The sequence below is a fragment of the Sphingomonas sp. M1-B02 genome (genome assembly GCF_026167525.1).
Classification (GTDB): domain Bacteria; phylum Pseudomonadota; class Alphaproteobacteria; order Sphingomonadales; family Sphingomonadaceae; genus Sphingomonas.
This window is the reverse complement of sequence record NZ_CP110679.1, coordinates 2,070,586-2,180,888: the sequence shown is the minus strand read 5'-3', so window position 1 is coordinate 2,180,888 and position 110,303 is coordinate 2,070,586. Positions and strand designations below refer to the sequence as shown.

Here is a 110,303-nt window from a genome sequence, read left to right as displayed (position 1 = left end):
GCGCCGGGGGCGATGATCGTGAACTCCTCGCCGCCGAACCGGCAGACGACGTCGCCGTCGCGGAAATGATTGCGCATCACGGCGGCGACCGAGCGCAGCACCGCGTCGCCGGCATCGTGGCCGAACTGATCGTTGAACCGCTTGAAGTGATCGACGTCGCACATCACCAGGCTGAGCGGGGTGCCGCCGCGCGAGGCGCGGGCGATCTCGAGATCGAGCGTCTCTTCCATATAGCGACGGTTGAACAGGGCGGTGAGCGGATCGCGAATCGTCTGCTCGCGCAGGCCGCGCTGTAGGCTGTGGTTGAGCAAGGCCGAGGCGATATTCTCGGTCAGCACGGTGAGGCGGAAGCGGCTCTCGGGCTCGATCACGCCGCCGAGATGGAGCACGCCGATGACTTCGCCGCCGGCGAGCAGCGGCTCGCAATGATAGGTTGCGGCGGGATCGCCGACATGGGCGCAGACGACGTCGGTGCCCGGAGCATCGATGAAATGGCTCTGTCCGCGGCGCAGGCCCCAGCATTGATCCGGCGCGAAGGTTTCCGGCGTCTCGCCGATCGCGCCCCAGTTCGCCAGCCGGACGAGCAGGTTGCGCGAATTGTTGTGCGCGTAGAGCGCGCCGGGGACGCCAGGGAGGACGCGCGGCACGAAGCAGTGGATCACCGCGGCAAGTTCTTCGTCGGTCCGCGCCGCCTGCATGCGGTGCGCCATCCCGCCGAGCAGCTCGATGACTTCGCCGCGCGCGCGCAGGACTTCGCCCTGCTGGCGCAGATCCTCGTTGGCGCGGTGCAGCTCGGCGTCGCTCACGCCCTCGCGCAGGCTGGCGGCGTTCACCACCAGATCTGCCATGTCGTTATAGGCGACCGCCAGCCGGTCGAATTCCTGCGTGCCGGTTCTGGGATCGACGCGCGCGGTGCGATCGCCCTCTCCGAATGCAGTCATCGACGCCAGCATCGAGGCGATCGGGCGGTGGACGCTGCGGATCAGCAAGGTGATGCAAAGGATCAGGATGCCGATGATGATGGCGCCGCCGGCGGAGACCAGCAGGCGCTGCTTCGTCGCCTGGCCATTGGCGGCAGCGAGCCGAAGCTCGAGCAAGCGACGCTCCTCCTGCTTGATCTCGGCGGCCCTCCGGCGGAAGTCCTGGGTCAGGCGAAGCCCGTGGCCGCGCGCGACGAGCGCGTTCGCATCGTCGAAGCGCTTCTGCCGTGCCAGTTCGAGCGGCGCCCGCAGCGTCTCGACGCGCTGGGTGAAGGCCTCGCGCAGGCGCACGGCACGGACGTTCTGGCCGGGATTGTCAGCGGTGAGCTCGGCCAGCTGGTCAAGCCTGGCGCCGGCGCCGGAAATGTTCGAATCGAGCGCGCCCGCATACGCTGGGTTCCGGGTAAGCAGGAAGCCGCGCAGCCCGGATTCGGCTTCGCTGAGATCGGTCCGCGCGTCGTCGAGCGCCTGGATGACTTGCTGGGTATGATCGACTTCGGCGAAATCGGAGCGCATCTGCGCACCGTTGCTCAGCAACAGGGCAACGAGCGCCAGCAGCGAGCATGCGAGGAACACTCCCAGCAAGCCGACGCGGTAGGAGAGAGAAGATAGCAGCACAGGCATGATATCACTCGCAATTCGGTTCTGCGAGCTAGGCGGGACGGTTTAAGAAAGGCCTAACCGTGAAGTAGGGGTTGTTACGGTCGCGTACCCACACGCGGCTCCCACTAGCATGGCTTAATAACCAAATAGGCACATTGCACTTGACATCGTCACGCTTATATGGCACACCACACGCGATTATGTAGTTTACAAACCCACGCGAATGATGCATAAGCTTCGTATCAACGGAGCACATCACCATGTCGGTTCTCTCTTCCCCGCACTTCCACGATGAAGCCAAGGCCTTCGCGTTCCTTGAGAGCATCGTGTGGGCTGATGGGGTCGTATGTCCGCACTGCGGCGTGATCGGTTCGCGCGTCTATGACCTTGCCGGTGTCCGCTCCAAGCCGAGCGTCAAGAACCCCGAAGGCGTCGTGCGTCACGGCCTCAAGAAGTGTGGCGAGTGCCGCAAGCAGTTCACCGTAAAGGTGGGCACCGTGTTCGAGCATGCCCGCATGCCGCTCCACAAGATGCTCCAGGCCGTCCACCTGATGGTTTCCAGCAAGAAGGGTATCAGCTCGCACCAGCTCGCCCGCGTCCTAGAGGTGCAGTATAAGTCGGCGTGGTTCCTTGCCCACCGCATCCGCGAAGCCATGCGCTCTGGCGACCTCACCCCGTTCGGTTCGAACGGTGGCGCGGTCGAGGTGGATGAGACCTATTTCGGCCAGAAGCGCGACGTCCCGCACAATCGCGGTGGCGGCCATGCTCACAAGTTCGGCGTTCTGGCGCTGGTAGACCGCGAAAGCGGCACCATGCGCACCTTCACCTTTGACCGCTTCCGCGCCGAGACGGTCCACCCGATCGTGCTGGCGAACATCAGCCGCGAAGCCCGCCTGATGACGGACGAAGCCAAGATGTACAAGAAAATCGGCCGTGAGTTCGCTGAGCATGGCACCACGCTCCACGGCGCTCGCCAGTACGTCGATCTTAAGGACCGCACCATCCACACCAACACTGTTGAAGGCGCGTTCTCGATCTTCAAGCGCGGCATGAAGGGCGTGTATCAGCATTGCGGCGAGCAGCACCTTCACCGCTATTTGGCCGAGTTCGAGTTCCGCTATAACAACCGCATCGCCAACGGCATTGATGATCGCCAGCGGTCGCGCAACGCGGTTGCGGGCATCGTCGGCAAGCGCCTCACCTACAAAACACCTGATATCGAAGCATGAACAACCCTTGTTGTTGCGAGGGCAGCTTCAATTCGCGTTTATGCGAAATCTGAATCGGATCAATGGCTTAGCAAGGCGCTGATTCTATTGATTTTTGCGCCGCGTAGAGTATATGTAAAGTGCCAGTCTGATCCGGTGAAGGCCGGGGTAGGTCTGGCACCTTTTTTATCTAATGATGCCCATCCCTCGCGGATCAGAAGCATTAGTGACGCGACGGCTACACGGCTTCAACTCTTCATACATTGTATCATACCCGAGCGCCGTTTTGCTCGCTAGGGGCCGCTCCATCCTGAGAAGAGCATAGGCGCAGAAGTCGGCTAACTGGATAAAATACGAAGCCTTCGAGTCTTTGAATATTGGATCTTCGACGCAGTTCGATAAAGGAATGCTTTTCGTGGCCTTATCGGTGCCTAGCCAGCTTCCAAAGCGGCTTGGGATCGGGTTGTGCACGCGCATTCGTCTGATGCGTCGCGTCATTTCCGCCTCTTCACCTTGATCGAAAAACAGCAGCACGTTTTGCTTCTTGGCCTGCGCTGTGCGGTTTATGCGATTCATGAGACGCTCGAAGGCGTACTGCTCGTTGACGTTGCAGCTACTCATGACATTGAATCGGTTGCTGCCTGCTATGAAGCGTAGAACCTTGCGAAAAATCTCAGCCCTTTCAGGCTTCAGAATAGGATGGTCAGCAATCTGACCTTTGCCAGCCACAAACTTCCAAGCGTGAAGCTCTTGGGCCATATAGATACCGTGCTCATCACGGAGAAGGCGGCGAAAATCCTTCACCTTGGCAAAGGTGTCGGCCCACCCATCGCCCTTTATGATGAGGGCGGTGTATATGTAGAATTTCCCATTGTCTTTCGACTCATCAATGTAGGCGAACCACATGACCGCAACATCTGACAACAGCGCCCAGAGTCAACTCGACAAGTTCAAGCAAGCCGCGCGCGAGCTAGAGACGGACGACGACCCCGAGCGCTTCAAGGAGCGCGTGGGGAAGCTGGTGAAGCATAAGCCGGTGCCGGAGAAGTCGGAGTGACAAGTGACACGATCGCCATATGCGTGGTGATCGCGGGTTGCACGGCGTGGGCGCTAGCGATCGTCCAGGACCTAGCGCGAAAGGCGGCTGGACAGCGCGCCATGCTCTATGAGCAGCGATGGAAGATCGAGCAGCTGCAGGCCCGCCAAGAGACCCTGCTTAACCTGATAGAGCACTCTGTAGGCCGGGGGCGAAGCCTCCACAGTGAAGACGACTAGCGAACCAAATCGGTTATTTCTCTTGACACAGCGTAACGCTCGTGCTAGAGGAATCGGCATGCTGCCGGATTGCGCCGTATGAAAAAGCGTAGGCAGACTAGCGGGCAATCACCTCGGCATCGGCCAGTGCAAAAGTCACCGAGTCTATCTCGGAAATACGGCCAGCCACCTCTAACTTGTCGCCTTTATGCAGGACATCCGCCAAGTCTAAGTTGCCTGGGATGTTAGCTTTGATCACTCGAAGGTCGGGCACTTCAAAGCGTACCTGCACATACCTACCAAATACAATCACGTTATGCACTAAACCGGAGTAACGATACCATTTTCCGATATAAGGCGCCACTATCCTTTCCGCGTGCGCGTCAGTTTTGTTTGCGCACATATCCATGAGATCTTGAGGTGTCATGTTAGACGACAAAAACGTACGGCCTTTTGTATCGGCCTCTCTGAGTTGTGGCTCCGGATCTGGCTTGACGGGCTGCTTTCCCGGGTAAACTGGCTGCTGCACCGGGTATACGGAGTCGTATGTTCCGGCTTTATTGGGGCGCCACAAGCGATAGAGCGCCACCACGATGTAGAATGAAACCAAGATCGCCGGGACATATCCCCAGATATTGCTCGCCAGCCACGCTGGGGCGCCTGTCATGAGCGGTAGACCGCCAGCCTTGACTGCCTCGACCATCGCCCCGACCCACAGGGCTGTAACCCCGAGCCAATCAAGTTGTGTCTTAGGCATGCCCCCGGAATCCATGTCGGCATCATATGCGGGATTCCTTGGGTGTGTAAACTACATATACGCCACACCACAGGCACGCTGAAGAATTGCGAGTCGGGCCGGGCATCGAGAGGTGCGCCGGCCTTTTTGCATCCGTGACAAGTTGGGGGACGGAATGGCCGAGCAGGTGATCAGCCGGCATGCGGGGCTGCGCCAGAAGCGCAAACCCAGGGCGAACATGTTCACGCCCGCCAAGCGCCAGAAGTTTCTCGATGCGCTGGCGCTGACCTGCAACGTCAGCATGGCGGCAAGCCATGCCGGAGTCAGCTGCACGGCGCCCTATCGGCACCGTGCCCGGGATCCGCAGTTCATCGTCCAGTGGCGAGAGGCGCTGGAAACGGGATATGACCGGCTCGAGGCGCTGGTGCTGGAGCATGGCGGCGCGGGGCAGCCGCTGGAGCCGGGCGATCCGATGCGCGCCGAAGCGGAGATGGCGCCGCCGCCGTTCGACTTCGATCGCGCGCTGGCGGTGCTGCGCCAGTATCGCGCGACTCGCCAGGGTCGCCCCAAGGCGCACGGCGGCCCGCCGCGGCGCAATGCCACCCGCGAGGAAACCAACGCGGCCCTGCTCAAGGCGCTGGCGGCGGCGCACAAGCGGCTGGCCAGGATCGAGGGCGAGGCGGCGCGTGGCGATGGCGACTGAGGCTGATGCGCGCGAGACCCAGGCGCGCCAGGACCGGGCGATCCTGCGCGCGCTCGTCGCCTTGCCCCGCGCGGAGCAGATACGCGCGATCGCGACGCTGAAGGATCCGCAGAGCCGCGAACTGCAGGAGCGCTGGCCGATGTGGGCGCATGAAGGCCAGATCGAGCCGGGGGGCGATCCGCTGGTCTGGCTGATCCTCGCGGGGCGCGGCTTCGGCAAGACGCGGGCAGGATCGGAGTGGCTGAGCGAGATGGCGCGGCGGACTCCCGAGGGGCTGTTCGCGCTGGTGGGCGCGACTGCCGAGGATGTCCGGCGGGTGATGGTGGAGGGGCCGAGCGGGCTGCTGAACGTCGCGCGGACCGGGGAGGCGCTGGTCTGGCATCGCGAGAAAGGCGAGCTGCGGTTCTCGTCGGGGGCACTGGCCTATGTCTATTCGTCCGAAGCGGCCGAGGCGCTGCGCGGCCCCGAGCATCATGCCGCCTGGTGCGACGAGCTGGGCAAGTGGCGGCCGCGCACGGGCGATGTGGCGTGGAACAACATGATGCTGGGGCTGCGGCGAGGGCGCTTTCCGCGCGTGCTGGTGACGACGACGCCGAGCGGGACTCCGCTGATGCGGCGGGTGAAGGCGATGGCGGTCGCTGCGAATACGATGATGCACGGGCGCACCGCGGACAATCCGCATTTGCCCGAGAGCTTCCTCGAGGCGATGCTGGCGCTTTATGCCGGCACGCGGCTGGGGCGGCAGGAGCTGGATGGCGAGTTGCTCGAGGATGTCGAGGGCGCGCTGTGGAGCCGGGCGACGATCGAGCGCGGGCGAGTGCGCGCGCATCCCGCGCTGGTGCGGGTGGTGATCGGCGTCGATCCGCCGGCGAGTGCCGAGGGCGATGCCTGCGGGATCGTCGCGGTGGGGCTGGGGACGGACAAGAAGGCCTATGTGATCGAGGATGCGAGCCTGCGCGGCGCGACGCCCGAGGGCTGGGCGCGCGCCGTGGCGGCATGCGCGGCGCGGCACAAGGCCGACCGGGTTGTGGTCGAGGTCAACCAGGGCGGCGACATGGTGCGCAGCGTGCTGAAGGCGGCGGATCTGGGGCTGCCGGTGACGTCGGTGCATGCGACGCGGAGCAAGAGCGCACGGGCCGAGCCGGTGTCCTTGCTCTATGAGCGGGGGGAGGTGCGCCATGTCGGGGGCTTTGCCGAACTGGAGGACGAGCTTTGCGGGATGCAGTCGGGCGGGGGCTATGAGGGGCCGGGGCGCTCGCCGGATCGGGCCGATGCTTTGGTATGGGCGCTGCACGAATTGATGCTGGGCAAGCGGGGTGTGGCGCGGGTCCGGATTGTGTAGGGGGTGGGGATGATACCACGCATCCTGATCGACGAGACCGAGGTTCCCGGCGGCGAGCCGCTGCGGCTGTTCCGGCGCGGCGACGACCACATGATCGTACTCGAGCGCAACGAGCTGATGAACAGCCGGATGAGCGGTTCGGAGGAGGCGCTGGCCGAGATGACGCTCGAGCGGCTGGGGCGGCGCGACGCGCATCTGCTGATCGGCGGATATGGGATGGGCTTCACGCTGCGCGCGGCGCTGGCGATGCTCGGCAAGAATGCGCGGGTGACGGTGAGCGAGCTGGTGCCCAAGATCATCGAATGGGCGCGCGGGCCGATGGTGGCCCTGACCGGCGACTGTCTGGACGACAAGCGCGTCCATGTGGTGTTCGACGATGTCGGGGCGATGATCCGCGATGCGCGGGGGACCTATGACGCGATCCTGCTGGATGTCGACAATGGCCCGGAAGGGCTGACGCGGCGAGGGAATGACGGGCTCTATTCGGACCGGGGACTGGCGGCGGCGCGGGCGGCGCTGAAGCCGGGGGGGATATTGGCGGTATGGTCGGCGGCGCCCGACGCGAAGTTCAAGCAGCGGATGCGCGATGCGGATTTCCTGGTGGATGAGGTTGCGGTGCGGGCTCGGTCCAACGGCAAGGGGCCGCGGCATGTGATCTGGTTCGGCCAGAAGCGATAGGCTGAACAGCCGATCGTCACCCCGGCGAAGGCCGGGGCCCATCTCGTGCCTTTGCCGCGAAGTAGCGCAGCTGTATTTTGTTGATCGTCCGGGAGATGGGCCCCCGCCTTCGCGGGGGTGACGGGTGGCTTGCGGCTCGCGCGAGCCTTTCGAAATCGGGAGACAGCCATGAAATGGTTCGGACGCAAGGCCGGGCGTGAGGGCGCTCGGCCGCCTTTGGCGCGTGGGGGAATGACCGCGGCGTTCGGCGAATGGCCGCGCAGCTATGAGGCGCAGGTGCGCGAGGGCTATTGTCACAATCCCGTGGTGCAGCGCGCGGTGAAGCTGGTGAGCGAGGGCATCGGCGGGATGCCATTGCTCGCGAGCGATCCGGCGCTGGTGGCGCTGGCGCAGGCGCGATCGGGCGGGCAGGTTTTGATCGAGAGCGTCGCGGCGCATTTGTTGCTGCACGGCAATGCCTATCTCCAGATCCTGGCCGACGGCGAGGGGCGGGTGGCCGAACTGTTCGCGCTGCGGCCCGAGCGGGTGACGGTGGAGGCCGATGCGGGGGGCTGGCCGCTGGCCTATCGCTACCGGGTTGGCGAGCATGTCAGCCGGCTGGTCGCGGAGGATCCGAGCGGGCGGCCGGCGGTGGTGCATATCAAGGCCTTTTCGCCGGTCGACGACCATTATGGGCTCGGTTGTTTGGGCGCGGCGGCGGGCGCGGTGGCGATCCACAATGCCGCGACGCGCTGGAACAAGGCGTTGCTCGACAACGCCGCGCGGCCCTCGGGGGCGTTGGTCTATGACGGCGGCGACGGCGCGGTGCTGTCGCCCGACCAATATGAGCGGCTCAAGCGCGAGATGGAGGCGGGGTTTGCCGGGGCGAGCAATGCCGGCCGGCCGATGCTGCTCGAGGGCGGGCTCAAATGGCAGGCGATGAGCCTGAGCCCCGCGGACATGGATTTCGTCGGGCTCAAGGCCGCGGCGGCGCGCGAGATCGCGCTGGCCTTCGGGGTGCCGCCGATGCTGCTCGGGCTGCCGGGGGACAATGCCTATGCCAATTATCGCGAGGCCAACCGCGCCTTGTGGCGGCTGGCAATTTTGCCGGTGGCCGACACGATCTTGAGCGGGCTGGGGCAGGCGCTGGGCGGCTGGTTCGCCGATGCCTGGCTGCGGCCGGACCTGAATCGAGTGACCGCGCTGGCGGAGGACCGCGAACGGCTGTGGCGGCAGGTGAGCGCGGCAGGTTTCCTGACCGACGCGGAGCGAAGGGAGCTATTGGGGCTATGAGCGAGACGGGTGTGCTGGCGCAGCTTATGCGCCAGGCGAAGGAGGACGGCGCCGATCTGGCGACGCTGCGCGCGATCGCCGAGGAAGCCGGCGAGCTGGGCGCGGAGCGGGCGCTGGCGCGGCTGGGGCTCGCCGATCTGGGCGCGGCGAAGGACATGGCCGAGCTGCGCGAACTGCTGGGATCGTGGCGCGATGCCAAGAAGTCTGCGTTCAAGGCGGCCTTCGCCTGGGTCGGGCGGATGGGCGCGGCGCTGCTGCTGGTCGGGCTGGCGGTGAAGCTGGGGTTTCCGGGCTGGCTGAAGTGAGCGTGCGGTTCGCGGGATATGCGGCGGTGTTCGATGCTCCGGATCGCGGGGGCGACGTGGTGCGGCGGGGGGCGTTCCGGCTGTCTGGGACGGTGCCGTTGCTTTGGCAGCATCGCGGGGAGCCGGTGGGGGCGATCGAGGGGCTCGAGGAGGATAGCCGCGGTCTGCGGGTGATCGGGCGCGTCGAGGCGCCGGCGCTGGCCGCGCTGGTCGCGAAGGGCGCGGTGAACGGGCTGTCATTCGGCTACCGCGTTCGCCAGGCGACGCGCGGGCGGCTGCGCGAGATATCCGAGCTGCAGCTGCTGGAGGTGAGCCTGGTGGCGAGCCCGATGCAGCCGCTGGCGCGGGTGCATGCGGTGGCTTGCGATTTGCCAAAGGAAATTGCGACAATGCGGGATGAGCGACAATAAGGAAGGCTATCGACCCCCGTCTGCGTTCTTGCGCGACTTGATCCGTCGCGAACTGCCGCTGTCGGGCGGGCCAACGGAGGATTGGCGGGCGGCGAAGCTGATCTCCCTGACGCGAGATGCCGACGCGGCCAATCGCGACTGGGCATTGTGCCTGTTGCAGCAGTCGAGCCTCGACACGCCGGAGGTGCGCGCCGCGCTCGTGGCAGGCATGGACGATCCACATCATGAGGCGAGTTTAGAAGCGCTGATTGGCGTGGCAGTGCGCGACCGGGTGACGGCACTGCCGCGGGTCGCGGCGCTGCTCGAGGGTGAATGGATCTCCTCGATGGTGCTGGAGGCTGCGGCTATCGTGGCCGATGCCTCGCTAATGCCGGCGCTGGAAGCGATCGTCGCCGAGCTCGGTGCAGACCGGGATGACGCGTTCGACGCGACATTGCGGGAGGCGTTGGAGTGCTGTTCGAGCGGTGTGCCGCCGGAGTGGCGCATGCTCGGCTAGCCGTGCCCTGTCGAGCACAGCGATTAGATCTATCAATCGGGGGAATCGCCTGCGGCGGGGCCCCTCCACCACCCGCTTTGCGGGCGGTCCCCCTCCCCGAGCGAGCTCGGGGAGGAGTTTTTTGGTGTGAGCGGGAGAAGGACATGATCGAGGTGAAGGCGGATGCGATCGAGGCGAGCTTCGACGCGGTGGAGCAGGCGGGGCTGCCGCCGGTTCGGCCGATGCTGGCGGGGGGACGGCCGGTGGGGAGTGCGGCGTTCGAGGGCTATTTGCGCGCCGGGGCGGGTGCGCTCGAGATGAAGGCGCTGAGCGGCGCGAGCGATGCCGCTGGCGGCTATGCGGTGCCGCAGGAGATCGACGCGACGATCGATGCGACGCTGTAGGCGATCTCGCCCATTCGGGCGATCGCCAATGTCGTGAAGGTCGGGTCGAGCGGCTACCGCAAGCTGGTGACGAGCGGCGGTTTCGAGAGCGGCTGGGCGGCGGAGACCGCGGCGCGCGACGAGACCGATACGCCGGTGTTCAACGAGATCGCGCCGCCGATGGGCGATCTCTACGCCAATCCGGCGGCGAGCCAGGCGATGCTCGACGACGTGGCGTTCGACGTCGAGCAGTGGCTGGCGGGCGAAGTAGCGCGCGAGTTCGCGGCGGCGGAGGGCGCGGCGTTCGTGGGCGGCAACGGGACCAACAAGCCGAAGGGCTTCCTGGCCGCGCCGACCGCGGCGACCGGCGACGGGGTGCGCGCGTTCGGGACGCTGCAATATCTGGCGAGCGGGGCGGCGGGGGCCTTCTCGGCGAACCCCGAGGAGAAGTTGATCGACCTCGTCCAGTCGCTGCGCACGCCGTATCGCCAGGGGGCGAGCTGGGTGATGAATTCGGCGACTTTGGCGCGGATCCGCAAGTTCAAGACGAGCGACGGGGCGTTTTTGTGGGCGCCTTCGCTTGCCGCCGGGCAGCCGGCGACCTTGCTTGGCTATCCGGTGGTCGAGGCCGAGGACATGCCCGACGTGGCGGCGAACTCGCTGTCGATCGCATTCGGCAATTTCCGGGCCGGCTATCTGATCGCCGAGCGGGGGGAGACGCAGATTTTGCGCGATCCCTATTCGAACAAGCCGTTCGTGCATTTCTACGCGACGGCGCTGCTCGATATCGCCGTGCAAGGTGCGGTGATAAGCGGGCCGCTCGACGCACCGCCCGACGATCCCGCGCCCGGCGATTGCTGGATCGTCGGCAACGCGCCGACCGGCGCCTGGGCCGGCAATGCCGATTCGCTTGCGGGATGGGGCGAAGGCGGCTGGCGATTCCTTGCTCCTCGCGAGGGAATGCGGGTCTGGAGGGGCGCGGCGGGTGGCTTCGCGGTCTTTTCCACGGGCGAATGGCGGCTCGCGGAGCTTCATGGAAAACAATTTGTCGAGGGTCTGCAAGTGGTTGGGCCACGAGCGGCACCTGTGGTGGAACCCGAAGGGGGGATGGTGGTTGATGCCGAAGCGAGGGCTGCGATTACCGCAGTCCTGGGTGCTTTGCGTGTGCATGGTCTGGTCGGAGTCGACTAACCTGTGGCCCACATGCAACACCCTCGGATTTGTGCGCTTGCGCGGAAACCCTCGTTTCGGTAGTGAGTTTGTCGCTGTCCGTAGTGACAACTAAGAAAGGGGATTATGATGCGGAAGCTTGCCTTTACACTGGCACTTGCGACGACCGCGCTGAGCACGCCCGCCCTCGCCCGCGACGATGCGTGGTATGTGGGTGTCGAAGGCGGCGCGATGCTGGTCGAAGATATCGATTGGGACGTTTCGGGTGTCAAGGACACCGTGAGCGTCGATCATCGCGCCGGCTATGACGTTGCCGGCACTGTGGGTTATGACCTGGGCCCCGTCCGCCTCGAAGCCGAAGTCGGCTATCGTTCGGCGAACGTGACCGGAGTTCGTTCGGGGGTTCCGCTCCCGATCGTAAACGCGGCTGGCGCCAACGTCGCGGCCGTTCCTCGTGCGTATGACTATGCAGGCGGCACCAGCTCGGCGCTCAGCTTCATGGTCAATGCGCTCTGGGACTTCGGTGACGATGACGGCGTTCAGGGCTTCGTTGGCCCCGGCCTCGGTGTTGCTCGCGTCAAGACCCGCCTGGGTCTGAACACGCGCAGCGACTTCATCGACGATTCGGATACGGTCGTTGCATGGCAGGCGATTGCGGGCGTTCGCGCTCCGATCAACGACAATATCGACGTGTCGCTGAAGTATCGCTTCTTCAACGCACCCGGCGTTGAGCTGGTCGATGCAGCCGGTCGTCCCTGGTACGGCCGTTATCGGTCGCACAGCATCATGGGTGGCCTGGTGTTCAACTTCGGCGCGCCGGAGCCCGCTCCGCTTCCGCCCGAGCCCGCCCCTGCCCCGGCTTACACGCCGCCGCCGGAGCCGGCACCCGTGCCCCAGGCCGTGCAGTGCACTCCCGGACCGTATATCGTGTTCTTCGACTGGGATAAGTCGGACATCACGCCGGAAGCAGCAAGCATCCTCGACAATGCGATCAGCAACTACCAGAACTGCGGTAACGCGCAGGTCATGCTGGCAGGTCACGCCGATCGCTCGGGTTCGGCAAGCTACAACGTCGGTCTGTCGCAGCGCCGCGCAGATGCCGTTAAGGCATATCTGACGCGCACGATCCCCGAGACGGTTATCTCGACCGAAGCGTTCGGCGAAAGCCGCCCGCGCGTCGAGACCGCCGACGGTGTTCGCGAGCTGCAGAACCGCCGCGTGGAAGTCATGTACGGTCCCGGTTCGGGCAACTAAGCCCCGCCGGTCCGTCAGGACTGACAAGATTGAGGGAGGTCGGGAAACCGGCCTCCCTTTTTCTTTGATAATCGGGCAGCGGCTTCTGGCTGACTCTGCAGCAGACGAAGGAAATTCCATGATCCAAGGCATGTTGGGCTGGCTTGCTGGCTGGTTGCTGGGCCTTGCGAGTCCGGCCGGCTGGACGCATCCGCAGATGGAAACGGTGGGCTGCCCCGCAAGCTTCGACCTTGCTCGGCTTGTCGCAAGCTCGCACCTGATTGTGGCCGGTTCGATTCCAATTGGAGCGCGCGGCCCGATTATGGCTGCGCCGAGCCAGTCCTACATTTCAATCCCGCTTGAAGTCGAACACATCATAAAAGGTAGCGCCCCTTCCATCCTGACCGTGCGGCATTATTCTGAGGATCGTACTTACAGCCCGTCCTTAAAGCAGCTCGCCGATAGCTCCGGGTCCCTTTCGCTTTCCTTCCTCGTGCAAGTCGATGAGGCAGGGCCACAGCTCTTCTTTGCGGGATCCACGCCCGACGCATTTCGTCCCACCAGCGAGATCGCGCTTGCGGCGGTTCGGGCCGAGGTAGCGCGCCAAGAACGAATCCTATCGACGTGGCGCCCGGACCCGCGACGGCCGCACTTCGACGAGGTGGTCGAGCTGGTCTCGCGGCTAGGCCGCGCGGATCGTGTCGAGCAGCGCCTCATCTTCCAAAGGCTCGAGAAGCTCGGCACTCCCGCGGTTCCCGCGATCATCGCCGTGATGGACGATCGTCGTCCACTGAATGATCCGCACATCAGCCTTGTAAATCGCGCCGCAGACGCTTTTGAGGGCATGCGTCACTATGGGCCAGCCTTGGTCGTGGATGGGCTCGAGGCCATTCTCAACCAGATCACCGGCAGGTCGTTCGGCGCCATCCACAATGGCGGATCGGAGCGCGAGCGGCAGGCAACCGTGGCCGGATGGCGCGTGTATGCCGCTGACCTGGACTGTCCAACCGGCGGGCCCGCGGGCTGAAGTACAAGGACTCGGCCGTCAGGCGGCCGGGTCAACGCCGCCGGTCGCCAGCGCGCGCCCCAACCAGTCCGGCACCAGCGCATCTGCCAGCGCCTCCACCCGGCGCAGCTCGACCATCAGGTCCAGCTCGGGATAGACCGCGCGAGTCCGTTCACCGGGCTCGCCCAGCGGCGCGACCATCAGTCGGCGGTTGACCTTGGCGCGGTAGTGCATGCGGGCGGTGTTTTCCTGGCCGACATAGCAGCCCTTGGTGAAGCTGACGCCGTTCAGCTCGGCGGCGTTGGATTCGAGCCAGAGAGTCTTGTCCTGGCCCAGCTCGGCCGCGCCTTCGGTGACGCCGAGCGACAAGCGGTGCTTGAGCCAGCCGGTTGCCGGCGCGCCTTCCGCTGGACCGAGCCAGCGCCGGCCTAGCGCCGCGAGGCGGGGGTCGGGGACGCCGCGCGTGCCGCCGGTAGACCAGTGGACGCCGCCGTCGATCGGCTCGATCGCGACCGGGCGGCGCAGGCGGTAGATCGACAGGCGGCGGGCGAGCGCATCGCGCTGCCCGGTCTCGCAATCGATCAGGATTGCTTCCCCATCCGCCCATAAGATGAAGTCGAACAGCGCCTTGCCCTGCGGAGTCAGCAGCCCGGCATATTGCGGGGTCTCGGGGGTCACCGACGCGAGATCCTGCGTCACCAGTCCCTGGAGGAAGCCGCGGACATCCTCGCCCGAGATGCGCAGCAACGCCCGGTCGGGGAGGCGGGTGGCGGCTTCGCTTGGGGTGGTCTCGGGCATGGCTAAGAGGTAGGAGGCCGCGAGGCTGGACGGAAGAGGCGGGCATGACGAACGTGGATTTGAAGCTCAGCGGCGGACGCGTGCATCTGCCCGGTGGCCCGGCCGACGTCGATGTGGGCGTCCGGGACGGGCGGATCGTCGCGATCGGCCAGGTCGGCGATGCGGGCGAGACGGTGGACTGCACCGGGCTCGACATCCTGCCGGGCGTCATCGACACGCAGGTCCATTTCCGCGAGCCCGGACTCGTGGCGAAAGAGGACCTCGAGACCGGCAGCCGGGCGGCGGTGCTGGGCGGGGTGACCGCGGTGTTCGAAATGCCCAACACCAAGCCCAATACCGACAGCGCCGAGGCGATCGCCGACAAGCTCGCGCGCGCCAAGGATCGCATGTGGTGCGACCATGCCTTCTATGTCGGCGCGACCAACCATAATGCCGCGAGCCTGGCCGAGCTCGAGCGGATGCCGGGGACCGCGGGGGTCAAAATCTTCATGGGCGCCTCGACCGGCGACCTGCTGGTCTCCGACGACGCCAATCTGGCGCGAGTGCTCGCCGCGGGGCATCGCCGCGTGGCGATCCATGCCGAGGACGAGTTCCGGATGCAGGAGCGGCTGGGGGAACGGATCACGGGCGACCCCTCGTCGCATCCGGTGTGGCGCGACGACGAAAGCGCGATCCTGGCGACGCGGCGCATCCTGCGGCTGGCGCGCGAGGCCCGGCGGCGGATCCACGTGCTGCATGTGACGACACCGGCCGAGCTCGAGCTGCTGGGGCAGAACAAGGACATCGCGACCTGCGAAGTGACGCCGCAGCATCTGACGCTGGCGGGCGAAGAGGCCTATCCGCGGCTCGGCACGCTCGCGCAGATGAACCCGCCGATCCGTTCGGGCGCGCATCGCGACGGGCTTTGGCACTGGCTGAACCAGGGCGTACCCGACGTGATCGGATCGGACCATGCCCCGCACACGCTGGAAGAGAAAGCGCAGGAATATCCGGCGAGCCCGAGCGGGATGCCCGGCGTGCAGACGCTGCTGCCGCTGCTGCTCAATCATGTGGCGGAAGGGCGGATGACGCTGCAGCGGCTGATCGAGCTGACCAGCGCCGGGGCGCAGCGCATCTTCGGGATTGTCGGCAAGGGACGGATCGTGGCGGGCTATGACGCCGATTTCACAATCGTCGACCTGAAGGCGCGCTGGACGATCGAGCAGAGCTGGCTCGCCTCGCGCTGCGGCTGGTCGCCCTTCACCGGCATGGCGATTACCGGCAAGCCGATCGGCACCTTCGTGCGCGGCCGCCGGGTGATGTGGGACGGCGCGCTTGCCGAGGCGGCGACGGGCGCGCCGATCCGCTTCGAGAGCGTCGAATACCCTTGAGGACCGATCGTGCATCGCGGCTGATCCGGGCGCCGCTGGCAAGGGTCTATGCGGCGTTCGTCGATCCCGCGGCGCTGGTGCGCTGGCTGCCGCCGGAGGGGATGACGGGCGAGATGCTCGACTTCGATGCCGGCCCGGGGGGCAGCTATCGGATGGCGCTGACCTATCAGGACGAGGCGCATGCGCCCGGCAAGACCTCGGACGATGGCGACGTGGTGGAGGTGCGCTACCTGGCGCTGGTCCCGAACGTGAAGATCATCCAGTCGGCGGAGTTCGAAGCCGAAGATCCGGCCTTCGCGGGCACGATGGTGATGAGCTGGACGTTCGAAGCCGCCGGCGACGCGACGCGGGTCGCGATCGCCTGCGACAACGTCCCCGCCGGGATCCGCAAGCAGGACCATGTGGCTGGCCTCAAATCCTCGCTCGCCAATCTTGCCTGCTTCGTCGAGGCGAACGGCTGAGCGCATCGGAGCGGCGCAATCGATCGTTCATGCGTTGGATGGCTTGAGAGCCGACACATGACCTATCGCCGATCCACGCCGTTCGAACGAGGCCGGGCTGCCCTGGGCGCGGCCGCGCTTACCGTTATGTTGGGCTATGCGCTGATCGCGGGGCTCGCGCTACGCGGCGGGCAGGCACCTGCCGACGACCTACAGCTATTCGAGATCGGCCTGGAGCCGCCCCCGCCGGTTGAGCGGATAAAGCCGCACCGGGTGCGCAGCAGCAAACCCGAAGGCGCCGCAGCGCCGCCCAATCTGCGCGCCGAGCCGACCGAGATTGTCGCGCCACCGCCGCTCGTCCTGCCGCCCCCTCCGCCGATCGCCGCCGCGCCGATCGCGGGAGTGGGCAGCGCCGCGACGGCGGGGAGCGCGGAGGTGATCGGGCCCGGCACGGGCAGCGGCGGCGAGGGCGATGGTCGAGGGAGTGGCGGTCGGGGCGATGGCTCGGGCGACGGTGGTTCGGAGACGGCGCCGCGCTGGGTGCGCGGGAACCTGCGCGATTCGGACTATCCCGAGGGGGCGGCCGACTCGGGGATCAGCGGGACGGTCAGCGTGCGCTACACGGTGTGGACCGACGGGCGAGTCGTCGACTGTGAGGTCACCCAATCGAGCGGCAGCCGCGAACTGGATGCGACGACCTGCCGGCTGATCCGCGAGCGCTTCCGCTTTCGACCGTCGCGCGATGCGCGGGGGCGCGCGGTGCCGGCGGTAATCGTCGAGAATCATAGCTGGGCGATCCAGCGCGAGCCCGCCGATCCGCCGCCGCCGCCCAGGCGCAGGCGGGGGCTTTTCGGTCTTTAGCCCGGCGTCGGGACGAGGAGCCCGATCGCCGCGCCGACCTGGATGGCAGCGATCAAATAGAGGAAGGTCGAAAAGGGCTGCTTGCGGGTCTTGTGACGAAAGCGCGCGCGGGCGAGGAAGGCGGCGGGCGTGCCGCCGATGAGCGCCAACCCGAGCAGATCGGCTTCCGGAATGCGGCGCGCGCCCGCGATTGCGCGCCGCTTGTCGTCGCGGAAGCGAAGAAAGGTCAGCAGATTGACCAGCAGCAGGACCGGGACGGCATACAGCAGCATGTCGCCGGCCTAGCCGAAGCGCGCCATCGTCAGAAGGGCAGCCAGTGCCGCTTTTCGCTGAAGCGCATATAGCCGGCGTTGATCCCCAGCCGCCAGCCGACGCCGAGCCGGACCGGGATGAGAACCACGTCGCCACGGCGCATATAGCTCGCCGAGAAGCCGCCGACGAAATAGACGCGACCCTCGCCCGCCGGGAAGCGCTTGTAGAGATCCTGGGTGTCGTAGAGATTATAGACCAGGACGAAGACATTGTTGGCGTCGCCGCCCAGATCGAAGCCGATCGAGGGGCCGGTCCAGAAGACCTGCCGCTCGCCTTCGATCTTGTGGAACAGCTGGCCCGCGCCGTAGCGCAACCCGACGCCGACCGCGCCCGAACCCTCGCGTCCGGCGATGTAGGCGTTGGGCTTGCCCTGTTCCTTCAGGATATCCTCGATGATCCCGGCGAGGCCCGAGGCGCCCCGACCGAACACGCCCTCGGCGGCGCCGATCAGATCGTCGCGCTCAAACGTGTCGGTGGCCTGCGCGCGCATGTTGCTGTTGGTGTTGGGGGCCGCATCGGGTGCGGGAGGCAGCGTCTCGCGGGGGGGCGCGGCGATCGGGGACTCCTGATAGGCGCCTTCGTCGCGCGGCGGCGGCGCGCGGTCGACGGGGGGCGGGGTCTGCAGATCCGAATCGATCGCGCTGTTCGGATCGATCGTGGTCACCTGTGCCGAAGCCGGCACCGCGCCGAGGCCCAGGGCGGCGGCAGCAGCCCATAGCATCCAGCTTCGCACGCGCATCGCAACACCCCCATGAACCAGCCGCGAAGGCTATCCCTGCCGGTATGACCACGCAATGAACGGGCGACGACTCGAGTCGATTTTGCGTTGGGGCGGTTCTTGCGTTGATACCGCGAAAGACCGTCGCTATAGCGCACCACTTCGGGCGTTCCCGGAGACGTGGGTGAGTGGCTGAAACCAGCGGTTTGCTAAACCGCCGTACTGGGATTACTGGTACCGAGGGTTCGAATCCCTCCGTCTCCGCCAATTTTGGCATATATTTCAAACTCTTGGGCCCATCGGGGTTGCGGCGCGCGCTGCTTCTTCGCTTTGCGGCACTCTTCGCGCATCGCCCGTCCCGCGAAACAATGCATCATGATCGCTGTTCGTCGATCGGGCGAAATATATGGGCACCCCGGTCCGTTCCATGTCTAAGCTGAGCCAAAGCGGGGTGGCGCGGCATGGTTTTGCGGCTGCCGTGAACGGTGAAGGGAGTGGGAATGCGGCGGGGTAGCGCGGCGACGGCGGCGGTGGCGCTCTTGTTGACGGGGGTCTCACCTGCGACGGCGCAGGTCTGGCAATCGGACCAGGGCGACGGCACCTATCGCAATCCGGTCCTGTTCGCCGATTATCCCGATCCCGACATCATCCGGGTGGGCGAGGATTTCTACTTCGTCTCCACCACTTTCGTGAACGCCCCCGGCGTGGTGATCCTCCATTCGCGCGATCTGGTGAACTGGCGGCTGGCGACGCATGTCCAGCCGCGGCTGGACGGCAACCCGCGCTATGACCTGAAGGAGGGGGGCGACTATCGCCGCGGCTTCTATGCCGCCAGCCTGCGTCACCATCGCAGCAAATTCTATCTGGCGATAACCCCTGTCGGACAAAAGACGCGACTTTATCGCGCCGAGCAGATCAGCGGCCCATGGACCTATTCGGTCCTCGACCGCGAGGCATTCGATCCGGGCCTGTTCTTCGACGATGACGGCACGGGCTATATCGTCACCGCCGAGGGCTCCGACGGCACGGTGACGTTGCTGACCCTGACCGATGATTACAGCGCCGTGAAGGCCGCCCAAGTCGTTCATTACAATGAGGGTGCGGAGGGATCGCACCTGATCAAGCGGGCGGGCTATTATTATCTGTTCAACGCAATCCCGCGCCGGCTGTCGATGACGGTCTCGCGCGCGCGCAGCCTGACCGGCCCGTGGGAGACCCGCCCCTCGATCAGCACGCGCGACCGCACCGGCGGGCACCAGGGCGCACTGGTGGACCTTGCCGACGGTCGCTGGTTCGGTTTCGTGATGTACGACGCAGGGCCGATCGGGCGGATGACCAATCTCAGCCCGGTCCATTGGGTCGACGACTGGCCGGTCTGGGGCACGCCGCAAGCGCCCGGGCGAGTGCCCGATCGCGCCGCCAAGCCGATCGCCGGGCAGCCCTTTGCCGAACCCGCCACGTCCGACGTCTTCTCCTCGGCTGCGCTCGGCCTGCAATGGCGCTGGAACCACAATCCGGACGACGCCCGGTGGTCGCTCACCGCGCGTCCGGGATGGCTGCGGCTCCATGCCACGGCGGCGGACAATATCTGGCTGGCCCGCAACACGCTGACGCAGAAGGCACAGGGGCCGGCGTCGCGCGCGGTCGTGAAGCTCGATCTGGCCGGCATTCGCCCGGGCGACGTCTGCGGCTTCGGCACCTTCGGCAAGATCAGCGCGCAGCTTTCGGTCCTCGGGCAGGCCGGGCGCGCCCATGCCCTGACGATGCGAGTCACCGATTCGACGGTGAACGGGCCCGAAATCACCGTACGCGAGGCCGCGGTTCCGATCAGCGGCGCGCGGCTGTGGCTGCGGACCGATACCGATTTCGTGCGGAACATCGGCCGGCTGGGCTACAGCCTGGACGGGCAGCGCTGGCACGAGGTCGGCGGTAACTTCCCGCTGGCGTTCGACTGGCAAACCGGCACTTTCCAGGGCGTGCAATTTGCTTTGTCCTGTTACAATCCAGCGCCCGGCGCAGGCTATCTCGACGTGGACAGCTTCACGCTCGCCCCGCTTCCGTCAGCCGGGGGGCGGAGAGCGCGCTGACCCGCCGGGACGCATGCGCGGCGATTGCAGAATCGGTTCTCTCTTGCTAGCCGATCGGTGTCGTCCGATTCGGCGGGCGGCAGATCGCACCGGTAACGGGAACGCAGTGCGCTCGGGCAATGCCGGGCAATTCTGCGGCTGACCCTGCAACTGTAAGCGGCGAGCAGGATGTGCACGCGGATCGGCGACGGTCCGCAGCCACTGGATGGGTCGACGGAGTCGATCCGCTGGGAAGGCGCCTATCCCGTGACGACCCGCGAGCCAGGAGACCGACCGGCGCGTGTCGCTCTTGCCGGGTCCATGGGATTGGCCAGGCGCGAAACGGTTTCGTCTGAGCGACGAACGTGCGGCTGGGGCCGCATCGGCTGAGGTCGGCGGTCGCTCACGCGTCCGATTGTCGGCACCGGCCGACCGTTCGCGCGGACGCCCCGGTCTGGTCGCTCGACGCCGGGAATCATTTCTATGACTGTCAAACCATCCGACTCTGTCGGCATCGCCTGGCCGCTTGCGCTTGCCTTTGCGGCGATCCTCGGCACGCTCGCCACCGCCTGTATGATGCCCTTCGTCGCCGTCGCGACGCTTGCCGGGGCGACGATGCCGCGTGCCCAGGCATTGGTGACCGTGGCCGGGGTGTGGGCCGTCAACCAGCTGCTCGGCTTCGCGATGCTCGGCTATCCGTTCACCGCCTATGCAATGGTCTGGGGGCTGGCGCTGGGCGCGGCGAGCGTGGTCGCCATGCTGGTCGCGCGCCGCACGATCGGTGATGCTGCGGCGCTTTCCTCGCGACTGGTGGCGGTGTTCGCATTCGCCTTCGCTGCCTATGAGGGGTTCCTGTTCCTCTTCTCGCTTCTTGCCGGCGGCACCGGCACCTTCGCGCCCTCGATCGTGCTGCAGATCCTCGCCAACGATGCGCTGTGGTTGAGCGGACTGGTGGCATTCTACACGCTCCTCGCGCGGGCCGCGCCGCGGCTGTTCGGGCCTGCGCTCGCGCCGCGGCTGCGCTGATGGCCGCGCTCCCCCGGGTGGTGTCGCTGCTGCCGAGCGCAACCGAAATTGCCGTGGCGGTGGGGCTCGGCGAGCAATTGCTCGGCCGTTCGCACGAATGCGATTTCCCGCCCTTCGTCGCGGCCCTCCCGGTGCTGACCTCGACCAAGCTGGAAAAGGGGCTGACCTCGCTGCAGATCGACCGGCGCGTGCAAGAGATCGTCCAGCAAGGGCTCTCGGTCTATGCGGTCGATTCGGAGCAGCTGCGCGCGCTGCGCCCCGACGTCATCCTTACCCAGTCGCAATGCGCGGTCTGTGCGGTGACGCCGGCCGATCTCGAGGACTCGCTCGCCGCCTGGGTGGGAACCGCGCCGACCCTGGTGTCGCTGGCGCCGGACGATCTGGGCGACGTGTGGGGAGACTTTGCGCGTGTCGGCGAGGCGGTGGGCGCTGAGGAGGAAGCCGAGCGCGCCGTAGAGCGGCTTCGGGCGCGGCTCGATGCGCTGCAGGCGCGCACGGCTGGGCGTGGACTGCGGCCCACGGTCGCCGCGATCGAATGGATCGATCCGCTGATGGTGGCCGGAAACTGGGTCCCCGAGCTGATCGAACTGGCCGGGGGCGAGCCGCTGTTCGCCGTGGCGGGGCAGCATTCGCCCTGGCTGGAATGGGATACGCTGATCGCCGCCGATCCCGACGTGATCGTGATGATGCCGTGTGGATACCGGATCCCGCAGACGCTGGGCGACCTTGCGCCGCTGGTCGACCGGCCCGGCTGGCGCGATCTCTCGGCGGTGCGCCAGGGCCGCGTTTTCGTGGCGGACGGGCATCATTTCTTCAACCGGCCGGGGCCCCGGTTGGTCGAATCGGCCGAGATCATCGCCCAATGCCTCGACGACAACCGGCCGGACCCTGCCGACCGCCGATGGCTCCGCCTGCCACGGCGGGGATGAACCGAGCCGGGCTTTTCAGCGCCGCAATTCGAAGCTAGGCGGGGAGGGTTAGGACCGCGAAGGCACTTTTTGGACATGGCGATCGTTTAGAAGCTGTTCTTCCATGCCGGGCAGGCCGCGAGGTCATCGCCCGGACGATTTTCCTTTCGATAAGGCCGGGCTTCCCAAATTCATGTTTATCGGTGCATTTTCCCCGAGCGCTTCACCCGCGAGCGGCCCGGTCGGATCACTTGACCTGAAGGAGATGGCGCGCGGCGTCGCCGCCTTTCGCGCGACCGACAATGTTCGGGCATGGCTGGAGCTTGCCGCGAGCGCTATGCCGCTGCTGCTGCTGTGGGGGCTGATGTGGCTCGCGCTCGACGTCCATTATGCGCTGACCTTGCTGCTGGCGGTGCCCGCCGCCGGCTTTCTGCTCAGGCTGTTCCTGATCCAGCATGATTGCGGGCACGGCGCCTTCTTCAAGGGGCGGCGCGCCAATGATTGGGTAGGGCGCTTTCTGGGGGTGCTGACGCTCACGCCCTATGGTTATTGGCGCCGCACCCATTCGATGCACCATGCCGGGACGGGCAACCTTGACCGCCGCGGCGTCGGCGATGTCGAGACGCTTACGGTGCGTGAATATGCCGGCCTCACCGCATTCGGCCGGCTGCGCTATCGCCTCTATCGCAACCCGCTGGTGCTGTTCGGGCTTGGGCCGGCGTTCGTCTTCTTCCTGCAGCATCGGCTGCCGATCGGGCTGATGCGCGCCGGCTGGCAGCCCTGGATCAGCACGATGGGCACCAATGCGGGTATCGCCTTGCTGTGGACCGGGCTGATCTTGCTCGTGGGGCTCGGCCCTTTTCTGATGATTCAGCTGCCGATCACGCTGATCGCCGCCTCGATCGGGGTCTGGCTGTTCTACGTCCAGCATCAGTTCGAGGATACCTATTGGAGCGAGGCCGATGGCTGGAAGTTTCACGACGCGGCGCTCTATGGCAGCTCTTATTACGTGCTGCCGCCCGTGCTGAACTGGTTCACCGCCAATATCGGCATGCACCATATCCACCACCTCAGCAGCGCAGTGCCATTCTATCGGCTCCCCGCGGTGCTGAAGGCGCGGCCCGAGTTCGAGACGATCAACCGGCTGACGATCCGTCAGAGCCTGAAGCTCGTGCGGCTGGTATTGTGGGACGAGGCGAGCAAGCGGATGGTTTCGTTCCGCGGGCTCCGCGAGCTCGGCTGAACGCCAAGGCGAGAGGTTCTGAAGCCGGGCGGCGGAAAAGGGAGTAACGCCGCCCGACCTCGTACGGGATGTCTCCCGCTGCGCGGACATCCTGACTCGCTATTATTGCGCGGACATTTCCGTGCAAATATTATCGGCGTCTCGGCTGTGCCAAAATGGACCCGTCGCGGCAGGGGTTGCGGCGGGGCGGACAATTGCTGCAAGGCTGGCGCGAGGATGGCGAGCGTGCAGCCCCTAGAGACCAAACCCAAACGGGTCCGCAAGCGAGCGCCGCGACCGCGTTCGTTGCGGCTGCACGGGACGGTCGCGCGCGAGCTGGGCATCCGGATCGTCTCGGGGCTGCTCAATCCGGGCGACATCCTTGAGGGCGAGATTGCCGCAAGCGTGCAGTTCAATGTTTCGCGCACCGCATATCGCGAGGCCATCCGCATCCTGGCTGCCAAGGGGCTGGTCAATTCGCGCCCGAAGATCGGCACCCAGGTCTCTCCGCGCAAGGAATGGCATCTGCTCGATCCCGACGTGCTCGGCTGGATCTTCGTCGGCGAGCCCGATCCGGGGCTGATATACAATCTGTTCGAGCTGCGCCGGATCGTCGAGCCCGATGCGGCGCGGCTCGCGGCGACCCGGCGAACCACGCCGCAGTTGGCGCGCATGCGAGCCGGGCTGGACGGCGTCGCCAAACATGGCTTCGCGACCGAAAAGGGCCGGCATTGCGACGAGGAATTCCACTCGGCACTGCTCGAGGCGTCGGACAATGATTTCATCGTCTCGCTGACCAGCGGCGTTGCTGCGGCGATCGCGATCACGACTGCGTTCAAGCAACATCGCCGCCCGGCACCGCATGACGCGCTGCCGGTGCACCTGGAAGTGTTCAAGGCGATCGAGGCGGGCGATGCGCAGGGCGCACACGATGCGATGGCGCGGCTCGTCGATCGCGGTCTGATGGACACGATGGAGGCCCGCGATCCGCCGCCTGCGCGAAGCCACCGGCGCGATCGGGATTGAAGATCGGCCGCTTCGTTCCTAGATAAAGCGTCAATGTTACCGCTAACTTTTATGGATCGGGAGAGCTAAATGGCGCTGTCAGGGGAATTGTTCATCGCATCGAAGCGCGTGTCGCGCGACGGCCCGGGCTTCAAGGCTGTCGCCGCGGCGACCGGCGCGGAGATAGAGCCAAGCTTCAGCGTCGCGACGCTCGAGGATGTCGAGACCGCCTGCGCCGCCGCGGCCGCCGCCTTCCCGATCTATGCCAATCTTCCGCGCGAAAAGCGTGCGGCGTTCCTCGAGGCGGCAGCCGACGAGATCGAGGCCCTGGGCGACGAACTGGTCGAGCGCGCGATGCAGGAAAGCGGCCTGCCCCAGGCGCGGCTGACCGGCGAGCGCGGCCGCACTGCGGGCCAGCTGCGGCTGTTCGCCAAGGAGCTCCGCCTCGGCGAATATCTGCGCGTGCGCATCGATCATGCGATCCCCGATCGCAAGCCTGCGCCCAAGCCCGATCTGCGGCTGCGGATGGTGCCGGTTGGGCCGGTCACCGTGTTCGGCGCGAGCAATTTTCCGCTCGCTTTCTCGGTCGCGGGGGGTGACACCGCCGCCGCGCTCGCAGCCGGCTGCCCCGTGGTCGTCAAGGGCCACTCGGCGCATCCCGGTACCTCCGAGCTGGTCGCCGGCGCGATCCTGCGCGCCGCGGAGAAGACCAGCATGCCCGAGGGCGTCTTTTCGCTGATCAACGGCCCCGGCAATTCGGTCGGCTCGGCGCTGGTGACCGATCCGCGCATCAAGGCAGTGGGCTTTACCGGATCGCGCGGCGGCGGCATCGCGCTCACCAAGCTGGCGCAGAGCCGCCCGGTGCCGATTCCGGTCTATGCCGAGATGAGCAGCATCAATCCGGTCTTCCTGCTTCCCGCAGCGCTCGAATCGCGCGCCGAGGCGCTGGGTGCGGCCTATGTCGCGTCGGTGACGATGGGGGCGGGTCAGTTCTGCACCAATCCGGGCCTTGTCCTTGCCCTGGAAGGCCCGGCGCTCGATCGCTTCGTGACTGCGGCTTCGGACGCGATGAGCGGCGCCACCGCACAGACGATGCTGACCCCCGGCATCCACAAGGCCTATGAGAGCGGCGTCGCGCGCTGGGCATCGGCGCCCGCGCTCAAGCTGCTCGCGCAGGGCCAGGAGCCGAGCGGGCCGACCCACGGCCAGGCGGCTCTGTTCACGATGACCGGCGCGGATTTCATCGCCGATCCGAGTCATGCCGAGGAGGTGTTCGGCGCGGCATCGCTGCTGGTGCGCTGTGCCGATCTGGACGAGATGCTGGGCGTGGTCGCCTTGCTTGAAGGTCAGCTGACCGCGACGCTGCATTTCGACGAGGGCGATACCGACGTCGCGCGGCGCTTGCTTCCGATCCTCGAAAATCTGGTTGGCCGCATTCTCGCGAACGGCTGGCCGACGGGCGTCGAAGTGACCGATGCGATGGTGCATGGCGGGCCGTTCCCGTCGACTTCGGATGGGCGCAGCACGTCGGTGGGCACGCTGGCGATCGATCGCTTCCTGCGGCCGGTCAGCTATCAGGATATTCCTGAGGCGCTGCTTCCCGAGGAGCTTCGCGAGGCCACCACGGGGTTGCCGCGGCGTATCGACGGTACGCCGACGCTTTCCTGATTTAGAGATGAGGGGCCGTAGCCAGGCCCGCCCGTCATAAATAAACCGTCATCCCGGCGAAAGCCGGGATCCAGGGTGATCGAGCGACGTCCTGCTTGGCTATGGATCCCGGCTTTCGCCGGGATGACGAACGCTTGCTGGCAGCTGAATCTGCTCTAGCCGGGGAAGGCCTCTTCGTCGGTGGCGGCGATGCGGAAGCGGAGCGCCATGTCGTGGCGATATTCCCGCCCCGGATCGAGCCGCGCCGAGGGGAAGCCCGGCTGGTTGGGGCTGTCGGGGAATTTCTGCGGCTCGATGCACAACCCCGCGCGCGCGGCATAGACGCTGCCGCCGGTGCCGGGCGCGCCATCGGCGAGGTGGTTGCCGCTGTAGAGCTGGACGCCGGGCTCGGTAGAGTGGACGTCCATCACGCGGCCCGAGCCGGGATCGAACAAGGTGGCGATCCTTCGCAGGCTTCGCCATGCGCCGTCGATCACGAAATTATGGTCATAGCCCGATCCGATCCGCAGCTGCGCGTCGTCGGCCTCGATATCTTGGCCGACGCGCTTCGGCGTGCGGAAGTCGAACGGGCTTCCGGCCACGTCCGCAAGCTCACCGGTTGGGATCTGCGTCGCGTCCGAAGGCGTGAAACGGCTTGCCGGGATCTGCAGCAGGTGATCGAGGATCGCGGGCGCACCTTCGCCGGCAAGGTTGGAATAGCCGTGATGCGTCAGGTTGACGACCGTCGCGCGATCGCTGGTGGCGGTGAAGCTGATGGCGAGGCCGTCCTCCTCGATCGCATAACGGACGCGCGCGTGGAGATTGCCCGGGAAGCCATTCTCGCCATGCGGGCTGAGCAGCCCGAGCGTCGCCGATTCCGCGTCGCGCTGCTCGACGGCCCAGTTTCGCAGATCGAAGCCCAGCGGGCCCGAATGGAGGTTGTTCGCGCCGTCATTCTCCGGAAGCCGATATTCGATGCCGTCGAGGCTGAACCGGGCGCCGCCGATGCGGTTTGCATAGCGGCCCGCGACCACGCCATAATAGCGCGGATGGGCGCGATAGTCCTCGAGATCGCGATAGCCGAGCACGACATTGGCGCTGCGGCCGTCGCGCCCCGGCACTTCCAGCCTTCGCACCGCGGCGCCCAAAGTGAGAATCTCCGCCCGAAAGCGCCCGCGGGCGATGGAGAGTGTCTCGATCGCCGCGCCCGGCTGGCTCACGGCTTGGCGCCGGGGCAGACCGAATTGTTGGGATCGGACACGATCCGCACATCGGCAACGCTGAAGCGCAGCGGCCCCGATGCCTGGACCACGAACGGCGCGACCACCTGGCGCATGTCCACGCCATTCTGCTGATAGCATTTGAGGAAGATCTTCACCGTCCGCCAGCTGCCGGTCGCGCCGCTGAACAGGCTGGTGGCGTCGATCGCGCCTGTGTTGGTGCCGCCCTCCATGAGCAATTTGACCGGGCCGGTCGCCGCGGTGTCGAGGCGATAGCTGATCTGCAGCGCCAGATCGGCATTGGTCTCGCGCGTCAGATCCAGGCTGCCGCCGCCGATGCGGAGCGTCGCGGCGTGGGCGGGCCAGGTGAGTTCCTGCGCGCCTTCTTGCGTCTGCGGCCCGTCGACCGGGCGGCGGCCGATGCCGCTGTCGGTCGCGAAGGAATAAGGCGCCGGCGTCACCCCCTTGGTGAAATAGACCGTCGTGTTCGCCAGCGACGCGTCGATCCCCGATTCCTCGCTCAGCGTCCCGACGCTGCCGCTTTTCGCGTAGCTCAGGCCATAGCCGAGCGCGAACAGCGGATCGTAGCCGGCATCGCCCTTATTCAGCACGAACTGGCCGGCGGTCTTGGGCCAGCTGAACGACAGGCGCCCGTGGAAGTCCCTGCGCGGCTTGCCCGCGGCATCGCCCACCAGCACATCCGCCACGCCCGCGCCCTCGCTGCCCGGCAGCCAGGCGGCGACGAACGCGTCCGAGGCGTTGAGCTCGGGGTTCACCCAGAGCGGGCGGCCGGAGAGGAACACCGAGACGGTGGGGATGCCCGCCGCCTTGAGCTTCCTGAGCAAGGCCAGCGCCTGCTTGTCCCCGGGCTGAAATTCGAGCGTGCGGATGTCGCCGCGCATCTCGGCATAAGGCTGCTCGCCGAACACGACGACCGCGGCGTCGGGCTTGGCGGTATAGCTGCCGTCGACCGAGAGCGTCGCGGCGCCGCCGCCCGCCTTGAGCGCCTCGGCAAGGCCGGCGTAGATCGAGGTCGCGCCGGGGAACACCGCGTTGGAATTGCCGTCGCCCTGCCAGCTCAGCGTCCAGCCGCCGGTCTGCATCTGGAGCGAATCGGCGCCCGCGCCGGCGACCAGCACCTTGGCGTGCGCCTTCAGCGGCAGCACCCCCTGATTCTTGAGCAGCACCAGCGTCTTGGCCACGGCCTCGCGCGCCAGGGCGCGATGCGCGGGCTTGCCCATCTGATCGGGCTGCCCCTCGATCGGCCGCGCCGGATCGAACAGGCCGAGCTTGACCTTCACCCGCAGGATGCGGCGCACCGCATCGTCGACCCGCGCCATCGGCAGCGTGCCGGCCTTGACGTGGCGGACGGTCGATTCGAATAGCCCCTTCCAGCTGTCCGGCGCCATCGCCATGTCGAGCCCGGCGGCGAAGGTCGCGGCGCAATCGGTGGGGGTGCAGCCGGGGATCTGGCCATGGCCGTTCCAGTCGCCGACGACGAAGCCGGCAAAGCCCATCCGGCCCTTGAGAACATCGGTCAGCAGCGACTTGTTGCCGTGCATCTTGACGCCGTTCCAGCTGTTATACGACGCCATCGCGGTCATCGCGCCGGCATCGATCGCGGGCGGATAGCCGGCGCCGTGGACGCGGCTGAGGACTTCTTCGGAGACCTGGGTATCGCCCTGGTCGATGCCGTCGGTGGTGCCGCCATCGCCGAGGAAATGCTTGATGCTGGCGGCGACATAGCCCTGCTGGATTCGGGCGTTGGTGCCGGGCGGGCCCTGCAGCCCCTTCACCATCTCGCCCGAGTAACTGGCGACCAAGGCGGGGTCCTCCGAATAACCCTCATAGGTGCGGCCCCAGCGATCGTTCTGCGGCACGGTGACGGTGGGGCCGAACGCCCAGTCGATGCCGCTCGCGGCGGTCTCGATCGCAGTGGCGTGGCCGATGCGGCGGATCAGATCGGGATCGCGCGCCGCGCCGAGCCCGACATTGTGCGGGAAGATCGTCGCGCCGACGACATTGGCGTTGCCGTGCACCGCGTCGATCCCGAAGATCAACGGGATGCGCAGATTGCCCGCGCGCTGCTCCATCGCCACGGTGCGGAAGGCGCGGGCGGTATCTACCCAGTCCTTTTGCGGCGAGCGATCCTCGCCCGAAAGCGGCGGCGAGCTGCCGCCCGCCAGGATCGAGCCGAGCGGGTATTTGCGCAGATCCTCGGGCTTGATCGAGGCGATGTCGCCCTGGACCATCTGGCCGACCTTCTGCTCGACGCTCATCTTCGCGAGCAGCTCGGACACGAACTTCTCGGTGGCCGGGTCGATCAGACCTTGGCTTTGCGCGGCCTGCCATTTGGAGGGATCCGCGACCGTCGGTCCGGACAGCGTTGTCGGCGCTTGCTGCGCGAAAGCTGGCAGGGCCCAGAAAACGGTGGTCGCAAGCATCAACCTGGTGCGGGTACCCATTTCGACATCCTCTCGCTTATTCATGGTAGCGGTACCGCAACTTTACCGCTTGAGTCCATTCTCCAGCCAGCGGGCAGCTTCGTCGGGGCTGCGCTTGTCGGAATCGCGATCGACCAGATAGTTGGCCCCGCGCATCCGCTCGACCGTGATGGCGCCGATCAGCGGCCGCAGCGCCGCCTGGAAGCGCGTATCGTCGGCGCGGTTCGGGGCGAGCAGCAGGATTGCGTCGTAGCCGGGGATCGCGCCCTTGGGATCGCTTAGGAGCGCGAGCTTGTCCGCGGGGATGCGGCCGTCGGACGAGAAGGCAGGGATGACATCGGCCTTTCCGCTGGAAAGCGCGCGATACATGAAGGTCGGCTGATAGGGGCGGGCGGATTTGAAGCGCAGGCCATAGGCGCGCTGCACCGCCGCCCATTCGGGCCGCTCGAGAAATTCGATGTCGGTGGCGAAATCAAGCCCGGGCGCCTGTGCGGCGAGATCGGCCAGGCTGGCGATCCCGCGCCGCTTCGCATCCTCCCCGCGCATCGCGAAGGCATAGGCATTTTCGAAGCCGAGCGTGCCGAGGAGGGTGACGCCGTGGGTCTGCTTCGCCCATTGTCCTACCCCGGCGACGATGGCCGTGCGGGGCGGGACGTCGCGGCGCTGCATCTGATTGGTCCATAACGTGCCCGAATAATCGACATAGACGTCGGCATCCCCCGCGGCGAGCGCGCCGAATGCCACCGCCGAACCCAGCCCTTCGCGGTAGCGCACGGCATAGCCCGCCGCCTCCAGCCGATGCCCGATCAGCCGCGCGAGGATATATTGCTCGGAGAAACCCTTGGCGCCGACCGTCACGACGCCCTTGCCGGCGGGCCAGGCCGGGGCGAGCGCGACGAGCGCGCCGACGAGCAGGACGCTCAAGCTTCCCCAGACGAGGCCGCGCTTGCGCTGCGATATGCCATGTTCGGCAAGCCCGAGCAGCGCATCGACCGCGAGCGCCAGCCCCGCCGCGGCGGCGCAGCCCGCGAGCACCAGCGTCCAATTCTGCGTCTGCAGCCCGGCGAAGATGAGGTCGCCCAGGCTGGGCTGACCGACCGTGGTGGACAGCGTCGCCGCGCCGATCGTCCACACCGCCGCGGTGCGGATTCCCGCCATCACAATCGGCGCGACCAAGGGTGCTTCGACCAGCCGCAGCCTTTGAGTTCGGGTCATCCCGACGCCATCGGCCGCCTCGAGCACCGCGGGATCGAGCGTGGCGAGGCCGGTCACCCCGTTTCGCAGGATCGGCAGCAGCGCATAAAGCGACAGCGCGAGCAGCGATGGCAGGAAGCCCAGCGCCGGTATCCCGCCGCCGAACAGCGCCGAGACCCACAGCAGGAGAGGGTAGAAGAGCGCGAGCAAAGCGAGGCTGGGGATCGTCTGGACGAGGCTGGCGAAGCCGAGCGCAATGCGGCCGACGGTTCGGTTGCGGGCGGATAGGATCGCGAGGGGCAGGGCAATGACGAGGCCAAGCAGCAGCGCGGAGAAAGCCAGCAGCAGATGCTGGGCCAGCAGCTCCGGCACGCGGGCGAAGGCTGCGCTCATAATTCCTCCCCGGAACGGGGAAGGGGACCAAGCGAAGCTTGGTGGAGGGGGCCCGCCGCGGGCGATTCGCTTGGGGCTGGGGCCCCTCCACCACGCCCTGCGGGCGCGGTCCCCCTCCCCGTGCCGGGGAGGATTTGAGCGGTCTCCAGCTCCGCGAGCCGATGCGCCTGCGCGCGCGGCACTGCGACCAGCGCGTCCGCCGCCGCGCCGCCCTTGCCCGCCAGCAAGTCCCGCGGCGTCGCATCGGCGACGATCCGCCCCGCCGCCATCACCAGCACGCGATCGGCAAGCAGCAGCGCCTCGGCCATGTCGTGCGTCACCAGGATCGTCGTCAGCCCCAGCGAATCGTGCAGCAAGCGGATGGCCTTGCCGAGCCCGTCGCGCGTCACCGGATCGAGCGCGCCGAACGGCTCGTCGAGCAGCATCAGCCCGGGCGTGGTGGCGAGCGCGCGCGCCACCCCCACCCGCTGGCGCTGCCCGCCCGACAGCGCATCGGGCATCCGCGCCGCCATTTCCTCGGGCAGCTCGACCAGCCGCAACAGGTCCGCGACTCGTTCGCGCGCATCGCGCTGCCCCGCCAGCCGCAGCCCGATCGCGACATTCTCGCCGACGTTCATGTGGGGAAACAGCCCGACATTCTGGAATACGTAACCGATCCGCCGCCGCAGCAGGTGCGCGGGCTCGGCATCCACCGGTTTCCCGCCGATCGACACTTCGCCGCTCGTCGGTTCGACCAGCCGGTTGACCATCTTGAGCAGGGTGGACTTGCCCGATCCCGATGCCCCGACCAGCGCCACGAAGCTGCCCGCCGCGATCTCGAGCGCCACCCCGTCCACCGCCGTCACCCCGCCGGCAAAGACCTTGCTGACATTTTTGAAGGTAACGGCGCGGCTTTGCTCTGGCATCGCCCGCTTTTGTGCGGGATGAAGCGGCAAAGGTCAAAAAGGGGAGCGGGGCGGCATGGCGGCAAGAGCGGCATTCATCAGCGGCGGCGCATCGGGGATCGGCCAGGCGGTGGCGAAGGATCTGGCCGCGCGCGGCTGGCGCGTCGGGCTGGCCGACATCAACGCCGCCGGGCTGGAGGCGACCAAGGCGATGCTGCCCGCGGGCATGGTCACCACCCACGTGATGGACGTGCGGGACCGCGATCAGTGGAAGGCCGCGCTCGCCGACTTTGCGGTGGCCAGCGGCGGGCGGCTGGATTTCCTGTTCAACAATGCCGGGATCGCGGTCGGCGGCCCGCTCGAGACGATGTCCGACGACGAAGTCGATCGCGGGCTGGCGATCAACATCAACGGCATGATCAACGGTGCGCGGGCCGCGCATGCCTTGCTCAAGGCGACCCCCGGTTCGGCGATGATCGTCACCAGCTCGGCGGCGGGGATCAGCGGCAATGCCGGCATGTCGATCTACAGCGCGGGCAAGTTCGCGATGCGCGGCTTCGCCGAATCGCTCAACGCCGAATGGGGGCATGAGGGCATTTTCGTTGGCTCGCTGATGCCGAGCTTCATCGAGACGCCCTTGCTCGATCATGTGACCCAGGATTCGAACCGCAGCGTGCGCGAATCGGTGCGCGGGGCGGGGCTGGAGATCACGCCGGTGGACGAAGTGGTGCGGACGGTCTGGTCGATCCTCGAGAAGCGGCGCGACGTCCACACCCGCGTCGGCAAGACCGCGCATCGCCTTTGGTTCATGGCGAAGTGGATGCCGGGGACCTTGCGCAAGCTCGCCCGGAAGTCCTTCAAATAAGCGCGTCGATCGCCCGCGCCATCTCGATATCGCGCGTCGAGAGCCCGCCCGCGTCATGCGTGGTGAGCAAGATGTCGACGCGGTTCCACACGTTCGACCATTCGGGATGATGATCGGCCTTCTCGGCGAGCAGCGCCACGCGCGTCATGAAGCCGAACGCCTCGACGAAATCCTGGAAGGTGAAGCGCCGCGTGATCGCATCACGCTCGGGTTCGTATTGCCACTCGGGAAGTGCCGCCAGCGATTCGGCCCGCAGGTCATCGGTCAAATGCTCTACCATCATCGCCTCCTTGCCGCGCGTTCGGCCCCCGGCCTATGGGTTCGGGGATGAGCGGGCAAGCGGCTTCCCACGCGCCGGGCGCGGATGTGATCGAGACGCTGGCGCGCGCCGCGCTCGCGCGCATCCCCGAGCCCTTTGCGAGCCACCTCGCCGACGTGGTGCTGATCGTCGAGGATTTCGCCGACGATGCGACATTGGACGCGATGGGCATCGCCGATCCGTTCGAGCTGACCGGCCTCTATCATGGCCGTCCACTGGGCGAGAAATCGGCGTTCGATTCGGGCGCGACGCCCGATCGCATCCATCTCTATCGCCGTCCCTTGCTCGACGAATGGGTGGACACCGGCGTGTCGCTCGAGGCGCTGGTGGCGCATGTCGTGGTGCATGAAGTCGGGCATCATTTCGGGCTTTCGGACGCAGACATGCATGCGCTGGAGGAACGCGCCTGAGCGCGCGCCTCGCCTTTCGCGACGTCGCGTGCGTCCGCGGTGGGCGGGCGCTGTTCGAAGGGCTGAACTTCGTGCTTGGGCCGGGCGAGGCGGCGCTGGTGACCGGGCCGAACGGCGCGGGCAAATCGAGCCTGATCCGGGTTGCGGCCGGACTGCTGCCGGCGGCGGCGGGACGCGTCGAATGCGAGGGCGGGCGGGCGCTGCTCAGTGAGACGGCGGCGCTCGATCCCGAATTGAGTTTGGCGGCGGCGCTGCGCTTCTGGGCGCGGATCGACGGGCGTGGCGATGCGGTGGACGCGGCGTTGGAGGCGCTCCGCCTCGCCGATCTGGCGCAGGTGCCGGTCCGCTTGCTGTCCACCGGGCAGCGCCGCCGCGCCGCGCTCGCGCGGGTGGTGGCGAGCGGGGCGCCGCTCTGGCTGCTCGACGAGCCGGGCAATGGGCTCGATACTGCCTCGGTGACGCTGCTCGAAGGCCTGATCGCGCAGCACCGCGCGGGCGGGGGCATCGCCTTGGTGGCGACGCATCTGCCGATCGCGCTGCCGGATGCGATCGAGGTTGCGCTGTGAACGCCTTCACCCTCATCGTCCTGCGCGAACTACGTCGCGCCTGGGCCAGCGGCGGGCTGATGATGCCGGTCGCCTTCTTCCTGCTGGTGGCGATCCTGTTTCCCTTCGCGATCGGACCCGAGGGCAAGCTGCTCGCGCGCGTCGGCGGTGGGGTGATCTGGGCCGCAGCATTGCTTGCAGCATTGTTGCCCGTGGAGCGGCTGATCGCGCCCGATATGGAGAGCGGTGTGCTCGATCAACTCGCCACGCGCGGGCTTTCGAACGCGACGATCGCCACTGCGAAGATGGTCGGGCACTGGCTCGGATTCGCGCCCGCCTTGCTGGTGGCGACGCTGATTGCTGCGGCTTTGCTGCACGTTCCCGGCGCAGCATTGGTGCCCTTGTTGCTTGGCCTAGCGATCGGCACCCCAGGTCTCGCCGCGCTCGGCGTGGCAACCGCCGCGCTCACCGCCGGGCTCCGCAGTGCAGGCGCGTTGGCGGGCCTGGTAATGCTTCCGTTCGCGGTGCCGCTGCTGATCTTTGGTGCAACGTCGGGACAGCCCGGCGCGCTCAAGCTGCTCGCGGCGTTCAGCCTGTTGCTGGTCGCAGGTTGCCCGTTCGTCGCGGGCGCGGCGATCCGAATGGGGCGGAGCTAGCGGCTCCACCGGGCGAAGATCGCGGTCGGCAGTTCGAGCCCGCGGGCTTCCTCGCGCACCGTCAGTTCGCCCGCCTCCACCGTGCCGCCCAGATCGGCGAAATGCTGGCGCACGAGCTCGCCGATCGCCAGCGCCGACATGCGCACGGCGTAGACGGTGAGGAATAGGAAGCGCGACCGGTCGTCGAGCAGCGCCCGGCAATCCGCGATCAGGCTCGGCAGCCCTTCCTCGAGCTTCCACACCTCACCCTGCGGCCCGCGGCCCCATTTGGGCGGATCGAGGATGATCCCATCATAGCGCCGCCCGCGCCGCACTTCGCGCGCCGTGAATTTGCCGGCATCGTCGATCATCCAGCGGACGGGCAAGTCGGCCATGCCCGACAGCTCGGCATTGGCCTTGCCCTCGGCGACCGATTTCTTCGAGGCATCGACATGCGTCATCCGCGCGCCGGCCGCCGCCAGCGCCAGCGTGCCGACGCCGGTATAGCCGAACAGGTTCATCACCTCGGGCGCGTCGAGGCCGTCGAGCCGCCCGCGCATCCAGCTCCATACCGGCGCCATGTCGGGGAAGAAGCCGAGATGGCGGAACGGCGTGGTCTGTGCAGTGAAGCGCACTTCTCCCCACGCCAGCGGCCAGCCTTCGCGCGGCGTGGGCTTGTTGAAATGCCAGCGACCGCCGCCTTCGTCGTCGGGGGCGGGGAGGAACTCGCCATGCGCGTCCCATTCCTCCGATGCCGGGGCCCACATCGCCTGCGGCTCGGGGCGGATGAAGCGGTAGGCGCCATAGCGCTCGAGCTTTCGGCCATGGCCCGAATCGATCAGCCCATAGTCCGCCCAGGGCTCGCCGGTGAGGGTGACGAGCTTCACGGTTTGGGGTGCGCGCGCTCGGCGATATAGCCGGTCACCGCCTCGAACGTGGCGGGCAGCACGTCGTAGCGCTCCTGCCGCTCGTGCAGGTCGCCCACGCGCGCCGGGACCGAAGGCCGCCCGCCGGTCGCGCGCTCGACCGCGTCGGCGAACTTGGCGGGGTGCGCGGTGGCCAGCGTGACGATCGGCACGGCGGGATCGAGATCGGAGCGGCGCGCGGCGGCGAGCCCGATCGCGGTGTGCGGATCGATCACCTGGCCCGCCTCGGCGCTCGCCCAGCGCATCGCCTCGTTCATGTCGTCGGGCTCGATCCGGTCGCTCACCAGCAGCCCGGCGGCGCCTTCGCGCTGGGCATTGGTCAGCCGCATCGCGCGCGTCGCCTCGAAGCGGTGCATCTGCTCGGCGACCGAGCCGCCGGCCAGATCGAACAGCAGCCGCTCGAAGTTCGAACTGACCTGGATGTCCATCGAGGGGGCCGCGGTCGGGGTGACCGTGCCGGTCGAATAGTCGCCGGTGGAAAGCGCGCGGTGGAGGATATCGTTGACGTTGGTCGCGACGATCAGCTGCTCGATCGGCAGGCCCATGCGGGTCGCGACATAGCCGGCGAACACATCGCCGAAATTGCCGGTCGGGACCGAGAAGGCGACCGGCTTGTCCGGCGCGCCGAGCCGGACCGCGGCGTAGAAATAATAGACCACCTGCGCCATCAGCCGCGCCCAGTTGATCGAATTGACCGCGCTGAGCTGGAAGCGCCCGGCAAAAGCGGGATCGTTGAACATCGCCTTCACCAGCGCCTGCGCGTCGTCGAAGCTGCCTTCGATCGCGATATTATGGACGTTGGGGGCGAGGACCGTCGTCATCTGGCGGCGCTGGACTTCGGAAACGCGGCCCTTGGGGTGGAGCATGAAGATATCGACGCCGATCCGGCCCGCCACCGCGTCGATCGCCGCCGAGCCGGTGTCCCCCGAGGTCGCGCCGACGATGGTCAGGTGGGTCTTGCCGCCGATCAGGAACTTCTCGAACAGCAGGCCGAGCAATTGCAGCGCGACATCCTTGAACGCCAGCGTCGGCCCGTGGAACAGTTCGAGCAGCCAGTTGCGCTCGTCGAGCTGGACCAGAGGCGTGACCGCGGCATGCGCGAAGCGGCCATAGGCCCGGGTGCACAGATCGCGCAGCTCGTCCTCGCTCAGATCCTCGCCGACGAAGGGCAGCATCACGCGCACCGCGGTCTCGACGTAGGAAAGGCCGGCGAAGGCGGCGATCTCGTCGCGGCTGAAGTGCGGCCAGGCGTCGGGGACATAGAGCCCGCCATCGCTGGCGAGTCCTGCCAGCGTAACGTCGCGGAAGCCGAGCGCGGGCGCGGTGCCCCGGGTGCTGTGATAGCGCATGGGGGTGGCGTTAGCGGGGGTTGGGGAGGGGGGCAAGCAAGCGGGTCTTTACCCCGCTGTGCCTCCAGGCGCCTTCCGATCGCGCCATTTGAGCGCGAGGACGTAGATCACTGCCGCCACCAGCGCGAACAGGAACCATTGCACCGCATAGGCCAGATGATTGTTCGGCACCGAAGAGAGATCCGGCGCGCCGTTCGGGGTCAGCCCTGCCGCCGGCGTGTCGGCGACCAGCAGCATCCGCTGCGGCACGCGATCGAACAGGCTGGCGATCATCGGACGGGCATCGGGCGCGTGGCTGATATAGCCGCGTATGTCGCCGCCTTTCCATTCCGGCTTGGCCTTGGGATCGCGCGTCGTGCCCAGCTGGACCATCATTCCCGGGCCCTCGGCGCCGGTGCGGCACTCGACGATATAGCGGAAGCCTGCGCTGCCGGCGCCGGTCAGCTGGCTGCTCACCGGCTGCAGGCAATAGCCGCTCGCCTTGCGGAACAGCAGGCTGTCGTCGGGGAAGCGGGGGAAGGCGATCTCGGGCTTGGAGGGGTTGGCGGCAAGCTGTTCGAGCTGGGCAAGCTTCTGCGGCCGGCGATCGAGCAACTGCCAGAAGCCGAGGCCGATCATCGCGGCGACGGCCAGCGCCACGACCAGGGTGGGGATCAAGGGGAAACGGGGCATCATTCGTCCGGCGCGATCCGGCCTTCGCTGGCCTTGTTGCGAAATTCGAGTGCTATCAGCAGCCCCTTGGCGATGCGGAGCATCAGCACGGTCGCCAGCAGCGAGAGCGGGATCCAGAGCAAGGCGTGGACCAGGAAGCTCGGCTCGAAGGTGAATTCCACCCATAGCGCGAGAATCGTGATCAGCGTGCCGATGCCCAGCGTCAGGAACACCACCGGCCCGTCGCCGACGTTGAACGCGCTGAAATCGAGCCCGCAGTTCGGGCAGCGATCGGCGAAGGCAATATAGCTTCGAAACAGCGTCTTGGCGCCGCAGCGCGGGCAGCATCCATAGAGGCCGGAATGGATAGGGGGAGGCAGCTTGTCGCCACCTCCCCCCGGAGTGTTGGTTGGTATTTCGGGCACCTAGTGCACCGCGGCGCCCCAGCCGCCCCAGACGTAGATCGAGGCGAAGAGGAACAGCCAGACCACATCGACGAAGTGCCAGTACCAAGCCGCCGCCTCGAAGCCGAAATGCTGCCGCGGGGTGAAGTCGCCCTTGTAGACGCGCACCAGGTTCACGATCAGGAAGATCGTGCCGACCAGGACGTGGAAGCCGTGGAAGCCGGTCGCCATGAAGAAGGCACCGCCATAGCTGCTGCCGCCCTCGCTTGCCGCTTTGAACGGGAAGGGCGATTCCATATATTCATAGGCCTGGACGCTGCTGAAGATCAGGCCGAGGATGATCGTCAGCCACAGCCCCTTCTTGACGCCGTCATTCTCGCCGACGCCGAGCAGGCCCCAGAGCCCCTTGAGCGCGCCGCCGCGCTGGTTGTGCAGCAATGCGTGGTGCGACCAGGTGATGGTGCAGCCCGAGCAGAGCAGGATCAGCGTGTTGAGCAGCGGGAATTCCCACGCATTCACGACGTGCATGCCCTTGGGCGGCCACATTCCGCCGACCGCTTCCACCGTCGAGGGGAAGAGTGCGAAATCGAACCAGGCCCAGAACCAGCCGACGAAGAACATCACTTCGGACGCGATGAACAGGATCATGCCGTAGCGCAGGTGAAGCTGGACGACGGGCGTGTGGTCGCCGGCATGGGCTTCCTGGATCACCTGGCTCCACCAGCCGAAGAAGGTGATCAGGATGCCCGCGACGCCGGCGAAGAACACCAAGTTCGCCGCGGCCATGCTGTGCATCCACATGATCGAGCCGGATGCCAGCACGAGCGCCGACATCGAGCCGAACAGCGGCCAGATGCTGGGCGGAAGGATATGATATTGGTGGTTCTTGGCTCCGGCCATCGGCTAGTCCCTGTTTCTAGTTCGGCTTCGCTCTAGCTTGGTGTTTTCGGCGAATCCACCGGATAAAATGTGTAGGAAAGCGTGATTTCCTGAATGTCGCGCGCATCGGGATCGTTCAGGATCGCCGGATCGACATAATAGAGCACCGGCATGCGCACCGTCTCGCCGGGCTGCAGCGTCTGCTCGGTGAAGCAGAAGCACTGGATCTTGGTGAAATATTTGCCCGCCGCGTTGGGCGTCACGTTGAACGTCGCGGTGCCGGTGACCGGCGCCGCCGAGCTGTTGGTCGCGGTGTAGAAAGCCATGTCGCGCCCGCCGATATCGATCGTGTCCGACCGCATTTCGGGGCGGAATTTCCAAGGCAACTTGTTGGAAACATTGGCGTCGAAGGCGATCTTGATCTTCTGTCCGACGGCGCCGGGCGCGCGCGTGCCGCGCTGGGTGGTGCCGTTGAGTCCGGTCACTTCGCAGAACATGCGATAGAGCGGCACGCTGGCAAAGCCGAGCCCGGTCATCGAGCAGACTCCGATCCCGGCAAGCAACGCGGTGCGCAGGTTGCGGTTCATGGCCCATAGCCCTGGGTGATCTTCACGATCGAGATCGCGAAGACGAGGATGACGAAGGCACCCAGCAGCACCGCCATCACGCGCGCGCGCGAACGCTGGCGGCTGCGGATGATTTCAGTCTGGTCAATGTCGTTCATGCAAACCACCGATCGGCGACGAGCGCCCCAAACATCAGGAAAAGATAGAAGATCGAATATTTGAACAGCCGCTTCTCGGGCAACATCTTGTCGCCGGGGCTCGAATTGCGGAAGGTTACCGCGGCGACCAGGACCAGGAAGATCGCGTTGAGCAGCAACGCCGAGACGCCGTAGATGGTCCCCGCCAGCCCGAGCGGCCAGGGCGCGATCGCCGCGGCGACCATCGGCAGCGTATAGAGCCCGATCTGAGTGCGCGTGTTGCGCTCGCCCGCCACAACAGGCAGCATCGGCACGCCGGCATTGGCATAATCGATCTTCACGAACAGCGCGAGCGCCCAGAAATGCGGCGGGGTCCACAGGAAGATCAGCGCGAACAGCAAGACCGGGAGCAGGGTCACGTCGCCGGTCGCGGCGGCCCAGCCGATCATCGGCGGAAAGGCGCCGGCCGCGCCACCGATGACGATATTCTGCGGCGTCCGCCGCTTGAGCCAGATCGTGTAGATGAAGACGTAGAACAGGATCGAGACCGCGAGGATGATCGTCGCGGCCAGGTTGATCGCGAAATACATCAGAACGACCGAGAAAACCGACAGGCCGACGCCGAAGTGCAGCGCCGATTGCCGATCCATCCGGCCCGCGGGCAGCGGCCGCCCGGCGGTCCGCTTCATCATCCCGTCGATATCGGATTCATACCATTGGTTGAGCGCCCCCGCCGCGCCCGCGCCCAGCGCGATGCACAGGATCGCGGTGAACCCCAGGATCGGGTGAATCGGCACCGGCGCCGCCAGCATCCCGCACAGCCCGGTGAAGACGACCAGCGTCATCACCCGCGGCTTGGTCAGCGCAAGGAAGTCGCGCCAGTCGGCGGGCAGGGCAGTCGGAGTCGCGGTTGTGGTGGCCATGGCTGGCTGCGCTATAGGCGCGCGCGCGCCGGTGGGGAAGGGCCCGCCTTGGCAACGAAAAACGCCCCGGAGTTTCCCCCGGGGCGCTTTCGATTTCCGCCGGTCAGGCGATCAGTGCTTGTCGCCGCCGTCGATGATCGGGAGCGTCTCGAACTGGTGGAATGGCGGCGGGCTGGAGAGCGTCCATTCCAGCGTCGTCGCGCCTTCGCCCCACGGATTGGCCTCCGCACGGCGTCCGGCGATCAGCGACCAGATGATGTTCACGAAGAAGATCAGCACGCCAACGATCATGATCATATAGCCCCAGGTCGCGACCGTGTTCCAATATGCATAGGCATCCGGATAGTCGGGATAGCGGCGCGGCATGCCCTGGAGGCCCAGGAAGTGCATCGGGAAGAACAGCACGTTCACGCCCAGGAAGAAAATCCAGAAGTGAAGCTGGCCGAGCAGTTCGCTGTACATCCGGCCCGACATTTTCGGGAACCAGTAATAGAAACCGGCGAAGAGCGAGAACACCGCGCCGAGCGAGAGCACATAGTGGAAGTGCGCGACGACGTAATAGGTGTCCTGCATATAATCGTCGACGCCACCGTTCGCGAGCACCACGCCGGTCACGCCGCCGACGGTGAACATGAAGATGAAGCCCAGCGACCAGACCATCGGGGTCTTGAAGCTCAGCGAACCGCCCCACATCGTCGCGATCCACGAGAAGATCTTCACGCCGGTGGGCACCGCGATCACCATCGTCGCCGCGGTGAAATACATCTTCACGGTCACCGAAAGCCCGGTGGTGAACATGTGGTGCGCCCAGACGACGAAGCCGACCAGGCCGATGGCGACCATGGCATAGGCCATGCCGAGATAGCCGAACACCGGCTTGCGGCTGAAGGTCGCGACGATCTGGCTGACGATGCCGAAGCCCGGCAGGATCATGATGTAGACTTCGGGATGGCCGAAGAACCAGAAGAGATGCTGGTAGAGGACGGGATCGCCGCCATAAGCGGGATCATAGAATGCCGTGCCGAAATTGCGGTCGGTCAGCAGCATCGTGATCGCGGCAGCCAGGACCGGGAGGGCCAGCAGCAGCAGAAATGCAGTGATCAGCACCGACCAGACGAACAGCGGCATCTTGTGCAGCGTCATGCCGGGGGCACGCATGTTGAAGATGGTGGTGATGAAGTTGATCGCGCCCAGGATCGAGCTGGCGCCGGCGAGATGGAGCGACAGGATCGCCATGTCCACCGACGGCCCCGGCTCGCCATAGGTCGAGAGCGGCGCATAGACCGTCCAGCCGGTGCCCGCGCCGTTGCCGACGAAGGGCGAGGCGAGCAGCAGCAGGAAGGCGGGGATCAGCAGCCAGAACGAGATGTTGTTCATCCGCGGAAAGGCCATGTCCGGCGCGCCGATCATGATCGGCACGAACCAGTTGCCGAAGCCGCCGATCATCGCCGGCATCACCATGAAGAAGACCATGATCAGGCCGTGCGCGGTGATCAGCACGTTCCAGAAGTGCAGTGCCTCGTCGAAGGTCGCCGAGCCGTGGAGATAGGTCAGCCAGGTCGGCAGATACTGGATGCCCGGATGCATCAGCTCGACGCGCATCAGGCCGGATATCCCGCCGCCGATGATCCCCGCGACGATCGCGAAGATCAAATAGAGCGTGCCGATGTCCTTATGGTTCGTCGACATGAACCAGCGGGCGAAGAAGCCCGGCTTGTGATCGGCGTCATGATCATCATGCGCGTGCGCATGGCCATGGTCGTGCGCCTGGAGTGCGGTGTCGGTCATGGTCTCAGTTGCCCGTCTGTCCGAGGCCCGCCGGATTCTGGGTGGCGGGCGCATTGGTCACCGCAGGAGCGGCGGTTGCATTGGTGGTCGGCGCGCCGGCGTCGGCAGTGCCATTGGCGGTGTCATCGACGCTGTCGTTGCCTGCCGCAGTGTTGGGCTCGGGCTGCGCGGCGCCGGGCATGGTGCCGCCCTTCGACGCGACCCACTGCGCGAACACGGCCGGGCTCACCGCCTCGACGGTGATCGGCATATAGGCGTGGCGCGCTCCGCAAAGCTCGGAGCACTGGCCGTAATAGACGCCCGGCTTCTCGATCGTGAAGCTCGTCTCGTTGATCTTGCCGGGAACCGCGTCGAGCTTGATCCAGAAAGCAGGCATCGCCCAGCTATGGATCACGTCCTGCGCGGTGGTCTGCAGCCGGATCGGCACGCCTACCGGCAGGACGACCCGAGTGTCGGTAGCGAGCAGGCGGGGGCCGTCGGCATCGGTGCGATAGCGGGCGCCCGCGGGCACTTCGCTCTGCTCCTTGAGCATGTTGGCGGTCAGCTTGATATCGCCATGATCGGGATATTCGTAGGACCAGAACCACTGGTTGCCGATCGCCTTGAGCGTCACGGCATTGTCGGGCGCGGGCTTGAACTGCGCGGCGAGCAGCCGGATCGACGGGACCGCAATCGCGATCAGGATCAACACCGGCAGCAGCGTCCAGATGATCTCGATCGTCGTATTGTGGCTGGTGCGCGACGGTGTCGGGTTGGCGGCGCGGCGATAGCGGATGATCACATAGATCATCAGCGCCAGCACGAAGAGGCAGATCAGCGTGATGAGCGGCAGCAGAATCCAGTTGTGGAACCAGTGCGCCTCGCGGCCATTGGGGGTGACCTGCTCCTGCAGCCCATAGAGCGCATCCTGCGGCTGGCCCATGCCGGGGACGGCCCGGGTGATCGGAACCCCCGCCGAGTCGAGCGTAGGATCTGCCGGCGCGGTGGGCGCTGGCGTTGCGGCAGCGGCGGTCGCGGGCGTTGCCGCCGGCGCGCCGCTGGTGCCAGCAGACTGCGTGGCGGGCGCCGCTTCCGGCGCGGTTATATTCTGGGCATGGCCCGGCGCGGCGAGCGCAAGCCCCGCGGCCAGGACAATCGAAGTCAACCCAAGCATGCGCATCGTCTGTAATCACCCCGTTCGAAGAGCGCCTAGGAGCGCCAAGGAAAAGCGCCCATTCGCTGGGGCCTATACGACGCTCAAGCCCATTCTCAACCCTTTTTGAGCGCGGTTGCGGCTGCGATTGCCTGCTCCTAATAGGGCGGCTGCCTTTGCCACAGGAGCGATCAGGTTGACCGGCGACGAGATTCTCGAGGAGTTCCGCAATGCGGGAGCGTTGCTGGAGGGGCATTTCATCCTGTCCTCGGGGCTGCGCTCGCCGCTTTTCCTGCAAAAGATGCGAATCTTCGAGGATCCGGTGCGCACCGGACGCATTTGCGGCGCGCTTGCGCTCAAGATTCGCGAGTCGTTCGGCGAGGTAGACATCGTCGTATCGCCGGCGATCGGCGGGATCATTCCCGGCTATGAGACCGCGCGGGCGCTCGGCTGCAAGGCAGTGTTCGTGGAGCGCGAGGAGGGCGAATTCCAGCTTCGCCGCAGCTTCGAGATTCCGGAGGGCGCGCGCGTCGTGATGGTCGAGGATATCGTGACTACGGGACTCAGCTCGCGTGAGTGCATCGCCGCGATTCGCCGGCACCCGGGAAATCTGGTCGGCGCGGCCTGCATCGTCGATCGCTCGAACGGCACCGCCGATATCGGCGTGCCGCTGGTCTCGCTGCTCCAGCTCGACGTGCCCGCTTATCCCGCCGACCAGCTTCCGCCCGAGCTGGCGGCGATCCCGCCGGTCAAGCCCGGAAGCCGCGTGCCCGCGTGACCGGCCGCCTTCGCCTCGGTCTCAACATCGATCATGTCGCCACCGTGCGCAACGCGCGCGGCTCGGGCTATCCCGATCCGGTCCGCGCGGCGCTGCTCGCGGCCGAGGCCGGGGCCGACGGCATCACCGCGCATCTGCGCGAGGATCGCCGCCACATCACCGACGACGACATCGCCCGCCTCGCCGCCGAGCTAACCATCCCGCTCAACCTGGAGATGGCCGCGACCGACGAGATGCTTGCGATCGCGCTGCGGCACCGCCCCCACGCGGTGTGCATAGTCCCCGAAAAGCGCGAGGAGCGCACCACCGAGGGTGGGCTCGATGCGGCAGGGCAGCATAACCATCTGGCGCCGATGGTTGCGCAGCTGCTCGACGCCGGCTGCCGGGTGTCGCTGTTCATCGAGCCGGACGAGCGCCAGATCGACGCCGCGCTTCGCCTGCGCGCGCCGGTCGTCGAGCTACACACCGGCCGCTATTGCGAGCTGCCCGAGGATGGCCGCGCCGACGAGCTCCGCCGCATTGCCGATGCTGCGGCGCTGGCGGCAAAGGCCGGGCTCGAGCCGCATGCCGGGCATGGCCTTACCTTCGACAATGTCGTCCCGATCGCTGCGATCCCGCAGGTGATGGAGCTCAATATCGGCCATTTCCTGATCGGCGAGGCGATCTTCGAGGGGTTGGCGCCGGTGGTGCGGCGGATGCGCGAACTGATGGATTCGGCGCGGTGAAAGGGCTGCGTATATCCTCCCCGGTACGGGGAGGGGGACCGCGCCCGCAGGGCGTGGTGGAGGGCGCGCGCCCCAACGGATGTCCCTGGTGGGGAGCCCCCTCCACCAGCCTGCGGCTGGTCTCCTTCCCCGTGCCGGGGAGGATCGGGTGATCATCGGCCTCGGCTCGGACCTCTGCAACATCGAGCGGATCCAGTCCTCGCTCGATCGCTTCGGCACCCGTTTCGAGCAGCGCGTCTTCACCGACCTCGAGCGCGATAAGGCCGCGCGTCGGCCGCATACCAAGGCCGGAACCCTCGCCAAGCGCTTCGCCGCGAAGGAAGCTTATTCCAAGGCGGTCGGAACCGGCTTCAAGCGGGGCGTGTTCATGAAGGACATTGGTGTCGTCAATTCACCCTCCGGTGCGCCCACATTGGCGCTCACCGGCGGGGCCAAGGCCAGGCTTGACGCCATCACCCCCGACGGTCACGTCGCAAAGGTGCATCTGACGCTGACCGACGACCATCCCTGGGCCTTCGCCATGGTGATGATCGAGGCCGTGGCGATCGGGGGAAGCGATTGATGGCGATGGCCGCGGATGAACTGGCGTTGACGCACGAGAATGTGGAAGTCCCCGAGTCCGAAGCGCGCGCAGGCACCGATTGGTGGGCGGAGGCGCGCGGTATCTTGTGGCTCGTGTTGGCCGTGCTCGGCTTCCACAGCTTTGTCGCCAAACCCTTCTTCATCCCGTCCGAATCGATGCTGCCCGGGCTGCTGGTCGGCGATCGGCTGGTCGTCACCAAATATCCCTATGGCTATTCGTTCGTGACGCCCACCTTTCATTTGCTTCCCTTCATGCCGGGCCGGCTATTCGGACGCATGCCCAAGCGCGGCGACGTGGTGATCGTCACCCCGCCGGGCACCACCACCGACTATATCAAGCGAGTCATCGGTCTGCCTGGTGATCGCCTCGCGGTGCGTGACGGAGTCGTGTTCCTGAACGGTACGCCGGTGCCGCGGCGGGCGATGGGCGAGCGCGACCTGCCGGTGGACGCCAATACCCGCTGCGATCCGATCCACTATTCGGGGCGGCTGGTGCGCGGCGCGAACGGACGGGCATGGTGCCGCGTGCCGGTCTTCCGCGAGACGCTGCCGGGTGGCCGGTCCTACGATACGATCGACCTCGGCTGGAGCCCCGGCGACAACTATCCCGAGATCCGCGTGCCGAAGGACCGGGTCTTCCTGATGGGCGACAATCGCGACAACAGCGCCGACAGCCGCTATTCGATCGCCAATAACGGTCTGGGCGGCGCGGTCCCGTGGGAGAATATCGGCGGTCGCGCCGAGTTCATCACCTTCTCGCTCGACGGCAGCGCGACCTGGAACCCGCTGACCTGGCCCGCCTCGTTCCGCCCGGGCCGCGCGGGCAAGTCGCTCCATCCCCAGAAGGACGGCGAATGAGCGCCGATTCGGCCGCCGCCGAGGGGATCGAGGTGGTGCAGGAGCCCGGCCCCAACGAAATGCGCGATCCGATTGTGCGCGCCGAGCTCAAGCGTGCTTCGGTATGGTTCGGCCTGGCGATCGGCGTCGCGCTGGTCGTGCTTCTGATTCAGCCGCTGCTGATCATTTTCGCCGGCCTCGTCTTCGCGTCGCTGCTCGATGGGGGCGTTCGCCTGCTCGGTCGAGTGCTGCCGATCCCGCGCGGACTGCGGCTGCTGATCGTCGTGATTCTCGTCATCGCCTTCATCGGCAGCGTCTTCTATCTGACTGGCGTCCAGATCGCGATGCAGGCGGGGCAGCTCAGCACGACGCTCGAGACACAAGGCAATCGCGTCGTCGCCTGGATATCGGGGCTGGGGCTGATGCCCGGCCGCGCCGATCTGGCGGGGATGCTGCAGCAGGCCTTGGGCTCGGTTGGCCGGCTGACGTCGGCGGTCGGATCGGTGCTCGGCGCCGCCGCCAGCCTGGTGATGATCCTGACGATCGGCCTGTTCGTGGCGATCGAGCCGCGGATCTACGAGCGCGGGCTGCAATGGATGGTGCCGGTCGCGGCGCGCGACGAATTCGCGCTTACGATCGGCCGGATGGCACGCACGCTGCGGGTGCTGCTGGCGGGACGGCTGCTCGGCATGCTGTTCGAAGGCATGCTCACCTGGATCCTGCTGTCGATCGCCGGCGTGCCGATGGCGCTGCTGCTCGGAATCCTCACCGGCATCCTGGCCTTCATTCCCAATATCGGCGCCTTCGTCAGCGGCGTGCTGATGGTCTCGGTGGGGTTCAGCGCGGGCTATGACCAGGGTTTCTGGGCGATCATCATCTATTTCGCGGTCCAGACCTTCGACGGCTATGTGCTGATCCCGCTGGTCGCGAAGCGCACCGTCGATCTGCCGCCGGCGCTGACGCTTTCGGCGCAGATATTGGCGAGCACGCTGTTCGGGCTGCTCGGGCTGGCGCTGGCCGATCCGATGGTTGCGATGATAAAGGTCGCGCTGGAAAGCGAGGCCGAGCGTTCGGCGCGCACCAGTGCAACGCTCCGCCGCGGCTTCCAGTGGCGCTTCCGCCACCGCGAGGGCGGCCCCTCCGAACTTCCTAGCGGACCCGGTGCATGATCCTGCTCCACGACTATTTCCGTTCTTCGGCCGGCTATCGGGTGCGGATCGCGCTCAATCTCAAGGGCCTGGCCTATGAACGGCACGAGATCATGCTGCTCGAGAACCAGCAAGGCAGCGCCGAGCATCTGGCGCGCAACCCCCAGGGGCTTGTTCCGGCGCTCGAGGTGGACGGTCTGGTGCTGACTCAGAGCCTCGCGATCATCGACTGGCTCGATTCGCGCTACTCCGAGCCGCGGCTGATCCCCGCAGAGCCCGATGCCCGCGCCGCCGCGATGGCGAAGGCGCTGGTGATCGGCGCGGACATCCATCCGCTCAACAATCTGCGCGTGATGCGCTGGCTCAAGCAGGAACTCGGCGCCGAGGAGGCTGCGCGCAACGATTGGACCCGGCACTGGATCGCGGAGGGCTTCGCCGCGTTGGAGGCGATGGCCGGAGCAGGGCCGTTCCTGGGCGGCGATACCCCCAATATCGCCGACGTCTTTCTGGTGCCGCAAATGTTCAACGCCCGCCGTTTCGATACGCCGCTCGAGGCCTTTCCCAAGCTGCTTCGCGCCGACGCCGCCGCGCGGGAGACAGGTGCCTTCGCGGCGGCGCATCCGGATCGTGTGGCGCCTAAGTGAAACAATTTTTCTTAAGCCCCTCCCCTTCAGGGGAGGGGTTGGGGTGGGGCGGTCTTCCCGGGCGGCAGTCTCTGCGAGGCACCGCCCCACCCCTTCCCCCTCCCCTGAAGGGGAGGGGCTTATTTCTATGCATCGCGCTTTTCCTGGCCTCTCCCGCGCTCGCGCAGGAAGAGCCCCCCGTGATCGTGGTCACCGGGCGCGGACTCGAAACGCCCCCCGGCGAGGCGGCATACGATACGGTGACGATCGAGCGCGAACGCCTCGCCGGCACCGCCAGCGGTCGGCTCGAGGATGTGCTGCGCGACGCCGCCGGGGTGGCCCAGTTCCGCCGTTCCGATTCGCGCTCGGCGCATCCGACCAGCCAGGGGATCACACTGCGCGGCCTTGGCGGCAATGCCTCGAGCCGCGCGCTGCTCCTGCTCGACGGCGTGCCGCAGACCGATCCGTTCGGCGGCTGGGTCGCCTTCCCGGCTTATTTGCCCGATCGGCTCGCCTCTGTGCGAGTCACCCGCGGTGGCGGCAGCGGCTATGCCGGCCCCGGCGCGCTTGCCGGCACGGTCGAGCTGACCAGCGGCGCCCCGCACGAACTCGGCCCGCTGGCGCTGCGCGCGGCCTATGGCAGCCGGAACAGCCGGGACGCGAGCGCAGTCGGCGCGGTCGAGGCGGGCAGCGGCTTCTTCACGATCGCCGGCCAATATGCACGCGGCGACGGCTTCGTGCCGACGATCGCCGAGGATCGCGGCCCGGTCGATCGCGCCGCGCCCTACCGGCAGGCCAGCCTCGCGCTGCGCGGCGTCGTCGATCTCGGCAGCGGTACCGAGTTGCAGGCCAATGTCTCGGGCTTCACCGATCGTCGCGATCGCGGCGTCGATTTCACCCAGGTGCGCAGCGACGGCGCCGATGCCAGCCTGCGGATCGTCAAGCGCGGCGGCTGGGGCTGGTCGCTGCTCGGCTATCTGCAGACCCGCCAGTTCGCGAGCGGCTTTGCCAGCGTCAACGATGCGCGCGACAGCGTCTCGGCCAGCCTCGACCAGTATAGCGTCCCCGCGACCGGCATCGGCGGCCGTGTCGAACTCGCGCCCCCGATCGGCGGCGGGGTCACGCTGCGGCTGGGTAGCGACGTCCGCCGCGTCTCGGGCAAGACGCAGGAGCGCTATACCTTCGTCGCCGGCGCGCCGACCCGGTTGCGCGTCGCGGGCGGCGAAAGCACGACGCTGGGTGCCTTCGCCGATGCCAGCCTCGAATCGGGGGCACTCACGCTCAACGCCGGCGGCCGCATCGATCACTGGGATATCAGCGGCGGCACGCTGTTCGAAACCCCGCTTGGCGGCGGCGTCCCGCTCACCGACACGCGCTTCGCCGATCGCAGCGGGCTGGAGGCGACCGGCCGGGTCGGTGCGGCGCTCGCGCTCGGCAGCGTCACCCTGCGCATCGCCGCCTATCGCGGCTGGCGGCTGCCGACGCTCAACGAGCTGTACCGGCCGTTCCGGGTCGGCGCCGATGCGACCGCCGCCAACGCCGCGCTCGATCCCGAACGGCTGACCGGCGCCGAGATCGGGGTCGACTGGAGGCCCACGCCTTCGCTCAGCCTGCGCGCGACCGGCTATTGGAACCGGCTCGACAGTGCCATCGCCAACGTGACCCTCGCCAACGGGCCCGGCACCTTCGCGGGGGTCGGATTCGTCTCGGCGGCGGGGGTCTATCGCCAGCGGCAGAATCTCGATGCGGTCGAGGCGCGCGGAGTCGAGCTCGAAGGGCGCTTCAGCCAGGGGCCGGTCAGCGTCTCGGCTTCCTATGCCTTCACCGATTCGCGGGTCCGCGCCACCGGCATCGCCGCCGCGCTCGATGGCCTGCGCCCGGCGCAGACCGCGCAGCATCAGGGTTCGGCGACGCTCGCCTGGTTGCGCGGAGATCTTGGCGCGTCGCTCACCGCGCGTTATGCCAGCCCCCAGTTCGAGGATGACCAGAACAGCCGCACGCTCGCCGACGCGCTGACTTTCGATGCGGTCGCCGCGCTCCCGCTGGGCAGCGGGCTGGCGCTCGAGGCACGCGCCGAGAATCTAACCGATGCTCGAGTCGAGGCGGGGATCAGCGGCCCCGGCGTGATCGAGCGCGCGACCCCCCGCACGCTTTGGCTGGGCTTCCGTTACCGGCTGCGCTGAGCCACGGTCGAATCGAACAAGGCGAGATAGTCGCCGATCGGATCGCCGCTTGCCCGCACCGGTGCCGGTCGCGGCCGGCCCGGCGTCAACCAATGATCGAGTGCCCCGACCAGCGCCCCCGCATCCTCGCGCGGGACGACGGTGCCAAGTTCGGGGGCATGCACGATCTCGCGCACCGCCACGCTCGATTCGGTCGAGACCACCGGGGTCCCCACCGACAGCGCTTCGCGCAGCACTCCCGGCACGCCCTCATAGTCCGACGTCAGCACCGCCACCTGCGCGCCCGCCAATGCCGGCAGCGGATCGCCCGAATGCCCCGGCAGCGTCACGCGATGGCCCAGCCTCAGCGCCGCGACCTGCGCCTCCAGCGCCGCTCGCGCCGATCCTTCGCCCAGGATGACCAGCGCGATTTCGCGGTCGGCCAGCCCGGGCAGCGCCGCGATCAACCGCTCCCAGCGTTTTTGCGGCTCGAGCCGACCGACGCCGAGGATATAGCGCCCCTCCGGCAGTGCGACCGGCGCGGCGCCGGGCTGTGGCCCGGCAGGTGGATTGGCGATCACATGCACCCGCTCGCGCGGCATCCGCATCTCGGCCACCGCCTCCGCCGCCATTGCCGGGGTCATCGCCACAAGCTGATCGAGGAAGCGGGGATGCGTCCGCAGCCATTGGCGATAGCGCCACGCTGCACCGACGCTCAATTCGGGCCGAACCAGGGCATTGGAGACCTTGGCGACGATCGGCGGACAGTGCCGCCCCAGCCGCAGCCGGGTGACCGCCGCGACGCCGCTATAATGATTGCCGGGGCAGAAGATCAGGTCGGACTGCATGCTGCGGACATGCCCCGCCAGGCCGAGCAGCGCGCGATAGCTTGCGTCGGCCAGCTCGATTCGCTCCACACCGTGGGGAATCTCGGCTGCCAGCGGGCCGGCGCTGCAGCCCAGCACCAGCGTCACCCGCCGTCCGCGTTCCAGCCATCCCGCGGCCATGCGCAGCATCGACCGTTCTACACCGCCGCCCTGCATCGTCTGGGCATAGGTCAGGATATGATGCGCGGTTTCGGAACAGGTGAGGTGCGGCATGTCACCTTGCACTATGCCACCTCAGCGCCCAAATCACCCTCGCAATAAAACCGCATTCTGCTGTCATTCACCCGCCTCGCCTGATTTCTTAGTGCGGATTTGGTGCCGGACGCGGAGACAATGCGATTTGTTTGGCGTCTCGGCAGCGGAACTTGAGCAGTGAATGAGCCATTGGAGGCTTCGATGAACAGCAGCCTTGTCGAAGCGCCTCCTTTGGCGGCCGCCCCCGATCTTGCCGGGCTGGAACCCGTCGAGAAGATCCGGCGGCGCTGGCCGATGATCCTGGGCGGAGCGCTGACGCTGCTGATGATCGTCGGGCTTGCGCGCGAACTGTTCGGCTCCGGGCTTGCGGGGCTGTCGAAGGCCGTCCCGGTCCACCCGCTTTTCTACGTCGCCTTCGCGCTGTATTATCTCGGCCCGCCCACCTTCGATTATGTCATCTTCCGTCGGTTGTGGAATATTCCCGCGGCCGGCATCGCCGCGCTCCACAAGAAGCGCATCTCGAACGAAGTCCTGCTCGGCTATTCGGGGGAGGCCTATTTCTACGCCTGGGCACGCCAGCGCACGCAGATGGTCGCGGCACCCTTCGGTGCAGTCAAGGACGTGATGATCCTGTCGGCGATGGCTGGCAATGCCGTCACGTTGTTGGTGGTGGTCATCGCCCTCCCGCTCGGCATCAATCTGCTGACCCCTGAGCAGCAGCAGGGCGCCTGGCTGTCGATCGGCGCGATTCTGCTGATGTCGCTGCCCTTCCTGATCTTCTCGAAGCGAGTCTTCTCGCTGCCCAAGGCTTCGCTCTGGTGGATTTTCGGGGTGCATTGCGCGCGCATCATTGCCGGCTCGCTGCTGATCGCCTTTGCCTGGCACTTCGCGATGCCCGAAGTGCCGGTCGGCATGTGGCTTTTGCTGTCGGCCGGCCGCTTGCTCGTCTGGCGGCTTCCGTTGATCCCAAACAAGGAATTGGTGTTCGCAACCTTCGCGATCATGCTGATCGGGCAGGACCAGGCGCTTTCCGAATTGATGGCGCTGATCGCGGCGCTGACACTTGTGGTTCATGTCGCGCTGATAGGGGGCTTCAGCGTCCACGCTTTGCTGACAAGGAACAAGGCATGATCCGCCCCATTCTCATCGCCGCGATCGCCGCCCTGGCGATGCCGAGTGCCGCCGCCGCGCAGGCCGACCCGCTCGACGGCTCCTGCGCGATCGGATCGGGCCCGACGCTGCGGGTTAACATCATAGGGCTGAAGGACCGCACCGGCCGTCTCAAGCTCGAACTCTATCCGGGCAACGAGGCCGATTTCCTCAAGGACGATCGCGAGATCAAGCGCGAGGGCAAGCAGATGCGCCGCGTCTGGTCGGCGACCCCCGCCGCGGGACCGGTCACGCTTTGCATTCGCGCGCCGTCCGCCGGGCAATGGGCCCTGCTCTTCACCCACGACCGCGACGGCAAGAACAAGTTTAACTTCTGGCAGGACGGCGCCGGCTTCCCGAGCAACCAGCGGCTCGGCCGCAGCCGGCCGAAGGTACGCCAGGCGCTCGTCAACATCCCGGCTGCCGGCGGCCAGATCACGGTGCGCGCGCAATATCTCAAGGGGCTTGGCGGCTTCGGCCCGAACGACTGAGGAAGCCGCGATGCGCGTCGTCGACGTCAACGAATATTATTCGCCGACCGGCGGCGGCGTGCGAACCTATCTCGACCGCAAGATGGGAATCATGGCCGATCTCGGCCACGAGCTGATCGTGCTGGCGCCCGCCGACGAGGATTCGATCGAGGATCGCCCGGGCGGCGGGCGAATCTACTGGATGAAGGCGCCGCGGCTGATCGTCGACAAGAATTACGGCATCTTCGTGTGGGACAAGCCGATCTGGGACATGCTCGATCGGCTCAAGCCCGACGTCGTCGAGGCGACCTCGCCCTGGCGCCCTGCCTGGACGGTGGCGCGCTGGCAGGGCGACGCGGTAAAGGTCTTCTTCGCGCATAACGACAGTATCGGCGCCTATCCGCAGCGCTGGCTCGACAATATCTCGACCCCACGCCAGGTCGAGCGCGCGTTCGACTGGTACAGCCAGTATATGAACGACTTCCTCAAATATTATGACGCCTTCGTCACCAATGGGCCCGCTCTCGCAAAGCGCTTCCGCCGCCGCGGCCAGCGTGTCGATGCGTCGATGCCGCTGGGGATCGAGCGGCAATGGTTCTCGCCCGATCTGCGCGACGAGAAGCTCCGCGTCGCTTTGCTCGAGCAATGCGGATTGCCCGCGGACGGCCTGCTGCTGCTCGGGCTTGGCCGGCACCATAAGGAAAAGCGCTGGCCGCTGGTGATCGACGCGGTGGAATCCGCGGCGACCGACATTCCGGTCGGACTGATCCTGATCGGCGACGGCACCCAGCGCCGCCATCTCGAACAGCGCATCGCCGGCAGCCCGCATATTCGCATCTTCCGCCCGGTCTATGATCGCATCCGCCTGTCGCGGATCATGGCGAGCTGCGACGCGCTGATCCACGGATCGGACGCCGAGCCGTTCGGGCTGGTCGCCTCGGAGGCGCTCGCCTCGGGCCTGCCGCTGATCGGGCCGGACGAGGGCGGGTTCGCCGAAATTGCCGACCCGCTCTTCGCCGAGATCTACGCCTCGCGCGATGCCTTGTCCGCCGCCGATGCGATCCGCCGCATGTATGCCCGCGAGCCCGCGATCGTCCGCGCCGCCGCGCGCGTAGCCGCGGGCAAGGTCCGCAGCGACCATGACCATGCCGTCGAGCTGATGGCTTATTATGAGGGCCTGGTCGCGGCGCGGCGCGGTGCCGTCGCTACGGTCGGGGCCGCCTGAAGCGCGAACACGTCGATCATCAGATTGCCCAGCGGATACCGCCCGCGCAACCGATAGTCCTCGCCAAGCCTGCGCAACACCAGCGCCCGCGATTCGGCGCGTTCTCCTTCATAAGGCGGGCGCATCACCACGATCTCCGGGCGGCTGGCGAAGATACGCTCGATCTCGGCCAGCTGGTCGACGCCGACCGCGCCCTTCTCGCGCACCCGCGACAAGTGGCTGGGGAAAACCCAGGGGCTCGCGAAGCAGCGCCCGCTGTGCGTATAGAGGCTGCTATTGCCCGAATAAACATAGAGGCAGCCGGGCCCGCGCCCGATCGCCTGCACCAATGTTTCCAGCTCGGGGGCGTTGCCGCGATAATAGCGTGCGCTGTAGGTGGTGTAGACCCCGCCCAGCAGCGCGCAGGCGAGCAGAGGCACCATGATCCGGCGCCCGATCCGGTGCCCGCCCAGGAACCCTGCGCAGCACAAGCAGGCCGGCAGCATCACCGGCAGGGCATAATGGTTGAAATAGCCGCCGAACAACAAAAGCCCGATCGTCGCGGCGATCATCCAGCCGAACAACAGCCCGCGCACCTCGCGCTCGCGCTCATGCGCCACCGGCAGATGGCGCGACAGCCCGCCGATCAGCAGTAGCGGCCCCAGCATCAGCCCGATCTTGAGCAGGCTGCGGCGTATTTCCGCCGCCGGATCGCTCTGCCGCGCCAGGATCGAGGTGAAGTTCGCGAACAGCCAGGCATCACCATGCCCCATTGCGACAAAGACCAGCCCTGCCGCGACCGTCGGCGCCAGCGCGACGGTGACGAGCAGCGCGCCGAACATCAAGATCCGGCGGGTCGGGACGCCCAGCCGCCGCTCGCGCCATAACAGCCACAGCCCCAGGAACATGCCTTCGAAGACGACCGAATATTTGATCTGCAGCGCCACCCCGATCAGCCCGAGCGCGATCAGCGCGCGCCGCATCCTCAGCCGGTCGCCCGCGCGATCCTCGGGGCGCGGCAGGATCAGCGTCACTGCTATCGCCATAAGCAGATTGTAGAAGACCGGCGCCTGGCCACCCTGGCCGTCGCCGAAATTGATCATGAACAGATAGAGCAGAGCCGCCGCGAGCGCGCCGCGCCCCCAGCCGGCTCGGTCGGCGAGGTGCGCGAGGATCAGCGCGGTCGCCACCACGCTCGCCAGCGCCATCAGCTGATAGACCCAGATCGCCGCGGGCAGGCCGAACGCAGCGGCGGGGAGATAGAGCAGGAACAGCCCGATCGGCTTGCGATCCCAGATGTCGACATAGGGGATGGCGCCCTCGAGCATCCGCTGTGCAGTGACGAGGTAGAATTCCTCGTCGACATGGACCAGCGGATTGCCGAACGCGAACAGCCGCGCCGCGATCGCCGCGATCAGCAGGATCGGCCAGCGGGGCAGCGCTGCGACGATGGTGAGGAAGGAAGAGGAAGGCGGCGGTGCCAGAACCGCGCTTTCGCTGGCCATCAGATCGGGCGACCTTCACTCTCGAGGGACAGCGCGCGCATCCGACTTGCCTTTGCGACCAGGAAAGTCTCGCCATAGCGAGGGCTTGGCGCGCTGTCACGAACCCGCCACGATGCGCCGCCAAGGGGAGCGATCAAAGGGAGGACGGATATGCCGCCGCACATCGATCGCCGTTCATTGTTGCTCACCGCCACGCTCGGCCTTGGCGCCTATGCGATCCCCGGCTTCGCGCAGGGCCCCAACTGGATCGTGGATGCCTTCACCCATTCGGTCGCGAGCGGCGAACCCACGAGTGACGGCATGCTGCTGTGGACCCGCTACGTGCCCAAGGACGGCCGCACCGTGAAGCTGCGCGTCGAGGTTTCGGAAACGCCCGGTTTCGCGCGCGTGGTGGCAGGCGGCGAAGCGGTGACCGGCCCGTGGCGCGATCATACCGCGAAGATCAGCGTCACCGGACTCAAGCCGGGCACGCGCTATCATTATCGCTTCGTCGCGCCCGACGGCCGCTTCTCGCCGGTGGGCCGCGCGCGCACCTTGCCCGAGGAGGCGCGCCAGTTCCGGATCGGCATCTTCTCCTGCTCGAACCTCGCCTTCGGCCATTTCAATGCCTATGCGAATGCCGCCGCGCGCGACGATCTCGATCTCGCAGTGCATCTCGGCGACTATATCTATGAATATGCCCCGGGCGTGTATCCGAGCGCCGACGTGCATATCGCGGCGCGGCTACCCCAGCCGATGGCCGAGTGCGTCCATTTGGCCGACTATCGGCTCCGCTATGCCAGCTATCGCGCCGATCCCGATCTCCAGGCGCTGCACGCCGCGGTGCCGATGCTGATCGAGTGGGACGATCATGAGTTCGCGAACGATGCCTGGGAGGGCGGGGCGGAGAATCACGGCGCCAATGAGGGTGAATGGAGCATCCGCCGCGGCGCCGCGATCCAGGCCTGGCGCGAATGGATGCCGGTCTCCGACGAACCCTATGCCGCCTACGACCTGGGCGGGCTGGCGACGTTCTTCCGCACCGAAAGCCGGGTGAATGCGCGCACCCGCCCCTATGAACTCGCGCCTCTCTTCAAGAACCCCGATCCCGCCGCCGCGCTCAAGGCGTTTCGCGACGGGCCCTGGATGGACCCCACCGCAACCATGCTGGGCGGCACGCAGGAGAACTGGCTCGCGCACGAACTGGCGCGCTCGGTCCGGTCCGGACGGCGCTGGCAGGTGGTCGGCTTCGGCACGATCATGGGCGAGACCCGCTCGCCCGACGCGTCGCTCGGCTGGCTCAAGCCTGACGCCTCACCCTTCATGCGCAATCGGGTCAATGCCGGCGCCGTGGCGGCGAAGGCCGGGCTTCCCTTCAATCTCGACAATTGGGGCGGCTATCCCGCCGCCCGCGCCCGCTTCCTCAAATCGGCGCAGGCGGCTGGCGCGAACCTCGTCGTGCTCAGCGGCGACAGCCACAATGGCTGGGCCTATGATCTGGGACAGGACGGCAAGCCCGCGGGCGTCGAATTCGCCGGCCACGCGGTCAGCTCCGCCGGCTTCGAAAGCAGCTTCGCCGCCGATCCGGCGATCATCGCCCGCGCCACCGTCGCCGCCAATCCCGAGCTCAAATGGTGCGACACCAGCCGCCGCGGCTATATGGCGCTGACCCTCACCCCCGATCGCGTGAGCAACGACTGGGTGTTCGTCGACACCGTGCGCGAGCGGAACCCCCGGGCGCGGGTCGGGCACACCGCAGTGGTTCAGCGCGGCCGGAACGTGATGGTGTAGCTGTGAAACCCCTCCCCTTCAGAGGAGGGCTCAAGAAGGATTCAGTCGAGGCTCTTCGAAGCCTGTTCGAACATGTCCTTGCTCAGCCCCGGCGCCGCCACGATCCGCTCGAGCTCCGCGCGCATCTTGGCCGCGCGCGCCGCGTCGAACCGCTTCCACCGCCCCAGCGGCGGGATCAGCTTGGCTGCGGTCTGCGGGTTCAATCGATCAAGCGCGATCATCTGGTCCGCGACGAAGCGATAGCCGCGGCCCGAAATGTCGTGAAAGGCACGCTGGTTGACGCTGAACGCGCCGATCAGCGCGCGTGCCCGATTGGGATTCGCCAAGGTGAAGTCGGGGTGGTTGACCAGCCCTTCGACCACCTGCGCGGTGTCGTCGCGGCTCGACAGCGCCTGCGTCTGGAACCATTTGTCGAGCACCAGCCCGTTGCCGGCATAGCGCTTGTAGAATGCCTCCAGCGCCGCCTCGCGCAACGGCGACACCCCATTGGCGAGCGTGGTCAGCGCGGCATGGCGATCCGTCATGTTGTCGGCCCGCTCGAACTGGGCGAAGGCAAGCTCGGCCGCATCCGCAGCACCCCCGGCGGCGATATAGCCGAGCGCCACCGAACTGATCCGCCGCGCGCCCTTCGCCGCCGGCGAATATTCGAACCGCTCTGCCGCCGCACCTTCATAAGCTGCGCGCCATTCGCCCTCCAAGGCCCGACCGAGATCGGCGCGCAGCGCCTCTCGCGCGCGGAAGATCGCCTCTGGATCGACCACCGCCATCTGGTCGCCGATGAAAGCCTCCGAGGGCAGCAGCACCGCCTCGGCGATGAAGGCCGGGTCCATCCGCGCATCGCCCAGCGTGTTGCGCACCGCGTCGATCACCGCGCCATGATCCGCCGCTCCGTTGGCGACCGACGCCACCAGCGTATCGAGCATCAATTGCTGCATCGCCTCGTAGCGCGCGAAGGGATCGTCATCATGCGCCGAGAGGAAGGCGAGATCCTGTGCGGTGCGATTGGTCTCGACGATCACCGGCGCCGAAAAGCCGCGATTGATCGACAGCACCGGCGTCTCGGGCAGGTTTTCGAAGACCACTTCATGCTCGGGCCGATCGAGCAGGATCAGTTGCTCTTCGCACAGCGCCCGCCCCGTGATCGCGCCGAACAGGCGTAGCTTGAGAGGCAGCACCATCGGCTCCTTGACCGGCTGGCCCGGCGTCGGCGGCACGCTCTGGCGAAGGCTCAGCCGCGCGCGGCCGCCCTCCTGCGCCAGCGTCGCCGAGACGCGCGGCGTGCCCGCCTGGCTGTACCAGCGGCGGAACTGGGTGAGGTCGACGCCGCCGCCTTCCTCCATCGACTGTACGAAATCCTCGCAGGTCGCAGCAGTCCCGTCGAAGCGCTCGAAATAGAGATCGGTCGCGGCCCGGAATTTCTCGGGCCCCAGGATCGTCGCCATCATCCGGATGACTTCGGCGCCCTTGTTGTAGATCGTCGCGGTATAGAAATTGCCGATCTCGATATATTCGTCGGGACGGATCGGGTGGGCGAGGGGCCCGGCATCTTCCGGGAACTGGCTCGCCCGAAGCCCGCGCACATCCTCGATTCGCTTGACCGCCGCGCTGCCCTGGTCGGCCGAGAAGCCCTGGTCGCGGAAGACGGTGAAGCCTTCCTTGAGGCTGAGCTGGAACCAGTCGCGGCAGGTGATTCGATTGCCCGACCAATTGTGAAAATATTCGTGCGCGACCACCGCGGCGATCGCGTCATAATCATAATCGGTCGCGGTATCGGGGTCGGCGAGGATGTAGCGCGAGTTGAAGACGTTGAGGCCCTTATTCTCCATCGCGCCGAAGTTGAAATCGTCGACCGCGACGATGTTGAACACGTCGAGATCATATTCGCGGCCATAGACCTTTTCGTCCCAGGCCATGCTGAGCTTGAGCGCGTGGAGCGCATGATCGGTCTTGGCGAGATCGGGCGCGCGCACCCAGATGCCGAGCGCCACGTCGCGCCCCGACATCGTCGTGAAGGTGCCGCGGTTGGCGACGAGATCGCCCGCCACCAGCGCGAACAGATAGCTCGGCTTGGGGAAGGGATCGTGCCATTCGGCCCAATGCGTGCCGTCCTCGCCATCGCCCTGCGCGATCGGATCGCCGTTCGCGAGCAGTACCGGGAAGCGCGCCTTGTCGGCGGTCATCCTGACCTTGTAACGGCTCAGCACGTCGGGCCGGTCGGGGAAGAAGGTGATCCGACGGAAGCCCTCGGCCTCGCACTGGGTGCACAGCATCCCCTGCGAGGCATAGAGCCCCTGCAATTGGGTGTTGCGCTCGGGCGCGATCACCACTTCGGTTTCGATCGTGTGCGCGCTGCCGCCGAGCGGAATCAGCAGCGCGGGCCCGTCCATCGACCAGTCGGCAAAGTCCGCGCCGTCCACCCGCACCGATGCCGGGGTCAGCCCGTCGCCGTCCAGCCGCAGCGGGGCATCGTGCACGCCGTTGCGCTCCACCCACAAGGTCGCGCGGACCCGTGTGCTCGCCGGATCGAGGTCGAAGTCGAGTGCGATCTCGGGCACGCGCCAATCCGGCGCGCGATAGTCCTCGCGGCGCGTGATCGTCGGGGCGTGGGTTGCGGTCTGTGCGTCTGCCATCATCGCCGGGATATAGGATCAAGTCCCGGCGTCGCCACCACAAAGTGTCCGCTTGCCTAAGTGCCGCCGGATGCTACCGATAATCGCACGCTCGTTTGTGAATAAGAGGATTTCCATGCTTCGTTTGACCGCGCCGTTCGGCCTGATTGCGTTGACCGCCACCGCCGCGATGGCACAGCAGGCGCCCGCGCCTGCTCCAGCCGCGCAGCCGGCACCTGCGGTCAGCGCTGCCGAGCGCAACGCGATCCTCAATGCCGTGCTGCCCGAGGATCAGGCGGCGATGAAGGGGCATGTCATGTTCCTCGCCTCGGACCAGCTGCGCGGCCGCGACGCCGGCAGCCCCGAGTTCGACATCGCCGCGCAATATGTCGCCTCGCAATTCTACGCCCAGGGCCTGCGCCCCGCCGGCGACGATGGCTCCTACCTGCAGAAGGTGCCGCTGCTCAGCTACAAGGCCGCCGACAAGGGCAGCATGAGCATCACGCGCAAGGGCGCCGCGCCGATCACGCTCGTCTTCGGCCAGGATTTCGTCCCCGCCGCCAATCCCGACAAGCTCGATTTCACGCTTACCGCGCCGGTCGTGTTCGTCGGCCAGGGGATCGTCGGATTGGGCCGCGACGATTATAAGGGCGTCGACGTGAAGGGTAAGATCGTCGCCTTCTTCGGCGGCGCGCCCACCACCTTCCCCGCCGAGGAGCGCGCGCATTTCTCCAATGTCGCCACCAAGGCGCAGATCGCACTGAAGAAGGGCGCGGTCGGCTATATCACGCTCGAATCGCCGCGCGCTGGCCGCGGCAACTATCCCTTCCCGATGATCGCCGCGACGTGGGAACGTCCGCGCGTCACCTGGGCACGCGCCGATGGCCGCGGCTTTATCCCGACCCCGGGCGCGCCCGGCCTGGGCATGCTGAGCAAGGCCGGCGCGGAGAAGTTGTTCGCGGGCGCCAAGACTTCCTGGGCCGATATCGTCAAGGCGGCGCAGGCCGAGAATGCGACCTTCAAGGCGATGCCGCTGGCGACCTCGCTCGGCGTCGCGCTCAAGACGGTGACCACCCCGATCACCAGCTATAACGTCGCCGGCATGCTCCCCGGCAGCGACCCGGCGCTGGCCCAGGAAGTGGTCGTCCTCACTGCGCATCTCGATCATGTCGGCGTCGGCACCCCCAATGCGAAGGGCGATCCGATCTATAATGGCGCAATGGACAATGCCGTCGGGGTCGCCTCGCTGATCGAGGAAGCGAAGCGCTTCAAGGCGTCGGGCAAGGCGCCGCGCCGCTCGATCCTGTTCCTCGCGGTCACCGCCGAGGAAAAGGGCCTCGTCGGCGCCGATTATTTCGCGCAGAACCCGACCGTGCCGAAGGCGAACATGGTCGCCAACGTCAATCTCGACATGCCGATCATCACCTACAAGTTCGAGGATGTGACTCCGTTCGGCGCCGATCATTCGACGCTGGGCGAGACGGTCCGCCGCGCGGCGGCGCAGATCGGTGTCGGCGTTGGGGGCGATCCACGTCCCGACGAGGCCTTCTTCGTCCGCTCGGACCATTATCGCTTCGTCCAGCAGGGTATTCCCTCGGTCTTCCTGTGGCCGGGCGAGGCAGGCCCGGGCAAGGCGGCGACCGATTCCTTCCTGGCCGACAATTATCACAAGCCCTCGGACGAAGTCGTGCAGAGCCGCCCGATCGATTGGGAATCGGGCGTCCGCTTCGTCGACGTGAACTATCGCATCGCGCGCGAAATCGCCGACGCCGATCAGCGGCCGGTGTGGAAGAAGGGCGACTTCTTCGGAACCGCATTTGGCGGCCCGATGGCCAAATGATGCGGCGTCTTCTCCTCGCGCTGCCGCTTCTCGCGGCGGCGCCCGTCGCGGCGCAGACGCTTCCGGCCGACCAGGCGGCGATCAAGGCGCATGTCGCTTTCCTGGCGTCGGACGCGCTGCGCGGGCGCGAGGCGGGGACTGCCGATTATGACGTCGCCGCCGAATATATGGCGACGCAGATGCTCGCCGCGGGCCTCGTGCCCGCCGGCGGGCAGGGCAGCTGGTTCCAGCCGGTGCCGCTGATCTCCTACAAGTCGGCCGGCCCCGGCACGCTGGCGCTGGTGCGCGGCGGCACCCGCGTGCCGCTCGTCTATGGCAAGGACTTCCTCAACAGCGTCAATCCGCGCGTGCCCGATCTGGCGATCGGCGGCGAAGTCCTGTTCGCCGGCTATGGCGTGGTCGATGCCGCAAGCGGCCGCGACGATTATAAGGGGCTCGATCTCAAGGGCCGTATCGTCGCCTTGTTCGCGGGCGCGCCCACGGGCCTGTCGTCCGAAGTCGCCGCGCATGCCGGCAATCTCGAGACCAAGGCCGGCTTCGCCGCCGCGCGCGGCGCCAAGGGGCTGATCGTCCTCGAATCGGGCGCACAGCGCGCGAGCTTTCCGTTCGAGCGCGCGGTCCCCCTCGCGGGCCGCACCCGGATGACGATCAACGATGCCGACGGCAAGCCGCGCGTCCCCTCGATCGGGGCGCCGCAGATCGCTTTGGTGAGCCAGGCCGGGGCGGAGAAATTGTTTGCCGATTCGAGCGTCAAATGGGCGGACGTGCTCGCCGCCGAGAAAGCCGGCACGCCGCTCCCCACTGGGCCGCTCAACGCATCGGTCGAGGCCGCGTTCAAGACCGAAATCAGCGTCTCGGCCAGCCGCAACGTCGTCGGCATGCTCGAGGGGAGCGATCCCGCGCTCCGCCGCCAATATGTCGTGCTCAGCGCGCATCTCGATCATCTCGCGGTCGGCGCTGGCACCACCGGCGATCGGATCAGCAACGGCGCGATGGACAATGCGATCGGCAACGCCACGATCCTCCAGGTCGCGCGCGCCTTCCAGGCCTCGGGCACGAAGCCGCGCCGCAGCATCCTGTTCGTCTCGCTCACCGCCGAGGAAAAAGGCCTGCTGGGCTCGCGCTATTTCGCGCGCACCCCGTCGGTCCCCGGCACCTTGGTCGCCAATATTAACCTCGACATGCCGATCATGACCTTCCCGCTGGTCGACATCGTCGTCCTCGGCGGCGAGCGCTCGATCCTCGGCAAGGTCGCCGAAAAGGCCGCCGCGGCCGAGGGGCTCAAGGTCGTCCCCGATCCCTTCCCCGAAGAGAATTTCTTCGTCCGCTCGGATCATTACAGCTTCGTCCAGGCGGGCGTGCCGGCCGTGTCGATCGACACCGGCCCGGGCGGCGCGGGCAAGGCGGCGATCCAGGACTTCCTCGCCAAACATTATCACAAGCCCTCCGACGACCTCTCGCTGCCGTTCGACTGGGCATCGGCGGCCAAGTTCGTCCGCGTCGGCTACGGCGTCGCCCGCATCCTCGCCGACACGCCAGCGCGGCCGACGTGGAACAAGGGCGATTTCTTCGGCACGCTCTACGGCGGCCCGCTCGCCAAGTGACGCTCCGTGGCCTGCTTTTGCTGGCGCTACTGCTGCTCGGTGCTCCCGCGCAGGCACAGCAGGTTCCGCCCGATCAGGCCGCACTGCGCGCGCATATCCAGTTCCTCGCCTCCGACGCGATGCGCGGGCGCGAGGCGGGGACGCAGGATTATGACGTAGCCGCCGAATATGTCGCCGCGCAGATGCTCGCGATCGGCCTCAAGCCCGGCGGCGCGGACGGCGGCTGGTTCCAGCCGGTCAAGCTGGTCCATTATCGTTCGGCGGAGAAGGCAAGCTGGACGCTGATGCGCGGCAACGCCGCGATCCCGCTCCAGTTCGGGATCGACTTCGTCAACCAGGCCGCGCCCGCCACGCCCGATTTCACCGCGCAGGGCGGGATCGTCTTCGCCGGCTACGGACTCGTCTATCCGCAGGGCAGGCGCGACGATTATAAGGGCCTCGACGTCCGCGGAAAGATCGTCGCCTTGCTCCCCGGTGTGCCCGCGGGCCTGCCGAGCGATGTCGAGGCGCATTTCGGCAATGACGAGCAGAAGGCCCGGCTCGCCCAGGCGCGCGGCGCCAAGGCGGTCATCCTGCTCGAATCCGCCGCGCATCGCGTCGATTTTCCGTTCGACGCGGTCGTCCCTTTTTTCGATTATGAGCAGAGCAGTTGGGCCGGCCCCGATGGCGTGACGCATGCCCTCGCCCCGGGCGCCCCGGTCGTCGGCTATGTCAGCCAGGCCGGCGCCGAGAAATTGTTCGCCGGCAGCCGCATCAAATGGGTCGATGTCCTCGCCGCCGAGCGCAAGGGCGGCAAGCTTCCCACCGGGCCACTGGTCGGCACGCTCCAGGTCGCGGCCAAGACCCGGCTGCGCACCGCCGAGAGCCGCAACGTCGTCGGCCTGATCGAGGGATCGGACCCCGGCCTCGCCAGGCAATATGTCATCCTCTCGGCGCATCTCGATCATGTCGGGCTGGGCGATGCCGTGAACGGCGATCGCATCTATAATGGCGCGATGGACAATGCCGCGGGCGTCGCGACGATCCTCGAAGTCGCACGCGCCTTGCGCGCAGGTCCGCCGCCGCGGCGCTCGATCCTGATCATAGCGCTCACCGCCGAGGAAAAGGGGCTGATCGGCTCGAGCTATTTCGCGCATCACGCCACCGTTCCCAAGGGTTCGATTGTCGCCGATCTGAATATCGACATGCCGATCCTCACCTTCCCGCTGCGCGATCTGGTGATCCTCGGCGGCGAGCGCTCGACGCTCGGCGCCAGCTTCGCCGCCGCCGCGGCGGGGGAGGGGCTGGCGACGGTCCCCGATCCTGCGCCCGAGGAAATGTTCTTCGTCCGCTCGGATCATTACAGCTTCGTCCAGGCGGGCATTCCCTCGGTCTCGGTCGATAGCGGGCCCGGCGGGGCGGGAGACGCCGCGCAGAAGGACTATCTCGCGAACCATTATCACAAGCCCTCGGACCAGCTCTCGCTCCCCTTCGACTGGGAAGCTGCCGCGAAGTTCGCCCGCGTCAATGTCGCCGCCGCCCACGCGATCGCCAATGCCGACGATCGCCCGCGCTGGGTGAAGGGCGATTTCTTCGGCGTCGAATATGACGGCCATGGTGCGCGTTAGGGTCGAACCCGGCGCACTGGAACGCCCCTCCCCGGCGAAGGCCGGGGCCCAGTATCGGCGCACTGGCAATTGCACCCGGCCATCTCACGCCTTTCGCAACTGGGCCCCGGCCTCCGCCGGGGAGGGCTGGTTCCGGTGAACTGGATCATACTCTAGATGCGCCTCCTGATCTTCGGCCTCGGCTATACGGGCACGGCCCTGGCAGAGCACCTCGCCCCGGGCGGCTGGCGCATCGCCACCGTCATCCGCGCGACCTTCGCCGATCGCGACCGCGTGGCGTTCGAAATCGCGCACGCCACCCACATCGTCTCCACCGTCGCGCCGACCGAAGAAGACCCGGTCCTCGCCGCCTACCGCGCCGAGCTCGCCGCATCCCCCGCCTGGCTCGGCTATCTCTCCTCCACCGGCGTCTATGGCGACACCGAAGGCGCCTGGGTCGACGAGAGCGCCCCCACCGGCACGGGCCGCCGCACCGAACGCGCCGAGGCCGACGCCCAGTGGCTGGCGCTGGGTGCCCGCGTCTTCCGCCTGCCCGGCATCTATGGCCCCGGCCGCTCCCCGCTCGATCGCGCGCGCGAAGGCAAGGCGCGGCGCATCCACGTCGCGGCCCAAGTCTTCAGCCGCGTCCATGTCGACGATATCGTCTCGGGGATAATCGCCGGCTTCGAGGGTCCGCCTGGCGCCTACAATCTCGCCGACGATCTCCCGGCCCCGCAGAGCGACGTGATTGCCTATGCCTGCGATCTGATCGGCATAGCGCCTCCGCCCGAGGTCCCGCTCGCCGAGGCCGATCTCAGCCCCGCCGCGCTGGCTTTCTATTCGGAGAACCGCCGCGTCGCGAACGGCAAGGCCAAGCGCATCCTCGGCTGGCGCCCGCTATATCCGGATTACCGGTTGGGCCTGCGCGCCCTCAGCGCGATCACCAGCCCGATCATCACCAGCGCCCCGCCGGCCGCGGCGAGCAGCGACCAGCGATAGCCCTCGTAGATGGTCGACAGCAGCATCGCGATCACCGGCACCAGCACGCTGGTATAGGCCGCCTTGGCCGGCCCGATCGTGCGGATCAGCTGGTAGTAAAGGGTGAAGGCCAGCGCCGATCCGAGCACGCCCAGATAGAGCGTGCCCAGCACATAGCCCCAGCGCATCTCGATCACCGGCGGCCCGGTCATGCTCCAGGCGAAGCAGGCATCGACCGCGGCGCCGATCAGCATCGACCAGCCGAGCATCGTCGCCATCGGATAGGCCTTCGCCACCCGCGTCGCCTGCATCACATTGGCGACCGAGGCGGAAAGCACCCCCAGGAAGGCGATGCCGATCCCGAGCAGCGCCACCCCCGGCCCCGCCTCGCTCAGCCGGCTCTCGTGGAGGAACAGCAGGCCCACGCCCACCATCGCCACCAGCGATCCGATCAGCAGCTGCCGCCCCATCCGCTGCCCCAGGAAGATCCGCGCCAGTATCGCATTGGGCACCAGCAGCAACGCATAGACGATCGCCACCACGCCCGAGGTGATGTGCAGTTCGGCGCGATAGACGAAGTTGAAGTTGAGCACGAACTGCGCCACCCCAAGGCACGCCGCGAACAGCAATCCCCGCGCATCGAGCCGCAGCGAATTGCGCCGGACCAGCGCCCAGCCGAGGATCACGAGCCCCGCCACCGCGAAGCGATAGGTCACCGACCAGGCCGGCGGCACCACCGAAATCTGGTCGCGGATGACGATCCAGGTCGATCCCCAGATCAGCGTGACAAGCGCGAAGGGGATGAGGACGCTGAGGCGCGTGGATTTGGGCGCCTGCACTTAGATCCTCCCCGGTACGGGGAGGGGGACCATGCGCAGCATGGTGGAGGGGGCGTGCCGCGTGCGGGTCGCTGGCGGAGAGCCCCCTCCACCACGCCGCTGCGCGTCGCGGTCCCCCTCCCCGCGCCGGGGAGGATAAGGACATGCCCCCCTCACAACGTCCCGATCGCCTCCGCCAGCGGCCGGATCGCCTCGGCGTCCTGGTCCCACGAAATCACCAGCCGCGCCTCGGCCGGCCCCCAATCGTAGAAATCGAACCCCAGCGCGCGCAGCCCCGCCGCTTCCTCCGGGGTCACCCGCAGGAAAACCTCGTTGGCCTCAACGGCATGCACCAGCCGCTCCCCCGCGGCATCGGCCAGCATCCGCGCGCCGCCATTGGCCGCACGCGCATTGTCCAGCCACAGATCGTCCTCGAGCATCGCCAGCAATTGCGCCGCCAGATAGCGCCCCTTGGAGAGCAGCAGCCCCGCGCGCTTGCGGCGATAGAGCGTCGCATCGGCCAGCCGGGTGTCGAAGAAGATCAGCGCCTCGGCGCTCATCCCGCCATTCTTGACGAAGCCGAAGCTCAGCGCATCCACGCCCGCGCGCCACGTCACGTCGGCGGGCGTGCAGCCGAGATGCGCGACGGCGTTGGCGAAGCGTGCGCCGTCCATGTGCAGCCCCAGCTTGCGCGCCTTCGCCAGGTCGCCGATCGCGGCGACCTGCTCGGGGGTGTAGACCAGCCCATATTCGGTGGCATTGGTGATCGAGATCGCGTGCGGCTGGACCTGGTGGACGTCGGTGCGGATCGCGCCCAGCGCGGCGTTGAGCGTCGCCGGCGTCAGCTTCGCCCCTTCGCCCTCGACCAGCATCAGCTTCGCGCCATGCGTGTAGAATTCGGGGGCGCCGCATTCGTCATTCTGGATATGCGCGTCGCGGTGGCACAGGATACCGCCATGCGGCGGGCACAAGGCCGCCAGCGCCAGGGCATTGGCCGCGGTGCCCGATGGCACCCACAGGGCCCGCACTTCGGTCTCGAACAAGTCGGAGAAGCGCCCGTCGAGCTGCTTGCTCCAGCGATCGCCGTCATAGGCGGTGTCGAGCATGTTCCCGTCCACCAGTGCCTGGAGCACCTGAGGGCAGACCGGGGCGGCATTGTCGGAGAAGAAGCGCATCGCCCGCCCTTGCGAGCCTGCGCGGTTCAGGTCAACCGGCGGCTACCACTCCTCGAACCGTTCGAGCCGCCGGGGCGGGGGCGCCTCATCCTCGGGGAAGCGCTCGTCGCGCGGGCGATCGCGCGGATCGACCAGGTCGGTCTCGATCTCGGATCCATCGATAAATGCGCCGACGCCGTTGAGGACGTCGTCGAGGGTCACATCATTCGCGATCGGCTCTTCGATCGGCTCGGGCGGGGGCAGCCGCAGGTCGAGCGCGCGGACCATGAAATCGCGCCACACCCGCGCCGGGATGCCGCCGCCCGAAAGCCCCGCATTCGACGAATTATCGTCATTGCCGAGCCAGACCCCGGCGACCAGATCGCCGGCATAGCCGATGAACAGGGCGTCGCGATTGTCCTGCGTCGTGCCCGTCTTGCCGAACGCCTGGATCGGGAGCTGCGCGCTGCGCCCAGTACCCGATTGCACTACGCTGGCCAGCATCGAGCGGATATCCTCCAGATTGCCGCCGCCGAAGCGCGCCGCGCCGCCGAGCCGCTGCGCCAGCCAGTCGTCCGCCGATTCGTCGTTGTTGAGCCCGCTCGGCCGCACCGGATAGCTGCCGTTGGCTACTGCCGCATAGGCCGCGGTCAGCTCGAGCAGCGACGTGGTCGAGGTCCCCAGCGCGATCGACGCTTCGTTGCTGATCGGCGTGGAAATGCCCAGGTCGCGCGCCGCCCGGATGACGTTGCCAACCCCGATCTGCGCGGTCAGCCGCGCCGAGACGACGTTGCTCGATTTGGCGAAGGCCTGGCGCAGCGTGATCCGTCCGGCATAGCGGCCGTCGCTATTCTGCGGAGTCCAGTCGCCGATCGTCACCGGCTCGTCGTCGACCATCGTATCGGGGGTCATGCCCGATCGCAGCGCCGCCAGATAAACGAACAGCTTGAACGTCGATCCGGGCTGGCGCCTTGCCTGGGTCGCGCGGTTGAACGGGCTTTCGCGATAGTTGCGCCCGCCCACCATAGCCACCACCCGCCCGTCGGGACGCATCGCCACCAATGCGATCTGCGATTGGCGGAGCCCCGCGCTTTTTACCGCGCGCTCGGCGGCCTGCTGGATCCGGGTTTCCAGCGTCGTGCGCACGGTCTGTTCGGTCGCCACGCCGCCCGCCCGGTCGCGTGCCTGCGGCAGTACCCAGTCGGCGAAATAGGTGCCGTTGGGCAATTCCTTGGTCTTGCTCAATTTGAGTACCCCGGGACGCACCCGCTTCGCTTCATCGGCATCGAGCAGCCCGGCCGAGACCATCGATGCGATCACCAATTTCTGCCGCTCGCGCGCGCCCTTCAGGTTTCCGGTCGGTGCGAGCCGGCTCGGCGCTTGCACCAGCCCGGCCAGCAACGTCGCCTGGCTGATCGTCAGATCCTCCGGCTCGGTGCTGAAATAATGCTGCGCCGCCGCGCGCAGGCCATAGACATTGTCGCCGAAATAGACGTTCGACAGGTAGCGCGAGAGGATCTCTTCCTTCGAAAGCCAGGCCTCGAGCCAGAAGGCGATCATCACTTCGCGTAGTTTCCGCGTGATCGTCCGGTCCTGCGTCAGGAAGGCGTTCTTGGCGAGCTGTTGGGTGATCGTGCTGCCGCCCTGCGATCCGCGATCGCTGCGGATATTATGGATGAGCGCGCGCAGGATCCCGCGCGGATCGACTCCCATATGGCCGTAGAAACGCCGATCCTCGATCGCGACGAAGGCATTGCGGACATGGTCGGGCAGCAGCGCCGCGTCCACCGGATCGGCGATCACCGCCCCGCGCCGCGCGATCGGCGTCCCCTCGGCGGAGAGCAAAGTGATCGAGGGCGGCGCCGGCGGCTGGAGCGATTTGGAGAGCGGCGCGGTCAGCGCCAGCCAGGCGACCGCCAGCACGAACAGCAGGATGCACCCCGCGATCGCCCAGGACAGCCACTTCCAGCTGCGCTTCTTGTAGGCGACCGGCAGGTTGGTCGAATAGTCGCCCGCCGGCACCGCGTCCGCGACGGGCGGCGTCGGCGGGGGAGGGGAGGGCGGCGGCGCCGCGCGCTGGCGCACCGGATCGGGCTTGTGGATCGGCTCGGCGGGTAGCGGCATCGCAGCGCGCAATTCGAGCGGACCCGATTCGCGCCGCGGCCGCCGGGACTGGATCTTGAGTTCGGGCGCCTGCTCGTCGGGCGCGGGGGACCGTCGGAGCGGAAAGCGAACGTCGCTGGAGCCGGGTTCGCGAGCCATCAAGCGTCTCTACCGGCCACCCGCGGCGCTGCAAAGCAATAGACCATGGTGTGTTGTTAGATTAATACAGTGCGCAGCTCAAGCGTCCAGCTCGACATCCCAATAGAGCCAGTCCCGCCACGTCTCGTGCAGATAATTGGGCGGAAAGCGCCGGCCATGTTCCTGCAGCTGCCAGCTCGTCGGTCGGATCGCGGGCAGGTGGAGCGGCATCCCCGCCTGTTGCGGCGTCCGCCCGCCCTTCTTGAGGTTGCATGGCGCGCAGGCAGTCGCGACATTCTCCCAGGTGGTGCGCCCGCCCTGGGCGCGGGGAATGACATGGTCGAAGGTGAGGTCGCGCTGGGTCCCGCAATATTGGCAGGAGAATTTGTCCCGAAGGAACAGGTTGAAGCGCGTGAAGGCAGGGAAGTTGGACGGTTTGACATATTGTTTGAGCGCGATGACCGAAGGCAGCTTCAGCCTCGCGCTGGGACTTCGCACTTCGCGCTCGTAGAAGGACACCACGTCCACCCGGTCGAGGAAAAGCGCCTTGATCGCGGTCTGCCAGGGCCAGATGCTCAGCGGATAATAGCTCAACGGCGTATAATCGGCGTTCAACACCAAAGCGGGGCAGCTGTCGGGATGGCGGATCAGATCGGGATGGTACATGCACTCCCTCGCCCTGTTGGTCGCCTGCGCGTCCTGGCTGGGAAGCGTGACGCCGGCATGACAGCACAGCGCGCGACTCGCGGTCAAGGGTCCGCCTGATGCTTGTCCACACGCGATTTGCCCCCAGCCCTACCGGGCGGCTGCATCTCGGCCACGCCTGGTCGGCGATCCTGGCGCATGATTTCGCGCGCGCGCAGGGCGGCCGCTTCAGCCTGCGGATCGAGGATATCGACGGGACCCGCAGCCGGCCGGAGCATGTCGAGGCGATCCTGCGCGATCTCGAATGGCTTGGGCTGGAATGGGACGGGGCGGTTACCTTCCAGTCGCAACGGCTGGGGCTTTACCAGACCGCGCTCGATCGGCTGAAGGCGATGGGGCTGCTCTATCCCTGCTTTTGCACGAGGGCCGACATCGCCGCGAGTCTGTCGGCCCCGCACGGGCCGGAGGGGGTGGTCTATCCGGGCACATGCCGGGGGCTGGGCAATCCTGACCTGTCGAGGCCGCACAGTTGGCGGCTGGATATGGGGACGGCCCTAAAAATCCTCCCCGGCACGGGGAGGGGTGGAGGGGGTGTGCCACGAAGCACATCGCTGGTGGAGAGCCCCCTCCACCAGCCTGCGGCTGGTCCCCCTCCCCGTGCCGGGGAGGATCTGATCTGGCACGACCATGGCACCTCCATCCCCGCAAATCTCGCCCCCCAGGGCGACGTCATCCTCGCCCGCAAGGACGCGCCCGCTTCCTATCACCTCGCCGTAACCGTTGACGATGCGGCCCAGGGCATCACCCACATCGTCCGCGGCAAGGACCTGTTCTACGCCACCCACATCCACCGCCTCCTCCAGGCGCTGCTCGATCTTCCCACCCCCGAATATCGTCACCACGACCTGCTGACCGGCGCCGACGGCACACGTCTCGCCAAGCGCGACGGCGCCCCCAGCCTCGAAGCGATGCGCCTCGCCGGCGAGGATGGCCGCGCGCTCGCCGATCGACTCCGCGCGAGTCTCCTCCCGGTTGGAATCGCCGCCGCGAAGGCGTAGACAGCGTTCATGAACCTCTTCCTGATCCTGCTCCTCGTCGCCGTGATCCTCTCGGTGCTGTTCGTCCTCATCCGGGGGCTGGTGAACATGGCGGGCACCACCGTCGGCGATCTCGAAGGCGAGGGCCCCAGCGATCGCGCGCTGAAATCGAACAAATTGATGCAGCAGCGCATCCTGCTCCAGGCGCTGGCGATCGGGATCATCGCGCTGATCCTGCTGTTCGCGTCGGGCGGGAACTGACAATCCCCAAAGCCGTCATCCCCGCGAAGGCGGGGATCCAGAGCCAAGAGCGGCATCGCCTGTTACCTTGGATCCCGGCCTTCGCCGGGATGACGAAGAGTGTGAGAGTGGCGTGGTAAAACTCAACAAGATCTACACCCGCACCGGCGACGACGGTACCACCGGCCTTGTCGACGGCTCGCGCGTGTCGAAGGCGGATCCCCGCATGGCCGCGATGGGGGATGTCGACGAGGCCAACAGCGCGCTCGGCCTTGCCCGCGCCGCGCTCGGCACCGGTAGCTTCAGCGATATGCTCGCGCGCATCCAGAACGATCTGTTCGATCTCGGCGCCGATCTCGCCACACCCGATGCGATCGAGAATGCGCTGCGCATCACCCAGCATCAGATCGACTGGCTCGAAGAGCGGATCGACCATCTCAACGCCGCGCTCGAGCCGCTGACCAGCTTCATCCTGCCGGCAGGCGAGCCGGGCGCCGCCGCGCTCCACCTCGCCCGCTCGATCGTCCGCCGTGCCGAGCGCACTGCCGTCGCCGCGGCGCAGGTCGTGCCGCTGCGCGCCGAAGCCCTGATTTACCTCAACCGCCTGTCCGATCTGCTGTTCGTTGCGGCACGCGCAGTGAACCAACATGGCAATGGCGACGTTCTGTGGGTTCCGGGCGCCTCCCGCTGAGTCGGATTGACGCAGCGGCGCTGCGGAGGTAAGGAACATTATGAGAACGGAGCGCGACTTTGCCCCGCATGCCTCGGCGCTGGCCACGCGTTTTGCCGACGTTCGCGCGCTGACCGTCGCGCTCCTCGCGCCGCTCTCCGATGCCGACGCCACCGTCCAGTCGATGGACGATGCCTCGCCCGCCAAATGGCATCTCGCGCATACGACCTGGTTTCTCGAAACCTTCGTGCTGCGCGATCACGTCGCCGGCTACCAGCCGTTCGACGCGCGCTGGCCCTATCTGTTCAACAGCTATTACGAAGCCGAGGGCAAGCGCCATGCCCGCGCCCGACGCGGCATGATCACGCGACCCAGCCTGTCGGAGGTGCTCGCCTATCGCGCGGCGGTGGACGCTGCGGTCCTCGAAGCGCTGCCCTCGCTGCCGGATGCGGCGCAGGCGCTGATCGCGCTCGGCTGCCACCACGAAGAGCAGCATCAGGAACTGCTGCTCACCGATCTGCTCCATCTCTTCTCGTGCAATCCGCTCGAGCCCGCGCTCTGGCCCGGTGACCGCAAGGTCCCGGTCGAGATGCCCGCCCCGATCGGCTGGATTCCCGGGAAGACCGGGCTCGTCGAGATCGGCCTTGCAGATCCCACAAGCTTTGCCTTCGATTGCGAAGGCCCCCGCCACAGCCAATTGCTCCATCCGCATGCGCTCGCCGATCGCACCGTGACCAACGACGAATGGGCCGCGTTCATCGCCGATGGCGGCTATGCCGATCCGCGCCACTGGCTGTCCGACGGCTGGGCCTGGGTCCAGCGCGAGGGCATCGAGGCGCCGCTTTACTGGGAGCAGGGGGAGGGCGGCTGGACTCGCTTCGGGCTCGATGGCCGCCGCCCGATCGATCCCGCCGCGCCGGTGACTCATGTCAGCTTCTTCGAGGCGGATGCCTATGCCAGCTGGGCGGGCGCGCGCCTCCCCACCGAATTCGAATGGGAAGCCGCGGCGGCCGCGCAGGATCCGCGCGGCGGCAACCAGCTCGACGCCGCCGGCCCGGTCGAGCCGCGTCCCGCCACGGCCGGCCCGGCCTTCTTAGGCGATGTCTGGGAATGGACCGGCAGCGCCTTCCGTCCCTATCCCGGCTTCCACGCAGCCGAGGGCGCGGTCGGCGAATATAATGGCAAGTTCATGAGCGGCCAGTTCGTGCTGCGCGGCGGCAGCTGCGCTACCCCCCGCGGGCATGTCCGGGCGAGCTACCGCAACTTCTTCTATCCGCACCAGCGCTGGCAGTTCACCGGCGTGCGCCTGGCGAAGGATTTGTGATGCTTCCTACCCATCATCCCTTGTTCCTTCGTCATCCCGTCGAAAGCCGGGATCCAGGGTACAAAGCGATGTCCTTCGCGGCTCTGGATCCCGGCGTGCGCCGGGATGACGAAATCGAGGGAGGTGCAATATGCTGAAGCAGGAAGCCGAAGACGGCCAGGCCTCGCTCGCCGACCCGCATTTTCGCGCCGACGTTCTCGCCGGCCTCGCGGCAACACCGCGCGCGATCCCCGCGCGCTGGTTCTACGATCGCCGCGGCTCGGAATTGTTCGAAGCGATCACCGAACTCCCCGAATATTATCCCACCCGCACCGAAACGGCCTTGCTCCAAAGCGTCAGCCCTGAGCTGGCCGGTCTTTCCGCCCAGGGCGCGGCGGTGGTCGAGTTCGGTTCGGGCTCCTCCACGAAAACGCCGATCCTGCTAAAGGCGATCCATCCGGCCGCCTATGTCCCGATCGACATTTCAGGCGATTTCCTCCGCCAGTCGGCACGCGAGCTGGGCGCGGCTTTCCCCGGCCTGCCCGTCTATCCGGTCGAGGCCGATTTCCTTCGCCCCGTGCCGCTCCCCGCCGACGTGGCGAGCCTGCCCAAGCTCGGCTTCTTCCCCGGCTCGACGATCGGTAACATGGACGCGCACGACGCAGTCGATCTGCTCCGGGTGATGGTCCAGTGGCTGGGGGAGGGTTCGCGGCTGCTGATCGGGATGGACCGGGTGAAGTCGCCCGACATCCTCATCCCCGCTTATGACGACGCCCAGGGCGTCACCGCCGCGTTCAACCTTAACCTGCTCGAACGGATCAACCGCGAGCTCGACGGCGACGTCCCCGTCGACGCCTTCCGCCACCGCGCGATCTGGAACGACGATGTCGCGCGTATCGAAATGCATCTGGAAGCGGTCCGCGACGTCGCCTTCACCGTCGACGGCCGCGCCTTCACGATTGCTGCGGGCGAGACGATCCACACCGAGAACAGCCACAAATATGGCCCCAACGGCGCCCGCACCCTGCTGCGCGCCGGCGGTTGGACTCCGATCGCCGAATGGACCGATACGAACGACTGGTTCGCGCTGATCCTCTGCGAAGCCCGGCCGCGCAGCGCCGCGCCGTAAGCGATTAGAAGGGGTTGGGTCGAGCCACGCCCCGTTCGCCCTTAGCCTGTCGAAGGGCAGCGCGCCTCAGGTGGATCGCTTGCGGATAGGTGCCCTTCGACAGGCTCAGGGCGAACGGATAAAGGATTCGATGAAGTCTAGAATCTACACCTAGCGCGCGACCGCCTCTGCCTTCCACATCCGCAGCCAGTTGGTCGAGCCGCGGCATTCGCCCATTCCCCGTGCTTCGACGAGGCGGAACATCGCCCCGTCCCACACATAGCTTTCGGAGTTGCCGCAATCGCCGAGCCCGCGCGCCTTGGTGTAGCTCGATAGCGTGCCCTTGGCGGGGTCCCAGTCTGCATTGACCAGCGTCGCGACGCCTTCGGCCTCGGTCCACCCGCTCGCATGATCGAAGTGCGCGACAACCGCCTTGCCGCCCTCGACGACGAAGGGCACGGTCGAGAAATTATAGGCGCCACTGCCGCACGGCACCAGCGCGAGCGTCTTGCCGCCGCCCAGCGGATAGGTCTCGGTTTCGGGCCGCTCGCCCTCGCCCTCGCCATAGGCCGAGTCGCAATCGGATTGCTTGCCCATTGCCCCCCGAAGCGCGGCCGACAGCGGCGCGGCTGCGCCCGAGGGGCGCACGAAGCGCACCTGCGGCGTCGCCGGCGCGCCGGGCACGGTATCGGCCGGCTTGGGACCCTTGGCGACCAGGGCGGTGACGCCGCCGGCCCGGCCCTGCTCCGCATCGAAATAGCGCAGCGTCGCGGCAATGCCTTTCAGCGATGCCTGGCTCAGCAGCTTGCCGTCGGCGCCGATGAGTCGCATCGACTGGCCCTTGAGCATCGCATCGACGAGCTGCGCTGCCGCGGCGCCGGTGACGCTGACCTCGGCTCCGCCGAGGTTTCCGCTCGCGAGGCTCTTGCCGTCCACCTCGAGACGGTACGCTCCCTTATAGTCGCCGTCCGGCGCGACCGTGACCGATAGTGCTCCCGTCGGCCCCGCTTCGCGGACCACCGCGATCGGCGGCGCCCCGTCGGCATCCTCGCTGGCCAGCAGCGCGGCGGCTTCGCAGCGGCGCAGATTGTCGCAGGCGACCGCCCAGTCGCCAAACGCCTTTACGTCGGTAAGGGCGGGAGCGGCCTGGACCGCGGCGAGCAAGGCGAGGATCAACATCCCCGGAAGCTAGCGCAGCCCGGCGCGGCAGGGTAGGTGGCCGCGAAGACATTTTTGGGAGTTCGGCGATGCAGGTAATCGGAGTGATTGGCGCAGGTCAGATGGGGGCGGGGATTGCCCAGGTGGCGGCACAGGCCGGCTATCGGGTCCTGCTCTCCGACATGGATCTCGCCCGCGCCGAGACCGGCAAGGCGGGCATCGCCAAGCAGCTGAACCGGCTGGTCGAGAAGGAGAAGATTGTCTCCGCCGATGCCGAGGCCGCACTCGCCCGCATCGAGCCGGTAGCCAACGTCGCGGCCATGGCGCCCTGCGGGCTCGTGATCGAAGCCGCCACCGAGCGCGAGGGCGTGAAGCGCAGCATCTTCGAAAGCGTCGGCAAGGTCCTGAGCGACACCGCGATCCTTGCCAGCAACACCTCGTCGATTCCCATCACCCGGCTGGCGCAGGCATCGCCCGATCCCGCGCGCTTCATGGGGGTTCACTTCTTCAATCCGGTGCCGGTGATGGGGCTGATCGAGCTGATCCGCGGGCTCGCCACCTCGGACGCGACCGTCGCCGCCGTCGAGTCCTTTGGCCAGTCGCTGGGCAAGCGCATCGTCCATGCCAACGATGCGCCCGGCTTCATCGTCAATCGCGTGCTGATGCCGATGCTCAACGAGGCCTGCTTCGCGCTGGGCGAAGGAGTGGCGACGATCCCTGACATCGACGCCGCCTGCCAGCTCGGGCTCAACCACCCGATGGGCCCGTTCACGCTGGCCGACTTCATCGGCCTCGATACCTGCCTGGAGATCACCCGCGTCCTGTTCGAAGGCACCGGCGATCCCAAGTTCCGTCCTGCGCCGTTGCTGGTCAAATATGTCGAAGCCGGCTGGTATGGCCGTAAGACCAAGCGCGGATTCTACGATTATAACGGCGCGGAACCCGTCCCCACGCGCTGATCGTTGCTCAGCGCTGCCGGCTGCGATGCTCTTCGCCCCATTTGGCGAGCTGGTCGAAACCGATCGGCGCCAGGAAGCCGATCCCGGCATGGCCGTCGCGGGTCCAGCGGACGGTGGCGCGGCGCTGCGCCAGCCGAGGCACGTTCAGGACGATCTCGTCGCCGGCGTGCAGGAAATCGGCGTCGATCCTGGCGCCGCCTTGCGATATGTCGAGCAGCATGACTCGGTGCGACATCCCGTCATGGAGCAGGCTCACGCGACACGGCACATGAAGCCGTGGCATGCGCTGAAGCGGACCCTGGCCCCGGCTGGCTGGCACGCGCAGCGTCTCTTCGATGTCGACGCAGTCTTCGAACTGGACGCCTATTTGCCCGTCGGACGACCAGGCGATCCGCGCGTCGAGCGGCTTGCCCGAACGGATCTCGACGGTGACCTGCGCGCCGCGCGGAATCTCCGCGTGAATCTTGCCCATCGCGCCGCCGGGGGAGATGTTCCGGATCAGGCACAGCGCTTCGCTGTCGCCCCAGCGCAATATCGCCGAGCGATACACGGTGAGCTCGGTACGGTCTTCGGAGCGCTGCGCCGAACTCACATGCTTTTCCAGATCGGATGAAGTGGTGGAGCGGACCCCGGAATCCCAGGAGATCGGGCGCGGCCCGCCGGGTAGGGTGAAGGCTGCGCTCAGACAGGTTCCGATCAGCTCGACCGAGCCCCGTGCCTCGTCAAGCACGGGCGGGGTGAGCTTCTGCGCGGCGCGAGTCGTCGAGATGTTCATCGATACTCCACATTTGTCACGGGAGCGGACGCCACGCAGGCCTCCCCGGGGAAGCTTGGCGATGGCGCGACGATCCGCTCTGCACCCATTCCCGCCTCGGCCGAGGGGGAATTTATTGGCTAGAGCGAGAGGTTTCGACGCGAAGTTAAGTTGAATGCCTAATGCAGGTTAATGCGGATCAGGGCAGCAGCAGCCCCGCCAGCGCCGCCGACATCAGGTTGGCCAGGCTGCCCGCGATCAATGCGCGGATGCCCAGCTTGGCGATCATCGGCCGCTGATTGGGCGCCAGGCTGCCGGTCGCGGCCATCTGGATCGCGATCGAGCTGAAATTGGCGAAGCCGCACAGCGCGAAGGTGATGATCGCCACGGTACGCGGCGCCAGTTCGGTCATCGTCCCCAAGTCGATGAACGCCACGAATTCGTTGAGCACCACCTTGGTGCCGAACAAGCCGCCGGCCTGCAGCGTCTCGTTCCACGGCACCCCGATCAGATACATCACCGGCGCGAAGACCGTGCCGATGATCTTCTGGAAGCTGAGGTTCGCGAACCACTGCGCCCATTCGGCATTGCCGCTGGCATAGACGATCCAGTTGCCGGCACCGCCCAGCAGCCCGTTGGCCAGCGCCACCAGCGCCACGAAGGCGAGCACCATCGCGCCCACCGCGACCGCGATCTTGACGCCGGTCGACGCGCCCATCGCCGCGGCCATGATCAGGTTCGCGGCTTTCTCTTCCTCCAGGTCATGCTCGGCGACCTTGATCACTGCCGCCTCGGGATCGTCGCCGAGCGGGAGCTCACCCGCGGCCAGGACGAGCTCGTCGGGCATCATGATCTTGGCCATCAGCAGCCCGCCGGGCGCCGCCATGAACGAGGCCGCGAGCAGATAGGGGAGCGACGCCGGGCCGAGCAGGCTGGCATAGGCCGCCAGGATCGTCCCCGCGACGCCCGCCATGCCCACGGTCATCACCGCGAACAGCTGCGAGGGCGTGAGCCGCGCCAGATACGGCCGGATCACCAGCGGCGATTCGCTCTGCCCGACGAAGATGTTCGCCGCCGCGCACAGCGATTCGACCTTGGAAGTCCCCACCACCTTCTCGATGCCGCCGCCGATCCAGCGGACGACGAACTGCATCACCCCCAGATGATAGAGGATCGAGACCAGGGCCGCGAAGAAGATGATCACCGGCAGCGCCGCGATCGCGAAGCTCGTGCCGCCCAGCTCTGGCCGGGCGAGCGGGCCGAACAGGAAGGCTGTGCCAGCCCCGGCATAGCCGAGCAGGGCGGAAACGCCGTTCGACAGGCTGTGCAGTGCCGCTTGCCCCCAGGCGGTTCGCAGAACCAAGACCGCGATTACGACCTGCAGCAGGAAGGCAGAGCCCACCACGCGCAGTTTGATCGCGCGCTTGTTCGAAGAAAGCAGGAAGGCGATGGCGAGGATCGCCAGGATGCCGAATATGCCGATCGGAAACTGAGTCATCCGCTAGGTCGTGCCCCCCGGCCGGCGGACGAAGAGGTGCCGGCGAAAGCGGAAACATACACGCTGATCGCCCCGTGGCGATAGCGCGCAGCTATCTTTCGCGGTGCGATATTTCCCGCTAGCCTCCCGCGATGGAAACCCGCCCCCACATCACCCGCTCGCTTTTCTTCCTCTCGATCTTCTACGGCGGCATGGTCTGCATCGCCGGGGTGCTCGGCAACAAGCAGGTCTCGCTCGGGCCGATCTCGCAGATCGGCAATTGGGTGGGGGTCGGCCCGCTCGCGGTCGAGGCGGGCATCTTCGCCTTCCTGCTGCTGGTCGCGGTGTCGAGCGCGGTAGCGGAACTGCACGGGCGTGAGACCGCCAATCGGCTGGTCATATTCGGCTTCGTGCCGCTGATTATCTCGATGCTGCTCTCCTGGCTCGTCTGGTATCTGCCGGCGTCACCTGGGATGCGACCTGAAGCGAGTGACTCAATCCAATATGTGCTGGGCGCCACCTGGCGGATCTGGGGCGCGGGGATCGTCGCCTACGGCGTGTCGCAGACGCTCAACGTCACCATCTTCAGCGCGATGCGGTCGGGCGGGGGCAAGTTGCTCTGGCTGCGCGCGGGCGTGGCGGGCGTGCTCAGCCAGATCGTCGACACGCTGATCTTCGTCACTTTGGCTTTCTACAATGAATTCCCAATCGGGCCGCTGCTCGTCGGCCAGATGCTTGCCAAGGTGGTGCTGAGCGCGCTTCTTGTGCCCGTGCTGATCTATTTCTTCGTTGCGCTGGGCCGCTCGCTCGACGGCCGCCGCGGGCTGTAAGGCGGCCCATCAGAAAGGCGTGCGATGTTTGATTATTTCCTGGGGGCGCTCCCCCACTTCCTCGCTTATTTCGCCGCCGCTGTCGGCCTGGCGGTCGCGTTCCTGTTTCTTTACGTGCAGATTACCCCGCACCGCGAAATCGCGCTGATCCGCGACGGCAATGTCGCCGCCGCGACCCAGCTCATCGGCACCTTTCTCGGCTTCTCGGTGCCGGTCGCAGTGGTCATCGCGCATTCGGTGAGCATCCCCGACATGCTGCTGTGGGGCGCGGTCGCGGCGCTCGTCCAGCTGGCGGTGTTCTTCCTGATCGCGCGGCTGCTGTTCCGCACCATCTCGGATCATATCGCCGACGGCTCGGTGGCCTCGGGGCTGTTCGTCGGCGGGATCAGCCTGGGGGTCGGCATCCTCCAGGCCGCCTGCATGGTGCCCTGATGCGCAAGCAGCTGACCCTGACGACGGCGATGGCCGCGGGCCTGCTTGCGCTGCCGGGCTGCGCCTCGCAGCAGAATGAGTGGGACGACGTCGTCGCCGAGCAGGACACCGCGATCTGCGTCGACAAGGAAGGCAAGCGGGTCGAGGACAATAGCTGCGCGCCGCGCAACGCCACGGGCAATTATGGGGGCGGCAGCGCCATGACCAGCGCCTTCCTCTGGTATTATCTCGGCCGCAACATGGCGATGCCTTATTATGGCGAGTCGGTGAATCGCGGGCGATATGCCGGCCAGGGCTCCTATCAGCCGCGCCCCGGAGTCAATTATGCCCCCGCGCCGCCGACGTCGCGCATGACGCGGTCGCAGGCGGTGCGGCGCGGCGGCCTGGGCTCTAGCGCACGCAGCTTCGGCGGCGGCAGGTCCTAGCCGCGATGGAGCGCCACGACCTCCGCCCGCGCGATGACTGGCAGGCGCAGGTCGAGGCGCAGGGGCTGATCTGGCACAGCGAAGGCAGCGAACCCTATTGGGACGAAAGCGGCTACTACGCCTTCGGTCTCGACGAGATCGAGCGGATCGAGGTCGCGAGCGAGTCCGTCCACCAGCTACTGGTCAAAGCCGGCGATCGCATCGTCGCGCAGCCCGAGATCATGACGCATTTCGGCATCCCCGATTTCTGCCACCAGCCGATATGCGACGCCTGGCAGAGCGGCCCGCCCGCGCTCCATTATGGCCGCTTCGATTTCGGCTATGACGGCCACGGTGAGCCCAAGCTGTTCGAATTCAACTGCGACACGCCTACGTCGATGCTGGAGGCGGCAGTGATCCAGTGGGACTGGAAGGAAGCCTGCTTCCCCCAGCTCGACCAATATACCAGCCTGCATGAGAAACTGATCGCACGCTGGGCGGCGCTGCGCCCGCCGCTGCCTGGCGGGCGGCTATGGTTCACTCATAGCGCCGATCCGAGCCATGAAGACACGATCACCACCACCTATCTGCGCGATCTCGCCGAGCAAGCGGGGCTCGAGACGCATGCCGTGGTGATCGACGATATCGGCCTCGATGCCGACGGCCGCATCGTCGATGCCGACGATCAGCTGATCGGCGCGCTCTTCAAACTCTATCCGTGGGAGTGGATCGTCGAGGAGGATTTCGGCGCCGACATCGTCCGCCATCTGGACGACACCATCTGGATCGAGCCGATCTGGAAGATGCTGTGGAGCAACAAGGCGATCCTCGCGCTGCTGTGGGAGATGTTTCCCGACCACCCCAATCTTCTCCCCGCCTCGTTCCGCGCGGAGGATGTCGGCCCGAACTATGTCGCCAAGCCCTTCCTGGCGCGCGAGGGCGCCAATATCGAACTGGTGCGCGGCGGCGAGACGATCGCCCGCAGCGGCGGCGAGTATCTGGGCGGCCAGATGCTCTACCAGCAGCTCTATCCCTTGCGCGATTTCGGCAAAGGCTATCCGGTGATCGGCGCCTGGGTGGTCGATGGCGAGGCGGCGGGGATGGGCATTCGCGAGGACGGGTTGATCACCGGCAATCGCGCGCGCTTCGTGCCGCATGTGATCCGCTAAACCGTTGCCGGTGGTTCGCACACGCCTTAAGGGCGCGAAATGACCGACAACGCACCCGATCCGGCGCTGCTCGCCAAGGCCGAGACCCTCACCGAGGCTCTGCCCTATCTCCAGCGCTATGCCGGGGCGACCTTCGTCGTCAAATATGGCGGCCACGCGATGGGCGATCCCGAGCTCGCGCGCGATTTCGCCGAGGATGTCGTGCTGCTCCAGGCGGTCGGCATCAATCCGATCGTGGTCCATGGCGGCGGCCCCCAGATCGGGGCGATGCTCAAGCGGCTGGGCGTTGAATCCAAGTTCGTCGGCGGGCTTCGGGTGACCGATGCCGAGACCGCGCGAATCGCCGAGATGGTCCTCGCCGGCTCGATCAACAAGGAAATCGTCGGCTGGATCGGCCAGGCCGGGGGCAGGGCGGTCGGCCTTTCGGGCAAGGACGCCCAGCTGGTCACCGCGCGCAAGGTCGAGGGCCGCGAGCCCAATCCCGATTCGGCGATCGAGCGCCATGTCGATCTCGGCTTCGTCGGCGAACCCGTCCATGTCGATCCGGCGATCCTGAAGTCGCTCTCGGCGCAGGGCTTCATTCCCGTCGTCGCGCCGATCGCGCTGGGGGCCGACGGCCACACCTATAATATCAACGCCGACACGATGGCTGGCGCGATCGCCGCGGCGTGCGGCGCGGCGCGCTTCTTCCTGCTGACCGACGTCGCCGGCGTGCTCGACAAGGCCGGCGATCTCCAGACCGATCTCGATCCGGCGCGGATCGCCGAATTGAAGGCCGACGGCACGATCTCGGGCGGGATGATTCCCAAGGTCGAGACCTGCGTCGCCGCGGTCGAGGCCGGGGTCGATGCCGCGGTCATCCTCGACGGGCGCGTGCCCCATGCGATGCTGCTCGAAATCTTCACGCGGCGCGGCGCCGGAACGCTCGTCCACGCCTGAGACTTGCCGCCCCACGGGGCTTTCCTATATCCCGGACGCACGCGCCACTCGGAGACTGTGTTGAACTCGTTCCTGATCATGCTCCTGCAGATCGTCCAGCTGCTGCTGACGGTCTTCACCTTCATCATCGTCGCGCAGGCGATCCTGTCGTGGCTGATCGCGTTCAACGTGATCAACACGCATAACGAGTTCGTCCGCTCGCTGTGGAACGGGCTCAAGGTGATCACCGAGCCGGTCTATCGGCCGATCCGCCGGGTGCTCCCCGATTTCGGCGCGCTCGATATATCCCCGCTGATCGTGCTGCTGATCCTCTATATCCTCAACAACTTCTTCATTCCCTGGCTGATCGTCCAGATCGCGAGCGCGGGCTACGCCGGCTGAGCCTGGCTCCGCCCGACCGCATGGTTCGTCATCCCGGCGGAAGCCGGGATCCAGGTTTACTCTGCTAAAACCTTCGCCACTCTCGATCCGGGCTGCGTCGGGACGACGGTAAGATTGACGAAGCCACCCCCACCTGGGGTTCAATCCCCGTCATTCTCCCTCTAAGAGAAGCGCCATGAGCGCTGAACTGATCGACGGTAAGAGTTTCGCAGCCGGGCTGCGCGCCCGCGTGGCCGAGCATGTCCCTGCCTTCCAGAAGGTGACCGGGAGGGTTCCCGGCCTCGCCGTGGTGCTGGTCGGCGAGGATCCCGCTTCCGCGGTCTATGTCCGCAGCAAGGGCAAGGCCACCCGCGAAGCCGGGATGGAAAGTTTCGAGCATCGCCCCGCCGCCAACGTAAGCCAGGCCGAGCTGCTCGCTTTGGTCGACACGCTCAACGCCGATCCCGCGGTCGACGGCATCCTCGTGCAGCTTCCGCTGCCGAATCATCTCGACGCCCAGGAAGTCCTGCTCCGCATCGATCCCGACAAGGATGTCGACGGATTTCACCCGGTCAATGCCGGCCGCCTCGTCACCGGGCTCCCCGGCTTCGTGCCCTGCACCCCGCTCGGCTGCCTGATGCTGCTCGAAGACCGGCTCGGCGATCTCTCGGGGCTCGACGCCGTCGTCGTCGGCCGCTCGAACATCGTCGGCAAGCCGATGGCGGCACTGCTTACCGCGAAGAGCTGCACCGTCACGATCGCCCATTCGCGCACCCGCAATCTGCCGCATTATCTGCGTCACGCCGACATTGTCGTCGCGGCCGTGGGCATCGACCATTTCGTGCAGGGCGATTGGCTCAAGCCGGGCGCCACCGTGATCGACGTCGGCATCAATCGCGTCGACGGCAAGCTCACCGGCGACGTCGATTTCGATAGCGCGGCCTCGGTCGCCGGCGCGATCACCCCGGTGCCGGGCGGGGTCGGCCCGATGACGATCGCCTGCCTGCTGCGCAATACGCTGGTCGCCGCGCACCGCCGCGAAGGCGTGCCGCTCGACGAGCGCGCGATTTGATCGAACTGTTCATCTCTTCGCTCGCCACCTTCTTCGTGGTGATCGATCCCCCCGGCTGCGCGCCGATCTTCGCGGGGCTCACCACCGGCGCCGATGCCGCGAACCGCCGCGCGATGGCGATCCGGGCGGTGTTCGTGGCGTCGATCATCCTGATCGTCTTCGCCTTGTTCGGCGAAGTGATGCTGCGTGCGCTCGGCGTCAGCCTCGATGCGTTCAAGATCGCCGGCGGCATCATGCTGTTCCTGATCGCGCTCGAAATGGTGTTCGAGAAGCGCACCGAGCGGCGGGAGGACCGGGCCGAGAAGGTCCGGGCGGAAGAACCTGCCGACATCTCGATCTTCCCGATGGCGATGCCGATGATCGCCGGTCCCGGCTCGATCGCCGCGGTGATGCTGCTGATGTCCAAGACCAATGGCGTCGCCAGTTCGGCGGTCGTCCTCGCCGCGATGGGCGTGATCCTGCTGCTGACGCTGGTCGCCTTGGTCGCCGCCGGGCCGCTGATGCGGCTGGTCGGCGCGCGGATCGAGGCGGTGATCTCGCGCGTGCTCGGCGTGATCCTCGCGGCGCTCGCGACTCAGTTCGTGATCGACGGGATCAGGGCAAGCCTGGTCGCCGGACGGGCGGCGTCGGGGCATTGATTTCGGGCAGATCGTAGCGGATCCGCCAGAGCCGGAAGGGCGATTTGGCCGGCAGCGCCACCGGCTCGAGCCAGTTGGGCACCTGCCCGCGATAGAGCTGGCCAAAGAAACCCTTGGGGCTACGCGCCCGATAGACCGTGGTTTCGTTCATGTCCGGGCAGACCAGCAGATAGTTGGCGCCATGCTTCGCCGCGATCGCACGGAACGCAGCGGCCGGCCCGGTAAACGCCTTGTGCACGTCGAGGATTGCCTGGCCGTTGCGATGATAGGGCCCGGCGACGGCATTGTGGTGCGTCGTGACGATCAGCCGCGGCCCCATGTCGACATGCGTAAAAAAGGTGGAGGCGGGGATCGCGTTTAGCGGTTTTAGCGAGGTGATGCGCGCGCATGCGGCATTGGCGCGCGCGCTCTTGTTCGACCCCGCCTTTGCCGCCTTTTCCGCTGGCAGATAGGGGAGCACCAGCCCGGCAAACAACCCGGATACCAAGAGGAATGCCGCCGCCGATCCCAATACGCGCACCAGCATCGACGATCGCCGCAGGAACCAGGGCACCACCAGCCAGACCAGCGCCGTCGCCCCCGGCACGCTCAGCATCTGTGCCGCGGGCCCTGCGCGAACCTGCCACAACAGCATCGCGCCGGCGAAGGTCGTGAACAAGGCGATCGCCGCCCAGGCCACCGCCGCCTCGGTCCGCCGCGCGCGCCAGGTGGCAACCAGCGCGCCGAGGATGCCGATGATCGGCAGCACCGCGAGCGAGAAGCCCGTATTGCGCGGGTGCTCGTAGATCGGCTTGGCCTCGCGGACATTGTTGAGCCAGATATTCGCCAGCTCGTCGGAGACCTGCTCAGGCCGGCCCAGGCATTGCGGGAAGAAGAAGACGAACGCCGCGACGATCGCCGCGCCCGCTGCCGCCGCCAGCGCAAACCGCACCCATCGGCTGTCGGCGCGCACCAGCGACAGCGCGAACAACAGGCTGCCCGTCGCCATCATCACGCTCAGCCACACCGGCGTCAGCGCGTCGCAGCGCATCACCTGGTTGGCGTTGGAGGCGAACAGCGCAAAGCCGAGTGCCGATCCGCCCGCCAGCGTCAGCCCATGCGCCGCCAGGCGCGGGGCATCGCTGCGGTTCCAGATCCAGCGCAGCACGATGATCGCATCCGCCATCGCGCAATAAGGCAGCATCTCCAGCCCGATGGTCAGGGAGACCGCGCTCGACACGCCCACCGTAGCGCCACCGCGCGCACGCTTGGGATCGGCCAGCCCCGCCACTGCCATCGCCAGGCAGGCGAGCTGCCAGCCATGATGGTCGATCCGCATCGGCGCATACATTTGCAGCGTCGAGGCGCAGCCCATCAGGATGATCATCGCCACCGGCCAGGCATAGGGCGCGACCAGCCGGCGGATCGTCAGCGTTAGGCCCGTCATCGTGATCGCCAGCGGCAGCAGCGGCGCGATCCCGCACGCCCAGCGCTCGGCGGCGGCGATGCCGAGGAACGGCTTGAGCAGCAGGATCAGCCCGGCGATCGGCAGGTCGACCAGCCGCGACCAATGGATGTCGAACCCGCCATTCGCCGGATCGAGCCGATACTGGCGCAGATCGTACCAGCCCTGCCCGGCGAGCAGCGCGCGCACCTGCATCAGCCGCATATTGTCGTCGGTATCCCCCAGCACGAGCCAGTGGATATTGCCCTGCCGCTGGACGAGGAACCAGGCGACGACGCAGCCCCAGAAGACGAGCATCCACCCCAGCCAGCGCCGGTCCAGTTCCTGATCGAGGCGGAAACCGCCGAATGCGCCGAACTTCAAAATCGCTTCCCTCGCTCCGTCGTCCGCATTAGGGCGGCGGCTTGCGCAAGGGCAAGCAGGACTAGTGGCGGCTTTACGGTATCGCGTTGAAACTTTGATGGCGAGCGGCCTGCTCGGCCAGCTGATCCGCTTCGGCATCAGCGGCGGCATCGCCACTGCGGTCTATGCGCTGGTCTATTCGCCGCTCGCCAAATATCAGATCACCACGCCTTCGATCGCCAATCTTGCGGGCTATTTCTTCGCGATGATCACCGGCTATTTCCTCCACAGCTATTGGAGCTTCAAGGGACATGGCGAGGCCAATGTCGCCAAGACCGGCAGCCGCTTCTTCGCGGTCAGCCTGGTCAGCCTGGGGCTCAACAGCCTCTTCGTCTGGGTGCTGACCGAGGATTCGATGTTCAACGGCGATTGGTGGTGGCCGCTGATTCCGATCCTGTTCGTAACCCCGCTCGTCACCTTCGCGCTCAATCGCCTCTGGGTATTCGGATAAGAGATGGATCGCATCGTCTATGAACGCATGGCCGCGCACGACACCACCCATTGGTGGTACCGCGCCCGCCGCGACATCCTCGCCGATTATCTGACGCGCTGGGGCGGGCTTCCCAACGACTCGCGCATCTTAGAAATTGGCTGCGGCACCGGGCATAATCTCCCGATGCTGGCCCAATTCGGAGAGATCGACGCGATCGAGATCGACGAGACCGCGCGCGAGACCGCCAGCGCCCGTCTCGGTAAACCGGTCGGCACCTCGCCCTTGCCCGAACTGGAGGGCGTCGAGCCCGGCAGCTATGATCTCGTTGCCGTGCTCGACGTGGTCGAGCATGTCGAGGACGACGTCGCCGCGCTCAAGGCGATCGCCACCGCGCTGAAGCCCGGCGGCAAGATCCTCATCACCGTCCCCGCGCACCAGTGGATGTGGAGCGCGCACGACGTGGTGAACCACCATAAGCGCCGCTATTCCAAAGCCACGCTGCTCGCCGCGCTCGCCGCCGCCGGCCTCGAGCCCCGGAAGCTCGCCTGGTTCAATTCGCTGCTCTTCCCCGCCGCCGTCGCCGCGCGCTTCGTTGGCAAGCTCACCGGCAAGGACGACAGCGACGATTCGCCCCCGCCCAAGGCGCTGAATGCGATCTTCGAGCGCATCTTCCGCCTCGAGCGGCACTTGGTCGGCCGCGTGCCGCTGCCCCCAGGCCTTTCGCTGATCGTGCTGGCGGTGCCGAAAGCCTAGCCCTCGGCACTCTCGCTTCGAACTGCCTGCGGCGAAACGCTAACCGGCCCCGAATCCTCGAAGCGATAGCCCAGCGAGGCGTGCCCCCGCACCGGCCCGGCCACGTCGGCGACGATGTACAAGGGCCGCCGCTTCGACTCGACATAGAGCCGCCCGAGATATTCGCCGATCATCCCCAGCACGAACATCTGCACCGCGCCCAGCACGACGACCACCAGCATCAGCGAGGTCCAGCCCGGGATCGCCCGCCCGAACAGCCAGCCGACCAGGATATAGAGCACCAGCAGCAGCGATGCACCGGTCAGCACCAAGCCGACATGGCTGGCAAAGCGCAGCGGCGCGGTCGAGAAGCCGGTAATCGCGTCGAGCGCGAAGCGGATCATCTTGCCCAGCGGATATTTGCTCGTCCCCGCCACGCGCTCGTGCCGGTCATAGACGAAGGGCACCTGGCGAAAGCCGATCCACGCCACCATTCCGCGGATGAAGCGCGCCTGCTCGGGCAGCGACAGGAAGGCGTCGAGCGCGCGCCGGGTCATCAGCCGGAAATCGCCGGTGTCGAGCGGGATCGGCGTATCCGTGATTCGATCGAGCGCGCGATAGAAGATCGCCGCGGTCAATTTCTTGAAGATGCTTTCGCCCTCGCGCTTGCGCCGCACTGCATAGACGACGTCCGCCTCCTGCGCTGCCATCGCCGCGCGCATCTCGCTCAGCAATTCGGGCGGATCCTGCAGGTCGGCGTCGATGATCAGGATTTCCTCGCCGGCGCACAGATCCAGCCCTGCGGTCAGCGCAAGCTGATGGCCATGGTTGCGCGACAGGTTGATCGCGACCAGCCGCGGATCGCTCGCCGACAGCCGCTGCATCACTTGCCAGCTCGCATCGCGCGAACCGTCGTTGATCAGGACGATCTCATAATCATCGCCCACCGCCGCCCGCGCCGCCGCCGAGACGCGCGCGTGCAGCATCTCGAGGCACGCCTCTTCATTGTAGCAGGGAATGACGACGGAAAGCTTGGGACGCTGCATGCCGCGCTGTGTAGCGACGCCCCGTGCCGCCGTCGAGGCGGGCGTAGGCAGGGCGCGCGATATCCCTTTGCCACGTGGCAGAAGGAGAACCTAAACCCGATCCGCCGAGCTAACCGCGTCCGCTGCCCGGATCGCCGCTAGCAACCGCACCAGATGCGCCGCATTGCGCACCTCAAGGTCGATCGTGTTCGTGTGGAACGTCGTGTCGCGATTATCCAGCCGCAGCCCCAGGATGTTCGCCTTGTGCTGCCCGATCAAGGTCGCGATCGCGCCTAGCGCGCCGGGCTCGTTCTTCAGCGTCACTTCCACTCGCGCCACGCCGCCCTCGGCTTTGTCGCCCCAGCTGAGGTCTACCCAATCCTCTTCGTCGGTGTCGGCCAGCCCGGCGCAATCGATTGCATGGACTTCGATCGGCGCGCCGGCCCGGCGCACCCCGACGATGCGGTCGCCGGGCACCGGGTGGCAATCGGGGGCGAGGTGGAACGCCACACCCGGAGTGAGGCCCTTGATGTCGATCGCCGCGCTTTGGGAAGGCATCTCATGGTCGTTGCCCTCGGCTGATCCGGGCATCACCGCTTCCATGACCTGCGAATCGGTCAGCTGGCGGCGGGCGATCGCCTCCATCAGCGCCGCCTCGTCGGGCAGCTTCAGCCGCTTGAGCGCGTTGACCAGCGCTTCGGGCGCGGCCGGGGTGGGGAGGCGCAGCAATATGTCGTCATAGAGCTTGTGCCCCAGCCGGACCGTCTCGTCGCGCTCCTTGTGGCGGATGTGGCGGCGGATCGCCGCGCGCGCCTTGCCGGTAATCGCGAAGTTGAGCCAATTGGCCTGCGGTTCCTGTGCCTTGGAGCGCAGGATCGAGACCTGGTCGCCCTGCTCGATTTCGGTGCGCAGGGGAACGACGCGACCGTTGATCTTGGCGCCCACCGCCTGGTCACCGAGATTCGAATGGACCGCATAAGCGAAATCGACCGGGGTCGCGCCCTTGGGCAGCTGGATCAACTCGCCTTTGGGGGTGAAGGCGAAGATGCGATCCTGATACATCGCCATGCGGGTATGTTCGAGCAGCTCTTCGGGGCTGTCGGCATGATCGAGGATTTCGATCAGGTCGCGGATCCAGCTCACCTGCGTGTCGGGCCGCACCGCGTCCTGCTTGTATGCCCAGTGCGCCGCTAGCCCATATTCGGCCTGCGCGTGCATGTCCTGCGTGCGGATCTGGATCTCGATGCGCATATTCTCGGCGTGGATCACAGAAGTGTGGAGCGAGCGATAGCCGTTGCGCTTCGGCGTCGAGATATAATCCTTGAACCGCCCCGGCACCATCGGCCAGCGGCGGTGGATCACGCCCAGCGCGCGATAGCATTCCTCCTCATTCTTCACCGTAGCGCGGAACGCCATGATGTCCGAAAGCTGCTCCAGGCTGACATGGCGTTCGGACATCTTGCGCCAGATCGAATAGGGATGCTTCTCGCGCCCGGTCACTTCTGCGTCGATGCCGTTTCGGCTGAGCAGCAGCTTGAGCCCGGAGGAGATTTTGGCGATCCGGTCGACGCCCTCGGTCTTAAGCGCCTCGAGCCGCTTGGTGATCGATTCGAACGCCTCGGGCTCGAGCTCGCGGAAGGCGAGGCTCTGCATCTCCTTCATGAACTCATACATGCCGATCCGCTCGGCGAGCGGGGCATAGATGTCCATCGTCTCGCGGGCGATACGCTTGCGCTTTTCCGGATTCTTGATGTGGTGGAGCGTGCGCATATTGTGCAGCCGGTCCGCCAGCTTGACCAGCAGCACGCGGATATCGTCCGACATCGCGAGCAGGAATTTGCGCAGATTTTCCGCCGCGCGCTCATTCTCGGTCTGGGCTTCGATCTTGGAAAGCTTGGTGACGCCGTCCACCATCCGCGCGACATTGGCGCCGAACAGCCGATGGATCTCCTCGGGCGTGGCGACCGTATCCTCGATCGTGTCGTGCAGGATCGCGGTGGCGATCGTCTCGGCATCGAGATGCAAGTCGGTCAGGATGCCCGCGACTTCGATCGGATGGCTGAAATAGGGATCGCCAGACGCGCGCTTCTGGGTGCCATGCGCCTTTACCGAAAAGACATAGGCGCGGTTGAGGAGCGCTTCATCGGCATCGGGGTCGTAGGACAGGACCCGGTCGACAAGTTCATATTGACGCAGCACAGTGCCTAAATGGGCACCCGGCGCGCTGCATTGCAATGATTTAGTGGGAGGACCGCACTTCTTCCGCCCTACAAGGGGAGAAGAAATGCGGTCCTGTCCGCCTCACCGGGCTTTGGCGTTGCATTTCGCAAGCGCTTCGGCATCGAAATCGGTCCCGTTTGCGCGGAATGCCGAAACCTGCCCGATCTCGCGCACCACCAACTCGCACATGATAGTGTCGCGGGCATTCGCCTTGGCTGCGAGGCAGACGCCTTCTCCGCATTTCCAGACGGTCGAGCGGGTGACGAGGCTGCTCTTGGCGGGGGCGGCGACCGGTGTAGCGGCATAATAGCCACGAACGGTCTGGGCGAAGCCGGCGGTGGGCGCGAACGCCAGCGTCGCCGCGGCGATCGCCGCGACAGCGTGAATACGGTTCATGGACAGGTCCTCCTGGGGGATGTTCTGCTGCAATCGAGTTGCGCCCAAGAGTTAATTGACAGCAATGTAGGTTGCAAGCAGAAACTAGTGCTGCGTTGCAGTATCTTATGCCATTTGGGCAGCGCGGGAATTGGAGTAATGGTCGGTCATGGGTAGTGCGATCAGAGAATCCCTGCGCGAGCTGGCGACCGAATGCAGCCTTCCGGCGGCGCTTGAAGCGATGGGCGAACGCTGGTCGTTCCTGATCCTGCGCGGCTCGTTCAATGGTCTCCACCATTTCGAAGAATTCCAGTCCGAGCTCGGCATTGCCCGCAACATCCTCGCCAATCGCCTCTCGCGGCTGGTCGAGAAGGGCATTCTCGAGCGGCGACCCTGCCCGGAGGATCGTCGGAAAATCGAATATCGACTTACCGACAAGGGCTATGCCTTGCTCCCGACCATGATCGCGCTGCGCCAATGGGGCGAGCGCTGGGAGACCAGGGTCCCGGCCTTCCCCGTCCTCGTCGACGCGCGCGATCGCAAGCCGATTGGCCAGGTCGCGGTCCAGGCGCATGACGGGCGCGTCCTGCAGAAGGAGGATCTCGTCTGGGCGCTGCCCGAGGAAGTCGAGAGCGAGTCGGTGCGCGCCGCCGAATAAGCCGATCGCCTACCAGTAGCGCCCGGTCTTCAGGCATTGCTGCCATTTGCGCATCGATCCCATCTTGCACGTCGAATCCGAGCAGAGCGCCGCATCGGCCCGATATTTTTGCTGGCATTCGGTGTCGCGCGCAGTCGTCGGCTTCGGCGTCGCGGCGGTGCTTCCCCCCAGCAGGGCTTTCATTTCGGGCGATGTCGCCAGCTGGCCTGCGGTGTCGCCGTCCTTGTTGCGGATCGTCTTGCTCGCGCCGCGATCGAGCAGGATCTTCGCCAGCGCCACCCGGTCGCGACTCGCCGCCTGGTGGAGGAGGGTCCAGCCATATTCGTCCTGGCTGTTCACCGCGACGCAATCCTCGATCAGGCCGGCCAGCTCGTCGGGATGGTTGTACCAGATCGCGTCCCTGGCGGCGAGGAACGGGCGCAGGGCCGGCGATCGGCTGCTGCTCGCGGGTGCGTTGCGCGCCATTTCGCACATGCCGGAGCTGCCCGGGGCTGCCAGTCCGGCTGCCAGTCCGGCTGCCTGTCCGGCCGCCTGTCCGGCCGGTGCCGGCTTGCCCGCGGCCATCGCCTTGCGCAGCTCGGCCTTCACCAGCGTCGAGTAAGCGCTCTGATAGGGCAGCATGCCGAGCTTGTTCTTCAGATTGGGATCGGCGCCGCGCTCGAGCATCGCCCTCACCAGCGCCAGATCGCCGGCCTCGGCGGCATAATGGAGCAGGCTATAGCCCTCGTCCGTCTGTAGATTGATGTCGAACTGTCCGCTGTCGATCAAAGTGAGCGCGCCGGCGCTGTCCTTGACTTTGATCAGATAGCGCGCGGTGTCGAACGGGTCGGCCTGGACCGACGCTCCCGATGCGATCACCGCGCCACCGCCGGCGACTCCGCCCGCGACGAGCAGCCCGAGCAGAATAGATTGCGCCAGCCTGCGCATAGGTCTCTCCCCCAAATGTCTTGGCCGAAATTTGATGGGGAAAAGCCTCGCGATCAAGCCTTTATCTGCCGACCCTCAGCACCAGGCGCGCCGCCGGCCCTCCCAGGCGCGGGCCAGGCCTTCGTCGACCAATTGGTCGCCGAGCGATCGGCCGTTGCGAGTCAGGATGCGCAGCTTGCGGCCGTAGCGATCGGCATCGCGCGCGCCCGTCTCCAACGTCACCGGGCCGGCGTTCAGCAGCGCCTGCAGCCGCAGCGTCGCCGCCTCTCCCAATCGCGCTTCATCCGCGCAGCGCGGAGGGTGTCTCTCGGGCGCGTCGATGTCGGCCACGCGAATCCGCTCGCCGGCCATCCAGATCGTGTCGCCGTCGACCACGCAGTTGGTCCCGCCGCCGCCGTGGCACAGGCCCAAGCGTATTGTCTCGCCCTCGCCACGCGAGTCCGCTGCCACGGCGGCGGGCGCCACCGGCTGCTCGCGCATCACGCTCCACCCCGCGAATGCGAGCCCCGCACAAATCCCGCCGAGCAGCATCGTCCGCAGGTCGCGCCAGCTTGTCTGGCGGGATCGGGAAGGGGAGCGTCGCATGCTTCCCCCCTAGGCCCGCAGGGGTAAGCAAAGTCTTGCGAGCATGTCTGCAGCGGAGCGACCTGCGGCAAATCGCATCGCCTTCGGATCGGTTCTGAATTCGCTCCGTAACGGACATTGTTCTCTCCAAAGCGGACCGTTGGCGGGTTATGGTCGCGCATGGCTGAAGCAAGGCCGCCTCGGGTCGAACATGCATGCGAACAATGCGGCGGCGTCGCGGTCACGCGCGACGCCTGGGCGGAATGGAGCGTCGAGCAGCAGGCCTGGGTCCTGAGCGAAACCTTCGACTTCGCCTTCTGCCACCAGTGCCACCGCGAGACCAAGCTGATCGAGCGGGCGACTCAATCCGGACCTGGGCCCACCTGAACCGTCATTTCGACGAAAACCGGGATCCAGGGTTGGAAAGCAACGTCCTGCTGGACTCTGGATGCCGGCTCTCCCCGGGATGACCGAGGGTCGCGGAAGTAGCGAGGGCGGAGTGCAGTCGAGAGATTGCGACTGGGCCACGGCTTGGCCAACGCCCACCCCGGCGCAGGCCGGGATCCGGTTTCGAGCTGTTCGAGACGGCGGCTGCGAACTCCAGTCCGCGGATACTGGGCCCCGGCCTGCGCCCGGGTGGGAGATGTAGCCAAGGGTCCGCGTCCGGTCGTGCGCCGCTAGTCGCAACCCTTGCCGCTCTTCGCGCAGAACGCCGCTCGCGCTTCCTTCTTGTAATCGAACCCGCCCATTGCGCCCATCGACTCGAGCACCGCCGCGGGCGTCGCAGCGCGCCATCGCGTCGCTGCCGCGCCTTCGTTGAACGCCACCAGCGCGCGGAGGTCCGGGAGCGACAATATCCGCGCATAGGCGCGTCCGCTCGCCTCCATCAGCCGCGCGGTTGCGGCCTTGGCGACCTCGTCCGCGGTCGCCCGGAAGGCGGCCTTGTCGGCATCGCTCCATTCGGGATGCTCGCGTAGCAGCTCTTCGCGCTCCTTGACGGTGACGATCGGCAGCAGCGCTGCGAGCGTCCCCGTCTCCGCCAGCCGCCGCCCCAGCCGCAGCGCCTCCGGATCAGGAGCGGAGACCGCCTGCGCGAGCGCCAACAGCAATATCGACATGCCTCATTCCTCCACGCCCAATTGCCACAGCACGAACGCCATCTCGTCGGCGGCTTCCTTCAAACTTTCCCAGCGGCCGGACTTGCCGCCATGCCCCGCGCCCATGTTCATCTTGAGGACGAGGCAGTTGTCGTCGGTCTTGGTCGCGCGCAGCTTGGCGGCCCATTTCGCCGGCTCCCAATAGGTCACCCGCGGATCGTTGAGTCCGCCCGAGATGAACAGCGGCGGATAGGCTTGCGCCTTCACATTGTCATAGGGCGAATAGCTGTGGATCAGCCGGAAGGCCTCCGCATCCTCCACCGGATTGCCCCATTCGGGCCATTCGCCGGGGGTCAGCGGTAGGCTCTCGTCGAGCATCGTGTTGAGTACGTCGACGAACGGCACGTCGGCCACCACCACGCCCCACAATTCGGGATCGGAATTGACGACCGCCCCCATCAGTTCGCCCCCCGCCGATCGTCCGGCGATCGCGATATTGCCCGCCTTGGTATAGCCGAGTTCGATCAGCCCCTTCGCGCAGTCGACGAAGTCGTTGAACGTATTCTCGCGCTTCGCCAGCTTGCCGTCGAGATACCATTGCTGCCCCAGATCGTCGCCGCCGCGAATATGCGCGATCGCGAAGGCCATGCCGCGATCGAGGAACGACATCCGGCTGGTCGAAAAGCCCGGCGGGATCGCATAGCCATAGGCGCCATAGGCATAGAGATAGAGCTTGCCGGTCCCGTCGCGGGGGAAGTCCTTCGGATAGACAATCGACACGGGAACCTGCGTCCCGTCGCGCGTCGCGATCTTGAGCCGCTCGGTGCGATATTTGGCGGGATCGTAGCCGCTCGGTATCTCCTGCACCTTCAGCGTCTCGAGCGCGCCCGTCGCGACGTCATAATCCTGCACCGTCCCCGGCGTGACCATCGACTCATAGCCCAGCCGCAGCTTGGTCACCGCATATTCGGGATTGTCGCCCAGTCCCGCGACATAGCTCGCCTCGGGGAAGGGGAGGCGCACCGGCGGAATGGCAGGGTCGTAGCGATGCAGCTCGATCTGATCGAGCCCGTCCTCGCGCCCCTCGACGATGAAGAAGTCGGCGAAACACTCCACCCCGGTCATGTAGAACTGCTTCGAAGCGCCGATCCGCTCGGTCCATTCGCTTGGCCGTTCCACCGGCGCGGTCACCAGGCGGAAATTGGGATCCAAATCGTTGGTGTGGATGAAGAGCGTGCCGTCATGCTCGTCGACATCATATTCGCGGCCGGGCTTGCGCGGTGCGACCAGCACCATCTCCGCCGCCGGATTGTCGGCGGGCAGCAGATAGACTTCGCTGGTCACATGATCGCCGGTCGAGACCAAAAGCCATTTGCGCGACTGAGTCTCGCCCACCGCGACGCGGTAGCCTTCGTCGGCCTCGCGGAAGATCTCCAGGTCCGCCTCGATCGGATCCCCCAGCTTGTGCCAGCGGGCATTATCGGTGCGCCAATTCTCGTTGGCGACCCCATAGAGGAAACCCTTCGAATCGGACGTCCAGACGATCTCCGAAAGCATCCCCGGGATGATATCGGGCAGCAATTCGCCGCTCTCGAGATCCTTGACCCGAACCTCGAACCGTTCCGATCCATTGTCGTCGATCGCGTAAGCGAGCCAGCGGCCATCGGGGCTGCCGCTGATCGCCCCCAGCCGGAAATAGTCCTTGCCCGCGGCGAGCGCCGGCTCGTCGAGGATCAACTGATCCGCGCCGCCATCGACATGCTTGCGCCACCAGCGCGGATATTCGCCGCCGGTCTCGTAATCGGTCCAGTAGATCCAGTCGCCGTCCTTTTGCGGCACGGTCGATTCGTCTTCCTTGATCCGCGCGCGCATCTCTTTGAACAGGGTCTCGGACAGCGGTTTGTGCGGCGCCATCACCGCCTCGAAATAGGCGTTCTCGGCCTCGAGATAGGCAAGCACGTCCTTGTCGCCGACGTCGGGGTAATTGGGGTCCTTCAGCCATGCCCAGGGATCGTCGATCGTCACGCCATGGGCGGAGAAGCTGTGGGCGCGCGTGGCGGCGATCGGTGGTTTGGGGATATCATTCATCCCCGTCCCTTAGCCCAGGATGCAGCCCTGTCGAAGCCTGCGCCGCCAGCTCGCCTGCATCGAGCGCATCGCCCCCGCCACAGGGGCTTCCGAAGTGGAAATTCGTCCGCAATCGCTTATTTGAGGACGAATGCCTCTCTTTGCGGTGCGCGCAAAGGCGCAGGAGATCGCACGCTTCACAGTTCCGCACGCAGAAGGTTTGACATGTCCAGCTACGCCGATCGACTCCAGGCCCTGCGCGAGCAACTCAAGCGCGACCGACTCGACGGGTTCGTCGTACCGCTCACCGACGAGCATATGAGCGAGTATGTCGGTGAATATGCCCAGCGGCTCGGCTGGCTGACCGGCTTCCAGGGCTCGGCGGGCACCGCGGTGGTGCTCCCGCAGGAAGCCGCGATCTTTACCGACGGGCGCTATACGCTCCAGGTACGCCAGCAGGTCTCGGCCGATTCCTGGGACTATGTGCCGGTGCCCGCGGTCAGCGTCGCCGACTGGCTCGGCGAACATGCCCCCGACGGCGGCCGCATCGGCTATGATCCCTGGCTCCACACCCGCGCCTGGGTCGAGGAAGCGCGCAAGGCGCTGGCCGAGAAGGGCGCCGAGCTGGTCGCGGTCGCCGCGAACCCGATCGACGCGGTCTGGGCCGAGCAGCCCGCGCCCTCCGACGCCCAGCTGACGGTCCAGGACGATGCCACCGCCGGCAAGTCGTCCGCCGCCAAGCGCGCCGAGATCGCCGACTGGCTCGCCGATCGGAAGGCCGATGCCGTCATCCTCTCCGCGCTCGATTCGATCGCCTGGGCGTTCAACGTGCGCGGCGACGATGTTTCGCACACGCCGGTCGCGCTTGCCTATGCGATCGTCCATTCCGACGGCACGGCCGAATTCTTCGCCGCGCCGGGCAAGCTGACCGATGCCGTGCGCCAGCATCTCGGTAATGCGGTCCGCGTCCGCGATCGCGCCGATTTCGCCGCCGCGCTGGCGAGCCTCGGCGACAAGCGAGTCGCCGCCGATCCCGAGCGCGCGGTCGCCGCGATCTTCGATTCGCTCGATGCTGGCGGTGCGCGCATCCTGGCGTTGCGCGATCCGGTGGTGCTGGCCAAGGCAATCAAGAATAGCGCCGAGATAAGCGGGCATCGCGCGGCGCAGGCGCGCGACGGCGTCGCCCTGGTCCGCTTTCTCAAATGGTTCGAGGAAGAGGCGCCGCAGGGCGCGCTGACCGAGCTGAGCGCCGCGGCGCGGCTCCAGCAGTTTCGCGAGGCGACCGGGGTGCTCAAGGATCTGAGTTTCGACACCATCTCGGCCACCGGCGCCAACGCCGCGATCCCGCATTATAAGGTGACCGAGGAATCGAGCCTGCCGATCGAACCCGGCCAGCTCTATCTGGTCGATTCGGGCGGCCAATATGCCGATGGCACCACCGACGTGACGCGGGTGGTGCCGGTGGGTGAGCCCAGCGCGGAGATGAAGGATCGCTTCACCCGCGTCCTCCAGGGGCATATCGCCCTCGCCACTGCGCTGTTCCCCGACGGCACCACCGGTGCCCAGCTCGACAGTTTCGCACGGCGCCCGCTTTGGGAAATCGGGTGCGATTACGCCCACGGCACTGGCCACGGCGTCGGCGCCTATCTGTCGGTCCACGAGGGCCCGCAGCGAATCGCCCAGCCTTATTATCCCGGCGGCCAGTCGCTCGAGCCGCTGCGCGCGGGCATGTTCCTCTCGAACGAACCCGGTTATTACAAGGCCGGCGAATATGGCATCCGCATCGAGAATCTGGTGCTCGTCGCTGCGCGCGATATTCCAGGCGCCGAACAGCCGATGCTCGGCTTTGAAACGCTCACTTTGGCGCCGATCGAGCGCCGCCTGATCGAGCCGAGCCTGATGAGCCAAGGCGAGCGCGCCTGGCTCGACGCCTATCATCAGCGCGTGCTCGACATAGTCGGCGCCCAGCTGGAAGGCGAGGAATTGCGCTGGCTGGAAGGGAAATGCGCGCCGATCGCCTGAGCGCGCGATTCGAAAGGGCTACGGGTCCTTCGCGGGCGGCGGCTCGATCGGGGCCACTTGCTCGCGCGCCTGCGCCTTGCGCTTGCGCAAATTGGCCCGCAGCGCCTCGGCCAGCCGCGCCTTCTTCTCCGCATCGTCCATCCGCGCGTGATAGGCGCTCAGGCTTCGCCTTGACAATCGCCCGCCCCCGAGCACATAGGCCCCTCCCGCCCGGGCCCGGCCCGTCGCGAGTGCTGCCGTAGCTCAGTGGTAGAGCGCATCCTTGGTAAGGCTGAGGTCGTGAGTTCAATCCTCACCGGCAGCACCATTTTCCTTCCTTGCAACCCTCGATCGCATCCCCGATCAGGCGCGCAAGCAAGGAGAATCGCATGAAGACCAGAGCCGCCGTCGCGTTCGAAGCCAAGCAGCCGCTCGAGATCGTCGAACTCGATCTGGAAGGCCCCAAGGCCGGCGAAGTGCTGGTCGAGATCATGGCCACCGGCATCTGCCACACCGATGCCTACACGCTCGACGGGCTCGATTCGGAAGGCCTGTTCCCCAGCGTGCTCGGCCATGAGGGCGCGGGGATCGTCCGCGAGGTCGGGCAGGGCGTCACCAGCGTGAAGCCGGGCGACCATGTCATCCCGCTTTACACGCCCGAATGCCGCCAATGTAAGTCGTGCCTCAGTGGCAAGACCAACCTTTGCACCGCGATCCGCGCCACCCAGGGCAAGGGGCTGATGCCCGACGGCACCACGCGCTTTTCGTATAAGAGCCAGCCCATCTACCATTATATGGGCTGCTCGACCTTTTCGAACTTCACCGTCCTGCCCGAGATCGCAGTGGCGAAGATCCGCGCGGACGCGCCGTTCAAGACCAGCTGCTATATCGGCTGCGGCGTGACCACCGGCGTCGGCGCGGTGGTCAACACTGCCAAGGTCCAGGTCGGCGACAATATCGTCGTGTTCGGGCTCGGCGGGATCGGTCTCAATGTGCTCCAGGGCGCGCGGATGGCGGGTGCGAGCAGGATCATCGGCGTCGACATCAACCCTGATCGCGCGGAATGGGGTCGCCGCTTCGGCATGACCGACTTCATCGACGCCCGCGGACTGACGAGCAATGAGGTCATCTTTGCGGTTCAGCAACTTACTGATGGCGGGGCCGACTATAGCTTCGACTGCACTGGCAATACCGACGTCATGCGCCAGGCGCTTGAATGCTGCCACCGCGGCTGGGGGACCAGCATCATCATCGGCGTGGCCGAGGCCGGCAAGGAAATCGCCACCCGCCCGTTCCAGCTCGTCACCGGGCGCAACTGGCGCGGCACCGCATTCGGCGGCGCCAAGGGCCGCACCGACGTGCCCAAGATCGTCGACTGGTACATGAACGGCAAGATCGAGATCGACCCGATGATCACCCATGTCCTCAGCCTGGAGGAGATCAACAAGGGCTTCGAGCTGATGCATGCGGGCGAGAGCATCCGCTCGGTCGTCGTCTACTGACCGTGGAAACGCTCTCTACCAACCGGGCGCATGGCGGCGTCCAGGGCGTCTACCGGCATGCCAGCGCCGTCACCGGCACCGACATGACCTTCTCGGTCTATGTTCCCCCCCACGCGCCCGGTGCGAAGCTGCCGCTGCTCTGGTATCTGTCCGGCCTGACCTGCACCCACGCCAACGTCACCGACAAAGGCGAGTATCGCCGCGCCTGCGCCGAGCTGGGTGTGATCTTCGTCGCGCCGGACACCTCGCCGCGCGGTGAAGAGGTGCCCGACGACTCGGCCTATGATTTCGGCCAGGGCGCGGGCTTCTATGTCGACGCGACCGAAGCCCCCTGGTCCGCGAACTTCCGGATGCGCAGCTATATCGAGCAGGAACTGCCGGCATTGGTCGCCGCCGAGTTCCCCGCGGACATGGATCGGCAGGGCATTACCGGCCATTCGATGGGCGGGCATGGCGCGCTCACGATCGGGCTGCGCAACCCGGATCGCTTCAGGAGCATCTCGGCCTTCTCGCCGATCGTCGCGCCGTCGCAGGTGCCGTGGGGCGAGAAGGCGCTGAGCGGCTATCTCGGCGCGGACCGGAGCGCGTGGCGCGCGTATGACGCCTGCGCGCTGATCGCGGATGGCGCCCGCGCGGCCGAACTGCTCGTCGACATTGGCGACGCCGACCAGTTCCTCGCGGAGCAATTGCGTCCCGAATTGCTTGCCGATGCCTGCGCCGCCGCCGGCATCCCGCTGACGCTGCGAATGCAGCCGGGCTACGATCACAGCTATCATTTCATCTCGACCTTCATGGCCGATCATGTCGCCTGGCATGCCGAACGGCTTGGGCGCTGAGTTCAAAGTCAGGCTCGCATCGCAAATGGTCAGGGTTGCTTGACAAGCTGACGAATCTCCGCCACTAGTGTCAGTGTTACCTGACAAATGGTCAGGCGACGCCGACAGCGGCGGGCTGAGACGGGGGCATATGAAGAACCGGCTGAAAGTGCTGCGCGCCGAACGCGACTGGAGCCAGGCAGAGCTTGGCGGCCGTCTCGGCGTGTCGCGCCAGGCAGTGAATGCGATCGAGACGGGGAAATATGATCCCTCGCTCCCGCTCGCATTCCGCATCGGCCGCATCTTCGGGCTCAGCATCGAGGAGATTTTCGATGATGGCGAAGGGGGCGGCACGGATGCCGCATGAGCTGGGCGAAGGCGAACGTGCCGCAAAGGTGCGGCGCCGCAAGATCGTCGGAATCCTGTTTATCGCAGGCGCGCTGGGCGGGGTCGGCGGCGGTCTGATGGGCTTTTACAGGGATCAGAACGATCCCGGCCTGATCGGGCCGTTGCCGCCCGTGGTGGCGATCGTCGCCACGGCGATCATGGCCGTGACGATCGTCGTCGCGAGCTGGGCCTATCTGCGCGCCGTCGACGAAGTCGAACGGTTGACCAATTACTGGTCGAGCATGTTCACCCTCTATTTCTTCCTTGTCGCCTATCCCGCTTGGTATCTGCTGTGGAAGGGCGGTCTGGTCCCTGAGCCACGGCACGAGATCATCTTTGTGACGGTCTACCTCGTCATGATTGCCGCCTATTTCTGGAAGAAACTGCGGTCCTGATTCACTCGAAATGGAGCTTTCCGACATGTTGAAGATGTTGCTGCGGTCGGGAGCCGCGCTGGCACTCACCCTGACCCCCGGCCTGGCGCACGCCCAGGAGGCCAAGGATGCCGATCCCGCTTTGTGGGTCGTCAAGGATGCCGACACGACCATCTATCTGTTCGGCACCGTCCACGTTCTGAAGCCGGGTCTCAGCTGGTTCGACGAGGCGGTGAAGACCGCGTTCGACAAGAGCGACGAGCTCGTGCTCGAACTGATCGAGCCCGATCCCGCGGCGATGCAGGGGATCATCATGAAGACCGCGGTGAACCCGACCGGCCCCACGCTCACCGAGAAACTGCCCGCGGACAAGCGCGAGGCCTATGGCAAGGCGATGGCGGATGTCGGCGTGCCGGCGGTGGCGCTGGACCGTTTCGATCCCTGGTTCGCGGCGGTCACGCTTAGCGTCGCGGGGCTCCCGAAGCTCGGTTATAATCCCGAAAGCGGCGCAGAGCGTGTGCTGGGCGCCGCAGCCAAGGCGGCCGGCAAGCCGGTGATCGGGCTCGAGACCGCAGAGCAGCAATTGGGCTATTTCGACTCCTTGCCCGAGCCGCTGCAGGTCAAGTTCCTGGTATCGACCGTCGATGATTATCCCAAAATGGGCGAGACTCTGGACGGCATGGTCGCGCGCTGGTCGGCCGGCGATCCGGACGGGCTCGCCAAGACGATGAACGAAAGCCTCATCGAGACGCCCGAGCTCGGCAAGATCCTGCTCGGCGATCGCAACGTGCGCTGGGCCGAGTGGATCTCGCAGCGCCTGGCCAAGCCCGGCACGGTGTTTGTCGCGGTCGGCGCAGGGCATCTGGCGGGCAGCGAGAGCGTCCAGGCCAAGCTCGCGGCGCACAAGTTGACGGCCACTCGCGTCCAATATTGAGCGGGGCGCTGTCATCGGTGAACCCGGACGCCCAATGGGGCGTTCGGGCTTTCCCGTATCGGAGCAGCACATGGCCCATCATCCACGACCCTTTCTCGGCCTGCTGGCCGGCGTCGCCGCCGGGCTGGTCGCCTCCGCCGCAATGGCGGCGTTCCAATCGAGGGCGCAGAAGCTGCTGCCCGACGAGGGCGGCGACGGCGATCCCGCAACGGTGAAGGCGGCGGACGCAGCGAGCGAGGCGATCGCCGGCGATCCGGTGCCTGCACCGTATCGCAAGCCGGCCGGACAGGCAGTCCATTACCTCGTCGGTGGGGTACTCGGCGGGATCTACGGCGTGCTCACCGAATATCGGCCCGCGGCGCGCGCGGGGTTCGGCAGCGCTTATGGCATCGCGACGGCCGCCTTGATCGATGAAGTAGCGGTCCCCGCCGTCGGCCTGGGCGCCGCGCCGGACGAGGTGCCCTTGGCCACCCATTTCTATGGGGCAGCGTCGCATCTCGTTTATGGCTGGGTGCTGGAGGGCGTCCGCACGCTCATCGCCGGACGCCGCTGAGCCCGGCGGCACCGAAAGTCACAGAAAGTCGCACCAAGAACGGCTTTCCCAAGCCATCGAGCGGCGGAAAAAATTCTCGACAACGGGTCAAAGAGCGTGCGCGGGCAAGCCCTTGCGCGCGCCTAGTCAAGCAAATGAAATCCTACATTGCAAGCCGGCACGGCTAGAGCAGCAGGTCCTGGGGCGAAGCACTGCGCTTGACCGCCCCGCCGCCGCTGCGGCGGGCGAATTCGACTTGGGCGGTGTGGCGAATGTCTATGTCGCGATCGGCCATGAAGGCATGGAGCACATCGTCGTCGATCTCGCTCCATTCCTTGCCGCGATCGGGCCCGAAGCGCACGCGCGGCAACAGTCCGGGCTCGCGCGACCATTCGATCAGCTGCGTTGCGCCAACCTCGTTGAGCATGTCGCGCAGGTGGAAGGCAGTGACATAGGCGTCAGGAAAGGCGCGGTGCGCCGGCAACCCGCGCTCATGCTCCATCCCCGCGGGCTTGCGCCAATAGCGCAGCAACTGGTTGGAGAAGCCCGGCGAATCGGACCATAATCGCAGCGCGCATTTCCAGGTGCAGATCCAGTCGGCGCCGCGGGTGAGCGAGGGTGTGCAGAACTGCTCCTCGAACGTCGCGCGATGTGCTGCGAGCGCCACCCGCCGCGGCCAGGGATCGAGGATCGGCCGGGCAACGTCGTGCCACCAGGGGGCGTCGGCAACATCCTCGTCGCGGATGTGATGGATCGCCATGGTCAGCGGCGGGATCTGCCGCCCCGGATTGACCAGCCGGCTGCCGCCCTCGCCCTGTAGCTCCCACCGGCCATCGGGCCGCAGCGCAACGTCCTGCCAGCCGATCTCGCACACGCCATGCGCAGGCGGTGCCTGTCCGGTGGTCTCGAGATCGATGACGCGGATGATGGAAGGGGCAGGAGGTGCCATGCGGCCACAAGTGGGGGCTGGGAGGGCGGAATGCGAGTCATAATTGGGGAAAGCCCCTCCCCTTCAGGGGAGGGGTTGGGGTGGGGGCTATCCTCTGGCCCCAGGCTCGGTGAGACGGCACGCCCCCACCCCCAACCCCTCCCCTGAAGGGGAGGGGCTTTAGACGTCAGTGCCCCGCTTGCTCGCCGCGCTCCAGCCCGCTCGCGGCGAGCTGCGCGTCGATCATCGCCATCAGGCGATCGAGGCCTTCCTGATTCCTGGCCTCGGCACGGGCCACCAGCACGTCCTGCGTGTTGGAAGCGCGCAGCAGCCACCAGCCGTCGGGGGTGTTGACGCGTGCGCCGTCGGTGCGGTTCACCTCGGCGCCTTCGGCCTCGAGCCGGTCGAGCACTTCGTCGATCACCGCGAACTTGCGGCTCTCGTCCACCTGGAAGCGCATCTCGGGCGTGTTGACCAGCTGGGGCATCTCGTCCTTGAGCTGGGTCAGCGACTTGCCGATGACGTGCAGCGCCTGGATCAGGCGGACCGCGGCATATTGGGCGTCGTCGAAGCCATAATAATTATGCGCGAAGAAGATGTGCCCGCTCATCTCGCCCGCAAGCGGCGCATGGGTCTCCTTCATCTTGGTCTTGATCAGGCTGTGCCCGGTCTTCCACATCAAGGGCTCGCCGCCGAGCTCGCCGATCCGATCGTAGAGCGCCTGGCTGGCCTTCACGTCGGCGATGATCGTGGCGCCGGGCAACTCGCGCAGCACGGGTTCAGCCAGAATGGAGAGAAGTTGGTCGCCCCAGACGACACGTCCCAGCCCGTCGACTGCGCCGATCCGATCGCCATCGCCGTCGAAAGCCAATCCGAAATCGAGCTGCTTCTCGGCGACGAGCGCCTTCAACTGGGTCAGGTTCTTTTCTTCGGTAGGATCGGGATGATGATTGGGGAAATCGCCGTCCACTTCGGTGAACAACGTGTGGTGCTCACCCGGGAGCAGCTTCACCAATTTCTCGATCACCGGACCGGCGGCGCCGTTGCCCGTATCCCATCCGACGCGATAGGTGCCGCCGGCATAGCCCGCCATCAGCCGCCCGACATAGGCGTCGAGTATGTCGTAATCCGTGACGCTGGTATCGCCCGCAGGCTCGTCCCAATCGCCGTCCGCCGCCATCTGGCCGAGCTTCTGGATATCCTCGCCGAAAAAGGGGAGGTGCTGAAACACCATCTTGAAGCCATTGTAATTGCCGGGATTATGGCTGCCGGTTATCTGGATGCCGCCATCCACTTCCAGCGTGGCTTCGGCATAATATAGCATCGGCGTGGGGCCCATGCCGATCCGGACGACGTCGCAGCCCGACGCGGTGAGGCCGGCGACCAGCGCCTCCTCGAGCATCGGCGACGAATTGCGGCCGTCGCGCCCCACCGCCACGCGGTGCCCGCCGGCGCGGCGAAGCAGCGTCGCGAAGCCGCGGCCGATCGCGTGCGCATCGTCGGGTCCCAGCGCCTCGCCGACGATTCCGCGGATGTCATATTCGCGGAGCGAAGTGGGATCGAAATTGTGGGTCATGTTGCCTCCAAAAGCTTTGCGGGCCTAATCCGCCAAGCCGCCCGAAAGTTCAATCTGCGGGCGTAATGAGTACGACCCGTCAGGGGCGGAGCAAGGTGTCCCGCGCGGCGTTGATCCGGCCGGTAAGCTCGGCCGAGCCGCCCTTGTCGGGGTGGACTGCGCTGACCAGCCGGCGATGCGCCTCGCGGATCGTCTCGGCGTCCGCGGTGGCGGACACCCCCAGCACGGCGCGCGCCTCGTCCTCGGCCATGTTCACGACGCGAGGCGGCTTCGGCGCCACCTGCTTGGGCCTGAAGAACAGATAATAGATGGCGGCGATGATCAGCGCCGCAAGGATCGCCTTCATCATCAGGCGAACAGCGGCATGGCGACTTCGGGAAGCGCCAGGCCGGCGATCATCTCGCGCAGCTCCTGGCGCGCCGCGACATGGCTGAGCCCCATCGCGCCGAATTCGCCCGAATCGAGCATCGTCAGCCCCTGTGGAAAGAGCTCGCGATAGATCACCCGCTCCGAAAGCCCGGAGATCACGCGGAAGCCGACCCGCTTGGAGAGCTGGTCGATCGCCTCCGACACGCGACGCATGTTGCGCGCCTCAATATGCTGCATGCGGTTGCGCAGGACGACCCAGTCGATCGTCTCGCCATCGGCCTTGGCGCGGCGCTTTCGCGATTCCCAGATCAGCTCCGAATAGAAGCTCGGGCGCGAGACGCGGAAGGTCTCGGGATCGACATGGCCGATCAAGTCGAAATCGACGAAACTGTCGTTCATCGGCGTGACCAGCGTATCGGCATTGGTGACCGCGACGCGCGCGAACTTGTCGTCGCGGCCGGGCGTATCGATCACCAGGAAGTCGGCGTCCCGGCCGAGCCGATCGAGCGTTTCCGAGAAGAAGTCCATGCTCTCCCCGTCATGCGTCTCATAGACCGGCATCGGCAGATCGCGCCCGGTGCGCCTGATCGTCGCGTGGCGATTGTCGAGATAGCGGCCCATCGTGCGCTGGCGATGATCCAGGTCGAAACAGGCGACGCGCGCGCCCTTCGCCGCCAGCCCGATCGCCGCGTGGACCGCCGTCGTGGACTTGCCGGTGCCGCCTTTCTCGTTCGCGAAAACGAGGACATGAAGGCGTTTGGGTCCGTCGATCACGCTGTACAACTTCCTTTATTGATCGTGCCGCCTGCCCCCCATAGAAGGCCGCCCTCCCGCCTTATCGAAAGTGTCAAAGCGTGCATAGCATCCGTCGTCTTGAAGAGCTTGGCGAGGCGCTTTCCGCCTGGCGGGCAGCGGGCGAGCGCGTGGCGCTGGTGCCGACGATGGGGGCGCTGCATGCGGGGCATATGGCGCTGGTCGACGCCGCAAGGCGCGCCGGCGACCGCGTGGTCGTCTCGATCTTCGTCAATCCCAAGCAGTTCGGGCCCAATGAGGATCTCGGCAAATATCCGCGCCGCGAGCAGAGCGACGCGCGCATGCTGGCGGAAGCGGGCGTCGACCTGCTTTGGATGCCTTCGGTCGAGATCATGTATCCGGAAGGGTTCGCCACCACCGTGTCGGTGAGCGGCGTGAGCGACGGGCTCGACGGGGCGGCGCGGCCCGGGCATTTCGATGGTGTCGCAACCGTGGTCGCCAAGCTGTTCGGCCAGGTGCGCCCGGATGTCGCGATCTTCGGGGAAAAGGATTATCAGCAGCTCGCAGTGATCCGGCGGATGGTGGCCGATCTCGACCTGGGCGTCGAGATCGTCGGCCTGCCCACCCAGCGCGACGTCGACGGCCTCGCGCTATCCTCGCGCAACGCCTATCTCACCGACGACGAGCGCCTCGCCGCGCGTGCGCTGCCGCGGGCACTCGGCGAGGCGGTGCAGGCACTGCAAAGCGGTGCGCCGGTGGACGAGGTGCTCGAGAAGGTTCGGGCCAAGCTGACCGCTGCCGGGTTCGAGGCTGTCGACTATGTCGCCTTGTGCGATGCCGAGACGCTGGTGCCGGTCGAGACGCTGGATCGGCCGGCGCGACTATTGGCGGCGGCGAAGATCGGGATCACCCGCCTCATCGACAATCTTGCAGTGACCCCAGAATGAACGAACAGGGTTAATAGCGTTAACCATTTGTTGGCACTTGCCCTGCAGAACCGGAGACGAGGGTTCAGATAAGGGGTAGTGGCAATGGGCAACAGCCTGAAGAGCGCACGTTTCCTGGTGGATAGCCGGCTCCGCGACGCCGCACGTGGCGATGCGAATGCCTGTTACGATCTGGGCATCGTCTATTCGAGCGGCGCCGAAGGGATCGATGTCGATCTGATCGAAGCGCATAAATGGTTCAACATCGCCGCGGCGTCGGGCAGCGAGCGCGCGCAGGAATGCCGCGCCGAGATCGCCGACGACATGACCGCGCGAGAGATCATCGAAGCGCAGAAGGCGGCACGCGCCTGGCTCCGCGGACTGGAGCAGCGCGCGGCGTAGCGCTGGCGGACGCTATGGGCCGCCTGCCACCAACGCGCGTCATCCCCGCGGAAGCGGGGAACCATCTCCTGCCATCGCTGCGCCGCGCGGCGGCCGTGATGCCGGCTGCGCGCGCCGGAGATGGGCCCCCGCTTTCGCGGGGGTGACGGGATGGTTATTCAGTCGCCGCCTTCTTCGCTGTGGTCTTTTTCGGCGCCGCCTTCTTGGCCGCAGGCTTTTTCGCCGCCGCCTTCTTCGGCGCGGCCTTCTTCTTGCCCTTGCCCTTGGGCGGACCCGCCGCGGCGCGCGCGTCGATCAGCTGCGCGGCTTCCTCGAGCGTCAGCTGGTCCTTGTCGATCGACTTGGGCAAAGTCGCATTGGTCTCGCCGTCGGTGACATAGGCGCCGTAGCGGCCCTCCATCAGCTTGATCTCGGCTTCGGTGCGCGGATGCGGGCCGAGCACCTTGAGCGGCGCCTGCGCGCCCCGCGCCGGACGCCCGCCGTTTGCCGCGGCCTCGGCCAGCTTGACCACCGCGGCATTCATTCCCGTCTCGAACACCTCCATCGTGCCCTGGAGCCGCGCATATTTGCCGTTGTGGGCAAGATAGGGGCCGTAGCGGCCGATCGAGGCAGTGATCGGGCTGCCGGTCTCCGGGTGCATGCCGATCGTGCGCGGCAGCTTGAGCAGCTTGAGCGCCATCTCAAGATCCATCTCGACGTCTTTCGGGATGGAGGCCCGCGCGGCCTCCTTGCCCTCGCCGAGCTGGATGTAGGGACCGAAACGCCCCGACTTGCGCTCGACGGGCAGGCCGGTGTCGGGATCGGTGCCGAGCGTCTCGGGGCCGTCGCTGTCGTCGCCTTCGCCGCCGGGCTGGGCGAAGCGGCGGGTGAACTTGCACTCGGGATAGTTGGAGCAGGCGACGAAGGCACCGAACTTGCCGCCGCGCAGCGCCAGCCTGCCCGCTTCGCACTTGGGGCAGAGCCGCGGATCGCTGCCGTCGGCCTTGGCCGGGAAGAGATAGGGTT

110 protein-coding genes, 2 tRNA genes, 2 pseudogenes and 1 riboswitch (2 of these 115 only partly in view) are annotated in these 110,303 nt (G+C 66.7%); of the genes and pseudogenes, 69 read left to right on the top strand and 45 right to left on the bottom strand.

The genetic code is table 11. The features are described 5' to 3' along the window. Window positions 1-1,604, bottom strand: partial view of a diguanylate cyclase gene (locus tag OKW87_RS10510; protein WP_265539281.1) — the 5' portion only. Its footprint begins 256 nt before the window's first position; only the first 1,604 of its 1,860 coding nucleotides appear in the window; its start codon is at window positions 1,602-1,604; its stop codon lies beyond the left edge, outside the window. 239 nt (window positions 1,605-1,843) lie between these two features. Here OKW87_RS10510 and OKW87_RS10505 point away from each other — a divergent pair, with 239 nt between their 5' ends. Next, window positions 1,844-2,812: an IS1595 family transposase gene (locus tag OKW87_RS10505; protein ID WP_265539279.1), complete on the top strand. Its 969-nt coding sequence runs from the start codon at window positions 1,844-1,846 to the stop codon at window positions 2,810-2,812. Between the two features lie 165 nt (window positions 2,813-2,977). Here OKW87_RS10505 and OKW87_RS10500 read toward each other — a convergent pair whose 3' ends face one another. Beyond that, entirely contained in the window at window positions 2,978-3,697 is a 720-nt protein-coding gene (locus tag OKW87_RS10500; RefSeq protein ID WP_265539278.1) for a DUF3800 domain-containing protein, read from the bottom strand. Here OKW87_RS10500 and OKW87_RS10495 point away from each other — a divergent pair. Then, on the top strand, window positions 3,696-3,848 hold the full coding sequence (locus tag OKW87_RS10495) for a hypothetical protein (RefSeq protein WP_265539277.1): 153 nt from the start codon (window positions 3,696-3,698) through the stop codon (window positions 3,846-3,848). The two genes, OKW87_RS10500 and OKW87_RS10495, sit on opposite strands and share 2 nt — an antisense overlap. Window positions 3,849-4,163: 315 nt before the next feature. Here OKW87_RS10495 and OKW87_RS10490 read toward each other — a convergent pair whose 3' ends face one another. Beyond that, window positions 4,164-4,802, bottom strand: a complete 639-nt coding sequence (locus tag OKW87_RS10490; protein ID WP_265539275.1) for a hypothetical protein — start codon at window positions 4,800-4,802, stop codon at window positions 4,164-4,166. A 154-nt stretch (window positions 4,803-4,956) separates the two neighbouring features. Between OKW87_RS10490 and OKW87_RS10485 the strand changes: the two genes are divergently transcribed. The 10 genes and pseudogenes from OKW87_RS10485 to OKW87_RS10440 all read left to right on the top strand — a co-directional run bounded on the left by OKW87_RS10485 (window position 4,957) and on the right by OKW87_RS10440 (window position 13,779). After that, on the top strand, window positions 4,957-5,484 hold the full coding sequence (locus OKW87_RS10485) for a hypothetical protein (RefSeq protein ID WP_265539273.1): 528 nt from the start codon (window positions 4,957-4,959) through the stop codon (window positions 5,482-5,484). Then, complete coding sequence (locus OKW87_RS10480) at window positions 5,474-6,826, top strand: DNA-packaging protein (RefSeq protein ID WP_265539271.1); 1,353 nt, start codon at window positions 5,474-5,476, stop codon at window positions 6,824-6,826. The genes OKW87_RS10485 and OKW87_RS10480 overlap by 11 nt, the downstream gene beginning before the upstream one ends. 9 nt (window positions 6,827-6,835) lie before the next feature. Further along, window positions 6,836-7,504: a spermidine synthase gene (locus tag OKW87_RS10475; protein ID WP_265539269.1), complete on the top strand. Its 669-nt coding sequence runs from the start codon at window positions 6,836-6,838 to the stop codon at window positions 7,502-7,504. A gap of 168 nt (window positions 7,505-7,672) precedes the next feature. Next, window positions 7,673-8,776 (top strand): phage portal protein, encoded by a 1,104-nt coding sequence (locus tag OKW87_RS10470; RefSeq protein ID WP_265539268.1) that lies wholly within the window; start codon window positions 7,673-7,675, stop codon window positions 8,774-8,776. Next, a complete protein-coding gene (locus tag OKW87_RS10465) occupies window positions 8,773-9,081 on the top strand; it encodes a DUF6127 family protein (protein WP_265539266.1) in 309 nt (102 codons plus the stop codon). The genes OKW87_RS10470 and OKW87_RS10465 overlap by 4 nt, the downstream gene beginning before the upstream one ends. Continuing rightward, the gene (locus OKW87_RS10460) at window positions 9,078-9,491 is read left to right on the top strand and encodes an HK97 family phage prohead protease (RefSeq protein ID WP_265539264.1); all 414 of its coding nucleotides are present in this window, start codon (window positions 9,078-9,080) and stop codon (window positions 9,489-9,491) included. The genes OKW87_RS10465 and OKW87_RS10460 overlap by 4 nt, the downstream gene beginning before the upstream one ends. Next, complete coding sequence (locus OKW87_RS10455; protein WP_265539261.1) at window positions 9,478-9,987, top strand: lyase; 510 nt, start codon at window positions 9,478-9,480, stop codon at window positions 9,985-9,987. The genes OKW87_RS10460 and OKW87_RS10455 overlap by 14 nt, the downstream gene beginning before the upstream one ends. 143 nt (window positions 9,988-10,130) lie before the next feature. Then, window positions 10,131-11,540 (top strand): annotated as a pseudogene (locus OKW87_RS10450) (phage major capsid protein). A 108-nt stretch (window positions 11,541-11,648) separates the two neighbouring features. Next, window positions 11,649-12,773 (top strand): OmpA family protein, encoded by a 1,125-nt coding sequence (locus tag OKW87_RS10445; protein ID WP_265539259.1) that lies wholly within the window; start codon window positions 11,649-11,651, stop codon window positions 12,771-12,773. A 118-nt stretch (window positions 12,774-12,891) separates the two neighbouring features. Then, entirely contained in the window at window positions 12,892-13,779 is an 888-nt protein-coding gene (locus OKW87_RS10440; RefSeq protein ID WP_265539256.1) for a hypothetical protein, read from the top strand. A gap of 18 nt (window positions 13,780-13,797) precedes the next feature. Here OKW87_RS10440 and ygfZ read toward each other — a convergent pair whose 3' ends face one another. Then, window positions 13,798-14,556, bottom strand: a complete 759-nt coding sequence (gene ygfZ / locus OKW87_RS10435) for a CAF17-like 4Fe-4S cluster assembly/insertion protein YgfZ (RefSeq protein WP_265539254.1) — start codon at window positions 14,554-14,556, stop codon at window positions 13,798-13,800. Window positions 14,557-14,600: 44 nt separating this feature from the next. Between ygfZ and OKW87_RS10430 the strand changes: the two genes are divergently transcribed. The 3 genes from OKW87_RS10430 to OKW87_RS10420 are packed head-to-tail and all read left to right on the top strand — an operon-like array spanning window position 14,601 to window position 17,227. Continuing rightward, complete coding sequence (locus tag OKW87_RS10430) at window positions 14,601-15,926, top strand: dihydroorotase (RefSeq protein ID WP_265539252.1); 1,326 nt, start codon at window positions 14,601-14,603, stop codon at window positions 15,924-15,926. Then, the gene (locus OKW87_RS10425) at window positions 15,923-16,387 is read left to right on the top strand and encodes an SRPBCC family protein (RefSeq protein WP_265539250.1); all 465 of its coding nucleotides are present in this window, start codon (window positions 15,923-15,925) and stop codon (window positions 16,385-16,387) included. The genes OKW87_RS10430 and OKW87_RS10425 overlap by 4 nt, the downstream gene beginning before the upstream one ends. 57 nt (window positions 16,388-16,444) lie before the next feature. Further along, a complete protein-coding gene (locus tag OKW87_RS10420) occupies window positions 16,445-17,227 on the top strand; it encodes an energy transducer TonB (protein WP_265539248.1) in 783 nt (260 codons plus the stop codon). Here the strand turns inward: OKW87_RS10420 and OKW87_RS10415 are convergent. After that, window positions 17,224-17,499 carry a DUF1294 domain-containing protein gene (locus OKW87_RS10415; protein ID WP_265539246.1) on the bottom strand — a complete coding sequence of 92 codons (276 nt, stop codon included), beginning with the start codon at window positions 17,497-17,499 and terminating at the stop codon, window positions 17,224-17,226. The genes OKW87_RS10420 and OKW87_RS10415 overlap by 4 nt on opposite strands. Before the next feature lie 29 nt (window positions 17,500-17,528). Next, on the bottom strand, window positions 17,529-18,278 hold the full coding sequence (locus OKW87_RS10410) for a DUF1134 domain-containing protein (protein ID WP_265539244.1): 750 nt from the start codon (window positions 18,276-18,278) through the stop codon (window positions 17,529-17,531). A 153-nt stretch (window positions 18,279-18,431) separates the two neighbouring features. Here OKW87_RS10410 and OKW87_RS10405 point away from each other — a divergent pair. The 7 genes from OKW87_RS10405 (at window position 18,432) to OKW87_RS10375 (ending at window position 26,152) form a co-directional block, all read left to right on the top strand. Then, a tRNA-Ser gene (locus tag OKW87_RS10405) sits at window positions 18,432-18,524 on the top strand. A gap of 233 nt (window positions 18,525-18,757) precedes the next feature. After that, complete coding sequence (locus tag OKW87_RS10400) at window positions 18,758-20,344, top strand: glycoside hydrolase family 43 protein (RefSeq protein WP_265539243.1); 1,587 nt, start codon at window positions 18,758-18,760, stop codon at window positions 20,342-20,344. Between the two features lie 37 nt (window positions 20,345-20,381). After that, a riboswitch (cobalamin riboswitch) is annotated at window positions 20,382-20,636 on the top strand. Window positions 20,637-20,806: 170 nt separating this feature from the next. Then, complete coding sequence (locus OKW87_RS10395; RefSeq protein ID WP_265539241.1) at window positions 20,807-21,349, top strand: hypothetical protein; 543 nt, start codon at window positions 20,807-20,809, stop codon at window positions 21,347-21,349. After that, window positions 21,349-22,278, top strand: coding sequence for an ABC transporter substrate-binding protein (locus OKW87_RS10390; RefSeq protein WP_265539239.1), 930 nt, complete (start codon window positions 21,349-21,351; stop codon window positions 22,276-22,278). The genes OKW87_RS10395 and OKW87_RS10390 overlap by 1 nt, the downstream gene beginning before the upstream one ends. A gap of 244 nt (window positions 22,279-22,522) precedes the next feature. Beyond that, a complete protein-coding gene (locus tag OKW87_RS10385; protein ID WP_265539237.1) occupies window positions 22,523-23,500 on the top strand; it encodes a fatty acid desaturase in 978 nt (325 codons plus the stop codon). A gap of 216 nt (window positions 23,501-23,716) precedes the next feature. Further along, window positions 23,717-24,505: a FadR/GntR family transcriptional regulator gene (locus OKW87_RS10380; RefSeq protein ID WP_265539235.1), complete on the top strand. Its 789-nt coding sequence runs from the start codon at window positions 23,717-23,719 to the stop codon at window positions 24,503-24,505. Between the two features lie 69 nt (window positions 24,506-24,574). Beyond that, window positions 24,575-26,152: an aldehyde dehydrogenase (NADP(+)) gene (locus tag OKW87_RS10375; RefSeq protein ID WP_265539233.1), complete on the top strand. Its 1,578-nt coding sequence runs from the start codon at window positions 24,575-24,577 to the stop codon at window positions 26,150-26,152. A 155-nt stretch (window positions 26,153-26,307) separates the two neighbouring features. On the opposite strand, the gene OKW87_RS10370 is transcribed toward OKW87_RS10375, so the two are convergent. From OKW87_RS10370 to OKW87_RS10355, 4 genes and pseudogenes are all read right to left on the bottom strand, one after another. Beyond that, window positions 26,308-27,351, bottom strand: a complete 1,044-nt coding sequence (locus tag OKW87_RS10370) for an aldose epimerase family protein (RefSeq protein WP_265539231.1) — start codon at window positions 27,349-27,351, stop codon at window positions 26,308-26,310. Next, complete coding sequence (locus tag OKW87_RS10365; RefSeq protein ID WP_265539229.1) at window positions 27,348-29,816, bottom strand: glycoside hydrolase family 3 protein; 2,469 nt, start codon at window positions 29,814-29,816, stop codon at window positions 27,348-27,350. The genes OKW87_RS10370 and OKW87_RS10365 overlap by 4 nt, the downstream gene beginning before the upstream one ends. 42 nt (window positions 29,817-29,858) lie before the next feature. Then, window positions 29,859-31,382, bottom strand: a complete 1,524-nt coding sequence (locus tag OKW87_RS10360; RefSeq protein ID WP_265539227.1) for an ABC transporter permease/substrate-binding protein — start codon at window positions 31,380-31,382, stop codon at window positions 29,859-29,861. 146 nt (window positions 31,383-31,528) lie between these two features. Further along, window positions 31,529-32,287 (bottom strand): annotated as a pseudogene (locus OKW87_RS10355) (ATP-binding cassette domain-containing protein); the annotation flags it as partial. Window positions 32,288-32,342: 55 nt separating this feature from the next. Here OKW87_RS10355 and OKW87_RS10350 point away from each other — a divergent pair. Beyond that, a complete protein-coding gene (locus tag OKW87_RS10350) occupies window positions 32,343-33,131 on the top strand; it encodes an SDR family oxidoreductase (protein ID WP_265539225.1) in 789 nt (262 codons plus the stop codon). On the opposite strand, the gene OKW87_RS10345 is transcribed toward OKW87_RS10350, so the two are convergent. Next, the gene (locus OKW87_RS10345) at window positions 33,124-33,414 is read right to left on the bottom strand and encodes a 4a-hydroxytetrahydrobiopterin dehydratase (RefSeq protein ID WP_443025049.1); all 291 of its coding nucleotides are present in this window, start codon (window positions 33,412-33,414) and stop codon (window positions 33,124-33,126) included. The genes OKW87_RS10350 and OKW87_RS10345 overlap by 8 nt on opposite strands. A gap of 44 nt (window positions 33,415-33,458) precedes the next feature. Here OKW87_RS10345 and OKW87_RS10340 point away from each other — a divergent pair, with 44 nt between their 5' ends. Genes OKW87_RS10340 through OKW87_RS10330 form a run of 3 tightly spaced genes read left to right on the top strand, consistent with a single transcriptional unit; the run spans window position 33,459 to window position 35,061 of the window. Beyond that, window positions 33,459-33,860, top strand: a complete 402-nt coding sequence (locus OKW87_RS10340) for a metallopeptidase family protein (protein WP_265539223.1) — start codon at window positions 33,459-33,461, stop codon at window positions 33,858-33,860. Beyond that, window positions 33,857-34,426: a heme ABC exporter ATP-binding protein CcmA gene (ccmA, locus tag OKW87_RS10335; RefSeq protein ID WP_265544090.1), complete on the top strand. Its 570-nt coding sequence runs from the start codon at window positions 33,857-33,859 to the stop codon at window positions 34,424-34,426. The genes OKW87_RS10340 and ccmA overlap by 4 nt, the downstream gene beginning before the upstream one ends. Continuing rightward, window positions 34,423-35,061: a heme exporter protein CcmB gene (locus tag OKW87_RS10330; RefSeq protein ID WP_265539221.1), complete on the top strand. Its 639-nt coding sequence runs from the start codon at window positions 34,423-34,425 to the stop codon at window positions 35,059-35,061. The genes ccmA and OKW87_RS10330 overlap by 4 nt, the downstream gene beginning before the upstream one ends. On the opposite strand, the gene OKW87_RS10325 is transcribed toward OKW87_RS10330, so the two are convergent. The 10 genes from OKW87_RS10325 to coxB all read right to left on the bottom strand — a co-directional run bounded on the left by OKW87_RS10325 (window position 35,058) and on the right by coxB (window position 43,816). Continuing rightward, entirely contained in the window at window positions 35,058-35,927 is an 870-nt protein-coding gene (locus OKW87_RS10325) for a class I SAM-dependent methyltransferase (RefSeq protein ID WP_265539219.1), read from the bottom strand. The two genes, OKW87_RS10330 and OKW87_RS10325, sit on opposite strands and share 4 nt — an antisense overlap. Continuing rightward, complete coding sequence (gene thrC / locus OKW87_RS10320; protein WP_265539217.1) at window positions 35,924-37,315, bottom strand: threonine synthase; 1,392 nt, start codon at window positions 37,313-37,315, stop codon at window positions 35,924-35,926. Before thrC ends, OKW87_RS10325 begins: the two co-directional genes overlap by 4 nt. A gap of 48 nt (window positions 37,316-37,363) precedes the next feature. Next, the gene (locus tag OKW87_RS10315) at window positions 37,364-37,987 is read right to left on the bottom strand and encodes an SURF1 family protein (protein ID WP_265539215.1); all 624 of its coding nucleotides are present in this window, start codon (window positions 37,985-37,987) and stop codon (window positions 37,364-37,366) included. Beyond that, window positions 37,987-38,391: a DUF983 domain-containing protein gene (locus OKW87_RS10310; protein ID WP_322740310.1), complete on the bottom strand. Its 405-nt coding sequence runs from the start codon at window positions 38,389-38,391 to the stop codon at window positions 37,987-37,989. Before OKW87_RS10310 ends, OKW87_RS10315 begins: the two co-directional genes overlap by 1 nt. After that, complete coding sequence (locus OKW87_RS10305) at window positions 38,392-39,270, bottom strand: cytochrome c oxidase subunit 3 (protein WP_265539213.1); 879 nt, start codon at window positions 39,268-39,270, stop codon at window positions 38,392-38,394. A gap of 32 nt (window positions 39,271-39,302) precedes the next feature. Next, a complete protein-coding gene (locus OKW87_RS10300; protein WP_265539211.1) occupies window positions 39,303-39,836 on the bottom strand; it encodes a cytochrome c oxidase assembly protein in 534 nt (177 codons plus the stop codon). Beyond that, entirely contained in the window at window positions 39,833-39,973 is a 141-nt protein-coding gene (locus OKW87_RS10295) for a hypothetical protein (protein WP_265539209.1), read from the bottom strand. The genes OKW87_RS10300 and OKW87_RS10295 overlap by 4 nt, the downstream gene beginning before the upstream one ends. Next, window positions 39,970-40,875, bottom strand: coding sequence for a heme o synthase (locus OKW87_RS10290; RefSeq protein WP_265539207.1), 906 nt, complete (start codon window positions 40,873-40,875; stop codon window positions 39,970-39,972). Before OKW87_RS10290 ends, OKW87_RS10295 begins: the two co-directional genes overlap by 4 nt. Before the next feature lie 111 nt (window positions 40,876-40,986). Then, complete coding sequence (ctaD, locus tag OKW87_RS10285; protein ID WP_265539205.1) at window positions 40,987-42,663, bottom strand: cytochrome c oxidase subunit I; 1,677 nt, start codon at window positions 42,661-42,663, stop codon at window positions 40,987-40,989. Between the two features lie 4 nt (window positions 42,664-42,667). Then, window positions 42,668-43,816, bottom strand: coding sequence for a cytochrome c oxidase subunit II (gene coxB / locus OKW87_RS10280; RefSeq protein WP_265539203.1), 1,149 nt, complete (start codon window positions 43,814-43,816; stop codon window positions 42,668-42,670). Window positions 43,817-43,991: 175 nt separating this feature from the next. Between coxB and pyrE the strand changes: the two genes are divergently transcribed. From pyrE to OKW87_RS10245, 7 genes are all read left to right on the top strand, one after another. After that, complete coding sequence (gene pyrE, locus OKW87_RS10275; RefSeq protein ID WP_265539200.1) at window positions 43,992-44,573, top strand: orotate phosphoribosyltransferase; 582 nt, start codon at window positions 43,992-43,994, stop codon at window positions 44,571-44,573. Further along, on the top strand, window positions 44,570-45,298 hold the full coding sequence (locus OKW87_RS10270) for a pyridoxine 5'-phosphate synthase (RefSeq protein ID WP_265539198.1): 729 nt from the start codon (window positions 44,570-44,572) through the stop codon (window positions 45,296-45,298). Before pyrE ends, OKW87_RS10270 begins: the two co-directional genes overlap by 4 nt. A 148-nt stretch (window positions 45,299-45,446) precedes the next feature. Beyond that, window positions 45,447-45,860 carry a holo-ACP synthase gene (gene acpS / locus OKW87_RS10265; RefSeq protein WP_265539196.1) on the top strand — a complete coding sequence of 138 codons (414 nt, stop codon included), beginning with the start codon at window positions 45,447-45,449 and terminating at the stop codon, window positions 45,858-45,860. Between the two features lie 5 nt (window positions 45,861-45,865). Beyond that, window positions 45,866-46,738 (top strand): signal peptidase I, encoded by an 873-nt coding sequence (lepB, locus tag OKW87_RS10260; protein WP_265544088.1) that lies wholly within the window; start codon window positions 45,866-45,868, stop codon window positions 46,736-46,738. Further along, window positions 46,735-47,886 carry an AI-2E family transporter gene (locus OKW87_RS10255; RefSeq protein WP_265539194.1) on the top strand — a complete coding sequence of 384 codons (1,152 nt, stop codon included), beginning with the start codon at window positions 46,735-46,737 and terminating at the stop codon, window positions 47,884-47,886. Before lepB ends, OKW87_RS10255 begins: the two co-directional genes overlap by 4 nt. Continuing rightward, complete coding sequence (gene maiA / locus OKW87_RS10250) at window positions 47,883-48,509, top strand: maleylacetoacetate isomerase (RefSeq protein WP_265539192.1); 627 nt, start codon at window positions 47,883-47,885, stop codon at window positions 48,507-48,509. Before OKW87_RS10255 ends, maiA begins: the two co-directional genes overlap by 4 nt. Window positions 48,510-48,688: 179 nt before the next feature. Then, window positions 48,689-50,671: a TonB-dependent receptor gene (locus OKW87_RS10245; RefSeq protein ID WP_265539190.1), complete on the top strand. Its 1,983-nt coding sequence runs from the start codon at window positions 48,689-48,691 to the stop codon at window positions 50,669-50,671. On the opposite strand, the gene OKW87_RS10240 is transcribed toward OKW87_RS10245, so the two are convergent. Then, window positions 50,656-51,750, bottom strand: coding sequence for a glycosyltransferase (locus OKW87_RS10240; protein ID WP_265539188.1), 1,095 nt, complete (start codon window positions 51,748-51,750; stop codon window positions 50,656-50,658). The two genes, OKW87_RS10245 and OKW87_RS10240, sit on opposite strands and share 16 nt — an antisense overlap. Before the next feature lie 183 nt (window positions 51,751-51,933). On the opposite strand from OKW87_RS10240, the gene OKW87_RS10235 reads away from it, so the two are divergent. The 3 genes from OKW87_RS10235 to OKW87_RS10225 are packed head-to-tail and all read left to right on the top strand — an operon-like array spanning window position 51,934 to window position 54,576. Then, entirely contained in the window at window positions 51,934-52,863 is a 930-nt protein-coding gene (locus OKW87_RS10235) for a hypothetical protein (RefSeq protein WP_265539186.1), read from the top strand. Further along, the gene (locus OKW87_RS10230) at window positions 52,860-53,372 is read left to right on the top strand and encodes a DUF2141 domain-containing protein (RefSeq protein WP_265539185.1); all 513 of its coding nucleotides are present in this window, start codon (window positions 52,860-52,862) and stop codon (window positions 53,370-53,372) included. Before OKW87_RS10235 ends, OKW87_RS10230 begins: the two co-directional genes overlap by 4 nt. 10 nt (window positions 53,373-53,382) lie before the next feature. Continuing rightward, entirely contained in the window at window positions 53,383-54,576 is a 1,194-nt protein-coding gene (locus OKW87_RS10225; protein ID WP_265539184.1) for a glycosyltransferase, read from the top strand. Here OKW87_RS10225 and OKW87_RS10220 read toward each other — a convergent pair. Next, window positions 54,519-56,060: a hypothetical protein gene (locus tag OKW87_RS10220; protein ID WP_265539183.1), complete on the bottom strand. Its 1,542-nt coding sequence runs from the start codon at window positions 56,058-56,060 to the stop codon at window positions 54,519-54,521. The genes OKW87_RS10225 and OKW87_RS10220 overlap by 58 nt on opposite strands. Window positions 56,061-56,210: 150 nt before the next feature. Here OKW87_RS10220 and OKW87_RS10215 point away from each other — a divergent pair, with 150 nt between their 5' ends. After that, on the top strand, window positions 56,211-57,830 hold the full coding sequence (locus tag OKW87_RS10215) for an alkaline phosphatase D family protein (RefSeq protein ID WP_265539181.1): 1,620 nt from the start codon (window positions 56,211-56,213) through the stop codon (window positions 57,828-57,830). Window positions 57,831-57,871: 41 nt separating this feature from the next. Here the strand turns inward: OKW87_RS10215 and pepN are convergent, their stop codons facing one another. Further along, window positions 57,872-60,460: an aminopeptidase N gene (pepN, locus tag OKW87_RS10210; protein WP_265544087.1), complete on the bottom strand. Its 2,589-nt coding sequence runs from the start codon at window positions 60,458-60,460 to the stop codon at window positions 57,872-57,874. 115 nt (window positions 60,461-60,575) lie between these two features. Here pepN and OKW87_RS10205 point away from each other — a divergent pair, with 115 nt between their 5' ends. The 4 genes from OKW87_RS10205 (at window position 60,576) to OKW87_RS10190 (ending at window position 66,468) form a co-directional block, all read left to right on the top strand. Further along, window positions 60,576-62,279, top strand: a complete 1,704-nt coding sequence (locus OKW87_RS10205; RefSeq protein ID WP_265539179.1) for a M28 family metallopeptidase — start codon at window positions 60,576-60,578, stop codon at window positions 62,277-62,279. Further along, window positions 62,279-63,883 (top strand): M28 family metallopeptidase, encoded by a 1,605-nt coding sequence (locus OKW87_RS10200; RefSeq protein WP_265539178.1) that lies wholly within the window; start codon window positions 62,279-62,281, stop codon window positions 63,881-63,883. The genes OKW87_RS10205 and OKW87_RS10200 overlap by 1 nt, the downstream gene beginning before the upstream one ends. Beyond that, window positions 63,880-65,490, top strand: coding sequence for a M28 family peptidase (locus OKW87_RS10195; protein ID WP_265539177.1), 1,611 nt, complete (start codon window positions 63,880-63,882; stop codon window positions 65,488-65,490). The genes OKW87_RS10200 and OKW87_RS10195 overlap by 4 nt, the downstream gene beginning before the upstream one ends. Before the next feature lie 156 nt (window positions 65,491-65,646). Continuing rightward, window positions 65,647-66,468, top strand: a complete 822-nt coding sequence (locus OKW87_RS10190; protein ID WP_265539176.1) for an NAD(P)-dependent oxidoreductase — start codon at window positions 65,647-65,649, stop codon at window positions 66,466-66,468. Here the strand turns inward: OKW87_RS10190 and OKW87_RS10185 are convergent. From OKW87_RS10185 to OKW87_RS10170, 4 genes are all read right to left on the bottom strand, one after another. Beyond that, window positions 66,378-67,286, bottom strand: a complete 909-nt coding sequence (locus OKW87_RS10185; RefSeq protein WP_265539174.1) for a DMT family transporter — start codon at window positions 67,284-67,286, stop codon at window positions 66,378-66,380. The two genes, OKW87_RS10190 and OKW87_RS10185, sit on opposite strands and share 91 nt — an antisense overlap. 152 nt (window positions 67,287-67,438) lie before the next feature. Further along, the gene (locus tag OKW87_RS10180) at window positions 67,439-68,440 is read right to left on the bottom strand and encodes a threonine aldolase family protein (RefSeq protein ID WP_265539172.1); all 1,002 of its coding nucleotides are present in this window, start codon (window positions 68,438-68,440) and stop codon (window positions 67,439-67,441) included. Between the two features lie 42 nt (window positions 68,441-68,482). Continuing rightward, window positions 68,483-70,543, bottom strand: coding sequence for a transglycosylase domain-containing protein (locus OKW87_RS10175; protein ID WP_443025100.1), 2,061 nt, complete (start codon window positions 70,541-70,543; stop codon window positions 68,483-68,485). 216 nt (window positions 70,544-70,759) lie between these two features. Further along, window positions 70,760-71,326 carry an HNH endonuclease gene (locus tag OKW87_RS10170; protein ID WP_265544086.1) on the bottom strand — a complete coding sequence of 189 codons (567 nt, stop codon included), beginning with the start codon at window positions 71,324-71,326 and terminating at the stop codon, window positions 70,760-70,762. A gap of 98 nt (window positions 71,327-71,424) precedes the next feature. Here OKW87_RS10170 and OKW87_RS10165 point away from each other — a divergent pair, with 98 nt between their 5' ends. The 5 genes from OKW87_RS10165 (at window position 71,425) to egtD (ending at window position 75,684) form a co-directional block, all read left to right on the top strand. Then, a complete protein-coding gene (locus tag OKW87_RS10165) occupies window positions 71,425-72,363 on the top strand; it encodes a glutamyl-Q tRNA(Asp) synthetase (RefSeq protein ID WP_265539168.1) in 939 nt (312 codons plus the stop codon). Window positions 72,364-72,372: 9 nt separating this feature from the next. Next, entirely contained in the window at window positions 72,373-72,603 is a 231-nt protein-coding gene (locus tag OKW87_RS10160; protein ID WP_265539166.1) for a twin transmembrane helix small protein, read from the top strand. Between the two features lie 112 nt (window positions 72,604-72,715). Then, window positions 72,716-73,273 carry a cob(I)yrinic acid a,c-diamide adenosyltransferase gene (locus OKW87_RS10155; protein ID WP_265539165.1) on the top strand — a complete coding sequence of 186 codons (558 nt, stop codon included), beginning with the start codon at window positions 72,716-72,718 and terminating at the stop codon, window positions 73,271-73,273. Window positions 73,274-73,313: 40 nt separating this feature from the next. Next, on the top strand, window positions 73,314-74,576 hold the full coding sequence (egtB, locus tag OKW87_RS10150; RefSeq protein WP_265539163.1) for an ergothioneine biosynthesis protein EgtB: 1,263 nt from the start codon (window positions 73,314-73,316) through the stop codon (window positions 74,574-74,576). A 130-nt stretch (window positions 74,577-74,706) separates the two neighbouring features. Then, a complete protein-coding gene (gene egtD, locus OKW87_RS10145) occupies window positions 74,707-75,684 on the top strand; it encodes an L-histidine N(alpha)-methyltransferase (RefSeq protein WP_265539161.1) in 978 nt (325 codons plus the stop codon). Window positions 75,685-75,834: 150 nt separating this feature from the next. On the opposite strand, the gene OKW87_RS10140 is transcribed toward egtD, so the two are convergent. Beyond that, window positions 75,835-76,842, bottom strand: coding sequence for a DUF1176 domain-containing protein (locus OKW87_RS10140; RefSeq protein WP_265539160.1), 1,008 nt, complete (start codon window positions 76,840-76,842; stop codon window positions 75,835-75,837). Between the two features lie 68 nt (window positions 76,843-76,910). Between OKW87_RS10140 and OKW87_RS10135 the strand changes: the two genes are divergently transcribed. Next, window positions 76,911-77,780 (top strand): 3-hydroxyacyl-CoA dehydrogenase NAD-binding domain-containing protein, encoded by an 870-nt coding sequence (locus OKW87_RS10135; RefSeq protein WP_265539158.1) that lies wholly within the window; start codon window positions 76,911-76,913, stop codon window positions 77,778-77,780. 7 nt (window positions 77,781-77,787) lie between these two features. On the opposite strand, the gene OKW87_RS10130 is transcribed toward OKW87_RS10135, so the two are convergent. Next, on the bottom strand, window positions 77,788-78,555 hold the full coding sequence (locus OKW87_RS10130; RefSeq protein WP_265539156.1) for a PilZ domain-containing protein: 768 nt from the start codon (window positions 78,553-78,555) through the stop codon (window positions 77,788-77,790). Between the two features lie 178 nt (window positions 78,556-78,733). After that, window positions 78,734-80,032, bottom strand: a complete 1,299-nt coding sequence (locus OKW87_RS10125; protein ID WP_265539154.1) for a NupC/NupG family nucleoside CNT transporter — start codon at window positions 80,030-80,032, stop codon at window positions 78,734-78,736. A 131-nt stretch (window positions 80,033-80,163) separates the two neighbouring features. Between OKW87_RS10125 and OKW87_RS10120 the strand changes: the two genes are divergently transcribed. The 8 genes from OKW87_RS10120 to OKW87_RS10085 all read left to right on the top strand — a co-directional run bounded on the left by OKW87_RS10120 (window position 80,164) and on the right by OKW87_RS10085 (window position 85,855). Continuing rightward, window positions 80,164-80,841, top strand: a complete 678-nt coding sequence (locus OKW87_RS10120) for a queuosine precursor transporter (protein ID WP_265539152.1) — start codon at window positions 80,164-80,166, stop codon at window positions 80,839-80,841. A gap of 24 nt (window positions 80,842-80,865) precedes the next feature. Further along, window positions 80,866-81,273, top strand: a complete 408-nt coding sequence (locus OKW87_RS10115) for a DUF350 domain-containing protein (protein WP_265539151.1) — start codon at window positions 80,866-80,868, stop codon at window positions 81,271-81,273. Then, window positions 81,273-81,698, top strand: coding sequence for a hypothetical protein (locus OKW87_RS10110; protein WP_265539150.1), 426 nt, complete (start codon window positions 81,273-81,275; stop codon window positions 81,696-81,698). Before OKW87_RS10115 ends, OKW87_RS10110 begins: the two co-directional genes overlap by 1 nt. Window positions 81,699-81,703: 5 nt before the next feature. Further along, window positions 81,704-82,846 (top strand): glutathionylspermidine synthase family protein, encoded by a 1,143-nt coding sequence (locus OKW87_RS10105; RefSeq protein ID WP_265539148.1) that lies wholly within the window; start codon window positions 81,704-81,706, stop codon window positions 82,844-82,846. Window positions 82,847-82,885: 39 nt separating this feature from the next. Then, window positions 82,886-83,785 carry an acetylglutamate kinase gene (gene argB / locus OKW87_RS10100; RefSeq protein WP_265539146.1) on the top strand — a complete coding sequence of 300 codons (900 nt, stop codon included), beginning with the start codon at window positions 82,886-82,888 and terminating at the stop codon, window positions 83,783-83,785. A gap of 60 nt (window positions 83,786-83,845) precedes the next feature. Beyond that, on the top strand, window positions 83,846-84,166 hold the full coding sequence (locus OKW87_RS10095) for a YggT family protein (protein ID WP_443025048.1): 321 nt from the start codon (window positions 83,846-83,848) through the stop codon (window positions 84,164-84,166). A gap of 175 nt (window positions 84,167-84,341) precedes the next feature. Continuing rightward, window positions 84,342-85,217 (top strand): bifunctional methylenetetrahydrofolate dehydrogenase/methenyltetrahydrofolate cyclohydrolase FolD, encoded by an 876-nt coding sequence (gene folD, locus OKW87_RS10090; protein WP_265539144.1) that lies wholly within the window; start codon window positions 84,342-84,344, stop codon window positions 85,215-85,217. Further along, window positions 85,214-85,855 (top strand): MarC family protein, encoded by a 642-nt coding sequence (locus tag OKW87_RS10085; protein ID WP_265539142.1) that lies wholly within the window; start codon window positions 85,214-85,216, stop codon window positions 85,853-85,855. The genes folD and OKW87_RS10085 overlap by 4 nt, the downstream gene beginning before the upstream one ends. Here OKW87_RS10085 and OKW87_RS10080 read toward each other — a convergent pair. Then, window positions 85,812-87,596, bottom strand: a complete 1,785-nt coding sequence (locus OKW87_RS10080; RefSeq protein ID WP_265544084.1) for an AcrB/AcrD/AcrF family protein — start codon at window positions 87,594-87,596, stop codon at window positions 85,812-85,814. The two genes, OKW87_RS10085 and OKW87_RS10080, sit on opposite strands and share 44 nt — an antisense overlap. Window positions 87,597-87,759: 163 nt before the next feature. Here OKW87_RS10080 and OKW87_RS10075 point away from each other — a divergent pair, with 163 nt between their 5' ends. Together OKW87_RS10075 and OKW87_RS10070 are read left to right on the top strand one after the other, a co-directional pair. Next, window positions 87,760-88,152 (top strand): GtrA family protein, encoded by a 393-nt coding sequence (locus OKW87_RS10075; RefSeq protein WP_265539140.1) that lies wholly within the window; start codon window positions 87,760-87,762, stop codon window positions 88,150-88,152. Window positions 88,153-88,155: 3 nt separating this feature from the next. After that, window positions 88,156-88,887 (top strand): class I SAM-dependent methyltransferase, encoded by a 732-nt coding sequence (locus tag OKW87_RS10070; protein WP_265539138.1) that lies wholly within the window; start codon window positions 88,156-88,158, stop codon window positions 88,885-88,887. Here OKW87_RS10070 and OKW87_RS10065 read toward each other — a convergent pair. The 3 genes from OKW87_RS10065 to OKW87_RS10055 all read right to left on the bottom strand — a co-directional run bounded on the left by OKW87_RS10065 (window position 88,884) and on the right by OKW87_RS10055 (window position 92,507). Further along, window positions 88,884-89,912 carry a glycosyltransferase family 2 protein gene (locus OKW87_RS10065; protein ID WP_265539136.1) on the bottom strand — a complete coding sequence of 343 codons (1,029 nt, stop codon included), beginning with the start codon at window positions 89,910-89,912 and terminating at the stop codon, window positions 88,884-88,886. The genes OKW87_RS10070 and OKW87_RS10065 overlap by 4 nt on opposite strands. A 90-nt stretch (window positions 89,913-90,002) precedes the next feature. Further along, the gene (locus tag OKW87_RS10060; protein WP_265539135.1) at window positions 90,003-92,090 is read right to left on the bottom strand and encodes a RelA/SpoT family protein; all 2,088 of its coding nucleotides are present in this window, start codon (window positions 92,088-92,090) and stop codon (window positions 90,003-90,005) included. A 102-nt stretch (window positions 92,091-92,192) separates the two neighbouring features. Next, entirely contained in the window at window positions 92,193-92,507 is a 315-nt protein-coding gene (locus OKW87_RS10055) for a CC_3452 family protein (protein ID WP_265539134.1), read from the bottom strand. A gap of 148 nt (window positions 92,508-92,655) precedes the next feature. Between OKW87_RS10055 and OKW87_RS10050 the strand changes: the two genes are divergently transcribed. Then, window positions 92,656-93,144 (top strand): winged helix-turn-helix transcriptional regulator, encoded by a 489-nt coding sequence (locus tag OKW87_RS10050; RefSeq protein WP_265539133.1) that lies wholly within the window; start codon window positions 92,656-92,658, stop codon window positions 93,142-93,144. Window positions 93,145-93,153: 9 nt separating this feature from the next. Here OKW87_RS10050 and OKW87_RS10045 read toward each other — a convergent pair whose 3' ends face one another. Continuing rightward, window positions 93,154-94,071: an ankyrin repeat domain-containing protein gene (locus tag OKW87_RS10045; RefSeq protein WP_265539131.1), complete on the bottom strand. Its 918-nt coding sequence runs from the start codon at window positions 94,069-94,071 to the stop codon at window positions 93,154-93,156. Between the two features lie 75 nt (window positions 94,072-94,146). Continuing rightward, entirely contained in the window at window positions 94,147-94,656 is a 510-nt protein-coding gene (locus tag OKW87_RS10040; protein ID WP_265539129.1) for a thermonuclease family protein, read from the bottom strand. Between the two features lie 159 nt (window positions 94,657-94,815). Between OKW87_RS10040 and OKW87_RS10035 the strand changes: the two genes are divergently transcribed. Continuing rightward, a complete protein-coding gene (locus tag OKW87_RS10035) occupies window positions 94,816-95,022 on the top strand; it encodes a hypothetical protein (RefSeq protein WP_265539128.1) in 207 nt (68 codons plus the stop codon). 290 nt (window positions 95,023-95,312) lie between these two features. On the opposite strand, the gene OKW87_RS10030 is transcribed toward OKW87_RS10035, so the two are convergent. After that, a complete protein-coding gene (locus OKW87_RS10030; protein ID WP_265539127.1) occupies window positions 95,313-95,753 on the bottom strand; it encodes a hypothetical protein in 441 nt (146 codons plus the stop codon). Window positions 95,754-95,756: 3 nt separating this feature from the next. Continuing rightward, the gene (locus OKW87_RS10025) at window positions 95,757-97,820 is read right to left on the bottom strand and encodes a S9 family peptidase (RefSeq protein ID WP_265539126.1); all 2,064 of its coding nucleotides are present in this window, start codon (window positions 97,818-97,820) and stop codon (window positions 95,757-95,759) included. A 204-nt stretch (window positions 97,821-98,024) separates the two neighbouring features. Between OKW87_RS10025 and OKW87_RS10020 the strand changes: the two genes are divergently transcribed. Beyond that, the gene (locus tag OKW87_RS10020; RefSeq protein WP_265539124.1) at window positions 98,025-99,821 is read left to right on the top strand and encodes an aminopeptidase P family protein; all 1,797 of its coding nucleotides are present in this window, start codon (window positions 98,025-98,027) and stop codon (window positions 99,819-99,821) included. A gap of 18 nt (window positions 99,822-99,839) precedes the next feature. Here OKW87_RS10020 and OKW87_RS10015 read toward each other — a convergent pair whose 3' ends face one another. After that, window positions 99,840-99,962: a hypothetical protein gene (locus OKW87_RS10015; protein ID WP_265539122.1), complete on the bottom strand. Its 123-nt coding sequence runs from the start codon at window positions 99,960-99,962 to the stop codon at window positions 99,840-99,842. Window positions 99,963-100,053: 91 nt separating this feature from the next. Between OKW87_RS10015 and OKW87_RS10010 the strand changes: the two genes are divergently transcribed. The 7 genes from OKW87_RS10010 (at window position 100,054) to OKW87_RS09980 (ending at window position 104,365) form a co-directional block, all read left to right on the top strand. Further along, window positions 100,054-100,128 (top strand) — tRNA-Thr (locus OKW87_RS10010). 61 nt (window positions 100,129-100,189) lie between these two features. Then, window positions 100,190-101,302 (top strand): S-(hydroxymethyl)glutathione dehydrogenase/class III alcohol dehydrogenase, encoded by a 1,113-nt coding sequence (locus OKW87_RS10005; protein ID WP_265539120.1) that lies wholly within the window; start codon window positions 100,190-100,192, stop codon window positions 101,300-101,302. Further along, entirely contained in the window at window positions 101,299-102,138 is an 840-nt protein-coding gene (fghA, locus tag OKW87_RS10000; RefSeq protein WP_265544083.1) for an S-formylglutathione hydrolase, read from the top strand. Before OKW87_RS10005 ends, fghA begins: the two co-directional genes overlap by 4 nt. Before the next feature lie 130 nt (window positions 102,139-102,268). Next, entirely contained in the window at window positions 102,269-102,484 is a 216-nt protein-coding gene (locus OKW87_RS09995; RefSeq protein ID WP_265544082.1) for a helix-turn-helix transcriptional regulator, read from the top strand. Continuing rightward, window positions 102,450-102,899 carry a hypothetical protein gene (locus OKW87_RS09990; protein ID WP_265539119.1) on the top strand — a complete coding sequence of 150 codons (450 nt, stop codon included), beginning with the start codon at window positions 102,450-102,452 and terminating at the stop codon, window positions 102,897-102,899. The genes OKW87_RS09995 and OKW87_RS09990 overlap by 35 nt, the downstream gene beginning before the upstream one ends. Before the next feature lie 25 nt (window positions 102,900-102,924). After that, a complete protein-coding gene (locus tag OKW87_RS09985; RefSeq protein ID WP_322740309.1) occupies window positions 102,925-103,812 on the top strand; it encodes a TraB/GumN family protein in 888 nt (295 codons plus the stop codon). Between the two features lie 70 nt (window positions 103,813-103,882). Then, window positions 103,883-104,365 carry a DUF1440 domain-containing protein gene (locus tag OKW87_RS09980; protein ID WP_265539117.1) on the top strand — a complete coding sequence of 161 codons (483 nt, stop codon included), beginning with the start codon at window positions 103,883-103,885 and terminating at the stop codon, window positions 104,363-104,365. 163 nt (window positions 104,366-104,528) lie between these two features. On the opposite strand, the gene OKW87_RS09975 is transcribed toward OKW87_RS09980, so the two are convergent. From OKW87_RS09975 to OKW87_RS09960, 4 genes are all read right to left on the bottom strand, one after another. Then, the gene (locus tag OKW87_RS09975) at window positions 104,529-105,293 is read right to left on the bottom strand and encodes an exonuclease domain-containing protein (RefSeq protein WP_265539115.1); all 765 of its coding nucleotides are present in this window, start codon (window positions 105,291-105,293) and stop codon (window positions 104,529-104,531) included. Window positions 105,294-105,459: 166 nt separating this feature from the next. Next, window positions 105,460-106,848, bottom strand: coding sequence for a phosphoglucomutase/phosphomannomutase PgmG (gene pgmG, locus OKW87_RS09970; RefSeq protein WP_265539113.1), 1,389 nt, complete (start codon window positions 106,846-106,848; stop codon window positions 105,460-105,462). 79 nt (window positions 106,849-106,927) lie between these two features. After that, the gene (locus OKW87_RS09965; protein WP_265539112.1) at window positions 106,928-107,197 is read right to left on the bottom strand and encodes a J domain-containing protein; all 270 of its coding nucleotides are present in this window, start codon (window positions 107,195-107,197) and stop codon (window positions 106,928-106,930) included. Next, window positions 107,197-107,991, bottom strand: a complete 795-nt coding sequence (locus OKW87_RS09960; protein ID WP_443025047.1) for a division plane positioning ATPase MipZ — start codon at window positions 107,989-107,991, stop codon at window positions 107,197-107,199. Before OKW87_RS09960 ends, OKW87_RS09965 begins: the two co-directional genes overlap by 1 nt. An 80-nt stretch (window positions 107,992-108,071) precedes the next feature. Between OKW87_RS09960 and panC the strand changes: the two genes are divergently transcribed. Both panC and OKW87_RS09950 read left to right on the top strand, forming a co-directional pair. Continuing rightward, a complete protein-coding gene (gene panC, locus OKW87_RS09955) occupies window positions 108,072-108,917 on the top strand; it encodes a pantoate--beta-alanine ligase (protein WP_265539110.1) in 846 nt (281 codons plus the stop codon). An 84-nt stretch (window positions 108,918-109,001) separates the two neighbouring features. Then, the gene (locus OKW87_RS09950) at window positions 109,002-109,298 is read left to right on the top strand and encodes an SEL1-like repeat protein (protein WP_265539109.1); all 297 of its coding nucleotides are present in this window, start codon (window positions 109,002-109,004) and stop codon (window positions 109,296-109,298) included. Between the two features lie 154 nt (window positions 109,299-109,452). Here OKW87_RS09950 and topA read toward each other — a convergent pair whose 3' ends face one another. Next, a protein-coding gene (gene topA, locus OKW87_RS09945) for a type I DNA topoisomerase (protein ID WP_265539107.1) crosses the window boundary here: on the bottom strand, window positions 109,453-110,303 show its end. 1,744 nt of this gene lie beyond the right edge of the window; the window shows 851 of its 2,595 coding nt (coding positions 1,745-2,595); its start codon lies off the right edge, out of view — the gene reads right to left on this strand; it ends in the stop codon at window positions 109,453-109,455.

What these genes read in the sequence shown, in the direction of transcription:
- OKW87_RS10505 (WP_265539279.1), top strand. Translation starts at nt 1,844, where the DNA reads ATGTCGGTTCTCTCTTCCCCGCACTTCCACGATGAAGCCAAGGCCTTC.
- OKW87_RS10495 (WP_265539277.1), top strand. Translation starts at nt 3,696, where the DNA reads ATGACCGCAACATCTGACAACAGCGCCCAGAGTCAACTCGACAAGTTC.
- OKW87_RS10500 (WP_265539278.1), bottom strand. Translation starts at nt 3,697, where the DNA reads ATGTGGTTCGCCTACATTGATGAGTCGAAAGACAATGGGAAATTCTAC.
- OKW87_RS10490 (WP_265539275.1), bottom strand. Translation starts at nt 4,802, where the DNA reads ATGCCTAAGACACAACTTGATTGGCTCGGGGTTACAGCCCTGTGGGTC.
- OKW87_RS10485 (WP_265539273.1), top strand. Translation starts at nt 4,957, where the DNA reads ATGGCCGAGCAGGTGATCAGCCGGCATGCGGGGCTGCGCCAGAAGCGC.
- OKW87_RS10480 (WP_265539271.1), top strand. Translation starts at nt 5,474, where the DNA reads ATGGCGACTGAGGCTGATGCGCGCGAGACCCAGGCGCGCCAGGACCGG.
- OKW87_RS10475 (WP_265539269.1), top strand. Translation starts at nt 6,836, where the DNA reads ATGATACCACGCATCCTGATCGACGAGACCGAGGTTCCCGGCGGCGAG.
- OKW87_RS10470 (WP_265539268.1), top strand. Translation starts at nt 7,673, where the DNA reads ATGAAATGGTTCGGACGCAAGGCCGGGCGTGAGGGCGCTCGGCCGCCT.
- OKW87_RS10465 (WP_265539266.1), top strand. Translation starts at nt 8,773, where the DNA reads ATGAGCGAGACGGGTGTGCTGGCGCAGCTTATGCGCCAGGCGAAGGAG.
- OKW87_RS10455 (WP_265539261.1), top strand. Translation starts at nt 9,478, where the DNA reads ATGAGCGACAATAAGGAAGGCTATCGACCCCCGTCTGCGTTCTTGCGC.
- OKW87_RS10445 (WP_265539259.1), top strand. Translation starts at nt 11,649, where the DNA reads ATGCGGAAGCTTGCCTTTACACTGGCACTTGCGACGACCGCGCTGAGC.
- OKW87_RS10440 (WP_265539256.1), top strand. Translation starts at nt 12,892, where the DNA reads ATGATCCAAGGCATGTTGGGCTGGCTTGCTGGCTGGTTGCTGGGCCTT.
- ygfZ (WP_265539254.1), bottom strand. Translation starts at nt 14,556, where the DNA reads ATGCCCGAGACCACCCCAAGCGAAGCCGCCACCCGCCTCCCCGACCGG.
- OKW87_RS10430 (WP_265539252.1), top strand. Translation starts at nt 14,601, where the DNA reads ATGACGAACGTGGATTTGAAGCTCAGCGGCGGACGCGTGCATCTGCCC.
- OKW87_RS10420 (WP_265539248.1), top strand. Translation starts at nt 16,445, where the DNA reads ATGACCTATCGCCGATCCACGCCGTTCGAACGAGGCCGGGCTGCCCTG.
- OKW87_RS10415 (WP_265539246.1), bottom strand. Translation starts at nt 17,499, where the DNA reads ATGCTGCTGTATGCCGTCCCGGTCCTGCTGCTGGTCAATCTGCTGACC.
- OKW87_RS10410 (WP_265539244.1), bottom strand. Translation starts at nt 18,278, where the DNA reads ATGCGCGTGCGAAGCTGGATGCTATGGGCTGCTGCCGCCGCCCTGGGC.
- OKW87_RS10400 (WP_265539243.1), top strand. Translation starts at nt 18,758, where the DNA reads ATGCGGCGGGGTAGCGCGGCGACGGCGGCGGTGGCGCTCTTGTTGACG.
- OKW87_RS10395 (WP_265539241.1), top strand. Translation starts at nt 20,807, where the DNA reads ATGACTGTCAAACCATCCGACTCTGTCGGCATCGCCTGGCCGCTTGCG.
- OKW87_RS10390 (WP_265539239.1), top strand. Translation starts at nt 21,349, where the DNA reads ATGGCCGCGCTCCCCCGGGTGGTGTCGCTGCTGCCGAGCGCAACCGAA.
- OKW87_RS10385 (WP_265539237.1), top strand. Translation starts at nt 22,523, where the DNA reads ATGGCGCGCGGCGTCGCCGCCTTTCGCGCGACCGACAATGTTCGGGCA.
- OKW87_RS10380 (WP_265539235.1), top strand. Translation starts at nt 23,717, where the DNA reads ATGGCGAGCGTGCAGCCCCTAGAGACCAAACCCAAACGGGTCCGCAAG.
- OKW87_RS10375 (WP_265539233.1), top strand. Translation starts at nt 24,575, where the DNA reads ATGGCGCTGTCAGGGGAATTGTTCATCGCATCGAAGCGCGTGTCGCGC.
- OKW87_RS10365 (WP_265539229.1), bottom strand. Translation starts at nt 29,816, where the DNA reads ATGGGTACCCGCACCAGGTTGATGCTTGCGACCACCGTTTTCTGGGCC.
- OKW87_RS10360 (WP_265539227.1), bottom strand. Translation starts at nt 31,382, where the DNA reads ATGAGCGCAGCCTTCGCCCGCGTGCCGGAGCTGCTGGCCCAGCATCTG.
- OKW87_RS10350 (WP_265539225.1), top strand. Translation starts at nt 32,343, where the DNA reads ATGGCGGCAAGAGCGGCATTCATCAGCGGCGGCGCATCGGGGATCGGC.
- OKW87_RS10345 (WP_443025049.1), bottom strand. Translation starts at nt 33,414, where the DNA reads ATGATGGTAGAGCATTTGACCGATGACCTGCGGGCCGAATCGCTGGCG.
- OKW87_RS10340 (WP_265539223.1), top strand. Translation starts at nt 33,459, where the DNA reads ATGAGCGGGCAAGCGGCTTCCCACGCGCCGGGCGCGGATGTGATCGAG.
- thrC (WP_265539217.1), bottom strand. Translation starts at nt 37,315, where the DNA reads ATGCGCTATCACAGCACCCGGGGCACCGCGCCCGCGCTCGGCTTCCGC.
- OKW87_RS10315 (WP_265539215.1), bottom strand. Translation starts at nt 37,987, where the DNA reads ATGCCCCGTTTCCCCTTGATCCCCACCCTGGTCGTGGCGCTGGCCGTC.
- OKW87_RS10305 (WP_265539213.1), bottom strand. Translation starts at nt 39,270, where the DNA reads ATGGCCGGAGCCAAGAACCACCAATATCATATCCTTCCGCCCAGCATC.
- OKW87_RS10300 (WP_265539211.1), bottom strand. Translation starts at nt 39,836, where the DNA reads ATGAACCGCAACCTGCGCACCGCGTTGCTTGCCGGGATCGGAGTCTGC.
- OKW87_RS10295 (WP_265539209.1), bottom strand. Translation starts at nt 39,973, where the DNA reads ATGAACGACATTGACCAGACTGAAATCATCCGCAGCCGCCAGCGTTCG.
- OKW87_RS10290 (WP_265539207.1), bottom strand. Translation starts at nt 40,875, where the DNA reads ATGGCCACCACAACCGCGACTCCGACTGCCCTGCCCGCCGACTGGCGC.
- ctaD (WP_265539205.1), bottom strand. Translation starts at nt 42,663, where the DNA reads ATGACCGACACCGCACTCCAGGCGCACGACCATGGCCATGCGCACGCG.
- coxB (WP_265539203.1), bottom strand. Translation starts at nt 43,816, where the DNA reads ATGCTTGGGTTGACTTCGATTGTCCTGGCCGCGGGGCTTGCGCTCGCC.
- lepB (WP_265544088.1), top strand. Translation starts at nt 45,866, where the DNA reads ATGGCCGCGGATGAACTGGCGTTGACGCACGAGAATGTGGAAGTCCCC.
- OKW87_RS10255 (WP_265539194.1), top strand. Translation starts at nt 46,735, where the DNA reads ATGAGCGCCGATTCGGCCGCCGCCGAGGGGATCGAGGTGGTGCAGGAG.
- maiA (WP_265539192.1), top strand. Translation starts at nt 47,883, where the DNA reads ATGATCCTGCTCCACGACTATTTCCGTTCTTCGGCCGGCTATCGGGTG.
- OKW87_RS10240 (WP_265539188.1), bottom strand. Translation starts at nt 51,750, where the DNA reads ATGCCGCACCTCACCTGTTCCGAAACCGCGCATCATATCCTGACCTAT.
- OKW87_RS10235 (WP_265539186.1), top strand. Translation starts at nt 51,934, where the DNA reads ATGAACAGCAGCCTTGTCGAAGCGCCTCCTTTGGCGGCCGCCCCCGAT.
- OKW87_RS10230 (WP_265539185.1), top strand. Translation starts at nt 52,860, where the DNA reads ATGATCCGCCCCATTCTCATCGCCGCGATCGCCGCCCTGGCGATGCCG.
- OKW87_RS10225 (WP_265539184.1), top strand. Translation starts at nt 53,383, where the DNA reads ATGCGCGTCGTCGACGTCAACGAATATTATTCGCCGACCGGCGGCGGC.
- OKW87_RS10220 (WP_265539183.1), bottom strand. Translation starts at nt 56,060, where the DNA reads ATGGCCAGCGAAAGCGCGGTTCTGGCACCGCCGCCTTCCTCTTCCTTC.
- OKW87_RS10215 (WP_265539181.1), top strand. Translation starts at nt 56,211, where the DNA reads ATGCCGCCGCACATCGATCGCCGTTCATTGTTGCTCACCGCCACGCTC.
- pepN (WP_265544087.1), bottom strand. Translation starts at nt 60,460, where the DNA reads ATGGCAGACGCACAGACCGCAACCCACGCCCCGACGATCACGCGCCGC.
- OKW87_RS10205 (WP_265539179.1), top strand. Translation starts at nt 60,576, where the DNA reads ATGCTTCGTTTGACCGCGCCGTTCGGCCTGATTGCGTTGACCGCCACC.
- OKW87_RS10200 (WP_265539178.1), top strand. Translation starts at nt 62,279, where the DNA reads ATGCGGCGTCTTCTCCTCGCGCTGCCGCTTCTCGCGGCGGCGCCCGTC.
- OKW87_RS10190 (WP_265539176.1), top strand. Translation starts at nt 65,647, where the DNA reads ATGCGCCTCCTGATCTTCGGCCTCGGCTATACGGGCACGGCCCTGGCA.
- OKW87_RS10180 (WP_265539172.1), bottom strand. Translation starts at nt 68,440, where the DNA reads ATGCGCTTCTTCTCCGACAATGCCGCCCCGGTCTGCCCTCAGGTGCTC.
- OKW87_RS10175 (WP_443025100.1), bottom strand. Translation starts at nt 70,543, where the DNA reads ATGCCGCTACCCGCCGAGCCGATCCACAAGCCCGATCCGGTGCGCCAG.
- OKW87_RS10170 (WP_265544086.1), bottom strand. Translation starts at nt 71,326, where the DNA reads ATGTACCATCCCGATCTGATCCGCCATCCCGACAGCTGCCCCGCTTTG.
- OKW87_RS10165 (WP_265539168.1), top strand. Translation starts at nt 71,425, where the DNA reads ATGCTTGTCCACACGCGATTTGCCCCCAGCCCTACCGGGCGGCTGCAT.
- OKW87_RS10160 (WP_265539166.1), top strand. Translation starts at nt 72,373, where the DNA reads ATGAACCTCTTCCTGATCCTGCTCCTCGTCGCCGTGATCCTCTCGGTG.
- egtB (WP_265539163.1), top strand. Translation starts at nt 73,314, where the DNA reads ATGAGAACGGAGCGCGACTTTGCCCCGCATGCCTCGGCGCTGGCCACG.
- egtD (WP_265539161.1), top strand. Translation starts at nt 74,707, where the DNA reads ATGCTGAAGCAGGAAGCCGAAGACGGCCAGGCCTCGCTCGCCGACCCG.
- OKW87_RS10140 (WP_265539160.1), bottom strand. Translation starts at nt 76,842, where the DNA reads ATGTTGATCCTCGCCTTGCTCGCCGCGGTCCAGGCCGCTCCCGCCCTT.
- OKW87_RS10135 (WP_265539158.1), top strand. Translation starts at nt 76,911, where the DNA reads ATGCAGGTAATCGGAGTGATTGGCGCAGGTCAGATGGGGGCGGGGATT.
- OKW87_RS10130 (WP_265539156.1), bottom strand. Translation starts at nt 78,555, where the DNA reads ATGAACATCTCGACGACTCGCGCCGCGCAGAAGCTCACCCCGCCCGTG.
- OKW87_RS10125 (WP_265539154.1), bottom strand. Translation starts at nt 80,032, where the DNA reads ATGACTCAGTTTCCGATCGGCATATTCGGCATCCTGGCGATCCTCGCC.
- OKW87_RS10120 (WP_265539152.1), top strand. Translation starts at nt 80,164, where the DNA reads ATGGAAACCCGCCCCCACATCACCCGCTCGCTTTTCTTCCTCTCGATC.
- OKW87_RS10115 (WP_265539151.1), top strand. Translation starts at nt 80,866, where the DNA reads ATGTTTGATTATTTCCTGGGGGCGCTCCCCCACTTCCTCGCTTATTTC.
- OKW87_RS10110 (WP_265539150.1), top strand. Translation starts at nt 81,273, where the DNA reads ATGCGCAAGCAGCTGACCCTGACGACGGCGATGGCCGCGGGCCTGCTT.
- OKW87_RS10105 (WP_265539148.1), top strand. Translation starts at nt 81,704, where the DNA reads ATGGAGCGCCACGACCTCCGCCCGCGCGATGACTGGCAGGCGCAGGTC.
- argB (WP_265539146.1), top strand. Translation starts at nt 82,886, where the DNA reads ATGACCGACAACGCACCCGATCCGGCGCTGCTCGCCAAGGCCGAGACC.
- folD (WP_265539144.1), top strand. Translation starts at nt 84,342, where the DNA reads ATGAGCGCTGAACTGATCGACGGTAAGAGTTTCGCAGCCGGGCTGCGC.
- OKW87_RS10080 (WP_265544084.1), bottom strand. Translation starts at nt 87,596, where the DNA reads ATGCTCGTCTTCTGGGGCTGCGTCGTCGCCTGGTTCCTCGTCCAGCGG.
- OKW87_RS10075 (WP_265539140.1), top strand. Translation starts at nt 87,760, where the DNA reads ATGGCGAGCGGCCTGCTCGGCCAGCTGATCCGCTTCGGCATCAGCGGC.
- OKW87_RS10070 (WP_265539138.1), top strand. Translation starts at nt 88,156, where the DNA reads ATGGATCGCATCGTCTATGAACGCATGGCCGCGCACGACACCACCCAT.
- OKW87_RS10065 (WP_265539136.1), bottom strand. Translation starts at nt 89,912, where the DNA reads ATGCAGCGTCCCAAGCTTTCCGTCGTCATTCCCTGCTACAATGAAGAG.
- OKW87_RS10055 (WP_265539134.1), bottom strand. Translation starts at nt 92,507, where the DNA reads ATGAACCGTATTCACGCTGTCGCGGCGATCGCCGCGGCGACGCTGGCG.
- OKW87_RS10050 (WP_265539133.1), top strand. Translation starts at nt 92,656, where the DNA reads ATGGGTAGTGCGATCAGAGAATCCCTGCGCGAGCTGGCGACCGAATGC.
- OKW87_RS10045 (WP_265539131.1), bottom strand. Translation starts at nt 94,071, where the DNA reads ATGCGCAGGCTGGCGCAATCTATTCTGCTCGGGCTGCTCGTCGCGGGC.
- OKW87_RS10040 (WP_265539129.1), bottom strand. Translation starts at nt 94,656, where the DNA reads ATGCGACGCTCCCCTTCCCGATCCCGCCAGACAAGCTGGCGCGACCTG.
- OKW87_RS10035 (WP_265539128.1), top strand. Translation starts at nt 94,816, where the DNA reads ATGGCTGAAGCAAGGCCGCCTCGGGTCGAACATGCATGCGAACAATGC.
- OKW87_RS10030 (WP_265539127.1), bottom strand. Translation starts at nt 95,753, where the DNA reads ATGTCGATATTGCTGTTGGCGCTCGCGCAGGCGGTCTCCGCTCCTGAT.
- OKW87_RS10025 (WP_265539126.1), bottom strand. Translation starts at nt 97,820, where the DNA reads ATGAATGATATCCCCAAACCACCGATCGCCGCCACGCGCGCCCACAGC.
- OKW87_RS10020 (WP_265539124.1), top strand. Translation starts at nt 98,025, where the DNA reads ATGTCCAGCTACGCCGATCGACTCCAGGCCCTGCGCGAGCAACTCAAG.
- OKW87_RS10015 (WP_265539122.1), bottom strand. Translation starts at nt 99,962, where the DNA reads ATGGACGATGCGGAGAAGAAGGCGCGGCTGGCCGAGGCGCTGCGGGCC.
- OKW87_RS10005 (WP_265539120.1), top strand. Translation starts at nt 100,190, where the DNA reads ATGAAGACCAGAGCCGCCGTCGCGTTCGAAGCCAAGCAGCCGCTCGAG.
- OKW87_RS09995 (WP_265544082.1), top strand. Translation starts at nt 102,269, where the DNA reads ATGAAGAACCGGCTGAAAGTGCTGCGCGCCGAACGCGACTGGAGCCAG.
- OKW87_RS09990 (WP_265539119.1), top strand. Translation starts at nt 102,450, where the DNA reads ATGATGGCGAAGGGGGCGGCACGGATGCCGCATGAGCTGGGCGAAGGC.
- OKW87_RS09985 (WP_322740309.1), top strand. Translation starts at nt 102,925, where the DNA reads ATGTTGAAGATGTTGCTGCGGTCGGGAGCCGCGCTGGCACTCACCCTG.
- OKW87_RS09980 (WP_265539117.1), top strand. Translation starts at nt 103,883, where the DNA reads ATGGCCCATCATCCACGACCCTTTCTCGGCCTGCTGGCCGGCGTCGCC.
- OKW87_RS09975 (WP_265539115.1), bottom strand. Translation starts at nt 105,293, where the DNA reads ATGGCACCTCCTGCCCCTTCCATCATCCGCGTCATCGATCTCGAGACC.
- pgmG (WP_265539113.1), bottom strand. Translation starts at nt 106,848, where the DNA reads ATGACCCACAATTTCGATCCCACTTCGCTCCGCGAATATGACATCCGC.
- OKW87_RS09965 (WP_265539112.1), bottom strand. Translation starts at nt 107,197, where the DNA reads ATGATGAAGGCGATCCTTGCGGCGCTGATCATCGCCGCCATCTATTAT.
- OKW87_RS09950 (WP_265539109.1), top strand. Translation starts at nt 109,002, where the DNA reads ATGGGCAACAGCCTGAAGAGCGCACGTTTCCTGGTGGATAGCCGGCTC.